We start from the raw sequence: 115343 nt of genomic DNA on the forward strand, positions 1-115343 counted from the left end.
ATAGGATATAAGCCCTTATAATTAATACTGTGGCCGCTCATAGTTGATGTGATCAGTGCAATAGGTGAGTATTGATGAAGATAACTAAAAAAGATCATCGCTATTTTAATACCAGTGATGAAGTTCGATTGCATTATATTGATAAAGGTACTGGTCAAGTTTTGCTGATTGTGCCTGGTTTTGCTCAAAGTGTTGAGCAGTACGAGAAGCAAATTTTGGGGTTATGTGATCGTTATCGTATTTTGGCCATTGATATGAGAGGTCATGGTTGTTCTGAGAAAGTCGGTTATGGTTACAAAGTGGCGAGATTTAGCAAAGATCTGCATGAGTTTATCACTTTTCTTAATTTAGAGAGTATTATTTTATTAGGACATTCTATTGGTACGGCTGTTATTTGGACGTATCTTGAACTTTTTGGTTTTAATCAGGTTGCGAAGTTGATTTGTATGAGCCATCCAGCTGTGATGGTATCAAACCCACTTTGGACAAGTGTTGAAGTTGAACATTATGGACCTTTAGTTTCTTCCGCTTCATTGTTGGATATTGTCAATAGTTTTACTCATGGTAAAGGGGATGAATATAGTCATATTATGCTAAATCGTATGCTATCAGATAATATTCCGGCATTAGATAAACAATGGTTATTAAACTCCAGTTTAAAACTACCCAGAGCTCAAGCGGCAGCGTTGATGTATAATTGCTTTCATATGGATTGGCGAGATTTATTGCCAAGAATAACGGTTCCAACCTTAGTGATTGTAGGTAGAGCAGGATTGGTTTCTGCGTCTTCTCAGATTTGGTTGCACAAACAAATTCCACATTCAAAAATGGTCATATTTGAAGAAAATGAAGGTGGGAAGCATTTTATGTTTTATGAAAACTCAGATAAATTTAATCAGGTGGTGGATGAATTTATACAACTGAATGAATAGGTCTACAGGGTTAAGATTGATATGCTGGGACAGTACTTCACGTGAGTACGGTAAAACTTTACCTTTGTTGTTTTAATGTTTCTTTAACGCGTTGGATTATTCAGCAAACCGTTACATTGTTATGTGTAACAGTTTAGAAGTGCTATCTTGTTGGTGATTATCTGCGATCTGTCTTCGTTTTCTGCACAAAAATTAGGTAGTATTCATTAAATTAATACTGGCATGAACTCGTCTTCATTGTCAGTTTGTCGGTGTCGCTTTTTATCAAGCTGTGTACAAATGGATGGAGTAATCAATGAAGCGTATATTAGTATTGTTTGGATCGGGTTGTATTGGGGCATTGCTTGCGAGTTTAATATTTTGGTTATTGGCTTATTTGGGGTTAGGCCATTATATTAAACTTCCTTATTTTCCGGTATTAAGTTCTGGATGGCTTTACCCGAAGATATTATGGGGGGGAGTATATGCCTTATTATTACTCATACCTGTATTAGAGTCCAAATTATGGTTAAAAGCAGTATTACTCAGTATTATTGTGACATTAGTGCATTTATTTATCCCATTGCCTTTTAGTGTCTATAAAGGTGCTGCGGGCCTTAATATTGGCTTATATGCTTTTCTTTTTGCTCTATTATTCAATTTTTTATGGATGAGTATCACCGCACTAACAGCCAAGTTTGCAAAATAGCTTGCTTAGTGAATAAATCTGTATCTTTATTATGTATTGATGCTTTTGTCATAGAGATGACTTTGTACTTTCAAATTTTATGAACGTCAATTTTAAATAGTACTGATCGTTGAGAACATTCATTGTGAGCTTAATGAGTATATTTACTTTGCGGTTAAGTATGAGCATGTTGTCGATGTGGAGAGGTTTATGATTACAAAAGAGCATAATGAATTTACAACAAGTGATGGAGTGAAGCTTCACTTTCTTGTTAAAGGTAAAGGCCAGCCTATTGTGATTATCCCTGGTTGGTCTCAAACGGCTGAGCAATATAGAGGTCAACTAGAAGGCTTATGTGAAAAATATCAAGTGTTTGTTATCGATATGCGCGGGCATGGTCAATCTGAGAAAGTAAATTTCGGTTATCGAATTGCACGTTTCAGTAAAGATTTACATGAGTTTTTAATCACTCGGTCGCTAAAGAATGTGATCTTAATCGGGCATTCCATAGGAGCCTGCGTGAGTTGGTCTTATTGGGATCTTTTTGGTAAGGAGTACCTGGCAAAAATGATCTTTGTGGACCAACCTGTGATGATGGTTGCTAATCCTGGATGGTCCAGCAGTGAAATTGAAAACTTTGGAGCATTGGCTACAGCGAGCTCTGCAATGGATATTGTTGATAGTGTTCAAACTGGAAAGGAAAACTTCAAATTGGTGACGCTGAACAGAATGCTCTCTGAGAATGTATCCCCTGCGGATAAGCAATCATTATTGCATTCGAGTTATTTACTTCCTTCAGAGCAATCTGCGCGATTACTGTATAGCTTTTTTTTTCAAGATTGGCGGGATGTGATCCCGCGCATAGACTTGCCTTGTCTTATTATATGTGGGCGAGCCAGTACAACGTCAATTTCTTCACAGCAGTGGCTTCATCAACAGATTAAAGGATCTCAATTGATTATTTTTGAAGAAGATGAAGGAGGAAAGCATTTCATGTTCTATGAAAACCCAATAAAATTCAATCATATTGTCGATACTTTCATACAAGGTGTTTAATGTTTTTGTGCTTGTAAAATCACAAATTTGCCATTGGATGCTATGGTTGTGCAATTTTTAAAAATACGTTTTAATTTTACATGATAAGCTAAGTGTCGATTACCGACGACATGTAATATTCCGCCTTTCGCTAATCGCCCTCTGGCTTCTATGAACATTTGCCAAGCAATATGATCGGTTATCGCTTCTCCTTGATGAAAAGGAGGGTTACAGAGGATAAGGTCAGCCACTATCTCATTGGGTAATTCATTTAAACAATCACTCCAATAAAAATGACCTTGCTCAGCAGGAAAATCGTTTGCTTGCCAGTTTTGTTTCGCTGATGCCACAGCCATATTAGAATCATCAATAAAATATAGGTTTGCGTTTGGGAGCAATTGTGCGGCTCGAAGTCCCAAAACGCCATTACCGCAGCCTAAATCGACAATATGCTTGAAATGGCCTTCAGGCATATTTTCAAGCATGAATCTTGCACCTATATCGAGTTTATTCGCTGCAAATACGTTACTTAAATTATGTAAGGTCAACTGATACTCTGGTACCTTCCAAGTCTTCTGTGCTTTATAAGAACGGACTTTCCCGTCACTGATACAAGTGATGATGCGGGTTTTTTTGTAAGCTAAGCTGGCACTGGCCGGACCAAGATTGTCCTCGATTATTCTCAATAACGCAGCATTAATACTTTTAGCTTTGGCGGCTATCAATATGGGAATATTTGCAGGTAATACATGAGAGAGTCTTTGTAGTTGTTCGGTAAAATAGTGTAGGTTTTTGGGTAATTTGATGAAAATGGCATCAAGGTTATTGGGAAGCAATGTATGACTGGTCACCCACTGAATATGATCGGCAGATAATTGATTGTTTTGTAGGTTGGATTGGATACCTTGTACACTGGTTTTAGCATCCGACTTTATCCAAATAGATAATGAGTGTGCCAATTGAGCGGCATGTGCACTCAAGCTACAGGTTAATCCGCCGAAGTTATCATTGATAATGGCGACATTTTTAAAAGCGGTTAATTTGTATGGAGAAGTGATGCTGCTGACATCATTTTCAATTAAGGATAATATTAAGTGTTCGTCCGCCGTGTCCCAAGCTTGTAAGTGAGTGTTAGCTTGGCGAGGAAAGCGATAGAGATCAAGGTTAAGATCCGCAACTGAAAATTGTGTGGCCATAGAATAAAATAATACTTGAGAAAGAAGGCTGCCGATTATCGCAGATTTATGTCTTCAGGTATACGATGGGAATAGGGCGGGAAACAAGGTGAAACAAGTGAGTCTATTCGGTGAAGTACAAGGTGATGAGTCAGCGCTGAATACCGTCGATTCTAATAAAATAGGTGATTTGCGGCCTCCCATTACTTTGGTCAAAAATTACCTTAATGTTGAGCAAATAGAAGCATTAATTGATGAAGCACAATATTACCCTTTTGAAAAGCCCATTATAACTGTGTATGGCAAGCAACATCCTATTCCTAGGCAGCAGGTGTGGTTTGCTGATCAAGGTTGCGATTATCGATTTTCATCTCTTTATATTAAGGCTCAGCCTTGGCCGAAATATGCCGTCAAATTAAAAAATAAGTTGCAACGAGATTTTCATTTTCACAGTAATGGCGTGTTAGTTAATCGGTACGCCAATGGAAATGATTCTATGGGCTGGCACAGTGATGATGAGCCTGAAATATTGAAAGGTAGCGATATTGCTTCTATCAGTATTGGAGCGAGTAGAGATTTCATACTTCGGCATAAAATAAGCCAGCGACAGCATCAATTCGTCTTGAGCAGCGGCGACTTATTCATTATGCATTGGCCAATGCAAGCGGATTGGGAACATGCTTTACCGAAAAGAAGGCGAGTGATAGATCTTAGGCTTAACTTTACTTTTCGTTGTCTGAGGCCTTATTTTCATTGTTAGTATCAGAATCCCTCAATGGTGTCGAAAGCGGTTTGATTTTTGAAGACGTTGTCAGTACTCTGCTGTTTAATTTTCAATGATATTAGCATTAAGTAAGGAGATCTCATGTCATTAGAGCAAGAGATTATTGATAAATTGACCCAAGTATTAAACCCTACTCATTTACAAGTCATTAATGAGAGCCATAATCATAACGTACCTGTTAATTCTGAGACACATTTTAAGGTGATTATTACTAGCGATAGTTTTGAAGGTAAGCGGTTACTTTCAAGGCATAGGTTGGTCAATGAGGCTTTAAGCGAGGCTTTTAACAAAGGTTTGCACGCTTTATCCATTCATACTTTTAGCACCAATGAATGGAATGATGAAATGCAAGTACCAAACTCCCCTGATTGTAAAGGGTGAGGCTTATTCGCTTTTTACTTAAATGGGTTATTCATTATTGCAATGCTGAGGGGTATTATTCGTTAGGCAGGGTTTCCCCAAAGGGAAATATTGTGTTGAAACTGAGTCATCAATGAGGAGAGGAAGATGCCGTTACTTGATAGCGCGAAAGTTGATCAAACGCGAATGAACGTACCCGCAGTGAGAAAAGCCAAGTCGATGGCAACCCCTAAAGGGGACACCATTTGTGTCTTTGATTTGCGTTTTTGCATTCCTAATATAGAACGTCTAAATGAAGAGGGAATGCATACAGTAGAGCATTTGTTTGAAGGCTTCATGCATTCTCATCTTGATACGAACACCGTGAGTGTGATCAATGTATCCCCAATGGGGAGTCGTACCGGTTTTTATATGAGTGTTATCGGTATTCCTTCTGAGTTTGATGTGGCTGATGCTTGGTTAGCTTCTATGGAGGGAGTTTTAAATATCAATGCCTTATCAGATGTTCCTGAGTTAAACCAGTATCAATGCGGTGCACAAGATATGCACTCTCTCGATGAAGCAAAACACATTGCAAGAAACATTATTGCTGCTGGTATTAATGTGGATCATAACCATGAGTTGTGTCTAAGCGAAGAGCAATTAAAAGATCTCTAGCGAAGAGGCATCATTCTTGGTTACTTAAAAGAAAAGCTGACTCACGTTATTTTTTATGCGGGTGACTTTATGGCGAACGGTATGGACGGGCACATTTTCGACAGGACATAAGGTGCTAAAAGCGTCAATGAGATTGTTAAAGCAAGAGAGTGATGAAATAAAGTTAATGTTCATCTTTGTTTTTTTTTTGTTCGATCTTACTGTTGGTATGAAAATGCTCGCATGCAGTAATGTGATGAGGAAACGTTTAATTTTGCGTTTTGAGTTGACTTATTTGAAGATAATAAAAGACAAATAACGACTAAAGTCGCTCGAAGACAAGTGCTTGCGGGCCCTTGCTAGATTGAGCTTAGCAATTTGACCATGTTTACTGTTTGACTTTTAATTTCCTATTACCTTTTTTTCATCTATATTTTTCATGGCGATACTGTCCCATATAGGGTAAAATGCGCGCGACCAGCGTGATAGCGATCGCATATCAGTGATAAACCTGCGCTAGCTCAACATAACAAATATTTTTAATCTTGTGTGTTTAGCAGGAACGCGGCGCATTGTCTTTCCTTCAAAACGTAGTGCTTGTGGATATGATTACAATTAAAAATGGCTTGAACCTACCCTTAGCTGGTGGGCCTGAGCAAGTTGTCCATAATGGCCCAGCCATTAGACATGTAGCTACATTAGGTGAAGAGTATATTGGCTTACGTCCAACGATGAAAATCAAAGTGGGCGATAAAGTGGAAAAGGGTCAGGTTATTTTTGAAGACAAAAAAAACCCTGGCGTTAAGTATACAGCTTCAGCTAGTGGAACAATTTCAGAAATTAACCGGGGTGCACAACGTGTGTTGCAGTCTGTCGTTATCGATGTACAAGGTGACGAAAGTGTTGCTTTTGCAAAATATGACGCAGCGACATTAGCGACACTTTCCACGGAGCAAGTTCGTGAGAATCTGATTGAATCAGGTTTGTGGACTGCTTTACGTACCCGTCCTTTTAGCCGTGTACCAGCTGTCGATGCTGAAACCGTCGGCATTTTCGTCACCGCAATAGACACCCAGCCTCATGCAGCGGATCCAGCTGTTGTGATCAAAGAGCATAAACAAGATTTTGTTAATGGATTGACTTTACTGTCAACATTGACTTTAGGTCAAGTTTATCTTTGTAAAGCGCCCGGAGCAGATATTCCCGCGGCTAACGCACAGGTTGAAGAGTTTGCAGGCAAACACCCCGCAGGCTTGGTCGGTACACATATGCACTTTGTGTTGCCAGCATCAGCTAAACGCTCGCTTTGGCACATTAATTATCAAGATGTGATTGCCATTGGGCAGCTATTTACGACGGGTGAGCTTAATACTCAACGTGTTGTGTCGGTAGCCGGTCCTAAAGCGAAAAAGCCGAGATTGGTTCGCACTCAAGTGGGCGCATCCACGGCTGAATTAGTGAAAGGTGAACTTGAAAGTGGTGATGTACGTGTAGTTTCAGGCTCTGTACTCAATGGTCGTGATGCTAAAGGGCCTCATGCTTATTTAGGTCGCTATCATCATCAAGTGAGCTTACTTGAAGAAGGCACAAAGCAAGAGTTTATTGGTTGGGCAATGCCTGGCGCTGATAAGTTTTCAATAACACGTGCGTTTTTAGGCCATTTATCACCTTCTCGTCTATTCAAGATGACCACCAGCACAGGCGGTTCAGATAGGGCTATGGTACCTATTGGAAATTACGAACGTGTGATGCCGTTAGATATTCTTCCTACACTATTATTGCGTGATTTAGTGTCAGGTGATTTTGATGGTGCGGCAAATTTAGGTGCGCTTGAATTAGATGAAGAAGATTTGGCATTGTGTACTTTCGTCTGTCCTGGTAAGTACGACTATGCATCGTATCTGCGTGACTGTTTAGATACGATTGTGAGGGAAGGCTAATGGGTTTAAAGCAGTTTTTCGACCGTATTGAACCGCATTTTGAAAAAGGCGGTAAATACGAGAAGTTTTATGCGCTTTTTGAAGCGGTATATACCGGTTTTTATACGCCGGGTCATGTGAACAAGGGTCGTACCCATGTTCGTGATAATCTTGATCTAAAACGTATGATGATTACTGTGTGGGCTTGTGCCTTCCCTGCGATGTTTGTGGGTATGTACAACGTTGGTCTGCAAGCACAAGATGCATTAGCGGCAGGTTTTGCTTCGCCAGATACTTGGCAAGTGAGTTTGTTTAGCTTGTTTGGCGCACAATTGGGAACCGACTCAGGTGTCGCGACCTTACTCTGGTATGGTGCCTGTTTCTTCTTGCCGATATACGCAGTGACTTTCATTGTGGGTGGTATCTGGGAAGTCTTATTTGCTGCCGTGCGTGGTCATGAAGTCAACGAAGGCTTCTTCGTTACCTCCATTTTATTTGCATTGACGTTACCGGCAACCATTCCATTATGGATGGTCGCATTGGGTATCACCTTTGGTGTGGTTGTTGCTAAAGAAATCTTTGGTGGCACAGGGCGTAACTTCCTTAACCCTGCGTTAGCAGGTCGTGCTTTCTTATTCTTTGCTTATCCATTGAATATGTCAGGCGATACGTCTTGGGTTGTTGCCGATGGTTTCTCGGGTGCAACGGCGTTAAGTCAAGCTGCACAAGGCACACTTGATTATAGCTTTAACCAGAATTGGTGGGATGCTTTCTTAGGCTTCATTCCTGGTTCTGTTGGTGAAGTGTCGACGTTAGCCATTTTATTAGGTGGTTTAGTGATCATTTACACTCGCATTGCGTCTTGGCGTATTGTGGGTGGTGTCATGGCGGGTATGATCGGTGTGTCATTGTTACTGAATATGATCGGCAGTGATACGAACCCGATGTTTGCTATGCCTTGGTATTGGCATTTAGTACTCGGCGGTTTTGCCTTTGGTATGATGTTCATGGCAACGGATCCGGTTTCGGCCTCTTTCACGAATAAAGGGAAATGGGCTTACGGTATTTTGATTGGTGGTATGGCCGTATTTATTCGTGTCCTTAACCCAGCGTTCCCTGAAGGTATGATGTTAGCGATTTTGTTTGCAAACTTATTTGCACCGCTATTCGACCATTTTGTGGTTCAAGCAAACATCAAGCGGAGGATTGCTCGTGGCTAGTAATAAAGATTCATTCGGCAGAACCCTATTTATTGTTGTGGGTTTATGTTTTGTTTGCTCCATTTTTGTGTCTGCAGCGGCGGTTTTACTAAGACCGACTCAAGAGCAAAATAAATTACTGGATAAGCAAAAGTACATTCTCGAAGCGGCTGGTTTGATTGATACTAGCAATGGGAGTGTTGACAAAGACACTGTTTTAGCGACTTATAATAAGTATGTTGAAGCGAAAGTGGTTGATTTAGCGACAGGTGACTTTGTACAAGGTATTGATGCGAATACTTTCGATACTAAGTCTGAAGCGCGTAATCCTAAAACATCATTTGTGCCTAAACATGATATCGCTTCAGTCAAGCGTGTCGCGAAAGATCAGGTAGTGTACTTAGTCCATAATGATGCAGGTGAACTTCAAACGGTTATTTTACCTATTCAAGGTTATGGCCTTTGGTCCACCATGTACGCATTTTTAGCGGTATCACCTGACTTAAACACGGTTCAAAGTCTGATTTATTATGACTTTACGGGCTCTGGTGAAACACCAGGTTTGGGTGGTGAAGTTCAAAATCCAAAGTGGATTGCGAAGTGGAAAGGCAAGAAATTGTTTGATGATAAAGGTAACCTCGCTATTCAGGTCACCAAAAATCCTGCAATTGCTTCTTCACAATATGGTGTTGATGCCTTATCTGGTGCAACACTAACCAGTAATGGTGTACAGCATTCATTGTCTTTCTGGTTAGGTAACGAAGGTTTTGCTCGTTTTATTGAAAAGGCGCGCAATGGAGGGCTTAGCTAATGGCTAACGCTAAAGAACTTAAACAGGTTCTGACTGGACCTATCATTAGCAATAACCCTATTGCATTGCAGATCCTTGGGGTATGTAGTGCACTTGCTGTGACCAGTAAGATGGAAACGGCTTTGGTGATGAGTATTGCTTTAACGGCCGTGACGGCGTTTTCTAACTTGTTCATTTCAATGATCCGTAACCACATTCCAAGCAGTGTGCGTATTATTGTTCAAATGACGATTATTGCCTCATTGGTGATCGTGGTTGACCAAGTATTGCAAGCGTACGCTTATGATGTGGCAAAACAATTATCTGTCTTTGTCGGCTTAATTATTACTAACTGTATTGTGATGGGGCGCGCAGAAGCCTACGCAATGAAGACACCGCCAATGATGAGTTTTATGGACGGTATCGGTAATGGTTTAGGCTATGGCGCAATTTTAATGTCAGTCGGTTTTATTCGTGAATTATTTGGTAATGGTTCACTGTTTGGCATTGAAATTTTGAAGAAAGTCTCTGAAGGTGGATGGTATCAGCCAAATGGCTTATTGCTATTACCGCCAAGTGCATTCTTCTTGATTGGTGCGTTGATCTGGATCATTCGTACCATTAAGCCTGAACAAGTCGAAGCGAAAGGATAAAGGCGATGGAACATTATATTAGTTTATTAATTCGCTCTGTTTTTATCGAAAACATGGCACTGTCTTTCTTCTTGGGGATGTGTACTTTCTTAGCGGTTTCAAAGAAAGTGACGACTGCGATGGGATTGGGTGTGGCGGTTATCGTGGTATTAGCGATTTCTGTGCCTGTTAACCAAATCATCTATCAAGGGATCCTCGCCCCAGGTGCATTGGCTTGGGCTGGCGCACCAACGGCAGATCTGAGTTTTCTAAAGTTTATTACCTTCATTGGGGTCATTGCAGCTTTAGTCCAAATTCTTGAAATGACGTTAGATAGGTACTTTCCACCACTTTATAATGCGCTCGGTATTTTCCTACCTTTGATCACGGTAAACTGTGCGATTTTCGGTGCGGTTTCGTTCATGGTTGAACGTGATTATACCTTAACTGAAAGTGTTGTATTTGGTGTAGGTTCGGGTATCGGTTGGGCATTAGCGATTGTTTTGCTAGCGGGTATTCGTGAGAAGCTGAAATATGCTGACGTGCCGGGTGGGCTTCGTGGCTTAGGGATAACCTTTGTGACAGCAGGTCTTATGGCGTTAGGTTTCATGTCGTTTTCAGGTGTGTCTCTGTAAAGAGACGTATTAACGGCTTCTTTTTAGAACCTTTAAGGATAAGTTAATGGATATGCTTAAATCTACTCCACTTGAGGTTTACTTAGGTGTGGGTATGTTTACCGCTATTGTACTGGTATTGGTATTAGTGATTTTGTTCGCTAAATCAAAATTAGTGCCAAGCGGTGATATAACGATTAGCATCAACGATGATGCTGATAAAGCGATTAAAACTGGTGCGGGTAGCAAGTTATTAGGTGCATTAGCCGATAACGGTATCTTCGTATCGAGTGCGTGTGGTGGTGGTGGCTCATGTGGTCAATGCCGCGTTGTCGTCAAATCTGGCGGTGGGGACATCTTACCGACTGAGCTTGATCACATCACTAAAGGCGAGGCCCGTGGTGGCTGTCGTCTATCGTGTCAGGTAAATGTAAAAGCTGACATGGAAATTGAGCTTGAAGAAGAGATCTTTGGTATTAAAAAGTGGGAGTGTGAAGTTATCTCCAATGATAACAAAGCCACTTTTATTAAAGAGTTAAAGCTTGGGATCCCTGATGGCGAGTCGGTGCCTTTCCGTGCCGGCGGTTATATTCAAATTGAAGCGCCTGCGCATCATGTGAAATATGCCGATTTTGATGTACCAGCTGAATACCGTGGTGACTGGGAACATTTTGGTTTCTTCAAGTTAGAATCAAAAGTCGATGATGAAACCATTCGTGCGTACTCCATGGCGAACTATCCTGAAGAGGAAGGGATCATCATGCTGAACGTACGTATTGCGACGCCGCCGCCACGTAATTTGACCTTGCCTTGTGGTAAAATGTCATCGTACATTTGGAGCCTAAAAGCGGGCGATAAAGTGACGATTTCAGGTCCATTTGGTGAGTTCTTTGCTAAAGAGACTGATGCTGAAATGGTGTTTGTCGGTGGTGGTGCAGGTATGGCGCCAATGCGCTCGCACATTTTCGATCAGCTTAAGCGTCTTAACAGCAAGCGTAAGATCAGCTTCTGGTATGGTGCGCGCTCTAGCCGTGAAATGTTTTATGTTGAAGATTTTGATGGCTTGGCAGCAACCAATGAAAACTTCCAATGGCATGTGGCACTTTCCGATCCTCAACCAGAGGATAACTGGGATGGTTATACTGGTTTCATTCATAATGTGCTTTATGAGAACTATTTGAGAGATCATGACGCGCCTGAAGATTGTGAGTTCTACATGTGTGGTCCTCCAATGATGAATGCGGCTGTGATTGGTATGCTAAAAGACCTTGGAGTAGAAGATGAAAATATTCTACTGGATGATTTTGGTGGTTAATTGTCATTCTTGATGTAAAAACTGCAGAGCTAAGGCTCTGCAGTTTTGTTTTAACGATAGGTAAAATGTGTTTAAACGAGTTAGAAATATCGTTTTTAAGTCATTTAAATATATGTATTAACGTTGTGGGTAGGGTTTTAGGTTATGAAAATGAAAGTATTCACAAATTGGTTTGTTCTGGTCGGTTTCGCTTTTTTGATCTCAGCTTGCAGTCAGTCGAATAAGGTGATTGCATTATCGGGCAATACTATGGGAACCACTTACCATATAAAAATCATGCCGGGTAAGAAAACCATCGATGCGAAGGTGCTACAGGTTCGCATCGATAAGGCCTTAGAAGAAGTGAACGATCAAATGTCGACTTATCGACCTGATTCTGAATTGTCTCGCTTTAATCAAATGAGCAGTCATGACACAATTAATGTATCACCCGATACGGTTAAAGTGATTAATGAAGCGATTAAGCTTTATAAGATCACTGATGGTGCCTTAGATATTACACTGGGACCCTTAGTGAATTTATGGGGGTTTGGTCCTGATAAACGTCCGATAACAGAGCCGACTCAAGCAGAAATTGATAAACAAAAAGCAAGAACGGGGATCCAATATATACAGGTTGATGGTACACGCTTAGGTAAGACTCATGACGACTTATATGTTGATTTGTCATCAATCGCTAAAGGTTTTGGCGTGGATAAAGTCGCGGCATTGTTAGATGAATATCAACCTCAAGGTTATTTAGTTGAAGTGGGGGGCGAAATTCGCCTCAAAGGCACAAAAGGAGATCATCAAGCTTGGCGTATTGCGGTAGAGCAACCTTCAGAAGAGGGAGTGGCTGTACAGCAGGTTATTAGTCCTGGGAATATGTCGATGGCCACATCAGGTGATTATCGTAATTATTATGAAGAGGACGGCCAACAGTTTTCACATCTGATCGATCCTAGAACCGGATACCCGATTAAGCATCGATTAGCCTCTGTGACCGTGCTCAATAAAGATTGCATGGTCGCAGATGGTTACGCGACAGCCATGATGGTATTGGGAACGCAAGCGTCACTAGCACTTGCTAAACGTGAAAATCTTGCGATAATGTTGATAGAGAAGAGAGATGATGGCTTTAAGGTGTTTTACAGTGACGCCTTTAAACCTTTTGTTTCGAAGTAGTCGAGGTTATGTATGAGCAGTTTTATTGCCGCTTTTGTCGTGTTGTTAGCTTTTTTCTTTTTAATGTCAATAGGCTACCTGTTAAAGCAAAAAGCCGTTGCGGGTAGCTGTGGAGGACTGGGAAGTTTAGGCATTGATAAAGCCTGTGATTGTGACGATCCTTGTGATACCCGTAAAGCGAAAATGGAAGGTGAAGCTTCCCGTAAAGAGAAGTTAACTAAAAATCGTATTATTTAATTGTGATGCGAATAAACTAATACGTTAAGGCTACTGCAAAAGGTAGTCTTTTTTATATTTTTTTATTACACCTTCTTTTATTAATAGTGCTATTTCATATTAACTTCTTAATAAAAAACATCGATTTCATGCATTCATCTTGTTTAATTTTAAGCAAGTCTTTGGTTTTTCAATTGTTGCTAATTGATATTTCAGTTAGGAATCATAGTCTAAATGAGAATGATTAATATTTGATAACATGTTGAAATTATTAATTAATTTGATTTAATTTTTAATTGTTCTATTATTTTGATATTGATCACTTTATTTATTATCATTTTTTTTATCTACATTTTGTAGTCATTAATCGATCAATTAAGGGAGCTAATTATGAAAGGTCAAGCGAATGTGCTGGCTCAGTTAAATAAAATTTTGACCTGTGAGTTGACGGCAATAAATCAATATTTTTTGCATGCCCGTATGTTTAAAAACTGGGGACTTAATGAGTTAGACGACAAGGAATATAAAAAATCGATTCAAGATATGAAGCATGCCGATAAGCTCATTGAGCGAATATTGTTCCTCGAAGGCCTACCTAACTTACAGCAATTGGATAAATTGCGTATCGGTGAGCATGCGCAGGAGATGATTGAATGTGACAAAATAATGCTGGAGGCACAGTTGGTCACTTTACGACAAGCTATTGAAGTTTGTGAAAATATGCAGGATTACGTTTCAAGAGATTTATTTGAAGACTTATTAGAGGATGAAGAAGAGCACCTTGATTGGATAGAGGCGCAACAAGACTTGATTGCGATGACAGGTGTTAAGAATTATCTGCAATCTAAAATGGATTAAATGCGGAGAAAGTGATTATGAAAGGTAATAGTGAAATTATTGACATGCTAAATAGTTTGCTTGCGGGTGAACTGTCGGCAATGGATCAATATTTTGTGCACGGGCTTATGTATGAAGACTGGGGGCTAAATCAATTACATGAGCAAATTTCTCATGAATCTGAGGATGAGAGAGGACATGCTCGGCAGTTAATACAACGTATTTTATTTCTTGAAGGGACGCCTAATGTTATTAAGCGAGAAGCGTTAACGATAGGCAAAGATCCGAAAGAAATGCTGGAGAATGATTTGCAATATGAATACATGATAGCGGGTCATTTACGTCAAGCGATCAAATTGTGTGAAGAAAAACAAGATTTCCAGACTCGTGAAATTTTGGAGGTATTATTGGAAGATACCGAGGCTGATCATATGTATTGGCTTGAAAAGCAATTAGGATTAATTGAAAAAGTAGGCTTAGACAATTACTTACAGTCAAAAATGTGATAAATAAGACCAAAGATAAACGTGTTTTTTTGTCGCTGTGTGCGTAATATTAGGCCTTACAAATGACTTTTTTGTGATAATTGTAAGTTTAATGTTAATTTTGGCTTGAGTTTTTTTGCCAAATAAGGTTATCTATAGTCAAGCATACAAGCTAAAGTAGTTTTGATTAACTCCTGTATTGTGAGATATGATCTGATGAGTATTAGCTTTTTCTGGACTATATTAACAAGTTTACATGGTTTTTCTATGTGGATTTTTTGATGTTGATATACTTTTAATCCATTCTTAAATAAAAGAATTGATTGCTGTGTGGACACATTTAAAAATCTAGATTAAAGAGGTCATAATGAGTCATATAGAAGAGTTATCACAGAGTAATGGCGAACTGAGAAATGCGGTGTGTTTATTGTTATTACGCATTGGTACACTTGAAGAAGCGCTCAACCAAAAGCCTGCTTCAACATCCACCACTGCAGCGATATTATCTGATGATGAAATGGCAATGTTGAATCAGTTATTCTAAATGGCTTGACTGACGACTTTAGTTCACCGCTCTGCATGCCAAGTTGTTTTTAGGTTGATTAAAATAAATGAAATTAATCCGATTGAGCATATATAATATGCGGGTGCCATTAGGTAGTCTTGATTAATGAGAAAGGCTGCCAGAATAGGGGCACTGCCTCCTACAATAGCCACCGAAAGACTGTAGATAAAGCTGGTGCCTGTGCAGCGAATATGCAGCGGTAGTATGTCAAACATATATTTAAAAATGCTTGCAGAAATTCCTGAATTCGCGATGACATAGAGGCTTAATCCTATTATGATTATTGCATCACTGCCAACACTTGCCCCCCAAAAAAGTATCAATGCCATAATACAAATGCTTGGGATCATGGTTTTCATCATGATTTCTAAACCAATACGCTCGGCAATCATTGCCATTATAGGGATAAAAAGCGTTACGCCTGCTTGTGTCAGCATCATGTATAAGCTTGCTTCACTCATTGTATAGCCTAATCGAGTGACCATATAACTCATGAAATACACATTGCAAGTATAAATATAAAGACACATAAAAGCAGCGATGACGGCGATTTTCAATAGCCCTAATTTATGTTTTGTTAGCTGCTGATACAACGAGGGGGAATTTTTTTGAGATCTTGCAAGCGTAAATAGAGGAGATTCAGATAATGCGCTCCGAAAGTACATGATCAGTAAAGAAAATATTCCCGCTATGACAAAGGCAAAACGCCAAGCATTCTGATATTCTATTTGGCTAAGAATATAAGCAATGAGCCCACCTGTAAACATTCCAGCTGACGCTGCGCAGCCCACCCAACTGCCTGCTAATATTTTCTTTGTTCTTGCATGTTCTATTAAATAAATGGACGCATTATTAAATTCCCCAGCCACAGCAATACTTTGTATAAAGCGGCATATGAGTAATAAAATAGGGGCAATAATACCTATGTGTTCATAGCTAGGAATGAGCCCAATACTCGTTGTGGCAAAAGCAATGAGAAATGCACTAATGATGAGTGGCGGACGTCGTCCTCTTTTATCCGCATAGTAGCCAAAGAGTAACCCACCCAACGGGCGGCCTATGTAAGAAATGGCAAAAATACCATAAGTGAATAATAACGCATTATCGCCTAAAGCCTGTGGGAAAAAATAGTGGCTAATAACAGTGCCAAGATAGAGATAAAGTGCGTATTCCACCCATTCGACGTACACTATGCTTGTTGTTAAAAAGGTTTGCTTGAGGGAGCTGGGTTCTGGTCGTTGAGTCGACAATATCATGGGTAAGTATTGAATTGAGTGTGAGACGTCTAGTGTGAATGACTTACCAATAGATGAAAAGGCTCATGCCAATTTTTTATCCCTAAATGATAGGGAGTCGGTTAGAAATTGGTTAAAGTGATCATTAAATATTGATGGAAGAGAGTTTAGTTTTAGTAATAAAACGTGACTATTGAATTGCTATCAATAGTCACGTTAAGAGTAAGAGAATTATTTTATATTAATAATATTAATTCCCCCAACTAGCTACTGAAGATCCTTGCATAATGCTTACTGTATTATTATTACCATAACTGCTCACGTTGGCTGTATTACTGGCATTATACTGATCAATTGTAATTATATTGCCATTGCCACTGGCCACCGCAGTAGCATGATTATAATTACCGCTTTGTGAGATCCCTATAGCATTTTCCATTCCTGATTCGATACCTGCAGTCGCATGATTGTATTCGCCGATTTGAACTAAATCGATATCAGATCCTGATGCTGAGGCAAGTGTATAAGCATAAGCCGTATTACCATTACCGTTACCTTGTAAAATAAAGGTATCGTTATCGACGCCGTTATCCTGAACGGAGGCATAGTTATCTGCGTCTGTTTGCTCTATTTGTACGACTGAATATTTTCCTGTCTGAGTCGTGTAAGCTTGGTTAGCTAAACCATCTTGTGAAATGGACATGCGATTATCATGACCAGATTGCGCGACCACAACTTCACCCATAGTGCCTAGTTGATTAATCGTGGTGTGATGCATGTAACCATCTTGTACGATATGTGCAGATTGCGTATCTCCATTTTGAGTAACTTGGGTATGGTTATTATGTCCTTCCATTTGAGCGACAGAGGCCTTATGCTCATTACCAGTTTGATTAATATCGATATAACTTTGAACGTTATTTTGATCAGTATATGCGATATTGTTAATACCTGATTGAGTCAATTTTAGTGTATTTAAATCACCCTCTTGATTCGCAATATTAGTATTATTTCCTTGGCTTTCGTTATCGCCGCCATTTTGGTTGACTGTAACCGTATTGCTTGAGCCCCAACTGCTAATTGCGGAATTATTTGAAAAATCCTCTTGAGTCACATTAATGGTATTTGTGTTACCCAAAGCGACGGCAGTCGCAGTATTGCCATTACCTGTTTGAGTCAGCGCTATAACATTGCTATTGCCGGTTTCAACACCCGCGGTAGCTGCATTATCAATACCGTTTTGGGTGAGGGTTATTTGGGTATTATCAGCAGTGTTATCGGTGTAACCATAAGCATGGTTACTGTCCAATGTTTGAGTAATATTTAAAGTATTATCTCCACCATTATCAACGACAAATGCTGAGTTATCATTTCCTTGCTGCGTTATTGATGCGCTGCCATACTTACTTGTTTGTACTCCTGAAGCACGGTTGATGGCGCCATTTTGTGTGACGACTAGGTCGTGACTTTTCCCTGTTTGAATTAAATCAGCAGCGTTATCGCTACCTGATTGATTAACAGTAGCACTCATCGATTGTTCTGAAGTACTGTAACCATTTTGCTGTATATAAGCCGATTGATTTACACCGGTTTGAGTAACATCAATATGGGTTTTAATCGCATTAACAGTATTCCCTCCCTGATCAATGAAGGTTTTGTGACTGGTACCCGTTTGCTTAATAGTAGTAGCGACTCTATCGCTTGACTGACTAACAAAGGCTCGGTTTAGTCCACCTAGCTGAGTAATGTCCAGTTCATTGCTATTACCGACTTGATCTGCCACACTGTTGTTGCCGACTAGGCTTTCACCGTTAGAATCGGATTGGTTGATATTCATGCTATTGAGTGAGCCTAAGCTGCTGACTTCAGCATTATTACCATGACTGTTCTGAGTCACTTTTATATCATTACTACTGCCAGAAGTCACTGCAGTGGCATTGTTACCATTCGCAGCTTGAATGAACTCAATCACATTGTTCACACTGTTATTAAAACCTTCAACGCCTGCCGTTGCAGTATTATGATCACCTGTTTGAGTTAGCGTTAATGTGTTCTGTTCAGCCCCCTCATAGGTATAGCCATAAGCTTGGTTACTATTACCTGTTTGAAAGATTTTCACAGCATTGTCATAACCATAAGTTGACGTGTCAGCTCGGTTAAGATCGCCAATTTGAGTCATCAATGCATCGTTACTATCGCCTCCTTGTATACCATAACTTCGGTTATTCATTCCATTTTGAGACGTACGTAATGTTCCGTTTGTTCCTGATTGTTGCAGCACAATTTCATTGAGAGCACCTGATTGATTAGTGACATCCGCAGTATTATTATCGCCCGATACATCTTGAACGATATAGGCGGTTTGGTTTAATCCATGTTGATGAATTTCAGCATAGCTTTTATCACTATTAACACTATTTTGTTCTATAGCGGCAGTATTTTGCCCGTCGGTTTGAGTGGTTGTAGCGTTATTACCATTGCCAGCTTGTAACACATACACTGTTTGTTGATCACCTTCTTGATAAGTATTTGTGTCGTTCTCATCACCTGTTTGGGTGTTGAAGCCAGTATTGTTACTACCACTTTGTACCATATTACTGAAGTTACTGTATCCTGATTGTAGAATTTCAGCATAATTCAGCGCACCGGATTGAACGACAAAAGCGTCACTGTTCATGCCTGCTTGGGTAATGTAACCTTGCTGATTATTATCAGATTGCACTAATGTTGCCTTAGAGTTACTTGCGTTATCATGCTGATAAATAACCCCTGTATTATCATCACCAAAAGCGAAGATAGCAGCATCGGCATTTTTCACATCGCTTTGGCTAATGGTACTGACTTGACCAAAACCGAGTTGTTCAATAATGGCAAATGAATCACTGCTTTCAGTCTGGATGGACTTAGCATTGTTGTCATTACCAAACTGAAATAGATCGGCTAAGTTAGTCTCACTGTTTACACCTTGATTAATGACCAGTGCGTTATCATTACCATCTTGAACACCTAATGCCCGATTGGTATGACTAGTGTCAACTTCATTAGTGGGAGTAGGGTCAACAATATTGACTGGCATTTTACTTGGAATCGCAATAGGGGCTAAATCAGGAGTGACGGCCTCATCAGCGGTGAGGGTCAATTCGGGTGCAGTAAAGCTGCGCTCGGGCATTGCATCAGCTACTCTCGCCGTTAACGCCATTTCAGGTGCACTAAAGGTGGAAGTAGGCATGGTGGGCATGGCTCTAGGTTGAAGGCGTGTAGGGCTTCTATCCAATTCACCTTCAACTCTATTCATGGCAGTCAGTCTCGCTGCTTCGATGATCTCGAGTCTAGCAGCTGCTACGACAGCGGCTTCTGCTTCAGCGAGACCAGCAAGTCTTTCAGCTTCTAATCTTTCGGCTTCTTCAGCAGCGAGTCTTTCGTCTTCAAGTCTTTGTTCTTCAGCGAGTCTCTCGGTTTCAAGTCTTTGTTCTTCAGCGAGTCTCTCGGTTTCAAGTCTTTGTTCTTCAGCAAGTCTCTCCTCTTCAAGTCTTTGTTCTTCAGCGAGTCTTTCGTCTTCTAGCCTTTGTTCTTCAGCAAGTCTCTCCTCTTCAAGTCTTTGTTCTTCAGCAAGTCTTTCCTCTTCAAGTCTTTGTTCTTCAGCAAGTCTCTCCTCTTCAAGTCTTTGTTCTTCAGCGAGTCTTTCCTCTTCTAGCCTTTGTTCTTCAGCGAGTCTATCCTCTTCTTCTTCAGCGAGTCTTTCGTCTTCTAGCCTTTGTTCTTCAGCGAGTCTTTCGTCTTCAAGTCTTTGTTCTTCAGCAAGTCTTTCGTCTTCGAGTCTTTGTTCTTCAGCGAGTCTATCGGTTTCCTCTTGCGCAGCTTCCTCGGCGGCTAACCTATCGACTTCCTCTTGCGCGGCCTGGGCCGCAGCGAAGGAAGTAAACGCTTGTCCATCGGCATTTGTAACAAGTGTGGTGGTCGTGATTCCACTTCGATCAAAGGTTTCAGTGGTTGTGGTAAAACCACCGAGTTCGTTTACCGTTTGTATGGTTGTGATAAAAACGCCATCTTCTCCAACAGTATGTGTCGTTGTCGATACTAAATTATTGTTTGAATCAAAATTTTCAGTGATGGTTGTGGGAGTAGCGCTGGAATCATAAACCGTAGTTGATGAGGAAATAACTCCAGTATATGGATCTCTGTAATAACTTGTTTGATGTTCGTCAGATGGTCGACCAAATTGGTCATATCCACCATAAGCAGTAGAAGCATAACCTAAACCTCCGTAGCTCGCATAGCCTAAGCTACCATGGGCAGCATATGCTGAACCATCGTATCCCCCTAGTTCGGAAACTGAGCCAGTATAAGGGTCGTATGTTTCATCTGGAAATCTTGGATCAGTTGGATACTCCGGATATGTAGGTCTTTCTGGATCAGTCGGCTCCCAAGGTGTGGGCCCACCTGGGTTAGTTACCACTGGTGGGTTAGTTGGTTCCCATGGAACGGGTTCATATGTTTCATATACAGGTGCGGGGGCTGGCTCATAGAATGTTGGATCATATGTTTCATAGGCAACCGCAACCGCTTGTGAGGTCGTGCTTGGAGCCGACAGGCTTTCATAAGGATCGGCGGCAAGCGCCGTGTAGTGGTAGAGTGAGGCGCTGATGACAAGCGCAATAGGTAATTTTTTCATGTCTCTTTCCTTTGTGGTTCAGTCTCATTGCGATGAAGCTGAGGTCAGTAAATCAACAGGGAGCGTGTGCCCCAAATGCTGAATTCTATGTTTTAGTCCATTAAGGTGTTAAAGAAACACAATTAAATTTAATATCATGATAATAAACAACTTTTCTTTCAGTGTATAGACGTCTATTGGTCTATTTTTTGTTGGTTTTTGTATCAATAAGATTATGTTAATACCCTAGTCATTACCTCAGTCATAGGTATTAAATGCACCTTATACGAATGACTATATTCGGCTAATAGACTAATTCTTTTTTCTATTAATCTATCGAACATTAAGTGCGAAGTTAAATTCTATTATTTGTATTTAAAGCTATTATTTTCTATTTTTAATTATTCATTTCGATTTAAATTGGCTATCGAATAAAGCTATCTTTAATACTGTTTTTATATACAGTATAGTAGGGGGGGATCTGATTTTAAGTGGAAAGGGTATTGAGAAAAATTATTCATATTGATATGGACTGTTACTTTGCGGCTGTCGAAATGCGAGATTTTCCTGAATTGAGAGGAAAACCCATTGCAGTGGGAGGCCGCAGCGATCGACGTGGAGTGATCAGTACCTGCAATTATGAAGCCCGTGAATATGGCGTTCGCTCTGCAATGGCATCAGCTTATGCTCTGAGGTTGTGTCCAAATCTCATTTTGGTACCAGGTAGAATGGCGGTGTATAAAAGTGTATCGCAACAGATCCAGCAAATTTTCAAGCGATATACGGAGTTAATTGAGCCCTTATCGTTAGATGAAGCCTATTTAGATGTGACAGATAGCCAATATTGCCAGGGCTCAGCCACACTCATTGCGAAAGCGATTAGGGCTGATATTTTTGCTGAAACAGGATTAACCGCTTCAGCAGGCATTGCGCCAGTGAAATTTTTAGCCAAAATTGCCTCAGATTTAAATAAACCTAATGGACAATATGTTATTTTACCTAAAATGGTCCCCGAATTTGTGAAGTCTCTCCCCCTTAAAAAAATCCCAGGTGTGGGAAAAGTGACAGCTCAAAAGTTAACCGACCTTGGGTTACATACGTGTGGGGATGTGCAAAGTTTCTCTGCATCAATGCTGATTGCTAAATTTGGTAAGTTTGGGGCATTACTCATTGAGCGCTCTCAAGGTATCGACTCTAGAAGCATTTCACCTCATCGAATACGGAAATCAGTGGGCGTTGAAACCACACTGGCAAAGGATATTTTTACGTTTGAGCAATGTCAATCTGTGATGGAAACATTGATCCCTGAACTCATTAAAAGAGTTAAGCGAAGTGCGAATAATAGACAGATCCATAAGCAAGTGGTGAAGTTGAAATTCAATGATTTTAAACAGACAACGGTTGAGCATCGTAGCGATGAAATATCATTGAATTTATTTTATACACTTTTAGAACAAGCGTTAATGCGACGTCATGAGCGGGGGATCCGTTTAGTGGGGATTTCGGTGGGTTTAAGCTCTGATGAGAAAAAACTAGATACAGGCACAAAAGATAAAATGGACCAGTTAGACTTAGATCTTTAATGGACTTTAGATGAAATTGCTATTGATGCGTGAAAGGTAAGCCAAAGTAATAAAAATGATTACTTTGGCTTATTTTTAGAGAAAACTACCCAGCTTTAACAGGAACACGCTCTAAAATGGCCAATAACAATGTCCAGTATTGACCCACAGTCGTAATGTTCACTTTTTCATCGGGACTATGAGGATAGCGAATTGTCGGGCCAATGGAGACCATATCCATATCGGGGTAAGGTTTTTTAAATAAACCGCACTCAAGGCCTGCATGGATCACCATAATGGTCGGTTCTTTATGATAAATATCTTCATAAATTTCTCGCACACTGGCCATCACTGGTGAGCTATTATCGGGTTTCCAACCGGGATAAGCGCCACTAAATTCGACGTGAGCCCCCGCTAATTGACCCAAGGCATTGAGCATACCTTCGACATTATCTCGGCCTGAGTCGATTAAAGAGCGAATTAAACATAACAAGGTGACATTGTCTTTATGAGTATGAATAACACCGAGATTAAGGGAGGTCTCCGTCACGCCTTCAATTTCATCACTCATCCGCATGACACCGTTAGGGCAAGCATGAATAAGGTTAATGAGCCCTGTTTGGCTTGCTTCTGCCATTACTGAAGTGGGCGTTACAATTTCTGTTAAGATGAGCTCAACCTCAGGTTCAATGATAGCTAACTCTTGGCGTAATACATTTTGAAAATGAGTGACCTCACTTTGTAATTGAGATAACTGAGTCGGCAAAATGGTGAATTCAATTTCAGCTTCACGAGGGATCGCATTACGCAATGAACCGCCTTCAAATTTAGCCAACTGTATCGATAGCGCTTGTGCATTGTCAAATAGGAAGCGAGCTAATAGTTTGTTGGCGTTACCACGCCCGAGGTGAATATTAACGCCAGAATGTCCGCCTTTTAGTCCTGTTAAGCTTAAGCGAAAACCTTGAGCTTGCTCATTGGGCGCTTGCCATTGCATAGGTAAGCTAAGCTCACCATCGACGCCACCTGCGCAGCCCATGTAAATCTCGCCTTCTTGCTCTGAGTCAGTATTAATGAGAATGTCAGCCTTCAACATGCCGGCTTCTAAACCAAATGCACCTGTCATTCCCGCTTCTTCATCAATAGTCAGCAAGACTTCTAAAGGGCCGTGAACAATATCATCACTGCCGAGCACTGCTAAGGCCGATGACATGCCAATACCATTATCAGCCCCTAAGGTTGTGCCTCTTGCTTTTACCCAGTCGCCATCGATATAAGCGTCAATGGGATCTTTTTCAAAGTCATGTTCTTTATCAGCATTTTTTTGTGGCACCATGTCTAAATGGGCCTGCAGCACAACTGTTTTTCTATTTTCCATGCCGCTAGTGGCAGGTTTACGAATAATCAGGTTACCGACATTATCTTCAATAATCGCTAATTTTTTGTCTTTTGCCCAAGCTTGAATATGTTGGCTAAGGGCTTGTTCATGTTTAGAAGGATGTGGAATAGCACAAATTTGTTCGAACCACTGCCATAATACTGGCGGCTGTAATTGACTTAAAGAAGACACAAAACACTCCTAATTGATGTGGGAACAGATGGATTTTATCAATGAAGCAGCTACGAGTCAGTGCTAGAAAGGTGATTTCTTTTCACTGTGATTGGTTTTTCTTTTCTCGGTAAACTGAGCATGTGAAAATGAATGCATCTGTTTATGATTATATGTTTTAAAGATGTAATAAAAACGTTGCGCTATTCTAGCATAACCATACTGTAAAGCAGTATAAAATCGTGCTTGCATTGCTATTGAAAAAGCTATTTATGGGAGAATATATGAAATCAGTTAACTTTGTGGATGTTAAAGACGAAAACGCCATATTTGATGGTCAGGGCTGGGATGCACTCATTGTGGTGACGCATTCACTCAAAGATATTGCGTTTGATGAAGTGCGATTATTTGCCGAGCATGCCGCTTGTGTTGATCAAAGGGTGGGACAAGCGACGAGCTTATTATTAGCCCCTGGGTTAGCAGGCGGGAAACTGATTATTGCGCCTGTGCTTTCATGCGAAGATGAGTATCAAGATGTTCGCATTTACAGTGAGGCGGCTAAAGCGGGTATAAACATGGCAAGCGCATCGGGTTCAAAGCGGCCATTACTCATGGTGGTGGACTCAAGTGATGCACGTTTCTCGTTTGCCAAAAATGTCTCTTCTTTAGCGTGTGCACAGGCACTCTGGCAGCCGTTGGAAAAAAGAGAAGCAGAAACGGGCAGTGTGTCGATACATGAAATAGGCTTGTTTACGCTAAATGATCTAGGGCACAAACTCAGTGCCATCGAAGCGGGTAAGCATCTGGCGCGTGATTTATGTGGTACAGAGCCTGAGAGAATGTCGGCGATTCATTTTAGCGAGTATTGTCAATTGGCATTTGAGGGCTCAGAGATTGATATTGAGGTTATTGATAATATTGATCTGTTAACACAAGATTATCCCTTATTAAGTGGCGTTGCGCGAGCGTCTATTGCAGTGCCACGGCATCACCCTCGCGTTGTTAAATTAGCCTATTGTGGCGATGGAGAAATTACTCGTACTTTCTTTTTTGCAGGAAAAGGGGTGATTTACGATACGGGAGGTGCAGATATTAAGGTTGCTGGTGGCATGGCAGGCATGAGCAGAGACAAAGGTGGCGCTGCGGCAGTGGCAGGCTTAATGAAGACATTATCTTTGCTAAAACCTAAAGGAATACGTGTCGTCGCGCAATTAGGATTAGTGCGAAATAGTATTGGTAGCGATGCCTTTGTGACCGATGAAATAATTACCAGCCATGCCAATTGTCGAGTCCGCATTGGCAATACCGATGCAGAAGGGCGCTTAGTGTTGGCGGATCTGCTATCGCATTTACGCACTGAAGCGCAGTGCGCTGTAGCACCGGAGCTTTATTCTGTTGCGACATTAACGGGGCATGTGGTGCGATGTTATGGTGGTTATACCGCGATAGTGGAAAACAGTGTCGCTAAAAAAGAAGGTATTGGCAAAGAACTTCAAAAACATGCACAGCAGTGGGCTGAGCCAATAGAGTGCTCATCATTACGTCGAGAAGATTTTCAAAAAATTGTCGATCCTTCAGGGGCTGCACAGGTGTTGTCATCAAATAATGGACCGTCAGCCATTACAGCCAGAGGCCACCAATATCCTGCGGCGTTTTTATTGAAGGCGTCAGGGTTATTTGAGCATGGATTAAACAGTGAGATACCTTTGCCATTCTCACATATCGATATAGCAGGGAGTGCTGTTGAAGGTCATCCTCATTATGGCAGTCCAACAGCTTGTCCTGTGGCCAGTTTGGTTAATTATATTGTGGAAAGTTAACTGTTAGGTTTTCTAAGAATGACATGCCTCTTGTTGTTTTTTTACAGTAAGGGGCATTTTTTTGATTAAAAAAGCCGTTACTGTGGGGATGATTTTTAAATTTGTTCGTTAAAAAGGCTAATGAGTGATCCGTGAGACAATCAATGTAATTAATAAGATGTTGTTTTATATCTATAAATACCAATATCTGTTTTTTTATTACCAAAAGAGACGCAAAAAAGAGTTTTTACAAAAAATACTTGTAATAAAATTACAGTTAATCTATAATTCTTTCCATCGGTTAGCCACTCGCTAGTCGTTACAGTCTATCCAGGAAGGATAATTCTCCATGGAATCGAGCGACAGGTTGACTCTACACTTAATGACCGGCTTTAAGTAGTCTGTTTAACTAAGCATTGCTAGAGTAATTTTATTACAACTTTGTTAGGAGTACGAAAATGGCTTATTCACAAATGAACACAGTTTATTGGCAAAATATTTGGTTTGACGCAAATGTTTTGCGAGGCGGAATTTACGCCATGTCATTTAAAGGTTAACCCTCTTTAAATGTGATTTTTGTTTTATCCATCAACCTTAAAGCACCTATTTGGTGTCGCTAGACTCAAGTGTTATGCTCATATTTTTGGCCTAACATAGATTAACGCCTTTTTGCGGTAACCTGATTTCCTTTTGGATGACTTGAATATGTCTGACCTGCTCATTGAGCAGGTTTTTTTTTGGATTTTTTTAAGTAAGTAAAAAAAGCCTGTTGGTTAATTCAGAAATGCTTGTCAGCTGCTTCTTGTCTACAATAATACTGAATACCAGAACACTTTGCCGATGAGCTGAATTAAGCTGGCTTGCTGCTTGTCATAATGTTCATCTGGGTACTCATCACTGTTATAGCTGCGAAGGCGGATCCCGCCACCGGGAAGTTGATAAACTAATTTAACCCGCAGCATACCATCATGATTAATGGCATACATTTTCCCATCAATGATTTCTTTTTTTGCGGTGTCGATACCCACTGTTGAACCTGTCGGTAAAACGGGCTCCATACTGCTACCGTTCACTTTGACGCAAGCGGCATGCTCTGCTTCGACACCTTGTCGTCTTAATGTGGATTTGGCAAAACGCAGTTTAGGGCCATGATTTTCGCTTATTGCAATTGCGCCATCACCGGCGGCAAGTTCGACTTCTGTAAAGAAAGGCACTTCTAATTCATCCTTGCTTAAAATAGTGTCATTACCCCAAGGCTCAATGGATCCTACCCATTCAGCATCAGTACTTGTGTCTTTATTGGCTTTATCCCCATACATCAACCAGTCAGGTGAGCAGTTCAGGGCTTTCGCTAACGCCATGATCTTAGAGGTCGATGTTGTCTTACCCGACACTAATTTGTGCACCATGACTTGAGAGATATTTGCTCTATCGGCCAATTCTTTTTGAGTGAGGCCAACCGCTTTAAGCCTGTCTTTAATGTTGTTTGCAAGTATGTTCATTTGCTCATTATATTACCATAGTTATAAAATTCAACTAACTTTGGTTATTGCTTTTTGTTAACTATGGTTATATCATGGTTATATTCAAGTTAACTCAGTGCTGATATTCCTGCTAAGGATAACCATCAGGAATGTCATTTTGTGTGTAAAGTACAATAACACTCAATAATGAGGCTTGATAAAAATCATGTTATCCATATGGATACAAATGGAGAGTGTAATAGGACATTCGTGGAGGTAGGTGATGTCTGATGGTGCAGATGATGCTCAGATATTAGTCGAGTGGCGAATAAAATCGAGTTTGTCAAAATTAACCAAAGTGATAGAGTGTGGAACAGGGCATTGTTATTTTTGTTTAGAAACTATCGATGTCCCACAACGATTTTGTGATAGTGATTGCCGTGATGATTATGAACGTTTGCGTAAGCTTGAATGGTTAAAATGGGGAAGTCGGCCTTGGGGGATTGATGCTATTAACCTTGAAATTATTGATTATACCAATAAAAGATAGCGAGAATAGGGTCTTAACTTGCCATTAGTATTTTATTATAAGAAGACAGGGAAAAAACATGGAGCGACAAATCATGAAAGCACGCGGGTTTGAGATTTTGAAAACGGGTAGAAGGTTAAGAGGCTTAACCCAGATTGAAGTCGCTGAAACCTATGGTATCAATTCAAAAACCTATCAAAGGTGGGAGCGGGGATCAACCGCAGTCTCTTATGATGATCTAACGGCAATCTGTGAATTAGTATTCAAGATCCCAGTAACAGACGTTAAGAAAGCCGTGAGTTATACCCAATAAAATAACTTTAGTTAATTTTAGGCAGTTGAATCGCTAAGTGGTTAATCATTAAGAGTAACAAAAATAAAGACATGGTTAACAATGAAATGTAACCGAATAAAAGATTTAAAAAAGGGATGAAAATCAATGGCAATAAATAGCATGATGGAAACGACTGACGTCCTTGCAACAATGAGCATGAAAACACTGCGTCATGAATTGTCGATATGGGGTCGTTACTGGAGAGCGCAAGAGTATGGACGAGGATTTGCTCGAAGAAGTGCTTGCGACAGGTTAGGGGAAACCCATTCGGGATCGAATGTCCATGAGATGGCGACGCCAAAACATATTGCAATTTATGATGGGTTAATTGATGCTTTGAGTCTTGAATGCCGCAGGGCATTGAGAGCACAATACATATGTAAGAAAGATTGGGCATTGTTGGGCTTTGAGTCGAAAAAATCTCATGTTTATTGGTTAAGAAGAGCCGAAGGAGCCTTGCTTGATTAAGCTCTTTCTTTTTTCATTGGCGTTATTATTCGTCATAAATTCTTATCTCCTTTTTAAGTGACATAATAAAAAATAAAAAACAAATAATAAAAAAAATAACTTAACCCATAATTGAATAGAGCTACTTCTATATTGATGAGAAGTGGCTTTTTTATTAAGTGAACTTTATTAATTGGGTTTTATTAAGTACCCTCTATTAAGTGAAGGTAGCACTTATTATATAAATTTAGGGTTTTTAATAAAAAGGACACTTTTGGGGCTACTCTTAAAAGTAAAAAAGCCTATAATGTGTCTATACTGGAGCAACCTTTAAATATCAATATTTAAAAACAGAGAGTAAATGTAAAGAGCAAATACAAAGAGCAAATATAAAGGTTTAAATCTAGCTTTTTAATTCTAAAGGTGATTTCCCAAGTCATTCTAAAGTGAGAATCTTTAGAAGTGAATGCTATAGATAAGAGTGTTATATCGGCCTCTCTGCCATTGTTTATGAGTATATTGTTAGTTTTTGTTTTGCATGGGTAAAACAGGACACTTTTGGGGCTACTCTTAAAAGTAAAAAAGCCTATAATGTATCTATACTGGCGATATTGATGATTACGAATTTAAGTTGTTTTTGATTTTGTTGTTTTTAATTTTACTACTATCTACTGTCATATATTGTTTTTTATAACATTAAACTGAATGAATTTATCTTTCAGAATAAGTTTGTTGAATTGTTCTGTTTATTTAATGCATCTATTTAATACATCGGTTTAACTCATATTATTTATTATGCCTATTTAATACATCTGTTCAACTCATTTATTTAATTTACCCCAATGATTATATAAGGAGGCGATATGGCTATTTCTCAACGATTAATGGCCTTAGGGCTCACCAGTGCCGTTGCTTTATCTGGCGGCATGTTAGTGGCCGAAAATGAAGGGCTGGTGTTAGGGACTTACCTCGATCCCATTGGTATAGTGACAAGTTGCTATGGTCATACTCATAAAGCGCTCAAATTAGGCCAAGACTTTACTGAAGCTCAATGCTTAGAACAATTAGCGGTAGATTTGAGTCATTATAATGCGCGTTTGCTGGCGTTATCGCCACCGCTTTCTCAAGGAGAGCATATGGCTTATTTAAGCTTTATTTACAATGTGGGAATAGGCGCATTTACGCGTTCAACATTACGTAAAAAATTGCAAAATGACGATCGCATTGGTGCTTGTAAAGAGCTTAAGCGTTGGGTTTATGCAGCGGGTAAAAAATTGGCAGGATTAGTGCGTCGCAGGCAATCAGAATTTGTTTTTTGTACAAGGAATTTAGCTTATGTTCGCCCTATTTAGTCAAAATAGTTTAGCTATATTATCGCTGATGCTAGTTGGCGTGCTTAGCTACGCTACAGTTTTACAACTGCGCTTTGATGCGGCGAAAGCACAGATTGAAGCCATGACATTTCAAGAGTCTATGTTGCAAACAGACTTAGAGACGCTAAGAGGGGTGATCCGCACGCAAACTGAACAGCAACGGCAAATGGTGAATGAATTTAATTTACTGGCTGAATTGAATAAAGCCAATGCGCAAGCGAAAAAAGCATTATCAAGTGAGCTTAATCAGCAGATGCAGTTACTGGATCATTTAATGGAGGCTGAAAATGAACAGGTCAATGTATGGGCAACTGAGCCTATTCCTGTGGATGTTAGCCGGGTGCTCGAGTACGCCAGTGATTGTGCGAACACTGCCTTACAGCCAAATGCTGTATGTCTTGCCGCCCAAGAATATGATAGTCAGGTGTCAGATCCCGCGATTTTTAAATAATCAGGCGTTAAGTCAGCACTCGCTGTCTAAAGCAGTCGCGATAGAGGGAGGTATTGAACAGACTGCTTCAGTTAATATTTGGCCTATTTCGTCTACAGAGCAATCGATTACAGATCCATCGATTATAGAAAAGCCTATTATAGAGCCATTTACTACTGAAGAATCGATTACACAACATATCATTAAAAAACATGCCATCAACAGGCAAACCAATGCCGATTTAATTCAATATACCATAACACTCATTGCCAGTTTAACTCGCTGCAATGCCGATTGGCAGCGACTCGATAGCTGGTATTTGATGAAAAAAGTGGAACAAGAAAAAAGAAAGGAGTGAGGAGGTGTGAGATGAGTAGCTTAGAGGAAACGGGTATTCAAAGAATGCTCAGTCATGCCTCCTATAGCGCTTCGGTGACAACAGCAGCAGGAAGTGCATTAACGGTCAATGATTGGGCATTATTATTGGGCATTATTCTGGCAGCATCAACCTTTACAACCAATTGGGTCTATCGAGCTCGGCAGAATAAGCGCGACAATGAAAAGCATGAATTGGAAAAGCAATGGTTGACGTTACGTCTTCAAAAATGTTTACAAGATGATGGCGAGAATGAGTGATTTTAATGCCAAAAATTGCAACAGAGGATCAAAGCAGCAATGCCAAAAGCAGGGGGCGACATGGGGCAGAACACATTATCGGTGAGTAAACCGAGTGAATTTTATCAAGCCATTAAACAAGCGTTGCAGGCACTTGTGCTGAATTGGAAAGCACAAGGCATGGTGGAAGAGGTGATTGTGCAAAGCTATCAAGGCGCTGAGCGGCAAGCACAAATATACAGCGCGTTGAGCTTAGCGGCTATCTTTATCGAATTTGAATGGCAAGTCGAACAAACATCAAGTGGCCAAGGTTTATATGGTCATGGTTATCATATCAAGTTGCATTGCGCTGTGCCGCAAACGGTTGCTGATAATATCACTCCCAGCACAGAAGCGGCGCTGATGGGCATTGATTTATTAGCAGCATTAACCCGCTTTGTTGATGAAAATACCTGGGGCATTAATCCACGACAAATCGATAAGCCTGAATACCTTAATACCAGTAGTTGTGATTTTCATTCCATTAGTCAGGCGCTGGCTAACAACGAGCCCGTTGATCCTGAAGTATTTGATACAAGCGCTCATCAAGACAGTGCTCATCAAGACAGTGCAGTGAGGGTGTTGAGTTGGCGGCAAACCTTATATTTAGGCGAGCAAACGCAAAGTGAGGAAGAAACGCGAGCTGGAATGCGTGTTGCGGCAAATCCGGTCAATATAGATGTCACCGATGAATATCGCACCATTTTAGTGACGCCAGAGCGAGTAATGCCAAGAGAGTAACCTCAGAGAGTCACCTCAGAGAGTAACCTCAGAGAGTCACCTCTAATTTGTCACTCACTATCTTAATACCTTTAATCGCTTTTTTAATTCATCGCTAATTAATCATAAGGAATTTTATGCGTGACGCTATCGAATCGTTAGTGCGGGAGCAGCTGCGCCCCTATTTAGCGCAATTATCCCAGCTCAGCAGTGAAACAGAAGAAGTCAGGCGGCATATGCAATCCATGATCCGCTTAGGGAGAGTCTGTGCAATTAATAACAATAATCAAATGATTAAAGTGGAACATGGCGCGCTAACAACGCCTTTTATTAAATGGTTTGCTCATGCAGCAGGCAAGGTGAGCCATTATCGCTGCCCAAGTATTGGCGAGCAGGTTCTGCTACTCAATTTTGGCGCGGGTTATTCGGCAAAACAATACATTGCTCTTGTGGGCATGGCATCAACGGACTTTCCGCTGGCGGGGAATAGTCAGATGCAAGTGATCACTCACTTTGGTGATAAGTGCAGCCAAATATGGGACATGGATAAGGGGACACTCATTCTTAAGGCGACAGAGAAAATCACCCTAGAAAGTAAAATGGTTTTAGCCTCACAGGATCTCCAAGTGGAAAGCAATATCAAAGCAGGCGCTGATATTACCGATAAGAAGCAGAGTATGGCGGAAGATCGAAAGATTTATAATAGCCATACTCACCCGTATAAAGATGATGGTGTTGATACGACAACGGCCGCAACAAAAGCATCTCAATAACGAACAAGGAGCGTTTTATGATAGGCATAGACAGAGCCACTGGGAAACGGCTCGATGGCTTTGAGCAATTTGTTAGTCGCGTCACCCAAGTCATGACCACACCGCTAACGGGGCGGGCTAAACGAGCGGGTTTTGGTAGCCGAATACGTGAGTTACTGGGCGCGAATATGTCACCCAGCACCCTAGTCAGAGTTCAATCCTTTGCCATTGAGGCATTTTACAATAGCGACAATGGTTTGAGTGATTTCATTCCCAGTCGTTGTGTCGCTAAACGGCGAAACGATGGCTTAGATCTTTATTTCGAAGGTCAATGGCAAGGTCGCCATGTTAATTTTGAGGTACCGGTAAATGTTTCCACATCAAAATCCCTTACCTAAACCTGAGTTACTGACAACGCCAGGTTTTGAAGACTTATTTGCGCAAATTAAACAGGATGTGCTCGCGCATATTCGCGCAACATCACCTCAAGATGAGGCGGCGGTGACACAAACCTTAGACAATGAGGCGGAAATCCTCACTAAGTTCACTCAAGCCTTTACTATTGTGCTGCAAAATCATACACGGCAAATTAATCAACAGGCGCTGCAAATGTTTGGCATGTATGCCACTGAGGATGACGCCGTCGATGTCATAGCCAGCCAACTGGGGGTGAAACGGCTAGTGCTCGATATAGGGGATGCCAGCGGTGAAAATCCGCTAATGGAATCCAATGAGTCCTTACTGAATCGTTATTATTTGGCGGCTTATGCCTTAGCGAGTACGGGCACGCGAGCGGGATACCGTTTTCATGCCATGACGTTAGGGGCGCGGCCTAATATCGATATTTCCAGTCCGGCGCAAGATCATGTGCGGGTGGATTATCGATTCGATGCCCCCGCGCTTGCAGGGGTGACCAAAGATGCTCAAGCCAGGCAGGTCAGTCCAGGGGTGGTGGACTGCTATATTCTCACTCATCTTGAGCAAGGCATACCCAGCGATGCGCTAATTGCCATGACGCAAGCCTATTTAGAAAGTGATGATATTGCCCAAGAAACCGATTTAATCACAGTGAAAGCCCCCAGCATTAAACCTTGGCAATGTGAACTGGATGTGTATATTCACTCAGGACCCGATGCGGATGTCATTAAATTGGCTGCCGAAAAAGCCTTGCAGGATTATGGTAAACGACAACATCAATTGGGCGCCAATATTGAGCCTTCGATGCTTTACAAGGAAGTGCTTGCGGCAACGGGCGCTTATCGCGCCGACATTATTACGCCTACTGAACCACTTCGCTGCAGCTTTAGTGAAGCGGCTTATTTAACGGCAGTGAAGATCAAGGTTATTGCTGAAAGCGGCGAAGATTGAATCGCTGACAGCGGGGAAGATTGAATCGCTGAAAGCGGAGAAGATTGAATAGCTGAAAGCGGAGAAGATTGAATCCCTGACAGTGGGCAAGACTAGCCCAATGAACAGGCGCTATGAACAGGAACAGGCCCTATGAACACAAAAGGGAGAAAAAATGTGGATAATGAAAGGGTGGATGATGACGCAGTAACCGCGCTTCCCCAAGGATTACAAGCACACAGCGTTTTGCCCGATAACCGCAGTGCTTTAGAACGTGGCTTAGAACTGGCGCTGGCTCAACAACTTTATGGGATTAAGCATCCTTTCCCTGATTTACTCAATGCCCATAACACGTCGGCAGCGTATTTGCCGTATTTGGCCGCCGAACGGCAATTAACGGTATGGGATGAGCAGGATGAGTTAGAGGTAAAGCAAAATTTGGTCTCTCAAGCCTGGGAGGTGAAGCGATTAGGGGGGACACGAGGTGGGCTTAAAAAAGCACTGGCCTCGCTGGATTTTGACAGTGAGATCACCCCTTGGTATCGATTACAAGAGCAGAATGCCCAGCCCTACTTTTTAGACATTGTCGCGTGGGAAAAAGGCAATAAGGCATTGGATGTGTCTAAATTGCATAAGTTGCAACGCTATATTCAAGACAATAAATCTGAGAGAGACGAGATCAGTTTGTCTTTGATGTTTGGCGTTGAGACACAGTTAGGGCTTACTGGCGCTGCGGCGCCTGTGACGAATGTGGTAGAAACGGAGTCAGCCGCCACTATTTGGCCCATGCCTGATGTGACTGCGCCATTGGCCATAGGTGGCGGTATGCCGCCCCCCGTTAATATGACGTATGTCAATGCTCAGGCCATGACATAAAACATGTCTAAAAAGTGATGAATGAGTGCGAATGCATCGGACTTATCAACGGATTATTTCTTACAAATGATTGTATGAGGAAGAAGGTGACACAATGAGTGAGCAATTAAACTTGGTGATCACTCGCCAAGGCTTAGAAGAGTGCATTAATGCCAAAGCCCAAGGTGTACAACTTAATTTAAAATGGGTCTCTGCAGGGGATAGAGCTTATACCCCGAGTCGTGAGCGCACTGCCCTTGAAAATGAGCTGCAGCGGGTTGAGTTTGGCGAATATAAAAATATTGGCGGCAATCAATTACAGGCCGTGGCGAAATTCAGTGGCGAGCAAGAGTACCCGGTTCGAGAACTGGGTTTTTGGCTTGACTCTGGCACTTTGCTTGGGGTCATTTCAGCGCCAAATACGACATTGAACTATAAAGCCAAGAATGGCCATTGCATTCAGCCTATTACGCTGGATTTAAGTGCGCTGCCAACAGACAGTGTGACTGTTGTGGTTGGCACAGAAAACCTCAATATTTTGGTGGATACCGAGTTTACTAAAATGGCCACCGCCCAAGTGGATACCATGCACCGACAAATTCTCCAAGAATTTCGACTGCTAGAGCTAGAGAAGAGTTGAGCTAGAAAACTGCCAGAGCCTGTGGAGAGCCAGAGCCTGTGAAGAGTTAGAGCTAGAGAACTGCCAGAGCTTGTGAAGAGCCAGAGCCTGATAGAAAGCCAGAGCTTGTGAAGAGTCAGAACTTGGAAGAGCCAGAACTAGTGAAGCGCTAAAAAAATCGTATGAGTCGAGTGAACTGAATAAGCTAAAGAATAGAAGGAGCTTTCATGAGTACAGAGCAAACAGCCGATTTAATCGAGTCGGTCACCGAATTGACGGCCACAGTGGCCAATAAAATGGGTGTTATTGATAATCGCATGACACAAGCGGAAGAGACATTTGATGAGTGGCGAAGTCAACGGGATTTACATGGTGATGAAGCTGAACATGGCACCGTCAGAATGGGTATTTTGCAGGGTTTTGCTGATCGGACTATGGATTCGCCTTATGGGACAGGTGCATTTTCAGGTGTGCCAGATTTAGGTACGTTAGGTAATGTTTATCTACATTTTAAAACACCTTTAAATATTAATACTCATGCGGAAATGTTTTGGTTCAATATTAAAGGTTATAGTTACGGTTCTGCTTCCGTTATCGATGAGACTATTGTGGGTTATTGTTATAAAGTCCAAAACAAACTTATTAATCAGTCTAATTTTGGTAATTTAAGTCCAGCTAGTTATGCTGATGTGAATGGTAATGTGGTCTTAAGAATATTATTGCCATCAGTATATTACACAACTTGTCGAGTCGATACTATGCGTGTGGGGAATGGTCGTTTATTTAAAACTGGTGACCTAGAAGCTAAATTTAGCTTATTAGAAGAGATTGTTTTTGATTAATAAGAGGTGAATATGGAATTAAATATAGATGAGTTAAGTATCTTGGCTTGGGCATCAATAAGAACTCGACGTGATCAATTAATTATAGCGACAGACTTTACCCAATTATCAGATAATCCATTAGGAAATGATAAAAAGTTGGCGTTTGCTGAATACCGTCAAGCACTAAGAGATATTCCTCAAAATAACAGCTCACCCGATAGTGTTGTTTGGCCAATAAAACCAGACGTTGAATAGTTTCAATAAAAGGATGCGTAATGAGCACAACAGAAACTGCTGATTTAATTGAGTCGGTGAATGAACTAACCGATACTGTTATTGGAAAAATTGAAGATATTAATGAGAGAGTGGATACTGCAGAGCAGAGATTCAATAGCTGGAAGGCCGAAACATCTTTTGTTCAAGAGTATTATGTTCATTATGCAGAAATGTCTACTGATGAAGAACGTGATACTGGAAACTATAGTTTGATTAAATTGTATACAATAAAAGATGCTTATGCAGCGATTAACCCTTGGATACATTTAGGCTGGACTGGTGGTAATCAGGTTGGATCTGGCCATTTTTGTTCATTAGCACAATCACATGCTTATTACACAGGGCAACAAGCTATGTTTTCTCGTAGAGGAAATGGTGAACTTCGATTCTTTATTGATCGAACTGAGCAAAATAATGCTCCTGTCTATATTGCATTAAAAAATCAAAGCTTTAATAATGCTTCTTTAAGATTAAGTGTTGCATCTTATTTGACTTTGGATGTTGAAGCTCAAGGAGCAATTAACTTAGATAGTTGGTTATTTGATAATCCAAATGTTGCTGAAATTGATTTAATTGATGTAACAACTCAGCCAGCCGTATAATAAGTAAAACAAGAGGTAATCAATTATGACCTTTAAAAAAGAATTTTATAAAGGTGTAGAATATCACTTCCCAACAACATTTGAAGATGCTGAGACATATTTAGCATCAATTCAGGCATCGACAATCAGTGATAGTGTGATTAACTCCATGCAATGGGATGCTATTAGGTTAAAGCGTGATAGTCTTATTACTGCAACAGATTGGACTCAAACATTAGATTGCCAGCTATCTGATGAAAAAAAATCAGAGTTTATTAATTATCGGCAGACTTTACGCAATATTCCTCAATTTTTTGATGAGCCTGCAGCTGTAGTTTGGCCTGAAGAGCCCAAAATCATGGTGAGAACCAAGTGATAACATCTTATTGAAATTACTATTTAAACTTACATATTATATTCATAAGTCAAGCTTTAGTGTGCTAATAAAATAAGCAGAAAGAAAAAATATGTAATACATATTGAATCAACATGAACTTGTTTATCTCAAGTTAATAGGGGGGGGATGCTGTGAGTAATACATTTAATTTTATTTAATCATTGAAAAGATAGAGGTGTTATGAATAAAGAATATCTTAAATATAAAGTTATAGCCCCATTCTCTTGTCCAAATACTCATATTTGGCATGGCGTGGGTGTTAAGTTATCAATGTTAGGTTGTGAAGCAACCTTATTACTCTTGTCGAATAAAATAGAAAAGATCAGTGAATAAGTTATTTTAATGATTTATTTTAAAAACTCATTTTGTTTTAAAAGATTATTTTATTTTGAAAAGAACTATGACGCTAGTTAATTAATTTTTTGCAATAGTTTTAACGTATTTCAATTGCTCATTGATTGAAATGAGTACTTATTTTATGACGTGCTTTTGCTTTACCTATATAAAAGAAAGTCTAAAAGGAAAGTCTAAAAGGAAAGTCTAAAAGAAAGCCTAAAAGAAAATATAAACGAAAAAGGAACCAATATGCCAAAGATTGCAGCGTTTGCACATAACGGGATCAGTATCGAACGTCAACCGACGCCGCCACCAATGGGGCCATTGGGAGGGATTATTTTGGGCTTAGTGGGTACGGCGCCGAATGCCGATGTGTCACTGGCTAAAAATACGCCTGTGCGCATTGCGAATATGAGTGATGCGGCCAAATTAGATACCACGGGCGAAGAAAAAGGCACCCTATGGCGCACTTGCTATGAGCTATTGCGCTTAGTCTCAGTACCGATTTATGCCGTCATTGTCGAAGAAGGTGACGATGTGGCGGCGACCACGGCCAATGTGGTGGGTAAAATTGATGCCAATACTGGGCAACGTTTAGGGATTGAAGCCTTAGCCGATTGTATGGAGACCCCCACGCATATTGCCGCACCGGGTTTTAGCAGCAAAGCGGCGGCGGATGCACTCGCAGCCATGGGTAAACGTCTGTTTGCAATTGCCGTGGGTGACGGCCCCAATACCAATGACATGGGTGCGGTGGATTTTTCACTGAGCTTAGGCGGTGAAGGCACAGGTTATGACGGCTTCTATTTGGTAGACCCTCAAGTAGCAGTATACAGCCAAGCGGCTAAGGGCAATGTGTATTTTTCGGCGGCAGCCGCGGCGCTGTCTTGCTTTGCGCGCGTTAGCGCGTGGGAAAGTCCCGCCAAAGGGGGGATGGGCGCCCTTATTCAGGGGACCGCTCGCAGCATTGATTACAATATCATGGATAAATCCACCAATGGTGGCTTGCTTAATAGCCATGGCGTGTCTTATTTTGCGCGCACCTCCATGGGCGGATTTTCATTAATCGGTAATCGCTGCGTCACAGGGCGCTTTGTGTCTCAAGTGGGGCTGGAATATGCCATTATTCGAAAGCTGGCGCAAACGGCGCAAGCTGCCATGGGCCGTAATCTAAGTAAGAGTTTGATGGATCAAGAAATTGCCAAGCTTAATTACTGGCTGCAATCCCTACAAGCGGATGAAACCATTATGGGCGCCGAAGTCTACTTGCATCCAACACTGAATAACGTTGAAAACTACACTAACGGTGAGTGGCATATTGCCATTAAATACTATGGTTTTGCACCCAATGAGCACATGGTCTATCACATGATTGAAGATACCGGCATTGTCGAGTCTTTTATCGAGCAAGTGCTGTAACAAGGAACATTATCGCCTCACGTTAGCTTTAGCTTTAATTTTAATTTGAGCTTTAATGCTTACTCTCATTTTACTTTATTTTATTTCATGCCCTCCTTAAATGGCACTCATGCTTCCTATTAACCGCTTTATATTGGTTAAGATAGCGGTTAAAGGGCTTGGGTGATTGTGTGCGTGATATTATTTTTATAAGGAATACTTTATATGGCAGGACAACGTTCACGTATTACTCGCAGTGCATTGGTTCATGGTCAACCGCTAATGAAAGAGCTGGATGAATTCACACCACCGGAAATCAAAAAGACCATGCAAGAAACCCGTGGAGGCTCCTTCATTCCGGGTGAGATCATGGTGGGACTGGAGAAAATGTCTTCTAAGCTTAAAATTAAAGGTGCGCCGCAAGCGCTATTGGCGGCGTTTGGTTTAGGTGAAGGGGAAGTGTGTCAAATTGATGTGAAAGAGTCACATCAAGATGAAGACGGCAATAAATTTGCCGTAGCCTATAGCCTGACTGGCGAAATTATCACAGTGACAGAATCGGCCAGCAAAATGGGCGAGCTGCCAGATCAGGAGTTGGAAATGTCGGTGAGCGCCTATAAAAAAGTCGAGAGCGGTAAAACCATTTATGAGATTAATCGCAACGCGCAAATTTTGAATTTGGGCAATGGCGACTTGATGGTGGAGCATAGACGCAACATTGGTATGAGCTAGCTATGAATTAGCTATGAGTTAGGCGTGAGTTAAATTCATTGCTTAACGCACTAAAGCGTTTTGTAAAAAACCTGTTTGTAATGAAAAAAGCTTAATAAACAAAGCCTAAATAACAAAGAATAGTAAACAACAGCCGCTCATCGATACTCGATTAGCGGCTTTTTATCACCTATTAGCAGGCTGAGTAGACTCATGATAGCTGAATAGGCTCAACAAAAAAGAGAACAATAAAAATGATGAATGAAGATGAGCATGAATATGGACAAAATGCGAGTGCAACACAAGTGCCGACATTTGAACATTCTCCGCATACTTTATATTGGCCAATAGAGGATGATAAAGGCCAATCACTTGAACAGATCCAGATCAAGACGATCACGATGGCCACTCATCGTAAGCTGACTCAGCAATATAAAGGTAAAGACTTACCCTTGTTACATGCTTGTATGAGTGCCAGTACCGGGCTAACCAATACTGAATTAGAACGCCTAGTGACGCCCGATTATAATAGCCTGCAGACATCGGTATTGGCATTGATGCAAAAAACGGCGTCGAGCCTTGTGGTTGAATTGCAAAGTGAAGGCAATGAGATTGACGCGGCTGAGCCTAAAAAGAGTGAGTTTGACGTTAATCAACCTCAGCTATTAGTCGCTATTCAAGGCGATGATGGCGAGCTAAAGCAAACCTATAGATTAAGGCCACCCACGGTTCGCACGACGATATTAATGGAAACCCACAAGGATGAATGGGATCGCACCTTGTTTATTAGCGCCAGTTGTACCGGACTCAGCCGTGAAGAATTGGGGCGCTTAAGCCTACCTGACTGGAATCAATTACAGGAGTGCCTTATCGATTTTTTGCAACAACCGGCGGACTTCTTTCGCCGCGAGACGTTGAAGTACTAACCGACATTATTCCACTGGCCTACCATGTGAGTCCTGACGATGTGCTCAATTGGCGTAATGATGAAGCCTTGCGCCGCTATCACTTGGCTGCATCCAAGCTGGGAATGAAGGGATCGCAGTAAAGGGAACAAATAGAGATAAAGATATAAAGGTAAAGATAGGACAGGCATAACTTTTATCAAGACAGATAATAGAGGCTCAAGCAATTCATCTATCTGTATATAAAAAGCTTGTTATACCAAATGTGATGTGGAGAACGCTGAGCAATAAAAAGGAGGCAGTATGGCGGCAGGAACACAGGTAATGCCAAGACTGGCTACAGTATCGGTGGCATCAAATATGTCATTATTGAATAGCAATGTAACCGGGCTAACGAGCCATGTTAGTAGCATTAATTTAGCGTTCGTAAACCTTATTCAGGGCATTAATCAGTCGGCTGGTGCACTGGAAACTAGCAGCCAATCTCTAAAAGAGAAAATGACTACGGCTGTTGATTCCGGTGTCAGCCGATTAACTCAAGGAATGGCGACTGCTGGTGTGTCAGCAGGCAAAGCCGCGATGAACTTTGAGTCTAGCTTTGTCAAATTAGAGAAAAAATTCAAATTAAGTGGTCAAGCTGCTGAGGATTATCAGAATCAACTGATGAATGCAGGGGCTAAAATAGGAATTGATGCCAGTACGTTTGTGAAAACCGTATCGTCAGCCACGCAAACCGGGGACACTAAAGAGCAAGCATTAGCCACAGCAAAAACGGCGACGAGTGCCAGTAAAGCTTGGGAGGATTCCCTTGATAATACCTTGGCTCAGTTAAATGGCTGGCGAAATGCATTAGGTTTGAGTCAAGAAGAAGCATTGAAATTGGCTGATGTCACCACTGCATTGGATACAAAAACAGGGGTAAGTGCTAAAGATATTGCCGCTGTGACATCCTCCCAAGGGCGAGGCGCGATTGATGCGGGACTTGGGGCTGAGGCGATCAGTGCACTAGCAGCCAGTTTATTGGGGAGTGGTTCAACGACGAACGAGGCTGGGGCAGCGTTAAATGTTATTGCAGGAGGATTAAATAAATTAGCATTAGGGGCCGATACAAGTACTTATACCGCACTAGGACTTGATCAAGGAAAAGTCGAAAAGGCCATGCAGGCAGGGGGGAAGGATTCTCAAGCTGTATTAGTTCAAGTATTGAATAAGCTCAAAGGGCTATCGACAGAAGAGCAAGCTAAGGTTAAGAAGGACTTATTTGGTGATAAAAGTGGCGTTGCCATTAATCAACTTTTGGCTAAATCGACAGATGAAAAAGTAGGGCTAAGTAATAGCTTAGCGGTTGCTTCTGATGATAAACAAACAAGGGGGAGTTTGGCCAAACAACAAGGCCCTGCGACACGAGCAGAACTTATGGCTAAGTTAAATGCCAGTTTTTCAGCCCTGACTATCACCATTGGTGACAAGTTATTACCCATTATTGATGCGGTTATTCCTCCTCTTACACAAGCTGTGACATCGATTACTGAGTTTGTACAATCCAATGGGGGCTTAATCCTTGGTATTATCGGGGTCACAACAGCGGTAGCAACCGGTTTTTTAGCTTTTAAAAAAATAAAATCGGTATTGGGGATATTTAAATCAGGCTCAATGGCAGACTCTTTGGGAATGGGAGGGGGCGCTTGTTGCTGCGCCTCGGCGGGAAGTGTTTCTACTGGGTCGCTTGAACAATTGAGTGGTAGTGAGCGAAACAGAGAAAGTGGGCAATCAAATAGCAGTGATGCTCGAAACAGAGAAAATAGATCCTCTAACAGGGGTCGTCGACGCAGAAGTGTTGTTGCTCGAATACGGAGTGCACCTCGCTCTGCTGGAAGAGGCTTGAGTAAGTTATTAAGACTTGGCGGCAGTTTGGGAAAAGGTACGTTAACTACTGGTCGTAATATGGCGAGCAGTGGCTTGAGTCTTGGAAAAGGACTGGCAACGAGAAGTCAGGGTGCAGCAAAGGGCCTATTTTCATCTGGGGCAAAATTGTTTAAAGGCGCGACTGGTGTAGCGTCTCGAGTGGGGGGGAATACAGCTTTGCTCGGTGCGGCCGGAGGAGTTCTGGCAACTAAAGCATTAGGTAAAGTCTTTAAACCATTATCAGCCTTGATGTCAGCTGGTGATGTGATCAGTGGAGTGAAAGAAAAAGACAGTAAAAAAGCAGGTAAGGCCTTGGGTGATATATCCGGTGGCTTGGCGGGAGCCGCCATGGGAGCCGCACTGGGTACTGCAATTTTTCCTGGTGTTGGCACCTTAATTGGCGGGGCGATTGGTGGTTTAGCAGGAAGTGAGCTTGGTGCCACCGTGGGTGAATATGTGGGGGGCTGGTTTAGTGACGATAAAACCGAGCAAGCGGCGCCGAATGCGGTAGCGGAACCAACCCAAGCGATGATTAATCAAGCTAATCGAGGTCAAGCTGGGAAGCAAATGTTGGATACTAAACAAGCCATCAACTTTGCCCCTGTGATTAATATGACTCCTTCGGGGGATCCCAGTTATGACACCAAAGTCAGCCAAGATATTCTGGCAAAAATTAAAGCGGAATTAACGCCATTACTGGTAGGCAATATGGATGTGGCCACACAAAGTGATGCACGTTTACTGGACAGTTATGGCGTGTAATGGCTCAAGTTAATAGGCTTAAGGCAATAGGATTAAGTGAATAACAGTGGAAATCACAGCCGTAATCACAATCAGATTTATGTAAATGAGTCAAGGCCCAACAAGATGATAAAGTCAGCCATGTGAGCTGGCTTTTTTATTTATTAAATAGAATGGGCATTAGGGAAGAGTCAATATGGATGAAAAGCAAAGTGGCATGATGGCCTTAGGTGGTTTTATTTTCTCCTTAAATGAAAATACACCCTACGAGAGCCTGCAGCGGAGCAGTGATGGCGGCTGGGTAAATGTGGCGCGCTACGGCCAGAAGCCCACAAGCCAAAACACCGGACAAAAATTAGAAACCATGACCTTATCGGGGACGTGGTTCAAAGGTGAGGGCATGGGAAACATGGATAAGTTAAGGGCCTTGCAAGCGACACGCACACCGTTAGTACTGAACAATGGTTACGGTGAATCTATGGGTCGCTGGGTGATTAAGTCACTGCAAGAAAAGCAAGAGCGGATCATCATGGATGGGACGGCGTTTGTGGTGGGCTTTACGGTAAACCTTGAAGAGTTTATTGGTTAAGTCACTTATCTGGAAAGAGGACGAGGAGGCGTTATGGTGTTACCGAATATCAATAATGAGTTGAAAACCATTATCAGTGCTGATGGTGATTTACCTTCGCTTATTTTATGGCAACAATTACAGCGGGATGATGATGAAGCGGAAGCGGCATTACATCAGCTCAATCCCCACTTGGCGGCTTTGGGGCCGGTTCTGCCAAGAGGTATAGCGATAAAGTTACCGCAATTGGTAGAAAAAACACCGAGCAAGATCCTGAATATTTGGGATTAGTTGAATATTCGGGATTAGTTGAATATTTGGGATAAATATTTGAGATAACTATTGGGATCAATTGATACAGGGGTTGTTAGGATTGGGTTGATAGGACTGGGCTTATAGGATTGAGTTCTGATTAAGGAGAGTGATGATGTCAACAAGGGTGAATATGACAGTACCACAAGTGAGGGTGTCAGGGCCGGGGGCTGAGGTGATTAATCAAAGGCTATTGTCTTGGGAGCGCATTGATGCGGCGGGCATGCATAGTTGGGATCAATAGTTGAGATCAATTGAGATAGCGTTTGATATGACTGGGCTTATAGGATTGAGTTTAGACTGAGGAGTGATGATGTCAACAAGGGTGAATATGACTGTGCCACAGGTGAGGGTGTCAGGGCCGGGTTCAGAGATGATTAATCAAAGGCTATTGTCTTGGGAGCGCATTGATGCGGCGGGCATGCATAGTTCGGATCAATAGTTGGGATCAATTGATACAGGGGTTGTTCGGATTGGGTTGATATGACTGGGCTTATAGGATTGGTTTTAGACTGAGGAGTGATGATGTCAACAACGGTGAATATGACAGTACCACAGGTGAGGGTGTCAGGGCCGGGGGCTGAGGTGATAAATCAAAGGCTATTGTCTTGGGAGCGCATTGATGCGGCGGGGATGGAGTCCGATCAATTAAGTTTAACCTTGGATATTACGGGGCAAACAGGCCTGCCCAAAGAGGGCGCGCGATTAACTTGGTTTGAAGGTTATCAAAACAGCTTGAAGCAAAAAGGTCAGTTTATCATTACTCGTATTACGCCGCGTTTATTTCCGCCAACCATGACGATAGTGGCGACGGCTGCGCCTTTTCAGATTGACGATAATACGGGGCTAAAGCAACGCCGTAGCCGTTCATTTGAGGACATGAGTTTGGCGGATATTTTTAATATGTTGATCCATTTCCATGGCTTTACAGCCAAAGTGGCACCAGAATTTGACAATATCCAGATAGCCCATGTGGATCAAGTGAATGAAACAGACCTAGGCTTTTTAAGTCGTTTGGCAAAAGAATATGACGGCGTGGCAAAACCCGTTGATGAATGCTATGTATTGGCTAAAGCGGGGCAAGTGAATACCGTGACGGGAAAAACCATTGCCCCAGTGGTGCTTTCTGTGCCGAGTCACAATAATCCCTCCATGGCAGGACAGTTTATTAATTGTCAGCTCGATAAGCCCAGTCGCGGCAAGGTGACGGGCGTAAAAGCAATGTGGACTGAGGAGGAAAGTGGCCTTGAGCATGAGGTGAGTACAGGTATTGCGCCCTTTAAAGCCTTACCACAGAATTACCTTAGCCATGAAACGGCCATGCAAGCATGCCAAGATCACTTAAAAAAAGTGCAAAGAGAAGGCATGAGTGTGCAAGTCAGCTTGCCGGGATCGCCTTATTTAGTGGCAGAAGGTTTATTGGATCTGGATGAGAGTTTTCCTCCTGAAATGGCGGGGACTTGGTCTATTGATAAAGTCACCGCCAAAGGTGATAGCAGTGGAGGTTATCGCTGCGCGCTTGTGGCGACGTTACCTTCTTAGCGATGTCATTACCTGTCTAGTAGCGACATTATTTGCTTACTTAATGATGTCATTACTCGTTTAGCAGCGGCATTACTGCTTATGATGTTATGAGCCACAGCCAATTACTGGTATGCTACTCCACATTTTCAAAAAGTTGATCATTTCGTTGGGTATGAAAGGTGTGATGGCTATGAAGGATGCGATCGATATGAAAGGTGTGATCGATGAATAAGCAGGCTTATTTGAATGCAATGGGGATAACGCGCTGGGCGGTTCGTCGGCCTAAACTGCCTGTTTTTACTGTTTTAATCGATGATGATAATGCCATTGACAAAATCAGTGAGCATCCTATTTTCCTTTCGGTACTAGAATTTATTGGCCACAGGGTGGATGCTTGTGAGTTTAAGGCCACAGAAGAGAAAGAAGACAAGATTATTTGGGATCTTCGCCGTCCAAAACCTGAGCATGCGCTGCTAAGACGTGTGAATAGAAAATCAGCGAATAAGCAAGATCATCTTGTTTCTAAGCCCCTTGGAGAACTGGAACACAGTGTGGAGGATAAAAAAGCCTTATGGCAGCAGATTTCAGCCCTTTACTCTGAGCAAGTGTTGCAGTTTGGCGAGCAGATGGTGCTAGAAGGAGATAGTGAAGCTGCTAATATCACAGGCCATATCTCAGGCCATATCTCAGACCATATTTCAGGTCTTCCTCATGATGACAAATAAGCGTATAAGCATTGATGCGTTGGCGGTCAATGATGCCGCTGAAATGGCCACTATTGCTCAATTAGCCCATTCTCATCCCATGAGTGAGCAAACAATAAAGAGCTGCTTTGGGCATTTGTATTGTGTCTCGGGCATATATTGTGGTGGAGTCTTAGCAGGTTTTGCCATAGTGCATCAAATTTTTGAAGAAGCAAGCTTGATGGATATTTGCATTGCACCTCATTACCAAGGCAAAGGGCTTGGCAAGGCGTTATTAGTGCATGTCATTGAGAATATTAAACACCAGCATGCACAAGTATTACGATTAGAAGTCAGGGCCTCATCAAAAGGGGCGCAGCAGTTATACTCCAATTGTGGTTTTAAGCAAACTGGAATACGTACAGGTTATTATAAAACAGCGATGCTTGAGCATAACGGCCAGCAGATAAGCGGTGTGGAAGATGCCGTATTGATGCAGCTCGATATTAATTAAATGATTGTTTGTTAAAAAGCCCCCTGATTTCAATTTGAAATCAGGGGGCTTTTTTTGTGCTCACAGCCAAGTGACTTGAAGATACATGCAATCAATGAAATAAAGCTAACGCTACTTCACTTCTTTCCCTTGGGCTTGAAGATCCGCATGATAGCTTGAGCGAACTAGCGGGCCACAGGCAGCGTGAGTAAAACCAATGTTTTCAGCCAATTCTTTTAAGGCTTCAAATTCTGCTGGTGGCACGTAACGCTCAACGGGTAAATGGAACTTAGAGGGCTGTAAGTATTGCCCTAAGGTAAGCATTTCCACATCATGAGCACGTAAGTCATGCAGCACATCAGCAATTTCTTCATTGGTTTCGCCTAGCCCCATCATTAAGCCCGATTTTGTTGGCACATTAGGATGACGGGCCTTAAACTTTTTCAGTAAATCTAACGACCATTGATAGTTTGCCCCAGGACGTGCTTTACGGTAATGGGTCGGCGCGGTTTCAAGGTTGTGATTAAACACATCAGGCGGCTCAGTGGCTAAAATATCTAACGCCGCATCGATTCGGCCACGGAAATCAGGCACTAAGATTTCGATTTTTATTGCAGGGTTAAGCAGGCGAATTTCACGAATACAATCGGCAAAATGCTGCGCACCACCATCACGAAGATCGTCACGATCCACAGAGGTGATCACCACATATTTAAGCTTCATGTCTTTGATGGTTTTCGCTAATTTTTTAGGCTCTTCAGCATCAGGTTTAAGGGGTCTACCATGGGCCACATCACAAAAAGGGCATCGACGGGTGCAAATGGCGCCTAAGATCATGAAGGTTGCCGTACCATGATTAAAGCACTCAGCCAGATTGGGGCAAGAGGCCTCTTCACAAACAGAATGTAAGCCATTTTCTCGTAATGCTTGTTTAATTTCTGTAATGCGTTGATTGGATGCGGGCAACTTAACTTTTAGCCAACTGGGCTTGCGCAGCATAGTTTCACGCTCTGATGGAACCACTTTGATTGGGATCCGCGATACCTTATCGGCATCTCTCAGCTTTACGCCGGGTTGTAATCTTTCAGGCCTATTCATAATGACTCTGTTAATCCTTGGTGATGAACGAGTTGCTGATAGCCAAGCTGTTGGCTAAGCGTATTGAGCAATTGGTTGCCAGCCTCGATGACAGTTTGAGGGCCGCCAAGAGGCTTACATTGGATCATTTCCATTCCTGCATACCCACAAGGGTTAATGCGCTGAAAAGGCGACATATCCATATCGACATTGAGTGCCAGTCCATGAAAAGAACAGCCTTTACGGATCCTGAGCCCCAATGAAGCAATTTTACGCTCATCGACATAAACACCGGGGGCATCGGCTTTGGCATAAGCGTTCACTTGGTATTGTGCAAGCATATCAACAATGCTTTGCTCAATTTTAGTGACTAATTCCCTTACACCCATTTTCAATCTTTTGATATCAAGTAAGGGATATATCACAAGCTGACCGGGTCCATGATATGTGACTTGGCCACCTCTATCGACTTTGATCACGGGAATATCACCCGGATTAAGGATATGTTCGCTCTTACCTGCTTGTCCTTGGGTAAATACCGACGGATGTTCGACTATCCAAAGTTCATCAGGACTCGATGCATCACGATTATCAGTATAATCTTGCATGGCGTGCCATACGCTTTGGTAGTCTTGTTGGCCTAAATGCCTGATCTGCAAAACCGCTTCTTGCAAGGGCAGCCTCTCTACTCAAAAGATCCATTATACAATAAGTGTTAACTTAATCACACTTATCCTGTTTTTGTACTAAGACGCTGTTAAAGGACGCGCTTAACGCCCTCAATAGCTGCTAATTCAGTATAGAGGGTTTCAACATGATCTTTGCTGGTGACTAAGACTCTAATTGTGACAGAGTGATAAGTGCCTTTGCTTGATGCTTTTGTGGTGGGGCTATAATCCCCTGGCGCATGTTGCTGCACAACGGCCACGACTCTATCGGCTAAGGTGTCACAGGCATCGCCAACGACTTTAAAAGGAAAAGAGTTAGGAAATTCCATCAACTCATCAAATTTAGTCTCTAACATGTGTTATCTCTTACTGAATACGAATACGGCTTATATGGTGACGATTATACCGAATAGCAAGCCTTATTGGTATGCGATCTTTTAACGGCAACGTATGCTCAAGTTTGTTGAAAGGAAACGGGAGGGGTTAAGGTATAGAAAAAGCGACGACTAGGTCGCTTTTTCTCTGTATAAGATGGTTTAATTTAGCTAAACCATGAGCTGAATTTTTGTTGGAAATAATCCATCAATCGGCTGAACCAGCTGCCTTCATTCACTTCTTGAAGCGTCACTAGGGGAAATTGTGCAATGTCTTTGCCGTTGAGTTGGAAATAAACATTGCCGACAACTTCACCTTTAGCGATAGGTGCTGTCAGGGGTTTAGTGAGTTCAAAGTTGGCTTTTAAGTTTTTTGCTTGGCCGCGATTAATGGTGATGGGCGTATCGGTATTAAAGCCTAAATCGACGCTGCTACGATCGCCATACCAGATTTTTTGAGTTACGAAACTTTCGCCTGCTTTATAAGGCGTGACGGTTTCAAAGAAGCGGAAACCGTAGTTGAGTAACTTTTTACTTTCAGCTTTACGCGCCGCTTCACTTTTAGTGCCCATGACCACTGAAATCAGGCGCATGCCATCTTTTGTCGCTGACGTGACTAAGTTATAACCCGCACCTGAAGTGTGGCCAGTTTTAATCCCGTCAACATTGAGGCTCTTATCCCACAATAATCCATTGCGGTTATATTGCTTAATGCCATTATAAGTAAATGACTTCTCTTTATAGATTTTGTATTCATTGGGTACATCACGAATGAGGGCGGCGCCTAACAGGGCCATATCATAAGCGGTACTTTTATGACCGTCTGCATCCAGACCGTGAGCATTTTCAAAGTGACTGTCTTTCATGCCAATTTGTTTAGCCCAAGAGTTCATCAAATCGACAAAAGCGCCTTGTGTTCCTGCAATATGTTCAGCCATGGCGACACAGGCGTCATTACCAGATTGTATAATAATACCTTTATTGAGCTGTTCAACGGTCACTTTTTTGCCGACTTCAATAAACATTTTTGAAGAGTCAGGGAAGTTTTTTGACCATGCATTTTTACTGATGGTGACTTCATCTGTTGGGCTAATATTACCGGCTTTAATTTCTTGACCAATGACATAACTGGTCATCATTTTCGTTAAGCTGGCAGGGTTAAGGCTTTCATATGCATTTTCTTCTGCAATGATCTGCCCAGTATTGTAATCCATTAATACAAACGCTTTAGCGGCGACTTTAGGTGCATCAGGGATCACCATTGGCGCGGCAAAGGCTTGAGTAAAAGAAAAAGAGGTGACAAGTAGCACTGCTTTGAGCGAATTATTTAAAAATTTCATAGTAACAAGGCGCGTCTTATTTGTTTACGTGAGAAGAAAACCATTTTTCAGAGTATACCATTTACTGGACAGAGGAATAGAAAGAAGGTTCATTAAAGTTACTTTATTCGATGACGAGGTAACTGTTAGGGTAACCGTCATTTTTTAGTTTATCAGCGAGTTGAGTCGCCAGTTGTTGCTGCCCAATAGGCCCGAGTTGAAGGCGGTAGAGGTTATCAACAGTTTGTAGTCGTGATTTTAATTGGTACTGAGTTGTGAGTTTCTTTGCTAGTTGATTAATTTTTGTCTTGTCAGCGGAAGCAAATACTTGAATATAATGTTGCTTATTTGAGCTTGGATCAGTGATAGCAAGCAAAGCCGGATCGGGAATATAGATGACTTCAATATTCACTTTTGCCGTGCCTGTTTTGAGCATATCCAACTTGTATGCGGCTGCGTAGGATAAGTCAATCAACCTATTTTGGTGAAAAGGCCCCCTGTCATTGACTCGAACAACAACGGTTTTGCCGTTACTGGTATTAGTGACTTTTACAAAGCTAGGTAAAGGTAGAGTTTTATGAGCTGCAGACATGCTATACATATCATAAACCTCTCCATTGGAGGTGAGGTGGCCATGAAACTTAAGACCATACCAAGACGCGATGCCTGTGGCTTTGTACCCTTTACCAGAATCTAATACGCGATAGGATTTACCCATGACTGTGTATTTTTTACGGTTACCCCCTCGGCTGTAAGGCTCATATTGCGGGGTGGCATCTTTAACTTGACTGACATCGGGGGCGGATGTTGGGGCTTTGTCTTTTTCCATCGCATAGCGGCCCGCATTGGGGTTATCGGTATTGGGTTTATTGCTTGAGCAGCTAGCGATAAAGAATAAAACAGCAAGACTGCAAATAAGGGTGATGTTTTTTATCATTGATTTTATTTTACAGATCAGGCTTGGAATAATATGCAGCATAAGGGCTAGGGAGTATTAGCGCTAGTGCTAATTTCAATTTATATGTTAATTTTAGTATCATTTTAACGCAATAATTAACTTGAGTCAGCTAGCAGTCAGCAAGTCGTTTTCTCTGGTGTCTTTACGCAGGAGTCTATGCTTGGCGTATTTCTGTACTGATAGAGCATGATTGGTGACTCGTTTGATGACTAGTTTTTGAGGATGTTTATGTTTGGAGTGACCGATCTCGGCCTATTTATTATCTCAGGTTTGCTATTAAATCTGATCCCCGGACCCGATTCCTTGTATGTGGTTAGTCACAGTGCGGGACGCGGTTTTCGAGCCGGCTCCATGGCGGCATTAGGCATTGGTGCGGGGACGTTTGTTCATATTTTGGCTGCCGCATTTGGATTATCAGCCATTTTTGCGACTTCAGCTGTGGCCTTTACCATAGTAAAAGTTATTGGTTGCTTATATCTAGTGTATATGGGGATCAGTATGTTACTGGCGAAAAAAAACAATAACCTCAGTAAGCATCAAGTCAATGTTGTCACCGTTACTTCATTCAAGCGTATTTTTTATAATGGTTTTTTAACGAATAGTTTAAATCCTAAAGTGGCGTTATTTTTTCTTGCGTTTGTGCCTCAGTTTATTGCCGTTGATTCACCGAATAAAGCCATTTCATTTATTGTCTTAGGGTTGATTTTTAATTTTAATGGTATGTTATGGTGCCATGTTTTAGCATGGTCTTCTTCAACGGCGATTAAAAAGATCAAACATAATGAACGTATTGCTCATTACTTGACAAAATTCACGGGAAGCTTATTTCTTTATTTTGGTTTTAAATTAGCATTTAGCAAGCAAAATTAGTATTAAGTTTAAGCCTACTTGATATAGGTAAGTAGGCTTAAAGTGATCAGGCGTTAGGTTTTATTGAAGAGCGATGAGCTGTTGATGGGCTGCCTTTAACTCCTGACTAAATTGATACACAGCCATGGCATATAAAGGGCTGCGATTATAACGGGTGATCACATAAAAATTATTATAGCCTAGCCAATACTCATTACTGTCTGCTTTATTTAGTTCAATAAGGAGTGCGGGACGATTGAGCGCTTCCTTGGCGGTATCAGTAGGATCGTCAACATAAGCCATAAAATCAGAAACGTGGTATTTGGGCTTTTTACCTGCCCAAACATCGAGATCCTTAGGCTTGTTCTGAACTTGCGCTAAAGGAATGGCAACAGGTGCGCCTGGTTGCCAGCCATGCTGATGAAAGTAATTGGCGACACTGCCAATGGCATCGACAGGGCTATTAAGTAAATCTCTACGGCCATCTTGATCAAAATCCACTGCATAATGGCGATAGCTTGAAGGAATGAATTGTCCATAACCCATGGCGCCTGCATAAGAGCCTTTCAGGTGGGTGATATCTAATTGCTCTTCTTGGGTTAATGCTTGTAAATTGGCAAATTCAGAGCGGAAAAAATCGGCGCGAGGGGGGTAATAAAACCCTAAGGTGTAGAGTGCATCGATGACGGGGTAATTGCCCATGACTTTACCATAGTAGGTTTCAATGCCTATGATAGCGACGATAATTTCAGGTTCGACTTGGTATTGCTTGGCGGCTTTTTCTATGGTGTCTTGATATTGCCTCCAAAACTGAATACCAGCATCCAATCGTTTTTGAGTGAGAAAAATAGGATAATATTGATCCCAAGGTTTCGCTTCCCAAGGTCGAGTCATCGCGTCAATGACCGCTTGATTATAATGTCCTTGCTTTAGGAAAGCCTCAATGTCGGTTTTATCATAGCCTGCGGCTAATTGCGTGTTGATAAAGTCTTGTTTGTATCGTGCCGTTTGTGTTTCTGATGCAATCTTAGTTGAGGAGCAAGCCATTAAGGCAAAAGAAGTAGCGGCTAAGAGAGAGAGCTTAGCCAACGAGCGAGAGAAAAAAGTCATAAATCCTTGTCCTATCTATCGATGAAACGTCTATGGGTATGTATGCTCATGAGAATGCCAAATCCCGTCATTAATGTCAGCATTGAAGTGCCACCATAGCTGATTAAAGGCAGTGGAACACCTACCACGGGTAATAGACCTGAGACCATGCCTATGTTGACAAAAATATAGACGAAGAAAGTCAGGGTAATACTGCCAGCTAATAGCCGTGAAAAGCTGGTTTGCGCTTGAGAGGCAATCATTAACCCTCGACCAATCACATAAAGGTATAATATCAGCAAGATAAGACTGCCAATCAAGCCAAATTCTTCACCGATCACGGCAAAAATGAAATCGGTATGACGCTCGGGTAAAAACTCCAGCTGGGATTGTGTTCCTTGTAGCCAACCTTTTCCCCAGAGTCCACCAGAGCCGATGGCAATTTTAGACTGAATAATATGATAACCTGCCCCAAGTGGATCTTGTTCTGGATTAAACAATGTCAATACTCGAGTGCGTTGGTAATCGTGCATTAAAAAGTACCAAAGGATTGGCAACATGGCTAATATGCCGATGACGACGCCAATGACAATGCTCCAGCTCATACCGGATAAAAATAGCACAAAAATTCCCGATGCAGCAACGAGAATGGAGGTGCCTAAATCGGGCTGTTTTGCAATCAATAAAGTGGGGACCAATAATAAAATCGCTGCACCCGCGAGGTAGCGTTTTTTAGGAGGTAAAGGAAATTTACTGATATACCAGGCCATAGTGATAGGAAACACTAGCTTGATAAGCTCAGAGGGCTGAAACTTCATAAAGCCTAAGTTTAACCAACGTTGTGCACCTTTATTGATCTCACCAAAAAAGTGTACGCCCAAGAGTAAAATAATCCCTGTAATGTAAATAGGAAAAGCCCAGCGTCTTAATACTTCTGGGTTGATCTGTGCCATGCCAAACATGATGATTAAAGAGAGTACCATGCGGACTAATTGACGATCGAGCAGTGCCATATCCTCGCCACCGGCAGAATAAATAACAATTAAGCCATAGGCCATTAGGCTGAGCAGTCCTAATAATAAAGGAAGGTCAATATGTAATCGTTGCCAAATATTCGGCTTATGGTTATGTGTACTCATTTCACCGTTTTTCCATTGTCTCTTAACATATATTCATCGAGCATAGCACGAGCGACGGGCCCAGCATTTTTTGATCCCCAGCCGACATTTTCCAGTACGACAGCGAGAACAATTTTCGGGTTTTCATAGGGAGCGTAAGCAATGACTAATGCATTATCACGTAAGTGTTCATCGACGGTTTTTGCGTTATATCGCGTATCTTCAGCAACACTAAACACCTGAGCAGTACCGGTTTTCATTGCGGCTGTATAAGTTGCACCTTTAAAGTGTTTATGTGCGGCTTCACGCATGGCCTCAGACACAATATTCCAGTTATTCGGGTTTGTTAACACGATTGGGGCCAATTCATTATCAGGGTTTTCGTTAGTGCTATTCTTGTTGACGGATTTCAGAAAATGCGGAATAAAACGCTTTCCTCGATTTGCTAAAATAGTGGCTGCATTGGCAATTTGCAGCGGTGTTGCTGTCCAATAACCTTGTCCTATTCCCACTGAAATGGTGTCACCAATATACCAAGGCTGATTATAACGAGCGCGTTTCCAACCTTTAGAAGGAAGAATACCTGGGGATTCCTCAGTAATGTCAATACCTGTATTTTCGCCAAAACCAAAAGGCGCCATAAATTTTGCTATGCTATCAACGCCACTTTTGTAAGCCAAGGTGTAGAAATAAGTATCGCAAGATTCGACAATGGCACTGTGGACATCGACCCAGCCATGTCCCCAGCGCTTCCAATCTCGGTACTTTCTTTCAACCCCCGGAATTTGCCAATACCCGGGATCCCATACACGGGTTTGAGGGGTGATGGTTTTATGTTCGAGCCCCATTAATGCCAGAAAGGGTTTAACGGTTGAGGCGGGGGCGTATTGACCTTGTGTCGCACGATTAATTAATGGGCGAGATTTAGAATTAAGCAATTTATTGTAAGCTTTAGAACTGATCCCATGAACAAACTGATTGGGATCGTAGCTAGGATTTGAGACCATTGCCAAAATACCACCATCACGGGGATCGATAGCGACAACGGCTCCCCGCTTGCCTTTTAATAACTCTCTGGCTTTTTGCTGTAATTGTAAATCGAGTGTCAGATAGATATCTTTTCCAGGTTCTGGTGCTTCTGACTTGAGTACACGAATAGTCCGGCCTCGGTTATTCACTTCTTCTTCTAAATGACCTGGTTCTCCATGTAATGTACTCTCGTAATAACGTTCAATGCCCTGTTTGCCAATGTCGTTAGTTGCGGCGTATTGTTTCCACTCATTTTCTCGTTCTAGTTTGGCTTGATCTCGTTGATTAATTCGGCCGACATAGCCTAATGCATGAGTCAATAGACTGGAATAGGGATAATAGCGCTTGAGTCCTGCTTCAACGGATACACCGGGAAAGCGATATTGATTAACACTGAATTGCGCCACTTCGTCTTCTGTTAGACGGTTTTTTATGGTTAAAGGTTTAAATCGGCGATGCCCTTTGAGAGAGGAGAGTACATCGTCAATTTGATCTTCACTTAAGGGAACAAATTTTTTAAGACGATCGAGCATTGCTGGAATATCTTTTACCTTTTCGGGTAGCATTTCTAGTGAATAGAAAGGTTGGTTTTCGGCGAGTAAAATCCCATGTCTGTCGTAAATTAATCCCCTATTTGGTGCGATGGGGACAACTCGAATACGATTATCATTGGAACGAGTAGTATAGTCTTGAAAAGAAAGAATTTGTAGATGGTATAGATTGCCTAATAATACGCCCAACAATGAAACGACACAGATAAAAGTAAAAATGGCGCGACGTTTAAACAGTGATGCCTCAGCAGCATGGTCATTCATTGTTACTCGTTTATTGGGTGCCACAGATCCAGTCTCCTTAACCTTTAAATTGTTAGGCACGTGCATTGAATCAATATCAATGTAGTGATTTGCTGCCTACTCTCTATGATACGGATGGTTGTTATTGATACTCCAAGCACGATATAAACTTTCAGCAACAATGACTCGCACTAAAGGGTGAGGTAGTGTCAGTGCTGATAAACACCAGCTTTCTTTGGCTGCTTGTTTACAGGCTGGTGATAATCCTTCTGGCCCACCAATAAGTAAACTGACATCTCGTCCATCGAGTTGCCATTTATTGAGTTGATTTGCCAGTGCTGGCGTCGTTAAATTTTTACCCGGCAAGTCAAGACTCACAATATGATTGCTTTTGGGGATTTGTGCGAGCATTAACTCGCCTTCTTTATTTAAAATGCGCGTAATGTCGGCATTTTTACCCCGTTTACCGGCAGGAATTTCAATAAGATCAAGCGCCATATCTCTAGGAAAACGGCGCTGATACTCTTGAAAACCTTGTTCGACCCAATTTGGCATACGAGTGCCAACGGCGACTAACTGTATTTTCATTATTCTGGTTTTTCTGACCAAAGTTTTTCAAGTTGATAAAAATCACGGGTTTGTTGTTGCATAACATGCAAAATAACATCCCCTAAATCCACTAATACCCATTCACTGGTATCTCGACCTTCAACGCCTTGGATATGGATTTTGGCGCGTTTTGACTCAACCACTAGATTTTCAGCAATAGAGCGGACATGTGTTTTCGAGTTACCAGAACAGATCACCATGTAGTCGGCAATATTAGATTGCTCTGAAACGTCGAGTATGACGATGTCTTTTGCTTTTAAATCTTCGATTTTATCGATTACAAATTGCTTTAATAGGGCGCTTTCCACGCTGAGTTACCTTTTAGTCTTAAAAATAGCGCAGCAGTATAGCAGGTTTAAAGGCTGACAAGTAAGTGACTCTTTAGTTATCGCTAAATTTTAATGTTATTTGGCTAAAGAGTATGAGCCATCAGTCGATTTATTCGAATTCTTTTTTACGCCATTTTGTTTTCTGAATGCTAGGTGAATGGATCTTAATTATTCTATTAGGGTTGAAAAGTATACACTTAATGAGATGGGTTCTATTTGTATTTAACTTTTTTTGTTGCTTTATAGTTTTGTTTTGGTGTTGTTTTTGTTTTTATTTTGGATGTTTTTATTTTGAATTTGGTTGTTTTAAACCCAATTGTTGTTGGTGTTTTTTTTTTGTGGTAAATACACTCCTTTTTTATTATATCTTTGAAATGTAGATTAGGTATTGGATTCACTGAGCCACTTCATTATTAACCGCTTTAAATAGGTGGCATGAGTATTGTTGGCTTAAAGAAATGATGCTGACAATTGAGCACGGTTGTGATGGATTTTTACTCATAAATTGAAGTGCGTGATTGAAGTCTCAGTAATAATAGATAAATGTGAGATAGATATTTTGGATTACAGATACGCGATAACGAAAACTTTATATCAAATATTAAAGCGTTAAGTTAGTTTCGTATACGGTAGCCAATTTTAAATGGGATAGTGACTTTGCAAAAAAATCAATTAAGTTTGGCAGATACTTTAGGCTTAGGTTTTATGACCTTTGCATTCTTTTTGGGCGCAGGAAACTTGATTTTTCCGCCTCTTGCAGGCTTCTTAGCCGGGGAGAATATGACATTTGCCATGTTTGGCTTTTTGTCTACCGCCGTCGGTTTGCCTCTATTGGCATTAATTGCTGTGGCAAAAGCAAATGGTAAAATAATGGCGTTGTTACCCGCTGGTATAGCGACATTATTTGCGGTAACAATTTTTATTATTATTGGCCCAGCCTTTGCCGCGCCAAGAACGGGATTAGTTGCATTTGAAGTGGGTTTTAAACCTTTTTTGACGGATACGAGTGCCACCGTTCAATTGGCAGATCTCACTTTTAATCTTGTACAACTCTATTATACTTTTACCTTTTTTGCGATTGCGATGTTTTTTGCTCTTTTTCCAGGAAAGTTGTTGGATAATGTTGGGAAAGTATTAACCCCTGTTTTATTATCATTACTGATTGGGTTAGCTATTTCTGTCATTGTATTACCAGGAGCAGATGTGCAAGCGGCCTCAGGGGATTATGTGTTTCATCCGCTCACCACGGGTATTTTAGAAGGTTATAATACGATGGATGCATTAGCATCACTGATTTTTGGTATTCTAATCATTGATATTCTTCGTAAAAAAGGCATTAATTGTCCACAGGCGCAAACTCAATATTTAGTCAGAGCGGCGATTATTGCGGCCATTGGGCTGGCTTTTGTTTATATTTCACTTTTTTATCTCGGCGCCACCGCTGGCGATCTAGCTGTCAACGCCACTAATGGTGGGCAAATTTTAACGAACTATGTGGTTAGAGAATTTGGTTCCGTGGGTCTAGTGTTACTGTCTGGTGTGGTGACGTTAGCGTGCCTGACAACGGCTGTCGGCTTACTGAGTGCTTGCTCAGAGTTTTTTAATGAAACCTTTCCTGTTATTTCATATCGTGCTTTTGTGATAATGCTTAGCTTGATTTGTGCTTTGGTAGCAAATGTGGGCTTATCTCAATTGATCAGCATTAGTGTGCCAGTATTAATGATGATTTATCCGGTTGCGATTGCTTTAGTGCTAGTGACTTTTTTGACATCTCGACTCTCACGTCCAGTATTCTCTCATCGATTAGTACTCAGCGTTGCTTTATTCTTTGGCATTATTGATGCGTTAAAAGAAGCGGGGATCAATGTCAGTGCTTTTGATTTTATGCCATTACAGCATCAAGGTATGGCTTGGTTATTACCTACACTAGGCACTATTTTTGTGTGCCTATTTATCAAAGCTGATAAAGATAAGCTTGAAGGTATAGCTGAAAATTTAAGCTAAATAAGTGTCTTTTTATTCGAATAATTAAAGCCCTAATGATTTAGGGCTTTTTTATCGATAGAGATTTATTTCCTATACTCCTTTAAACCACTAAAGAGCGATTGCTGCTACAGTGTTTATAGGGTTTTTCAATTATCATGAGTCATAGGTGAGCACTAATAAATTAAACCGCAAAGATACGCTAGCTCTTGGGTTGATGACTTTTGCCTTTTTTCTTGGTGCTGGCAATTTGATATTCCCACCTTTTATTGGCTTTTGGGCTGGAAAAAACATGATGTTAGCTATGTTTGGTTTTTTGCTGACAGGTGTGGGACTGCCCTTATTGGCATTAATGGCTGTGGCTAAATCCAATGGACAAGTCTTTGCTTTGTTACCAAAAAGTGTAGCAACATTTTTATCTTTTTTGATTTTTATTATTATAGGTCCTGCATTTGCTGTCCCTCGTACGGCATTAGTTGCCTATGATATTGGCTTTTTACCTTTCCTTGGAGAACATTTACCTCAATTGAATGTTTGGGGACTAAATATAAACTTCGCTCAATGTTTATATACCTTGGTTTTTTTTATCTTGGTATTATTTTTTGCATTATCACCGGGTAAGTTAATCGATACTGTGGGAAAAACTCTTACGCCGATAATGATTATTCTGCTGCTTTGTTTAGCTATTGCTGTGATGGTATTGCCCAGTATTCCTCTACAGAATGCCCAAGGTGATTATCAATCCAATCCTTTCATCAGTGGAGTTTTGCAAGGTTATAATACCATGGACGCGTTAGGGGCATTAGTATTTGGTATTTTATTGATTGATGTGTTGCATCAGAAAGGCATAAATAAAAAAGGGATGCAAAAGCGTTATTTAGTTCGTGGGGCTTTGATTGCGGCAATGGGGCTGGCTTTTGTTTACCTTGGACTGTTTTATTTAGGGGCGACGTCTACTGATTTAGGCTATATTCCCAATGATGGAGGGCAAGTATTAACGAGTTATGTGACTCAGCATTTTCATTATTGGGGATTAATATTACTGTCAATGGTTGTTAGTTTAGCTTGTCTTACTACTGCTGTTGGCGTGCTTGGTGCCTGCGCTGAGTTTTTTAATGAACAACTACCAATGCTTTCATATACGAGTTATCTGATTCTTTTTTCCATTGTTTGTATTATTGTGACCAATGTCGGCTTACCGGAGTTAATTATGATGAGTGAGCCGATTTTACGTGTTATTTACCCTGTTGCTATTGCTCTTATCGTATCCATTTTTTTAACGTCCCGTTTTTCACGACCGACTTTTTCACATTGTTTGATTGTAGGAGTGACCTTTATTTTTAGTTGTGTCGATGGTTTAGCAAACATTGGCGTGACTTTTCACTTTTTATCTTTTATGCCACTTCAAGCGCAAGCATTGACGTGGTTACTACCTACTGCACTGACGATAGCGTTATGTTTGTTATTGAGAAAATCGACATAAATGAGCCTCTTGGGCTTGTCTTTTCGGTTATCTTGTAGGTAAGATCACCTTTAATTGAATGAGTCAACATTGAGCATATTATGAAAATCGCTATGATTGCAGCGATGGCGAAAAACAGAGTGATAGGGAAAGATAATCAAATGCCGTGGCATTTGCCTGAAGATCTTCGTCATTTCAAAGCCATGACAATAAATAAACCTATCGTGATGGGGAGAAAAACATTTGAGTCTATAGGCCGCCCTTTACCAGGTAGGCAAAATATTGTGATCACGAGACAAGCAGATTTTTCAGCAGCTGGGATCACTGTTGTCGATTCCATTGAGGCCGCTATCCGCTCAGTAAAAGAGTGCGATGAATTGGTGATTATTGGTGGTGGGCAATTATACACGGCGATGTTACCAAAAGCTGATTGTTTGTATCTAACAGAAATTAATCTTGAAGTTGAAGGTGATACCTTTTTTCCTTATTGGAATGATGGTTCTTGGACAGAAGTGAGTCGAGTTAATGAAAAAAATAGTCATGGATTAGAATATTCCTTTATCAATATGGTTAAAAAATGTTAAATTGTATCAGTTTAACATTGTATTCAAAGGATTAGTCAGTACGACTTTCGTGCTTTCTTTGGGTTAATAAAAATAAGATAAGGGAGTGCCCGATGCGTTTGTTACCTACCGCTATGGCTTCGTTGATTGTAGTGTCTTCATTTTCCGCCCCAGTTCAAGCCGATCCACAACAATTGGCTGCCAATATTTGTCACTATGTAAAGAGTGATGATAAAAATCGTTTACGGAAGAAGTTAAAAGAAAACCGCTTAAAGTTACGAAATATTTATTCTGGTATTTCATGTGATGGAAAAAGTTTGTTGCGAACGGCTTTGGATGCTAAAGCTGATAAAATCGGTACCTTTGTCGCTAAACGCTTGTCAGTGAAAGAGTTGAAATCTGTTGAAGCAGATGGTCAAACCATCATTGATTGGGCGAAAGCAAAAGGTTATACATCGAGTAATATCACTTCTGCCATTGAGGCTAGAATAGCGGGTAGTTAACCGGAGTAACATAAAAATACCGAATTGAGGTTCGGTATTTTTATGTTCAGTGGTGATGTTATATTTTAAATTCTTTCACAGAGGCTTGTAATTCTTCCGCAAGCTGAGCAACTTGATGGCTTGATTGGGCCGTTTGATCCGCACCTGTTGCAGTTTCTTCTGATATAGATGCTATATGTTCTAATTTTTCAGATACTTGTTGGCTAACGATGTGTTGCTCTTCTGCTGCTTGAGTGATATGAGTCCCTGAATCATGTGCTTTATGGACAGCATGGCTAATACTTTCTAATGCATTATTGGCTTGCTCTGTCTTATCAACGCATGAGTTGGCTTGCTCTTTACCCAGCTCCATTACTGATACAGCGTGTTCTGCGCCTTGTTGAAGCACTTCGATCATTTGCTGTATTTCTTGTGTGGAATCTTGTGTGCGAGAGGCGAGACTTCTTACTTCATCGGCGACAACAGCAAATCCTCTTCCTTGTTCTCCTGCTCGTGCAGCTTCAATGGCAGCATTCAATGCTAATAAATTTGTTTGATCGGCAATGCCACGGATCACATCTAAAATTGATCCAATAGACGCACTATCAGCATGTAATTGATTGATAACTTTACCCGCTTTTGAAACCTCATCAGCAAGAGCTAAAATGGTTTGTTTATTCTCATCGGCGATGAGCCTCATATGTTGACTTTCATCATCGGCGGCCTTTATTTCGGTTAGAGCGGCATTGGCACTTAACGTGACTTGCTGTGCGCTGGAATGTAATTGAGTTGTGGCAGCTGCAACTTGGTCGACTTGATTTTTTTGTTCTTGGATCCCAACTGTTGTTTGCGCTGTGATAGCGGAGGTTTCCTCTGCCGCAGCTGCAAGTTGATCTGAGCGATGTAAAATGCCTTCTATTAATTGGCGAAGGCTGTCGATTAAGCGATTACAATTTCTTGATAGTTTAGCGAATTCATCGTGGCCTTCTTCATTGAGTTTATGAGTTAAATCGCCTGAAGCGAGAATATTAAAAGCTTGATTAACATTATTCAGTGAGCGCTTTAATGGCCAAATGACAGCAATGCTGACAATGATGGACACTATGATGGCTATGATCCCTAAAATAAGGGTATTGACACTGGCTGAGTGAATATTGTCAATGGCTGTAAGGCTGACTTTTTGAGACATAGACTCAATCGCATAAGTCAATTTTTTCATTGACTCATCTGTATTACTCAATTCTAGCTCTATCTGAGAAAATAAGTTATTAGCTGACTGCTGACTTTCAAGGACTTGGCTTTTGAGCATTAAAATAGAATTGTTACCTTCTATGAGGGCAAATAATACTATGGCTTCATCATTTATTTTGCGGATGACATCGGTATCAATGATGTGTCCCCATGTTTCCGATAAGTAATTTAGTTTATTCTTTGTGTCACTCACGATAAAGGTGAGTTCTTTTTGAATGGTATCAAATTTAGCTTGATCTTTAACTTGTAGTAAGTCATAGCTGGTACTGACAATACCGCTGAATCCAGTATCGATGCTGCTGGCTATCGAAGCAATTTGTTGCTCTTGTGGATCGTCACTGATCTCAAAATCGATTAAATCGAGTAAATAGGAGGCAGTATCGTCTGCTGTATTTTCAATGGTATCCATTTTTTCCAAAAGGCGTTCTTTCGTTAGCAGTGTGGCTTTATGAGTGGTCAGTAGGCGTCGACTATTTTCATTGAATGCTTGATAATTTTTGTTCAAGTCGGCCAAAATATTATCAAAGCGAGTGTCATTTTTGACTTGAGCTGCTAATGCTTTTAATTCTCGAGTAAATTGTTGGTAATATTGTTCAGATTGAGCAGAAAAAGCATTGATTTTATTGGAATCTTGACTATAAAAAGCAGTGATGTTTTGTTTTTCTTGAAGAAAAAGCGAACTGGATAAAGTGTGGCTTGATTTTAAAGCAGGAATGCTGACATTTTGTAGCACACTGGTACTGGTTTTTAGCTTATTATTGGTGAGTAAAGCGGCAGCACCTAATATAATCAATAATAAAGTGACGACACTAAACCCTCCTATTACACGTGTAGCGACATTCATTTTCATAGAGGACTCCATCGGTATGTTTACTCGTGTAAAATCACGTGAATATATAAGCATATCGGCAGTAAAGTGAATGAGTTTAGTCATTTTTTTGCTTTTTTTAACTTTAATTTAACCTTAATAAGTAAAGGCTAAATAAAGTGTATTGATAGTTCATTATTTGAGTCGGTTGAGGTGTGATTTTTCAGAGGGATCGTGCTTGCAAACAGACTTACCATTGATAGCTAAATTATGGAGTGAAATAAATGATATGAGGTTATAAGACAGTAAAACAAAGGGGGTTAAACATATATGAATGAGGTTACGCAATAAACCCACCTTTTCTTTTTCAAGATGAAAGAAATGGATAAAAAGGCTATCAATACAAAAGACCCACACAATAAAAATCCATGGGATCAGGCCCAAAACATACCAAATTTCAGGATTATTTGTATGCTGATAATGATGCCAAATCGGGATGGCGATTAATGTCGCAAAAAAAATAATGCTTTGAAAGATACCGTAGAGTAAAGTCATTGTGAGCGTTAAGCGACTTGTTATCATTAGTCCCATGTTGAAGGCTTTAGTGCAAATGTAATGAAATACTTCAAATGCGCCAATGCTCCACCTTTTTGTCTGTCGGTGCCACTCACTTAATTCTTCCTGCCAATTATCACCTGAAGTCGGGCCGCAAATAACAGGTAAATAAACAGGGCGCAACCGAACTTTACCTTTGCGAGTATTCATCGTGGAGACAAAATAGTGCATATCTTCCATTTGATAATTGGGATCAAAAAAGTCATTGTCTATGCATAATGTTAACGACGACGAATAAACGCTCATTGAATGGACTTGGAAAGGTATATTGAAACCTATCATCCAAATTGTTCTAAAAAGTGCGGTTATTCTTGTAAAAAAAGGTGCTTGATTGAGATTCCAGTTATAGAATAATGCGGCTTGCCATATGGCGTTCTCTCCAATGGTCTCTGGGATTGATTCATAGTCATGGGCGATATACTCTAAATATCGACGATGTAGAAGTGTATCTGAGTCCATAACGGTTAAAAGAATATGATTGAGATTGAAATCATGGGGAAGCTTGTGGATCATGGCTAAAACTTGTTTTACCGCAAAACGTTCATTACTGCACTTTCCTGGTATTTCATTTTCAATATCACTTGGATGGACCGTGATGTTAAATAAATAGAATCGCGTTTCATACTTACCCTTTAAAGTGTGTTTCGAGGCATTGAGATTGGGGCTTTTAGCTTCAAAACTGATGTTCAGAATAATGTTGTGTTGAGCATTAATTGTTTGTTTGAGTATGGATTCGATAGACTGTTGGATAACTTCAATGGGTTCTTCAAAGCAGGGAATTATAATTAGGTGTTTTGTCGCTGCTTTGTTCGGTACAGTGATTACCTTTTTATTTTCGATGAGCATTCGGCTAAAAAAATATCCACTTAATACTATCATTAGTAGCATTAAACTGGCTTGTAACCCCCAGATCATTATTGAAAAGTGGTAGCCTTTTTCTGGATTAACTTGCCAAAGGTGCCCAGCAAGAAATAAGATCCCCCAAAGTGTAGGCAATAATAATAAGTACCAACGAAATATTTGTCGATTTTTCATGTAATTTAGCATCTTGGTTGATTCACTTATCAAAGGCTTATGTTGAGTTAATCTTAAGCTGTATCAAGTATAGAAGTTATTGAGTATTTTTTAGTTTTATTGGCAAATGGCTTGACGTAGAATGACTATGCTTTCAACAATTCGTCTAGCCTAAATCACTTTTCATTCCAGTTGAGTATGTCATTTTATATTGATTTAGCTATATGTGTAGAGGGCTTATTTTATTAATGAATTCACTTGGCTTGTGCATTATTTCAAGGTTTGTTATTAAGCTAAATAATTTTTAAAATGTTCCAATATTGTTTTAAATGTTTACTAAATGTTTTTACATGGTGTTTTTTGATTGTTTATGTAAGTTTAATGTCCTGTTTTAACATTTTTAACACAAGTTGATTTTTATATAACCATCTGAAATGTTAGATATTAATTAAAAAAGACTTAACCTTATTGCAATGTGAATGGATACTCGATAGTTTATAGCCGTTATATTATTAAGAGATCCTATTTAATAGGTTAAGCGGAGCTAATTACTGACCATGTATTACCAAAATGATGATGTTCGTATTAATAAGATTAAAGAGCTGTTGCCCCCCATTGCTATTTTAGAACGATTTCCGGCGACACAGAACGCATCTGCTACAGTATTTAATGCTCGAGAAAATATTCATAATCTATTAGCAAAAAAAGATGATCGTTTGCTTGTGGTTATCGGACCTTGCTCGATTCATGATACTGAAGCCGCAATGGAATATGGTCAACGTTTGGTTAAACTGCGTGAAAAATATAAAGATCAACTCGAAATTGTTATGCGGGTTTATTTTGAAAAACCAAGAACCACAGTTGGGTGGAAAGGTTTGATTAATGATCCCTATATGGATAATAGTTTTAAGATTAACGACGGGCTACGTACTGCTCGTAAGTTACTCTTAGATTTGAATAACATGGGGATGCCTACAGCGGGTGAGTTTCTTGATATGATCACGCCACAGTATGTTGCAGATTTAATGTGCTGGGGAGCTATTGGAGCCCGTACGACTGAATCTCAAGTTCATCGGGAACTGGCTTCAGGATTATCTAGCCCTGTTGGGTTTAAGAATGGCACAGATGGTACAATAAAAGTGGCGATTGATGCTATTGGTGCAGCCAGTGCGGCACATCATTTTTTATCTGTTACTAAGTTTGGGCATTCAGCGATTGTGGAAACCAAGGGGAATCCAGATTGCCATATTATTCTACGGGGTGGAAAAGAGCCCAATTATAGTGCTGAACATGTTGCGCGGATCAGTGAACAGTTGAGTAAAGTCGGTCTAGCTCAAAATATTATGATTGACTTTAGTCATGCCAATAGTAGTAAACAGTTTCAGCGTCAAATGTTGGTAGCTGATAATGTTGCTTCACAAATATCTCAAGGTGAACAAGCGATTTTTGGTGTCATGGTAGAAAGTCATCTTGTTGAAGGACGTCAAGATCACGTGTCAGGTCAATCACTTTGTTATGGTCAAAGCATTACGGATGCTTGCATTGGTTGGGATGATACAGAAGTATTATTAAAAACACTTAATGACAGTATCTTGGAACGTAGAGGGTAAAGTCAGAGGATTATGGAGGTTATTTTTATACCTCCATATAAGGGTTTATTTTTAATTTTATAATCGAATGTTCTTAGGCTCGTTGGCTCAGTAAATAGTCATTGGCTTTTGCTAAGCTTCCAAAGGATGCGATTAAGTTATTTTGACCTTTTTCTTGGATTTCAGGGTTACCCGATTGGGTCATCATCCATATCCAAGTTTGGATGAGTGGTAATGGTGGGTATTGTATATTTGATGAATCCAACATTGTTGCCCCTTGCTTGAATCTGAGTGAGAATACTTTTTTGCTAACTCAATAATATGAATGTTCGATATTTTTGAGGTTTAAAGCTACAGTTTACAACCTTTACAAAGGTTAACAATATTCGACTTAATGTTAAATCTTTTTTTACATATATGGCTAACCTTTTTTAGGTAATTTTTATTGTTTTTATATTGAAACAATTTTATTGAAAGATATTGAACATAATGATGCACAAATATTGTTGGGAAAGAGATTATAAAACAATAAGCTTAGTTTGTTTGTTTTATGCGTTTTTTTCGGTGAATTGGAAGTGTTTTAGAGTAAATATGCGAATTTTTTAACTAAAAAATCAAAAAAAAGAGTGCATATTGTGTGAATATGAATTAATTTAGATATGGTTTTATTAAAAATTGTGCTATTTGGGCGGTGGTTATGAAAAATATTCCTTTACAAGTCAACATTGAAGGTCAGGGCACCAAAGTTAATACTGATTGGTTAGCGATAATGGCGACACTTAAGAAAAGAGGTTTATCTCAGTTAGAGCTTGAATCTGTCTATTGTGAAGTCAATGCGGGAATGCTTGTGACAACGCGTGGGCTGACGCTAGCGAGATGGGTACCTTCAGAGTCATTAAACGGCATTATTAAAGAAGGAAGCTTACCTTCACAAGAAAGTCCTAATTTAGTTACAGCTTGACGGGTGTGATTGATGACGTAACTAGGCTCAATATAAATTAATGGTAGATATCACTGGGTTATTTAATATAGATTAACTATAAGCGACACCTAAAGCATCCAGAGGAGATAATACTAATGAAGAATATTCCCCTACGCGTTAATATTGAAGGTCAAACGAGCAAAGTAAACACTGATTGGTTAGCAATAATGGCGACGTTAAAAAAGCGTGGTTTAGAACAAGATGAGCTTGCTAGTGTTTATTTTGATTTAAATGCTGGAATGAGAGTAACAACCCGTGGATTAAGTCTTGCAAAGATCACTGTGACTCAGAATTTGGAAGGAATAATTAAAGATTCTGCGGTGTTAAAGACTGATTTTACTTCTGTTGTCAGTGATTAGGTTATTTTCCCTAATTTCCAGTAATTGCAGAGTAAATTAGCTTGTGAAGAAGGGAGGGCTTGTGTCAAGGTTACGATTCTTCCCTCTTTGTAACATATTTTTTCTCCTTCAATGATGAACATATGGTTGCAACTCCTGCAACTAAAATATATAGCCTGTTTTTTTTGCCTTAAATCCTTCATGCTGTAGCTCTTCTATCGAACGATACAATCATTTATAGCGCTATTTAAGCATTTTTCATACACAATATAAAGCTTTCTTTATGTGGTTCCATTCACTGCTTTTTTTGTATTCATTGAAGTTATATACTGTAACGGACTTTGTGTGTAGTGATTTTGTTTTTTGTGAGTGTTTAAATGGCGGGAACATGAGTCTTGCTTGCTTGTTGGTGTGTTTACATTTACTCCCAAGACTATGTTAACGTTTGTGTTGGTTATTCTTGTTTTTTCATCTTATGAGGTGATTATGTGGACTACAGGTCAAGTTGTCGAGCGCATTGATTGGAATGATAAGTTGTTTACATTAAAAATAAAATCAACGCTTTCTCCTTTTATTGCTGGTCAGTTTATCAAATTAAGCCAATTGATTGATGGCAGGCGGGTTGCTAGGGCGTATTCGTTAGTTAATAGTCCTGACTCTCAGTATCTTGAGGTTTTAGCGATTGCTGTGGATGGAGGCCAATTATCACCTCGTTTGCATTTGTTAGAGGCTGGGGATGAAATTGAGGTGACAACGACGGCTGCAGGTTTTATGACATTAGATGAGTTGCCAAAGGAAGAACAAACGCAATCTGATCTATGGTTTCTAGCGACAGGTACTGCCGTTGGGCCTTTCATTTCAATTATGGATACACAAGAGCCTTGGCAACGTTTTAAAAAAGTGATTTTGGTTTACGGTGTTAGAGAGAAGCAAGATCTAGCTTATTTTGAAAAACTACAAGGTTTAGTATCAACTTATTCAGATCAGTTTAGGTTAATTTTGTCAGTGACAAGAGAAGATGTCTCAGGGGCATTATCGGAACGCATTCCCGATGCGTTAGAGAGTGGTAATCTAGAAAAAATGGCGGGAACAATACTGAGCCCAGAACATTCTCAGGTTATGCTGTGTGGAAATCCTGGAATGATTTCAGAGTCTGTTGAGGTATTGAAAGCGAAAGGCTTGACGAAAAATTTACGTCGTGTGCCGGGTCAGATCACGATGGAAAAATATTGGTGATCATTTGTTGTTATTTTATTTGGTTACTTGAGTTTGATTATCTTATTCAATAACGAACTTACGGATCAGTTGGAACAAAAATTTAGTTATAAAGGTGATGAGAGATGGAGAGTCAGGCAATGCCTCGCGAGCAGTTAGGAATTTGTGCCGAAGGCAATTTACACAGTATTTATTTAATGCTCAATGCAAATGAAAATGTTGAGTCTCAGCTGCGTCCCTGTGTTGCTAATGTTGCTCAATATTTATATGAGTTAGCAGATAAATATGTTGATAGTGCCTTTAGTGGCTTTATTGCCATCGGTGCTAATTATTGGGAAAATCTGTATGGCGATCTTCGTCCAGAACAGTTAAAGCCTTTTCCTGCAATACACGAAGGTAATAGAGAAGCACCTGCTTTGGAATATGATTTATTTGTGCATATTCGCAGTGATAGATTCGATATTTTACATTTAGTTGCCAATGAAGTGGACCAGATGTTTGATGGGTTAGCTGAACTTGTTGAAGAAGAAAGGGGGTTTCGTTTTATGGACAGCCGAGATTTGACCGGTTTTGTCGATGGAACTGAAAACCCTAATGGTAGGAAGCGACAAGAGGTGGCTTTAGTCGGTGAGAGGGAGCCAAATTTTTGTGGTGGAAGTTATGTGCACGTACAAAAATTTGTGCATAATTTAAGTAAGTGGAACCGACTTCCTCAGAAAAAGCAAGAAGATATTATCGGCAGAACGAAACTGGATAATATTGAATATGCTACAGAAGATAAGCCGCTATTTAGTCACATCAAGCGGGTTAGCCTAAAAGATGAACAAGGTCAGTCACGGGAAATTTTACGACAAAGTATGCCTTTTGGCTCAGTGAAAGAGCAAGGTTTGATGTTTATTTCACTGTGCGAAAATGCGATTAACTTCGAAAAAATGCTGGAAAGTATGATGTTAGGTGATAAAGAAGGTAATCATGATCATTTGATGCACTTTACCCAAGCCATCACAGGCTCATCTTTTTTCGCCCCATCATTAGATTTTATGTTGGCACAAAATTAAGTCAGAGTGACCATTGAATGTAGAGGGCTAAAATGATGTTCAAGCATTATTTTCGCCCCCTGTTATTTTAATCGTTAATCATTATAATTAAATAATGATTTAACTGTTTGCAGTGTATCTTCAATATGTTGGATATTTGAAGGAGTGATAAAAATGGTATCATCACCTGCTATTGTGCCTAAAATGCCTTCAGGTTTACCGATAGAATCTAATAAACGGGCAATCAATTGCGCTGCCCCTGGACTGGTTCTTACCACTATCATGGCTTGATTATGATCGACGTCCAGTACTAAGTTTTTTAATGGGCTAGTGGCGGTGGGCACACCTAATTCCGCAGGCAGACAATAAACCATTTGTTGTTTGGCATTGCGCGTTCTCACTGCACCAAATTTGCTCAGCATGCGTGAGACTTTGGATTGGTTGATATTACTGAAGCCCTCGGCTTGCAATGCATTCACTATTTCACTCTGTGAGCCAAAACGCTCTTCTTTTAAAATGGCTTTAAAAGTTTTAACAAGTTCATCCTGATTTCTAATTACTTGCATCATATTATTATTCTTTATTCAAAAATACACTTTATTCTGAGTATTACTGCACCATTTGTCAACAATTATTCGGTTTTTGTGAATAATAATGCATTTCAGCAGAGTGTAGATAAATGAAAGTGAGGGGGGGGGGGGGAGGGATAGCAAATAAGGCTTTTTATGTTTTTTTAGTGATTTATTTTTGTTTTTTCATTGTAACTCAATTGTTTTATTTTGGTAACCCTTATTTTAAATAAACATAACGCTAGAATAATTGAACTTTTGCCGTTAATCCAGTAGGGTGACGGCATTAAAATTGTTCTTGTTTACACACTATCAGAGAATTAATGGAGAAAACTATGAAAGTTGCCGTTCTTGGTGCCGCAGGTGGTATTGGTCAAGCATTAGCTTTACTGCTGAAGACACAATTACCAGCAGGGTCTGCATTATCGCTGTATGACATCGCCCCCGTAACGCCAGGTGTTGCCGTTGACTTGAGTCATATCCCAACAGATGTTGATGTGAAAGGTTTTGCTGGAGAAGATCCTTCTGCAGCCTTGATTGATGCAGATGTTGTGCTTATTTCTGCAGGCGTTGCTCGCAAACCGGGTATGGATCGTTCAGACTTGTTCAATATCAATGCGGGAATTGTAAAAAATCTTGTTCAAAAATGTGCAGATAACTGTCCTAAGGCGTTAATTGGTATTATCACCAATCCGGTTAATACCACAGTTGCCATTGCGGCTGAAGTATTAAAAAAGGCGGGTGTGTATGATAAGAGTCGCTTATTTGGCGTCACAACATTAGATGTGATCCGCTCTGAGACCTTTATTGCAGAAGCGAAAGGTTTAAATGTCGATGATGTGAATGTGAATGTCATTGGCGGACATAGCGGTGTGACCATCTTACCTTTGCTTTCACAAGTCGAAGGGGTGAGCTTTACAGATGAAGAAGTGGCAGCACTGACTACGCGTATTCAAAATGCAGGTACAGAAGTTGTTGAAGCTAAAGCGGGTGGCGGAAGTGCGACTCTATCTATGGGTCAAGCAGCATGTCGTTTTGGTCTATCGTTAGTGCGCGGTTTGCAAGGTGAGCCGAATGTTGTTGAATGTGCTTATGTTGATGGTGGCAGTGAGCATGCATCGTTTTTTGCTCAACCTATCTTGCTTGGTAAGCAAGGGGTAGAGAAAGTATTAGCTTATGGTGACGTCAGTGCTTTTGAAGCGAATGCTCGCGATAGTATGCTGGATACCTTAAAAGGTGATATCGAATTGGGTATTGATTTTGTAAAATAAGTGTCCAATTGAGTATCACGGGTATAAATATAAAAATGGCGCTTTATAGCGCCATTTTTATATTCGTAATGCGTTAAACGTTAACAAGTTAACTGAGTTAATATTTACGGACGACAGCTATTTGAGCTAATGAAATCAGTGCCTTTTTGTAATCTGAATCTGGAATACCCGTTAAAGCCTGAATAGCTTTCTCAGATTCTTCTTGTGCTCTTTTTTCTGTATATTCTAATGCTCCACAGCGAGTTAGTGCCGCTAAAATAGTATCGATATGCTCGGTACCATCTCCTTTTTCAATGGCTTCTTTGATTAAGGCGACTTCATGCTCGCTGCCATGTGTAATGGCATAAATTAAAGGCAATGTCGGCTTTCCTTCTGCAAGATCATCACCAATATTTTTACCTAATTCTTCAGGATCCGCTGTGTAATCGAGCAAATCATCTGTGAGTTGAAAAGCGGTTCCTAAGTACTTGCCATATTCAGCAAGGGCCGTTTGTGAAGCGTCAGAGCTTGCTGCAATAACACCAGCCAGCTGAGTTGCGGCTTCAAATAACTTTGCAGTTTTACAGTAAATGACCCGCATATAATCCGCTTCACTGGTATTGGGATCATTGCAATTCATTAATTGCAATACTTCGCCTTCAGCTAAAATATTGGTTGTGTCTGCAAGGATTTCGAGTACTTTTAAGCTTTTCAATTCAGTCATCATTTGAAATGAACGGGTATAAAGAAAATCGCCGACAAGCACACTCGCGCTATTGCCAAATAAAGCGTTGGCGGTTTCTCGTCCGCGTCTTAGCAATGATTCATCTACAACGTCATCATGCAGTAAAGAAGCGGTATGAATGAATTCTATAATGGCGGCAAGCTTCAAGTGATCCTCACCTTGGTACCCCATTGCGCGAGACGCAAGGATAGAAAGCAGTGGGCGCATACGCTTTCCACCACCATTAATAATATAGACACCTAGTTGATTAATGAGGGCTACATCAGATTTTAACTGTTTGTAAATTAATTGGTTAACATCTTGCATGTCATTATCAGCAAGATGTCGAATGGCGTTTAAATCCATAAATAGACTCTGGTTCGATTGGCTGCAATAATATGGAAGCAACGCAATGCTAGATTCAAATAAAATAGGATAATGGGATTCTACCTAAATTTAACGTACAAGACAGCATGAGAATGAGAAAGAATACCGAATAATGCTCTTTTTTTATTCTTTAGGAATTAAGACTTGTCAGTTAAGCCTTCTTAGCGTAAACTCCGCGACCATTGTCATTAAAGCTTTTGTGGCACCCCGATCTCAACATTATTGAGCGGCGTGCTAGAAATTTTGGAGTAAAATAGCTATGTACGCTGTTTTTCAAAGTGGTGGTAAGCAGCATCGTGTTGCTGAAGGCCATACAGTTCGTCTAGAAAAATTAGAAGTTGCTACTGGTGAAACTATCGAATTCGATCAAGTTCTTTTGGTTGCTGATGGTGAAACAGTACACGTAGGTGCACCTTTAGTTGAAGGTGGTAAGGTTGTTGCTGAAGTTGTTAGCCACGGCCGTGATGAGAAAGTAACAATCGTTAAGTTCCGTCGTCGTAAGCACCACGATAAAAAAATGGGCCATCGTCAATGGTTCACCGAAGTTAAAATTACAGCTATCAACGCTTAATTAGGAGTCTAACTCATGGCACATAAAAAAGCTGGCGGTTCTACTCGTAACGGCCGCGATTCAGAAAGTAAACGTCTTGGTGTAAAGCGTTTTGGCGGTGAATCCGTTCTTGCTGGTAACATCATTGTTCGTCAACGTGGTACTAAGTTCCATGCTGGTGTTAATGTTGGTATCGGTCGTGACCACACTTTATTTGCTTTAACAGATGGTAAAGTGAAATTTGAAGTTAAAGGTCCTAAGAACCGCAAGTTCATTAGCATCGAAGGTTAATTTGTAGCGTTAAGCGCAAATGACTGAAAGAGCCCCGCCATTGGTGGGGCTTTTGTTTTTGTATAGCAATAAAACTGTTATTTGGTCACAGAGTGAGTAACGAAGTATAATGTTTATATTCTGTTGTGCCAGGAGTGGATATGAAGTTTGTCGATGAAGCCGTGATCCGAGTCGAAGCAGGCGACGGTGGTAGTGGTTGTGTGAGTTTTAGGCGCGAAAAATATGTGCCTGATGGTGGGCCTGATGGTGGAGATGGCGGTGATGGTGGTAGTGTTTACCTTCAGGCGGATGAAAACTTAAACACCCTCATAGATTATCGTTTTGAACGTTTTCACCGTGCAGAGCGTGGTAAAAATGGGCGAGGTCGTGATTGTACAGGTCATGGCGGCAGTGATCTTATATTAAAAGTCCCTGTTGGAACCCGAGCTATCGATGAAGAAACGGAAGAGTCCTTAGGTGATTTGACTCAGCATAATCAAAAAATGCTGGTGGCAAAAGGTGGCTTCCATGGCTTAGGCAATACCCGTTTCAAAAGCAGTACTAATCGTGCGCCTAGACAAAAAACCTTAGGAACGCCAGGTGAAGTGCGCAGTTTACGATTAGAACTGATGTTATTGGCTGATGTTGGATTGTTAGGCATGCCTAATGCGGGCAAGTCGACCTTCATCCGTTCGGTTTCTAAAGCGAAGCCTAAAGTGGCTGATTATCCGTTTACGACATTAGTGCCTAATTTAGGTGTAGTTAATCCACGGCATGGGCAAAGCTTTGTTATTGCTGATATTCCAGGTCTTATTGAAGGCGCTGCTGAAGGTGCTGGATTAGGGATTCGCTTTTTGAAGCATTTAGAGCGCTGCCGAGTATTGTTGCATATTCTTGATGTTGAACCCATTGATGGAAGCTGCCCAGTTGAGTCCGCACGGGCGATTGTCAAAGAACTTGAGAAGCACTCGCCAAAACTTGCAAGCAAGCCGCGTTGGTTGGTGATTAATAAAGCCGATTTAATGCTGGAAGAGGAATTGCAAGAGCGTATTGATCACATTGTTTCTGAACTCGAATGGAAAGGTGAAGTGTTTACCATTTCAGCCTATAACCGTGAAGGAACAGAAGCGCTAAGCCTTAAGCTTGTTGATTTCATTGATGCGCTACCACCTGAAGAAGAGGTGGATGTTGAAGCGGAAGTTGAATTTAAGTGGGATAATTATCATCAAGACAGTCAAGATGCTGAGAATGCGGATTTCGATGATCTCGATGATGATGACTTTGACGATGATGACTATGATGTTGAAGTGATTTATCAGCGATGATGTAATCTTTTAAGCTTAATCACTTCTATCAACAACAAAAACCACTGATCCTTTCAGTGGTTTTTGTTTTATAAGGGTAAATAGCGCAAGAATGGTCAAGAAGTGAAATAGGAAGCGTTTTATGATGTCTTTAAGCGGTCAATAATGAGATGGAATAAATGGATAATCAACAACGGATCAACACAGTGATTGAGTATATTGATCAGCATTTTGATCAAGATATGTCTATTGAAGTATTAAGTCAGCGAGTGCATCTGTCTCAATACCATTTTCATCGTTTGTTTACCGCGATTAATGGCTTACCTTTACATCAATATGTTCGCTGGTTGAAATTAAAAAGGGCGGCGAATCAATTATTGTTCAGTCGAGATAAGTCTATTTTAGACATTGCATTGTGTGCGGGTTTTGAGTCCCATGAAGCCTTTTCTAGAGCCTTTAAAGCTGTGTGTGGTCAAACACCAAGCCAATTTAGAAAAGCGTCAAAATGGCTGTTGTGGGACTGTATGCCGTATGCGATAACGGTTAAGGATAATATGATGATAGAACCAACTATATGCTTTTTTGAGGGCGCTCGTTTGGCCGTGGTTAAACATAGAGGCTGCCCCAGTGCTTTTCCGCAATCAATTGAAAAGTTAGTGAGCTGGGCAAAGCGTAATCAATTAGGTCAGCCTAAGGCGGGTGAGGTGTTTACAATTGCCTATGACGATCCAAAAACCACAAACAGTGAGGCTTTTCGCTGTGATATTGGAAGAGTGATTCAGAATGACAAGGGACTTAGTGCTGATCACGAGGTGACGGAATGTGTTCTACCGAGTGGGCGAGTGGCCATTGCGAAACATTTTGGCTCCCATGATACGATTGAGCAAACAGTATATGCTATGTATCAGCATTGGCTGCCCTCAACAAAGGAAGAGTTAGCCGATCACCCTTGTGTTTTTTGTTACCAAAATTATGTGACTGACGTGCCTGAATCAGCTTTGGAAACGGATATTTATTTCTTTTTGAAAGGGTGATCTTGCTTCCTTGTTAAGCCGCTATTGATTGCCAAAGTATTTCGAAACTGGACTGTCTATAATTGATATCTTGCCATTTTTCAGGATTATCTAAAAAGTAACGAGTGCTGGCTAAATATTGCCCGTGACAACTTTCTTGCATGAGTGTTAACGGATGTTTAGCCAGCAGTTTTGCTTCTTGTCCTTTTCGAATTAAATCGCCAATAAGCTGTAACGTGCTGTTCATTGCATGCTGTTTAATCTCCATTGGGATCACAGCAGATAAAGAATATTGCTGAAAGAAGGCTTGTTTAAGCGGGTTGTCTATTGCCCATTGAATACTGGTGTACCACAGATGCTTGGCATCTTGTTTTAAATCATCTGAATTTTGCTGATTATTGAATATGCTCTTGGCAAAATCTTGTTTTATCGATAGAAACAATTGATTCATTAATTCATCTTTTGACTGGAAGTGATGAAAAAGTGTGCCCGTTGCGACTCCAGCCTGTTTAGCTATTTGTGCTGTGGATGTGCCATAAAAGCCCTGCTTTACAAACAAGACAAGGGCGGTATCCAGTATGGATTGTTTTTTCGTTGCTTTGGGCATAAGTTTGGACATATGAATGGCTAACGTAAAAATATTTTGAGTATGAGAGCGCCTATTTTACCACCATAAGGTGGATGGACGAATTTTCCAGTGTTTAATTTACCGCGACTAAGAACAGTCCTAGCATGGCTGAAAGTAAGAAACCCTTCTTTGCCATGATAATGCCCCATGCCTGAAGGACCTATTCCTCCAAAAGGGGCATCATCAGCGGCGACATGAAAGACGGTTTCATTAATACAAACACCGCCAGAGTGAGTTTGTGTTAATACTTCTTGTTGGGTGGTCTTTTTTAAGCTCATTAAATATAAAGCTAAAGGGCGAGGACGGTCATTAACGTATTCAATGGCCTCATTAAGGCTTTCATAAGGCATAATGGGCAGTAAAGGGCCAAAAATTTCGTCTTGACTAATGTCCATCTCATTGGAGACTCGAGTGATGAGTTGTGTTGGCATTTTTCGAGTATCAGTATCAATCTCTTCGTCATTAGCACTCTCAATATGGGCCCCTTTTGCTTGAGCATCGGTCAGTAATGATTGAAGTCGTTCAAACTGGCGAGTATTCACGATACTGGTATAATCTTTGTTATGTTTAACCTCACCATACATTTGTTTAAATTGCTGCTTATAGGCATCAATGAAGGCTTGTTGCTTATGTTTGGGTACCAATATGTAGTCAGGAGCGACACAAATTTGACCCGCATTAAGACACTTTCCATATATGAGTCGCTCAACAGCCATGTCTATTGGCATATCTTCAGCAATGATGACAGGAGATTTTCCTCCAAGTTCTAAGGTGACTGGAGTGAGGTTTTTGGCCGCTGAGGCCATGACTTTTTGCCCGACAGTGGTTGAACCTGTGTAGAGTAAATGATCAAAAGGTAAGGTTGAAAATGCAGCCGCGGTATCCGCTTCTCCCTGCACGCAAGCTACATGTTGACTGTCAAATACACTGCTTAATACTTTTGTTAGTTGTTCATTTGTTGCTGGGGTAAATTCAGACAATTTAATCATGGCGCGATTGCCTGCTGCAATCGCTGTGATCAATGGACCAATAGAGAGCATCACTGGAAAATTCCAAGGGGAAATAATCCCGATGACTCCCAGTGGTTGATAATGGACGTGAAGCTTAGCTGGCATGAATAACAATCCTGAGTGACGACGGTTCGGTTTCATCCACTTTTTAAGGTTTTTGATGGTGTAGTTGATATTATTAATGCAAGGCAGGATGTCTGCTATCAAACTATCATCGAGTGAGCGATGACCAAAATCAGCGCATAAAGCATCTTGTAAGGCTGTTTTATTATCAAGTAATGCCGCTTTAAGTTTTTTGAGTTGAGCTATTCGTACGGCTAATGATGGCATTGGGCTTTCATTGAAATCACGGCGTTGAGTATCTAATATTTGTTTAAGTGTCACTGCTTTTTCATTGATCACCATATTCATTATCATTCCCTTTTAAATTTGTATGTCGCACACATTGGTATTGTTAAATTGTATATTTCAAACAGCTGACTGATTAGTCAGTTTATATTATGGCAGTTTATTTTTTTTATCTATCCTTTCTTAAACGTGTCTTACTTATTGTTGGAAGCTCTGTGCTTAAAAAGAGAGCTTAGATCACTAGGGAGCACTCCTGCCGTTGCGATGATTAAAATACGTTTAACTTAACGTAATTTAACCACTAAAGATCAACTGATCCGAATGTAAATTTGAAATTTGAATGTTAATTAGGGGGTGAATTAATCATACTTTATGGCTAATATCAAAGATGTGGTAAGCAAATATTAAGTGTTTTTGGGAACCGGATAGGAGAAAAAATAATGCGTACTCGTCAAGTACTATGCCCAACAGATTTTTCGAAAACAGCAGAAAATGCATTAGAATATGCGATAGAACTGGCTAATCTATATCAGGTGGATATTCGTTTGTTGCATGTAATGAGTAGCCCATATGGTAAACATAATTATGGCATTATTGTCGAGACTCCTGAAGAGTTAGAGCATCATTTAGAAGCTTATTCGCTAGAAAAAATGCAAGCTTTGTTAGCTAATATAGAAAATAAGCTCGAAGCAGGATTGTCGGTTAAAACCGTTATTAGAAGCGGTGGAACAGCGCCACAAATACTAGAAGAAGCGGCGGAGCATGATGTAGGAATGATTGTTCTTGCTAGTCACCATGGAGCAAGCACTTTGCATTTTTTACATGCAAATTTGGCTGAAGAATTAGTGCACAAAGCGAAATGTCCTGTTCTGGTGGTAAAGGATGCGACGATGGAATAATGGTTGATCCATTCATACACTGACAGGAGATGAAGGTGCCAGTGAATGAATAAAAAGGGTAATGGCTTTTTGTTTAAGATAAAAAATAGGTGTAGATTAAAAAACCGATCCAACTTAATCCTAATAATAGCCAAGGTAAATACACAAACGGTTTATTAGACGTTGGCTGAATATCATTGGGTGTTTTGTTTATTTCGGTTTTTTTTAAAGATTGTTTACGCTGTTTATCCCGATCGCGTGCTTTGGTTTTTTGCTGTTTTTTATACTCACTGATCCCCTTTTCAATGCCCTGGGCAATCAATTTAGTCTGCTCTTTTGTTTGTCCTGGTTTTTGAGTAGCTTTGGCCATTTTGAGAGCTTGGTTTTTTGTTTCATTCGATACAGAAGATGTCATATAGAGTCGTTTGTCATTTTTATGATAAGGCTGGGTTGTATTTAAAATACAGCAATCAGACCTCCTTGAACAAGTCATAGATGCATTTAGAGTTATTCAGTGAGTGAATACTCAAGGTTTATTAAATGACATGGAAGGCTGTCATCTATGACGAGATGATCAATCAATACTTGCTAAGCTAACGACCTGAGTGACAGTATGTTGAGTTTACCCTGAATAACCCAATGTTTAATCTTTTACGATTTCAATAGGGCCATGATCATCACAGTGGCCATTATGAACATGGTGTAACCTGCCATTGACTAAATAGTCAATATGGTCGCCATGGGGAATGGCTTCATGGCCACAATTGGGGCCATGGACATGGTTACCACAGTCGTGTGTTGGAATACATTGATCTGGATTCGCTTTGGTGACTTCAATGATATGATCATGGTAATGATCTTCATGGGGTTGATGTAACTGTCCACCGTGAACATAACAAATGTGATCTTCGTGGCGAATAGCGGTATGACCGCAATGTGGGCCATGAATATGATCTGGATGGGTGTGACTGTTTGAGCAAGACATAAGACGTTCTCCCTTTATTGGTACGAATAAAGTGTAGGCTAGCTTTTTATAAATTACCGCCGGAATAGACTTAAGCATGCTGAAAAAGAACCTGAGTGATGAAAGTAATCGCAGGCAGAATAATCCCCATTTTTTATTTTAGGTAATATTAACAAAGGGAAGGTTAATAGTGAGTGAATATTCTAAACATTTACTTGCAACATTAATGGTGAATGAATGGGAGGAATGCATTATATTTTGCAGCTTAAATTACGCTATGGATCTTAATTGGATAAAAATAGCAATTTTAATTAACCGTTGCTTTATACTTTATTTTCTCGATATTAAGTTCTGTTGATTGGAGAAATGACAGTATAAAATACCTATTGGAATATTTATGTTTAAATTGTCATTGTTACCATATTCATGGAAGCTGAAAAGTCGCCAAAGTGAGAAAGTTAATTTTAAAAAATACCTAAGTTTGCTGCTGATCCTTATTACTATGATCTCATTTGGTAGTTTGGCACAGACTTGGAGTCAAGTCATTGAAGGGACTTACGGCGGTAAACTCTTAAAAACTAGCCAAGGAGATATGTTAATCACCGGAGAGGCGCGTTTTCCTATTATGTCTGATATGACAATAAGTGAGACTGCACATCCTGTTTATGACTTTGTTTATCATCTCACCCCTACACCTGACATACTTTGGGCTAAATCTTTCAGTGAAAAAAATGATGAACTGGGAGGTATGGTTTCAGGTCAGGTTATTATTGAGAAGAAGAATGGTGAATATGCCTTGCTGGTGGAAGGGCACCATGTGAATGAGCAGCATATGGCCTTTTTTAGCCATTCAGGGGAGCTTCTTTCTTGGCATGCTTTTGCAGCCGATGAACAATTGCGCCATGCCATTGGGACACATGATGGAGGAATATTGGTTGTTGGAGCGACTCAAGCAGGGCAAGGTCTAGTGATTAAAATGAACCATAAAGGTAAAGTAAAGTGGCAGCATGTAATGGATCAGGATGTCACTGTTTTTCATCATGTAGTGGAATTAGCGAGTGGTGATTTTATTCTTGCTGGGCAAAGCGTATTAGAGACTGGTGAAAATACGGCTTCCATTGTTAAGATAAGTGGCAAGAATGAGAAAAACCGAGAAATTTGGGCTGAACATCTATTAGAGAAAGAGTTGGATGACGCTAGAGTGACTGGACTTGCGTTAACTCAAGATGAAGATGTCATTATTTCAGGCCAAATAGGACAAAATAGTAAAAGTTGGATCGCGAACTTTAGTATCGATGAAACTGAAATGCATCAAAACTTCATCTGGTCTCAAGATGAGGAGCAAAATGTTGTTAGTCAAATTAATGATGTGATTGTGACATCTCTAGGTAATATTGTTGCGGTCGGAAAAAGCGATAAGCGTCATATGGCAGGAGTGACTGATTATTGGGTATTAGGGCTGTCTTTAAAGGGAAATCAAAACTGGGCGCATTATTATGGAGGCTTAGGTAATGATGAGGCTTTTTCAGTCATTGAAATGAATAACGATCAACTTGTTATTTCGGGCTATTCATCTGGGTTTGATATAACTGGAACTTGGGTTTTATCTTTAAATGCGCAGGGGGAAATCGACAATTTTACGCCTTCGGTATTACAATATTAATCTGAAAAACGATTGAGTTTCGGTATTGAACATGCTCAGGAGCGCGTTATTTTCCTGAGCATGTTTAATTGCTTCATCTGAGTGAGCGACGCAACACTTTACCTACACTTGATTTAGGTAATACATCAATAAACTCAAATAAAGTTGGGAGTTTATATTGAGAGAGGTTATCTGCACAGTGTTGTTTTAAGCTGACTAAAGTTTCGGGAGTAGGATTGACCGAAGAAGATAAAGTGATAAAAGCTTTGATTTTTTCACCTGAGCGTTCATCATCAACTCCAATCACCGCTGATTCCAAAACAGCGTCATGAAGGGATAAAACATTTTCAATTTCATTGGGGTAGACGTTAAAGCCTGAAACGATGATTACATCTTTTTTTCTATCGACAATTTGAAAAAAGTCATCATCAAGGGCAATGGCAATATCACCGGTTTTGAAGAAACCATTTTGTGTCATGACCCAATTGGTTTCATTTTCTTGTTGCCAATAACCAAGCATAACTTGTGGGCCTGAAACAGCCAATTCACCTGCTTGGCCATGACTTACTTTCTGTTCATCGTCATCTAAAAGAAGGATTTGAGTATTTAACAGAGGCTGGCCTATGGTGCCTATTTTTTCATATCCAGGTGTATTTAATGATATGACGGGTGATGTTTCAGAGAGTCCATAACCTTCACAAATTTGGCAACCAGTGGTTTGATACCAAAGTTTGGCCGCAAATTCAGTGAGAGCCGTTCCTCCTGAAATCGTGAGTTTGAGTTTGCTAAAGTCCAAGGTTTTAAAATCTTCTTGTTGACAAAGTCCCACAAACAAAGTGTTTAGACCTGCAAAACCGGTAAATGGAAATTGTGAGAGTGTTTGTATGAAGTTTGGAAGATCTTTGGGGTTTGGGATGAGGACAGTACAAGCGCCTTTTTCAAAGTAAAGGATGAGATTTACCATAAACGCATAAATATGATAAATAGGCAGTGGAGCAATAAAAATCTCTTCGCCTTCATTTATCCGTGAAGCGAGCCTGTCGTAAACTTGTACTGAATTGGCAATCAAGTTTCCGTGACTTAACATCGCTCCTTTAGACACGCCTGTTGTGCCTCCTGTATATTGTAAAAGCGCTAATTGCTTGAGCGAGCCGCATACTGGCTGTAATAAATGTTTTTTCCCGACCTTAAGCGCATCCATAAAATGAAAATGATTAAAATCACATTGGGGCTGAGCTTGAGGTGCGATGAGATCCAATGGATGGGTGGTGATCACCGCATCAATTGACGTATGATGAAGAATATAATCGAGCTTATCGATATTATCTGAGAGGGTTACTAGAAGCTTGGCTCCTGAATCATTGAATTGGTGTAACATTTCTCTTTGAGTGTAAAGAGGGTTGGTATTCACTAAGACTAAACCAGCGCGAATAGCACCATAGGCAGCGATAACAAATTGAGTAATATTAGGTAGTTGAATGGCTATACGATCGCCTATGTTAAGCTCTGTATATTGTTGTAAATAGGCGGCAAACTGACGTGAATATTGTTCAATATCATTAAAACTGACATCGAGACCTAAACAAGAAAATGCCGTTTTATCACCGAAACGAGAGCAGCTTTCTTCAATTAAATGAATCAATGAAGAATACGAAGCAGCTTGAATTAGGGGGGAAGCGTTAAGCGTTGGCATTTCATTTTTCCCTATTATTTCTACATAGTATTAACATTTAGGTTAAAGTTAAAATAGTCATTAAGTCAATGATAAATTGAGTATTGATACTAAATTAAAGGGGGAGGAGGTGATTGAAATGAGTTCTGCCGATGAGGAAAGCGTGAGATACAATCAGTTTTATGTGAATACGCAGATTAAAGCCAAGTTAACCTGCGTATTGATTAGATTATAATGGGCTAAAAAAATTGGATGATTGAGAAACCCAATTATTCTTGCTGCCTACATCATCCATTTCTCTAATGGTAAAATTAATGGGGCTGCGACTCGCATTTAATCTATCTTGCTTGGCAAGTACAGTAATGGGGTAGTCCAGCTGCTCTCCAGGAAGAATGATAACTTTTGTATTACCCACTAATTGATAGATATGTTCATTATCAATGAATATTTGATATTGGCGGCGTTCTTGCGTTTTATTTCTGATTTTGAGTGTATAACTATTCTCAATTTGGCTGTCTAAGGTTTCACGATACAGGTTTTGTCTATCACGGATCACATTTAATTGGATATTATCTCGGTTGGCTATGTCTAAGCCAATAACAGTGAACATGATTAAACTGGCAATACCATAACCAATAAATTTTAATGAAGTAAAAATAGGTTTAGGGGTGTTTTTTAGGCTATTTTCGCTAATGTAACTAATTAAATTAGGGGCGTAACCAAATTTTTCCATGGTTTGATTACATGCATCAACACATGCGCCGCAATTAATACATTCATATTGGAGCCCATTTCTAATATCGATACCGGTTGGACATACATCCACACATAAATGGCAGTCCACACAGTCGCCTAAATCTGTCACTTGTTTGCGTTTTCTTGGGCCACGAGATTCACCTCTAGTGGCATCGTAAGTCACTGTTTTTGTATTGGCATCAAACATAACAGATTGAAAACGTGAGTATGGGCAGCAATGTAGACACATTTGCTCTCTCATCCAACCAGCATTGAGATAGGTGCAAAGTGCAAAAAACCATACCCAAGTGGTGACCCAAAAACTGCCAGTGAAGGTCAATATTTCAGGATAAAGGGTACGTGCTGGAATAAAGTAAGCGATGAAACTGCAGCCTGTGAGTAAGGCAATAATGCCCCACAAAAGATGCTTTCCAACACGTTTATACACTTTTTTCAAAGACCAAGGGGCTCTATCTAATGTTATTCTTTGATTGCGACTACCTTCCAAACGGGTTTCAACCCAAACAAACATAAATGTCCAAGCGGTTTGTGGGCAAAGAAAGCCACACCAAACTCTGCCCCAAAATACGGTGGCAAAAAATAATAAGAAAGCAGCAGCAATAAAAATCCAAGCTAAAATAGTGAAATCTTGAGGCCATAATGTAGTGCCAAAAAAAATAAATTGTTGCTCACTAATGTTAAATAAAATAGCTTGTCTTCCTTGATAGGAGACAAAGGGAGTGAGCAAAAATAGTAATACTAAGAGACTATTCATCCCCGTTCTAATTCGCTGAAAATAGCCTTTTTGTTCACGTATTTGAATTTTGTTTGATGGCGTCGATACTTGTTTAATGGGGATGCGCTCTCCCATAATGGGATGAGTGCTGATGGTATTATTATTTGGCATGTTACTTCTCTTTGGCATTGCACATTCTTTTTTACAAGTTACAAGCAAGCATTAGGCCAAACTAACTATTTTTATAAGTTATTGTTATAAAAGATTAAATGTTATTTTAGTTGTGTGTTGTGGCACGACATATCACCATTTTGTGATATATCGTGCTATTGTGGATTAATACTGCGTGTGATCACATAAATGCAATGAGAGCGAGATCACAAAAGGTTAATTTGGTCTGCTTATTCCCAATTTTTTCATGCGAGAGCGGAGCGTGCTAGGGGCAAGATCCAGTAATTGAGCCGCACCTGCGGGACCCGAGATCCGCCAATTGACTTGTTGTAACACTTGGATAAGGTATTGTTTCTCCATTTGTGCAAAGGTCAGCAGTTTAGTGTGTAATGTATTGTGACTGTGATTATTGGTGATGGGGGCAATCTGTAATACATCACCTTGAGATAAAATAATTTCTCTTTCGAGTACATTTTGTAGTTCTCGTACATTACCTGGCCAGCGATGAGACATGAGTTGTTGTAGTCCTTTTTGACTCACACCTATGATTTTCTTGCCTAACTTTCTATTTAAATCATGGATCAAATGATTAACGAGCTCTGGAATATCGTCTAACCGATCCCTTAATGGTGGGACTAGAATAGGAAAAACATTGAGCCTGTAGTAAAGATCCATTCTAAACAAGCCTTGTTGTACTCTTTTAAGCAAGTCATGATGACTGGCGGTAATAAGGCGAATATCGACCTGGATTGTTTCACTGCTACCCACTCGTTCAAATTCTTGTTCCTGTATGACTCGTAATAGTTTAGATTGCGCTTCGAGGGAAAGTTCGGCCACTTCATCGAGAAAAAGTGTGCCGTGATTGGCAAGTTCAAAGCGACCTTTTCTGCGGTTAGTGGCGCCTGTAAACGCCCCTTTTTCATGACCAAATAGCTCACTTTCCAGTAAAGTCGCTGAAAATGCGGCGCAATTAACGCTGATGAGTGGTTTATCTGCTCTATGACTAAGCTGGTGGAGGTTGCGAGCGACTAACTCTTTGCCTGTTCCATTTTCACCACTGATCAGCACAGTGCTATCGGTATTGGCAACCAATGCAACTTGCTGTATTAATTCTTGTATTTTCTCACTATGTCCGGAAATGCCGACATCGCCAGTTTTGTTGGCTAACTCGAGTTGTAAGTATTGATTTTCAGATGACAGTTTTTCAGAGAGGGCTTGAACTTGTTTTAATGCTTGTCTTAAAGACTGCTCTGTTTGTTTTTGCATGCTAATATCACGAAATATCGCGACAACACCAATCAGTTGATTGTCTTTATAAACGGGGGTTGAATTATACAGTACCGGAAAACACGTGCCATCTTTACGCCAAAAGACTTCGTGACTGATTTCTCTTTGCATGCCATCTTGTAATGTATTGTAAATTGGACATTCTTCTTGGGGGTAATGACGTCCATCACTGTGACTGTGATGATGGCAATCATGGATGTTTTTTCCTAGTAGTTCTTCGGCTTTCCAACCTGTCATCTTTTCTGCTGCAGGATTGATAAAGACAGCATCTCCATTAAGATCAAAGCCATAGATCCCTTCACTAACCGCATTTAAGATCAACTGATTTTCAGGCAAAAATTCAGTATCTGCAACATTTTTTAAAGTGGAAGAAGCCATAAAGTCTACTCTTTATATCGGTGTGACTCTAGATTATAACGCTAATTTTCAAAAACACGAAATATCGTGGATTTAGCTTTGCCTTTAACATTGTTTGCTAATGTGAATGGTTTATCTTAAATACCGTTACTTTCGGAGTATTTAGGCATCTCTTGTGCATTGTTATTATTTTTTGTTAGATTAATGTTTCGCTTATGTGCTTGCTGTTGAGTGTTTTTTTACATTCTTGGCTCATTTGGGTTCAGTTCACTGCTGGTTTCACTTCGGTGCTTCAGCAGGATCATAACAATAAAAAATGAGAATTTGATGAAATGCATATAATGAATAAGTTTAAGCAAAATACTCTCAGTATCGCCATATCAATTGCCGTTTCAGGTAGTTTAGTGAGTCACAATGTTGTCGCAGAAGATGTGCCTGTTCCCGTCGATGAAAAAGTGGAACGCATTGCGGTGGTGGGATCAAGAGCTGCACCACGATCTATTGCGGACTCTCCAGTACCTATTGATATTATTGGTAGCGATGAAATTAATCGCTCTGCCAGTACAGACATGTTAGAAATCTTAAAAGGCTCTGTGCCTTCGTTGAATGTGCACGCCAACCCCATCAGTGATACCGCAAGTTTAGTTCGCCCAGCAAATTTAAGGGGATTGTCTGCGGACAGTACGCTTATTTTAGTCAATGGTAAGCGCAGACATCGATCATCAGTGATCACTTTTCAAGGCGGAGGAATTAATGATGGTGCTCACGGCCCCGATATTTCTGTTTTTCCCAGTATTGCGCTTAAGCAGGTAGAAGTACTGCGTGATGGCGCAGCGGCACAATATGGCTCTGATGCGATTGCTGGGGTGATTAACTTCGTGTTAAGGGATGACGCAGAAGGGGGCTCATTAGAGGCTAAAGTGGGAGAATATTATGAAGGGGATGGTACAACGGCTCAGATCCTCGGTAATATTGGGATGCCCTTAACTCAAGATGGGTTTGTCAATTTAAGTTTTTCTTATAAAGATATTGATCCCACTAGTCGAAGTGTCCAAAGGCCAGATGCAGCAGCGTTTGCTAGAGCGGGAGTAGAAGTAGACGACCCAGCTCAAGTATGGGGTTCACCTGAGATCAGTGATGATATCAGTATTTTTGCTAATTTAGGATTAGATTTAGATGCATTTTCACAGGCTTATTTATTTGGTAATTACTCTCAACGCGACGTGAAAGGCGGGTTTTATTATCGTAACCCTAATACACGAGGGGGCGTGTATTCTAACGATGATGGTGCAACCTTATTGGTGGGGGATTTAACGCCAGGTGATGTTGGACAAGTGAATGAAGGGTTAGCAGAGGGTGATGGTATAGGTTGTCCAAGTATTGCAATAACGTCGAACAATATTGCTACTCAGCAAAATTATATTGACGGCGTGGCCAGCGATCCTAATTGTTTCGCCTATACTGAAATGCTGCCGGGTGGCTTTACGCCTAATTTTGGGGGCCATATTGAAGACACGTCTATTGTTGCGGGCACACGAGGAGAGTTTCAAATTCCTTGGATGCAAGGTATAGATTATGACTTTAGTGGTAGTTATGGCAGTAATGAGTCTCGTTATGAGATCTATAATACGGTCAATGCGTCGTTAGGCCCAGATACACCAAGAGATTTCAGCCCTGGAAAATACATTCAATCTGAGTGGAATTTTAATGCCGACTTGGTGAAATATATCGATTTTGGCATGGCGGATGATTTCAATTTTGCCTTTGGTGCAGAATGGCATGATGAAACCTTTGAAATACTCGCAGGTGATGTGGCGTCCTATGAAGCTGGGCCATTAAGTACTCAAGGTTTTAGTGTGGGTTCCAATGGTTTTCCCGGATTTACGCCAGCACAAGCAGGAGAATACACGCGCACAAATTACGCGGGTTATATTGACGTGGGAATGCCCTTTACCGATAACTGGCTGTTAGAAGCGGCGGTGCGCTTCGAGGATTATGACACATTTGGCTCGACGACCAATTATAAGGTGGCGACTAATGTGCATGTGACCGATGATGTTGCACTGCGTGCATCTTATAACACAGGCTTTAGAGCGCCGACTGTGGGGCAGGCCAATGTCAGTACTGTGCAAACCAGTTTTGAGTCGGGAGTATTAGTTGATTCGGCGTTATTACCGCCCACAAATCCCATTGCATTACAGTTGGGCAGTGAAGAATTAAGCCCTGAAAAATCGAGCAGTTATACCTTAGGAGTGGTGTACACCTTAGGGGAAGTTTATATGACGCTAGATTATTATAATATTAGAGTGGATGATAGGATTAGTCAGTCAGCGAAAATTGATTTAACGGATGCGGATAAAGCGGTACTGATTGCCGATGGTGTACCGAATGTTGCAGGCCTGTCTCAGGTTAGTTATTTTACTAATGACTTTGATACTACCACCCAAGGTGTGGATTTTGTGGCTAACTACAGTACTGATCTGCTTTTGGGAGATGCCAGTTTTGCTTTAGTGTATAACTGGAATGAAACGACGGTGGATAGTTATACTGATGTCACGGGAGACTTTAAGGTTTCACGACTTGAAAATGATTTGCCCAATCATAGAGCAACCTTCACTTGGAGCCAAGCTTGGGAATACATAGGCTTATTTACGCGAGTGAATTACTATGGTGAATATCAAGGTGTGCATGTTGATTATGATGCTACGGCAAAAACCGCATCGGATTCAGTTACTGTGGATATGGAGTTGAGTTATTACATTAATGAGGCCTTCACTGTGGCTGTGGGTGCCCAAAATATTTTCGATAAAAAGGCTGAGTTGATTGATTATGATGGGGCCTCTAATGCGTGGGGTGGTGTGTACTATGAAACCTCGCCTTATGGCTTTAATGGTGGTTACTATTACTTGAAGGGTATTTACCGTTTCTAGTTTCTAGGGAAATGCTAGGTGATATTAAACATTGCTAATGAGGGTTTTAATGGCGGTTATTATTACTTGAAGGGTATGTATCGTTTCTAGAAATGTTAGGTGACATTTTAATAATGAAAGCCTTGTTTTTGAACAAGGCTTTTTTATTATCATATGCAGTGAGTTTTATTGTATTGGTTAGCGTTAAGCCTTAATGCTAAAATCCCTCCTCTTTGTTGACTTTGATACTGGACTTTATTGCGTATCAATACTCTCTGTTTGAAAATAGGATAATAAAAAATATGACATTAGCATCCTGGCTCAGTTTATTGGCCATCAGTTTTTTAGGCGCCATGTCGCCAGGGCCGAGTTTAGCCATGGTGGTTCGCCATACGCTTGGCGGCGGGCGGGCTAAAGGCATTATTTGTGCTTGGGCCCATTCTATCGGTATCGGTATTTATGCCTTATTAACCTTATTGGGGTTAGCGGCTTTATTAAAACATGCGCCCTTAGTGTTTAATGGTATTGCGTTGATAGGTGGGCTTTATCTCGCTTGGATAGGCATACAAGCATTACGCTCTAAAGGGGGAATGGCCGATAAACTCGCGGCAGGTGAAAATACATCGGCTCTTGTTGCTGCAAGAGACGGTATTGCGATTTCCTTGTTTAATCCTAAAATTATTTTATTTTTTGTGGCACTGTTCAGTCAATTTGTAATGGGAGCCAGTACTGGTACGGGGCAGTCCTTAATCGTATTAACCCCAATGATTGTGGATGGGCTCTGGTATACGTTTATTGCGTTAGTTCTTTCTCATGGGGCCATTTTACCTAAGTTAAGAGCGAAAGCGGGATTGATTGATAAAATCTCTGGTGTGGTATTGATTTTATTAGCGATCCGAGTTTGGCTTACCCTTTAATTTTTTGTTGAGCACCATAGAATGACCATGAAGCATACCCATTGGCTGAGTTTTTTAGCCGAGCAAGAAACACAAGCTTATTACCAATCAATCACTGATTTTGTGACCAAAGAGCGCGCAGCGGGAAAGGCGATTTACCCACCGCAAAGTGAGGTGCTCAATGCATTGACATTGACGCCATTAAACGAAGTGAAGGTGGTTTTATTGGGCCAAGATCCTTATCATGGACCCAATCAAGCACACGGTTTGTGTTTTTCCGTGAAAGATGGCATTAAAGTGCCACCTTCTTTGGTGAACATTTATAAGGAACTCGCCACCGATCTTGATGGGTTTACTATTCCTCAGCATGGTTGTTTGACACCTTGGGCTAAGCAGGGCGTACTCATGCTCAATACTGTGCTTACCGTGGAGCAAGGCAAAGCTCATTCACATGCGAAAGTGGGGTGGGAAACCTTTACCGACAATATATTGAGGGTACTCAATGAGCAAACCAGACCGATTATTTTTGTATTATGGGGTGGGCATGCCATAAAAAAAGGTAAGCTTATCAATGCTAAGCAGCATATAATCTTATCCGGTCCACATCCTTCCCCTTTATCGGCTTATCGAGGCTTTTTTGGTTGTCGTCATTTTTCAGATATTAATCGCCGTTTGATAGAAGGTGGCCAAACGGCGATTGATTGGCAAATCTAGGTTGGGCTAAGCCACATTTTCAATGATCATGGCAATGCCTTGGCCGACGCCAATACACATAGTGCATAAAGCATATCGTTGCTGATTGCGTATGAGCTGATGCATCGCCGACATCACAATGCGAGTGCCACTCATGCCCAAAGGGTGGCCCAGTGCAATCGCGCCGCCTTGAGGATTAATGCGCGGATCATCCACATTTAATCCCATCTCATTAATGCAGGCTAAGGCTTGGGCGGCAAAGGCTTCATTAAGCTCTATGATATCCATGTCATTCAAGGTTAACCCAAGACGAGAGAGTAATTTTTGACTGGCAGGAACGGGGCCAATGCCCATTAAACTGGGTGTGACACCCACAACTGACATGCCCAGTATTTTGGCTTTTGGCGTGAGGTTTTGAGCACAAAGTGCATTTTCTGAAGCCAAAATCATGGCCGCAGCGCCATCGTTAATGCCTGATGCATTGGCGGCAGTAATACTTCCCTGCGGGTGAACTATGGGAGAGAGTTTGGCCATTTTTTCAAGGCTGGTTAAGCGTAAATGTTCATCGGTATCATAGAGTATCGAATCGCCTTTTTTGGGTTGCAATCTAATGGGTATGATTTCTTCAGTAAAATAGCCCATTTCTTGTGCGCTGGCCGCTTTTAATTGGCTGGCAAAGGCAAAGTGGTCTTGCTGTTCTCGGCTAATATGATATTTTTCGGCAAGATTTTCTGCCGTTTGGGCCATGCTTTGTGTACCAAAACGTGAATCGAATGCCGGATTAATAAATCGCCAGCCCATGGTGGTATCAAAAATGGTTTGATGGCGTTCAAAAGACATATTGGCTTTTGCCATGACATAAGGGGCGCGGGTCATATGCTCAACCCCTCCTGCGATGATGAGCTCGCCCTCATTCGCTTTAATGGCTTGCATACCATAGCCTATGGCATTGAGCCCCGAGCCACATAATCGATTGAGTGTGACTGCAGAAAGGGTTTCTGGAAAATCAGCGAGCAGTGATGCCATGCGGGCAATATTACGGTTATCTTCACCTGCTTGGTTTGCGCAGCCCAATATAATATCGTCCACTTGATTGAGATCCAGTGATGAGTATCTTTCTTTAAGCGCTTTGAGGGGAATGGCCGCTAAATCATCGGCACGAATTGTTGCCAGTGAACCTGCGTAACGGGCGATAGGGGTTCGAATCGCATCACAAATATACACATCCTTGAGCATGTTAGGTCCTTATTAATGAGTTAGTTCTGGGTATTGGTGTTGGATCAAGGCTAAACCTGACGTGATAGTCTCGACTAAATAGCGGATGTCTTTTTCGGTCATGGGGGTTGATAACATGGCCGTGCAGGTGTTGATCATCATAATGCCATTATCAAAGAGGTAACGGAGTAAGGATTTCGTGGCCTGATTTTGTATCGCATTATTGTAAGTTTGACGGTAGTCGGTAGGCGCTTGCGCTTTTAAATGCAGCCTGAGCATAGAGCCTGCCCCCGTTACACAGGCTTTTATGCCTAAATTCTCTATCTCATGGTTGAGCAGCTCTCGTGCTAAACGTCCCAATTGATTGAGCCTATCGACAGCAAGCTTATCAAATAATTTCATCGCGGTGAGCCCTGCCACCATAGTGACGGGATTGGCTGAAAACGTACCTGAATGAGGCAATATAATAGGAGATTGGTTAGGGTTAAGTACTTGCATGATGTCTTTCCGTCCGGCAAAAGCTCCCACAGGAAATCCGCCACCGATCATTTTACCAATGGCGGTTAAATCCGGTTTAATCTGATAGTCGGCTTGAGCACCGGAAAGACTGGTACGAAAAGTAATGACTTCATCAAACAGTAATAAGGTTTGATTGTCGCGGCTCCATTGGTATAAGGCGTGAATAAAGTCAGGGGAGGCGGGCGTTAAGCCTACTCGATGTGAAATAGGATCGATCAAAATGCCTGCAAGTTTTGTTTTATGCTGCGCTAAAATGCTTAATGCCTTATCAATATCATTATAAGGAATGACAATGACATCATCTAATGCGCTTTGTGGTGTCCCTCGTCCTACCGCAACACTATTGGGTTGCTGCGCATTTCCCCAAGTTGCTGGTGAGGCTGTTTGGCTGACTTCAGCATAATCATAATTACCATGATAGGCACCTTCGACTTTGGCAATTTTATTCTTTTGCGTAAAGGCTCGGGCGGTTTTAATCATTGCCATGACGGCTTCCGTCCCTGAATTAACAAAGCGAATTTGCTCAAAGCTTGGGACTCGATTGCACAGTAATTCGGCAAATTCAATTTCTAATTCTGTGGCCAAGGTGAAAGCTGTGCCTTTTTGGACTTGCTTGATGATGGCTTGAGTAACATTAGGCTCTGCATGACCATGAATGAGTGAGGCCATATTATTAGCAAAATCAATGCGTTTTATGCCATTAATGTCGGTGAGGTAACAGCCCTCCCCATGACTGACATAGGTGGGATGAGGCAAATTAAAAATCGTATTTCGACTCACGCCACCGGGAAGGACGTTTTGGGCTCGTTTGAACAATTGTGCGCTTTGATCAATAGAAGACATAATGAAACTCTTTAAACAATAGAGGCAAAGGAGGTCAATGATTGAGAAATAGTCCGTTTGATATGCTTATCCCGTTGGTCAATAAGTCTTGCATCTGTGCGCGCCACAACATAAGCAAAGGTCACATTCGGTGCCAGCTCAATCAGTTCAAATCCTTTGTCAGTGATATCGATAACACAAAGATTAGTATAAATGCGATCAACCACTTGCTGACCCGTTAATGGATAAAGACATTTTTTGAGTAGTTTGGCTTCCTCGTTCTTTGTAGTGTGCTGAGTCATCACAAAAATGGTTTTCACGCCAGCAACGAGATCCATTGCGCCTCCAACGGCGGGAATAGCCCCTTTCTCACCAGTAGACCAATTGGCAAGATCACCTTTTTCAGAGACTTGCATTGCGCCTAATACACATACATCAATGTGCTGACCACGGATCATGGCAAAGCTATCGGCATGGTGGAAATAGGCGGCACCTTTAAGGGCCGTGACAGGTTTTTTACCCGCATTGATTAAATCAAGGCAAATGTCATCATCATTTGGCGTGGGACCCATGCCAAGTAATCCATTTTCGGTATGGTAGATAAATTCCCGTCCTTCAGGCACAAAACGGGCGACGTTTTCAGGCAAACCTATGCCTAAATTCACATAAGCGCCATTGGGAATGTCTTGGGCGACTCGCTGGGCCATTTGCTCTCTTGTCCAGCCGACAATATTGGTTTTTTTGTACACGGCTGATGGGTTATCTTGTGTTTTACAGATTGATTTATCGATTGATTTATTGGTGGTTTTCATGGATAAACATGTCCTTGAGCGACAAGTAATGATTCTTGCTGAGGTTGAGATACAGTGGTGATGTGATTAACAAAAATGCCCGGTGTGATCACAGATTCAGGATCCATTTCACCTGCTTCAACGCAGTGTTGAGTTTGCACTAGCGTGGTTTTGGCTGCCATAGCCATGATGGGAGCGAAATTACGTGCGGTTTTATGGTAGGTGAGGTTACCGTAACGATCAGCGCAACGGGCTTTAATCAGTGCGAAATCGGCTGTGAGTCCTCGCTCCATCACAGTGTCTGTGTTTTCAAAGCGTCGAATCTCTTTACCCTCGCTCAGTGGTGTGCCGACGGATGTGGCTGTATAAAAAGCGGGGATCCCTGCGCCACCTGCGCGAATGCGTTCGGCAAGCGTGCCTTGTGGGACTAATTCAAGTTCAATTTTGTTGGCGCGATACAGTTCAGGAAAAACGGTTGAATTGGCCGTTCGAGGAAAAGAGCAAATCATTTTACGAACTTGTCCATTGGCAATGAGTGCGGCTAAACCAACTTGACCACTACCGGTATTATTATTGATCACGGTAAGTTCTTTTGCGCCATGATCGATCAGCGCGTGAATGAGTTCAATGGGGCTTCCAGCCTCACCAAAACCGCTGATCATGATGCTTGCACCATCAAAAATGGGATTGATCATGTCAGTGATAGAGTGGGAAAATTTATTTATCATGAGTGTTCCTTTAATGATGTGAGAAAAGAATGAGCAGATTGCTCATTGGTTTTTATTCAGTCTTTTTGCGTAACAAGGAGACGATTAGTGGCTTAATCTTGCCTGCAAGGCCTCAGCTAATTGCGTCTCGATTTGTGTTAATTCTTTTTCAAAGAAGTACTCATCGGTGTCAAAGGGGAGTAAACAGTCGATTTTGTTTTCGACTTCATTGTATTTAGCGTGAAATACGCGATCCATCCATTTCATGTTGCGTGCTTCAGTAAATTGCAGTGCAAAACACTTTTCACCATTGATGATAGAGGTGCCCAAGATCGCCAGTTTTCCAGCTGAAATTGTCATTGAAATATGTCGAGACGGGCGGTTGATTGACGCTAAAGAACGGTAGATGGTGTTAAAGATCTGCTCGATTTTAGCCAGAGGAGCGGTATAGTAATGATGTTCACCTGTGGGGCGGGCGCAATACATGGAATGAAAGCCAATGCTCATAATGCCTAAAATTTCAGCCAGATGGATCCAGTTTTTAGCGGACTTATTCACATCGACTTCGCCTGTTTCGTCTGTAAACAAGCTGATGTGATGCATGATGGGGCTCTGTGAGCGAATATTTACCCCATGGTTTTGCAAGCGTCGAATCGCGGCGATAGTGCTAGGGTTTAAGAGTTCTCTTGGGGTTGAAAAGTGTGCCATCCAAGCGAGTTGAATCCCATTATCTCTTAGCATATCAAAGACTTTTAACATTTCATCATATTTATCACTTAAGATCATTTCAGGCTGAAAGGTCAGTGAACGTGTGGCTAAGCGCACATTTTTGACATGTAACAAACTGGGATCTTGAATTAAAGGCATGACATATTGCTTTAATCGACTGGCAGGCATGTAGCCACCATCACCACCCGTTATCAATAAATCTGTAATTTCAGTATGTTGACGAACATAGTCATGAATTTGCTGAATATCTTTTTGGATGAACATGTCTTCATCGCCTCGTACTTGTGCATGACGAAAACAATAAGTACAAAAAGAAAAGCAGTTCTGGGTGGTTTTATCAAAAATTAACTGACACTGAGGGTATTTGTGCTGGGAGCCATCAAGAAACTCAATTTCACCGGATGCATTTTCAAACCAAGGTTTATTCAGTTGTTGATTACCATCGTGAGGATTGGTTCTTTCCATATACTCAATGGCAATTTGGGTGCGTGCTTTCGCACTGGTTTCACTGACATAACGTTCTGTCGCTTGCGGTTCAATCATGCCGGGCTGAGCAAAGACAAGTTGAAAAACGGAATCTTGCTGATAGTTGTCCCAATTAATGCTGTTTAACGAATGGCGAGTGGCTAAAAAGCGGTAGACTTCGACGAAAAACTCTCGCTCTGCAATATGACCTATTTCGATGCCATTTTTAGCTAAAATTGCGCAGACTTCGCGAAAACCAGATAGCCCTGTGTAGTGATCTTTGCCATGAAAGAGAAAGGGTTTATTTTCTAAAAAGCCAGAATGTTGCGGATAAGAGGCGTGTAATCGACTCAGCAAGCCTATGGGTAACAAGTTCTCTTGCTGGATAATCTGTCTCGTTATTTGGCTGTATTCATAACGTTGCATACTGTGTTCGAGATTATCTGTCGATACGACTAAATGAGGCGCTTGTGTGTGCTTTTCTTCAATGATTTTAATCTCTAGATTGGCAGAGGCTGTGGATGAAGTCATTATCTTTCCGTGCATTAATGGATGGATAAAAAACCTTATATAAAGTATGGTTTATTGAATAATATTATTTTTTGATGTCTCTTATAGCTCCCTCCTATAGCTGTTTATTATTGCTCAAGGATTAAGACGCGCAGGATCTGTTGACTCATTATTATCTTGTTTGTATGTTGAGAGAGATGAAATAAGGAAGTGGTTTAGAATGATGGAGTTACGTTCATTAAAGTATTTTCAAGCGGTTTATGATCAGGGCAGTATTAGCGCCGCGGCAAAAATTTGTTTTGTTTCTCAACCTTCTATTACCGCTGCTATTCAGCAGTTGGAGTCATTATTATCTGTCACCCTTTTTATTCGCCATGCTCGAGGCGTACTCCCGACGGCTGCAGCAGATAAGCTCTATCCGTTAGCAAAAGATATCGCTGATAACACCCATTCTATTTATCATCTTTTTTCTGATAGCCCTCAGCCAGTGAGTTTGCGTTTAGGGATAATGCGCTCACTTGGGGCGAAACGAATGAGTTTTTTTATTAAGCAGATCTCAGAAAAAATTGATAATCTAGAGCTGACGTTGGTTGATCCTGAGGAACCCTGTGATATTCGTGTTGTATTAGCTCATACAGTCACCAGTCAAGAGAGCTTTATTCCTGTTTGGCAAGATGATTACCAATTAGCGGTACCGATAAATTGGCCACAGGCGAGGCAAAAAGAGGTCAACCTCTCTCAATTGGATGCGATGCCTTTTATCCATCGAATGCCCTGTGATGCGCTCAATAAGCTTAAAGCTGAGATGATCAATCATGGGGTGCATTTTCAGCATAGAGCGAATATACGCACCATTGAATATGCTTGGCAATTGGTGAGTACGGGCATTGGCGCTGCGTTATTACCTAATTGGCAAGAGATAAAAGAAACCGAAGGTATTCAATTACTCCCTATAGAAGGGTTGAACTTAGTGAAACATATTGGTTTGGCTTATAAAACGAATAAAGCTAATACGCCGCTCATTTCGGCTGTAAAAGAGGTCTGTAAAGAACGCGTTTTGTTAGTCAAAAGCCAGATTTTAATCAATCCTTAAAACCTCCTTAAAGCCAGATTTTAATCAATCATTAAAACCTCATTAAAGCTGCCGTTAAGTAGCGTCGCTTCTTATTTAACTCAAACAATCAGACTTTACCATTTGACCTTAGTGGTAATTTCTATACAATGCTCGCCCTTGTTTGTTAACCGACTGATTATAAATGTATAAATAATCATCCTCTTTCTATTTCATCGGTCAATTTGGCGGGTGTTGTTTTTTGTAGAACCTAGGCCTTAGGCCCTTAGGGTCACAATTTTAAAATCGTGTTAGGGACGAAAGTATGAATATTAAAAAATGGATAGCGTCTTTTTCTATCCGCAGAGGGTTAGTCGGGCTTACCAGCATTGCGTTATTAACATCCATTATCTTTGCGACTTTTTCTTCTAATTATGTCTTTCGTTCCATTGTTGAAAATAGAGCAAAAAGCGAAGAATTGCCGAATCGATTAGAGAAAATCAAAAATAAGATTTCAAGTGAATTACAGATCCCTATCTCATTGTCAAAAGGGATTGCCCAAAATCAGTTTTTAATTGATTGGGCATTAAAAGGAGAGCAAGAAAGTGAAATAGCGCCTGTTCTAGCCTACTTGTCGCGCCTTAAAAATGAAAACGATGCCAGTACCGTTTACTGGATTTCTGTTAAAGAAAATAAGTATTATAAAGATACGGGATTTTCTGAAACCTTGCTTGAAAGTCACGCAGGACACCAATGGTTTTTTGAACGTTTAAAAAAACCTGATTTGGTTTCACTGGATTTAGATATCGATATGGTGTCAAAGCGCATGACGGCGTTTGTGAATGTTTTGGTGCGTGAAAAAGGTAAAGTTATTGCCATTGCAGGGATGGGATATGAGCTAGGGCATATTATTGATATTGTGACTCGCAATCACATAGGTCAGTCGGGTTTTGTGTTTACCACGAATGAGAGTGGACTCATTACCGTTCACCCTCAGCTTGATAGAGTAGATCGTGATTCAGTGAGTATGCTTGAAGGCTATCAAAGCATTGCGCGCACATTACAGCAAGAAAATACCGATGTCGTTGTGGAAGAAACCACTAAAAATGGGCAAACTTACTATTTAGCGAGTGTGTCTATTCCTGAGTTAAGTTGGCAATTATTCGCTGAATTACCCGTGAATGAGTTGATGACTGAGTTGGACAAAATTACCACCTATAGCATGATGATTAATCTTCTTATTGGCGGTATTTTTGTGTTAATTATGCTTTGGGTGACTTATTTTTTAACCCGTCCCATTAATGATGTGGCATTAGCATTAAGCAATATGGCTGATAACGGAGGGGATTTAACGCAGCGTTTAGATGACAGTCGCAATGATGAATTAGGCTTGCTTGCTAAAGGTTTTAATGCATTTGTTGATAAATTGCATAATGATATTAAACGGATCGATAAAGATCAAAAAACCTTAGCTAACGTCATTGTGGATCTCTCTGTTGCATCGGAAGAGACAATCAAGACTACCCAAGATCAAAGAGTTAATTCCGAGCAGGTGGCCACAGCGATTAATGAAATGGGGGCCACAGTGCATGAGATTTCTCGTTTGGCGATGACTACATCTCAAAAAACTGAAGCGACGAAAGAAGATACACAAGCGTCAAATGAAGTGGTAAAAGATGCCAGTAGTGTGATTAATGAGTTAGCCTCAGAAATTCAGTTAACTGAGTCTAAAATTACCGAGTTGGCAAAACATGCCGAATCAATCAGTACTGTGATTGATGTGATCAGCGGTATTTCAGACCAAACTAATTTACTGGCGCTCAATGCCGCTATTGAAGCGGCAAGAGCCGGAGAGCAAGGTCGAGGCTTTGCTGTTGTTGCCGATGAAGTCAGGCAGCTTGCTCAGCAAACCCAAGCTTCAACTGAGGAAATTCGTAAAGTCATTGGACAATTTCAAGAAGGCACGCAAGAAGCCGTTGATGCCATGAGCGTGGGGATCCTATCGAGCAGGCAGGGCGTTGATAAGTCAACAGAGGCCAGTGAATCGTTGCAAAAAGTGACCGAAGTTATTCAACAAATTGCTGATATGAATTGTCAGGTTGCCACGGCCACAGAAGAGCAAAGTACCGTTGTTAATTCACTCAATGAAAATGTGATCACCATTGCCGATTTGTCATCCCATATTCATACCTTAGCGGATAAAAACGATCGTGGTATTCAACAATTAGCGCACTTATCAGAAGAGCTATCAGTGCTCGTGAGTCAATTTAAAATTTAAGCTTTGATGACGTTGACAAGGTGTGAAAAAGTGATATTTTCAATGCACTGTTTTATGCCTTTTCGGAGCGGGAGTATGAGTCCATCCTGTCCATTAGATGAGTTCTGGTATCAGTCACATGCTGAGCGAATAGTATCAAGTTTTAAGCGATTAACAGGCAATGATTTATTACCAATAAAAGCGTTTTCACAGCCATTGATAGAGGCTTTAGATCAAGTGCCTTTTGCGATTTTATCTCATGGTGTTGAGTCTGATCCTATTTTTAATTTTGGCAATCAGTTTGCACTGCGTTTGTTTGAGTGTGAATGGCGCGACTTTATTCAAATGCCCTCACGATATTCCGCCGAAACACCCTCTCAAGAGGAGAGGGCTGGATTACTTGAACAAGTCACTCGTAAAGGTTTTATTGATCAATATCGAGGCGTTCGAATTTCTGCAACAGGAAAACGTTTCATGATCAATAATGCTATCGTTTGGAATATTGTCGATGAACAAGGCTGTTATCACGGTCAAGCAGCCATGTTCAAAGATTACACGCGGCTTTAATTCTGCTTGAGTGAGTCGATTGATGACTAAAAAGTTTGAATGTCATCGCTTTCAAAAATAACGACTCCAGAATGTTCCTGTATAGAGGTGAGGTAAAGGGCTTTTGCCACTTGCCTTGTACTGATAGCGCGATATTTTTTTAACTTTCCTTGCAGTAATGGGGACAGTAAAGTGAGTAGTAAAAATCCTACATATTCTCCTAGTCGAAATTGTGCACGCTTTGTGCGAAGTAATGAGGGTCTAAAAATACGAATAGCGGGAATATGATACTGTTGGACTTGTTGCTCGACCTCTCCTTTTGTTTGAGTGTAATAATTTGAAGAGCGGGCATTCGCGCCTATTGCACTAATAAGAGACAATCCCTTGGCAGATGATAGCTCTGCAAATCGAGCCACGGATAAGACATACTCTTTATCGATACGCTTAAATGCTTCAACGGAACCAGCTTGTTTAAGTGTGCTACCTAAGCAGCAAAAAACCTGTCCATGCATCAATTCAGGATGGGTGTTAATGAACACTTGTGGATCCCATTCATCGTAATTAATGGAGTGAACGATGAGTTTGGGATGTGAAAATCCTAAGGGACGCCTAACCAAACAATGCACTTGGTCATATTCCATCGCTTTTAATAATAATGCTAATAGCTCTGTTCCGATGGCGCCAGTTGAGCCAGCAATGATTGCTGTTTTCATTTAATGTAAAGCCATTCTAGTTGATACTTATGACGATACTATCATTTAATGACAGCTATTTTAGTTGATACTTATTACCATACTATCATTTAATAACAGCTATTTTAGTCGATACTTATTACGAAACTATCATTTAATGACAGTCATTCTAGTCGATACTTATTACGATACTATCATTTAGCAACAGCTATTTTAGTCGATACTTATTACGAAACTATCATTTAATGACAGTCATTCTAGTCGGCAATTATTACCATACTATCATTTAATGACAGTTATTTTAGTCGATACTTATTACGAAACTATCATTTAATGAAAGTTATATTAGTCGGCAATTATTACCATACTATCATTTATGGTACTAAGGAAGAGCCTGATATACGACGCATTTTTTGTTTTCCTGTGGCGATGTTTACCATTTTTATAAACCGACGCCAAACATTTTCCTGCACATAAGGGATATGGTATTTTTCACAAGTATCTTTGATTTTTGGCTGAATAAACTTGTATTGACGCATGGGTAAACTGGGAAATAAATGATGTTCTATCTGATAATTTAAATACATATGGAGGAAATCGACTCTTTCACTACCATTGGGGTAATTGGTTGAGCCTAATATTTGCCTGAGATAATATTCAGCATTACGGTGTGTCTTTTGATTTATATCATCAAAACGATACAGATCAGCTCCGGAATGATTAGGGACAATAACAATAAACATTTGTATATTATGTATAAACTCAGCCAGTATTCGAGCGTAAAAAACATTGATACCCATACCTGGACTAAGCCATTCGCACAATAATGGCAGTGTAATAAAATGAAAGCCGATATAAGGAAGAAACAGCTTAAGCCACATATGACGGGGTGTTTTTTGGCGAATATCGAGAAAATTGTTAAGGTTAACCTCCTGATACCCGCTACAATGACTTAGCGTTTGAGGGCTGTAATAAGTAAATTTCCAGCTCATGGCTGCAAGGAGAAGAATAAACCATTTTATCAGAATGGGTTGCTGCATATTAGCAAGCCAGTTTAAATTATTTTCAACCAGATCGGGATCTTTATTTTCACCCGTAAAAGTATGATGAAGGTAATTGTGTTCATAATTCCAAGCGTCTGCTTGGATCCAGTCAAACCAGTCTAAATAGCGGCGAAAGCCTTGTGCGTAGTAAGAAGAGTGATAGCGTTTAGGGATATTTTTGATTTGGTTATAACCGCCATGGCCAATATGATGCATCAGTAGCCATTTGACCAATAAATGCTGGGATAGAAAAACGCCACCAACGAACCATAAGTCAAAAAAACACAACAATAACCCAGCCCAAAAAAAGACAGTCCCTAATGCTTCGATATATCGCATGTGGCGGTAATCTTTTCGGCTCACGGAAGCTTGTGCTGACATACCTATTTTTTTTATTTCTTTGACAAACTCATCAAGATTCTCCATTCCGTTTCCTTGAAATTGTTGATGTTGAGCTAAATAGGAAAAGCGTAATGCATTGAGCTTAGCTGAATGTGTATTATTTGCTTGGTGTTAGGTCGATTTGTGTATGGTTATGCCTAACCGCTTTGCGAGTCGAACGAGATTGGCTCTATCTGTCTCAAGCGCTCTTGCGCTTGCTGCCCAATTAAATTGGTATTTTTCTAGGGTTTGCTTAATGAGTTGGGCTTGAAAGGTTTGGGTTGCAGATTTTAAAGATGGATTATGTAATGGCTGTGTAGGAAGGGGAAGTTGTGAATATTCAGCTGGAGCCGATGTAGAAAGAGGCGTTTGTTTGGCAAGGGGAATATCACAATATTCGGGTAAAATATGAATAATATTTTCATGCCATTGCGCTTGTTTTGCTTTTAAAGCGGCTCGGCTTATCACATGTTCAAGTTCTCTTACATTTCCCGGCCAACGATAACTTGACAATATAGTGAGGGCCTGTGATGTTAAGATCAGTTGATTAATCCCAAGTTTACGTGCTGTATTTTCAACAAAATAACCTGCTAGTAAATGGACGTCATTGCCTCGTTCTCTCAATGGCGGCACCTCAATCGGATAAACACTCAACCTATGATAGAGATCGGCACGAAAGCGCCCAGCTTTGACTTCACTTTTTAAATCGCGGTTGGTGGCGGCAATGACCCGCACATCAACAGTTTTCGTTTTGTCTTCTCCCACGGCTTGTATTTCGCCACTTTGTAAAGCGCGTAGTAATTTGCTTTGTAAGTGCAGCGGTAATTCACCAATTTCATCAAGAAATAGTGTGCCGCCATCGGCCAGTTGAAATTTGCCTTCACGATTTTTTTCTGCGCCAGTAAATGCACCTTTACAGTGGCCAAAAAATTCACTTTCAGCGAGGTTTTCAGGTAATGAAGCACAGTTAAGCTGGATCATGGGCTTATGGTGCCTGTGTGAATCTTGATGAATATTGCCAGCAACCAGTTCTTTCCCCACCCCAGTTTCACCTAAGATCAATACATTGTAATCAGAGGTAGCAACGAGCTTTACATCATTTTTAAGGGCTTGTATGCATGGACTCAGGCCGATGATCTCACCACCACTACGCATAATCGCGGCTTGGCTCAATTCTTGAACAAGCGCATTAGAGTGCTTAGCTGAATCTTCGAGTTGTTCTAACCGTATCGCCGTTTTCATGGTGGCTGCGCTAATTTTAGTGATGATTTCAAGTACATTTGGATCAATTTCATCAAAGTGATTAGGCGTTAAACTATCTAAAGTGACGATACCGAGCAGCTGTTCATCTTGGTATAGCGGTAATCCCATACAAGCATGAATGGGAATATTGCCTGTTTGGGTCTCCAACAGTCCATCATAAGGATCCGGCAACTCACAGTCTTGACTAAAGGTGGTGGGCTTTTTTGACTGGCTAATAATGTGCAGGCGAGGATGCGCATGAATGTCGAAGCGTCGACCTAACGTATCGATTGATAGCCCCTCAATGGCCAACGGCTTTAGGGTGGCATTTTGATGCTGTATTTGGTGTTGTAATAGTGCGATGGCATCACATTTTATGGTTTTTCGAATGGTTGATAGTAACCGAGTAAATCTATCTTGATTGGTCACACTATTGGCAAGATCCAGTGCTAGGGCCAATATGGCTGAAATATCACTTTGCTTCATGTCTTTTTGACTCGATATGTGGTTTTTGACTTGTTTTATTGTGTGTCAAAATGACTCGATTTTCAATTTTTTCGAATAATTTTTTATTAACATATTATTTAATAAGTACTTTTTTATTTTGGCATATTACCTGCAAATTGCATGTTATGGATAATCTGCATGAAAAAGATGACAAGGTTTTCTTTATGTCATTGGAGTCGTTTTAATTGCCCTAGGCAATGAGGTAGTAAATGATGAGACCAATCAATTTAACAGAGCCAACTCCTGTAAGCAAAAAGGGGTATGATTTATTTGGCGCCCCAATTTGGATGCTCGCTTTTAGACCGCTTTTTTTGGGCGGAAGTTTAGTTGCCTTGCTGGGAATAAGTTATTGGAGCTTACTCCTTTCTGGTCATGTGACTTGGTCTTTAAGCATTCCAGCAAATGCGTGGCATGCTCATGAAATGATGTATGGTTTTGCAGCAGCAGTGGCCATGGGTTTTTTGTTAACGGCGGCACAAACTTGGACGGGAGTGCCAAGCGTTTCAGGAAAATCTCTGATGCTGCTAAGTTTTTTTTGGCTTTTAGCGCGTATCATGTTTTTTGTGAAAATGCCCAATAATAGTCTAATGGGTCACAATACCAATCTATTGCTAGTGGTTTTATTTCAAGGCATGTGGTGGCTCGGTGGTGTTTTCGCATTAAGCAGAATGTTGATCAAGGCTCGAAATAAACAAAATTATCCCTTTATTGGGATCCTCACAACGCTTTTTATTTTTAATATGTTATTTCTTTTTCTAGTGCTTAATCAGCAAAGTGTTTTAGCGCTTAAGCTGTGTGATGCCAGCGTCTTTATTTTCACTTTATTAATGGGCATTGTAGCTGGCCGTGTGATCCCTTTCTTTACCGCTAGAGGTTTATTATTACCTGAGCAAGTAAAATGTCCGAGACTCGATCGCTGTATTTGGATCTTGACGCTTTGGGTATTTATCAGTGTTATTGGAGACAGTCTTTTTTCAATTGATACTGCTCCTGGTATCAGTATTGCTGTGCTTTCTGTTTGTCATTTGTTGCGAAGTGTTTTTTGGTGGCGTAAAGAAATCATTAAAGTGCCTTTATTGTGGTCATTACAATTATCTTATTTCATGTTAGGTATTGGGCTTGCATTCATTGCATTGAGTTTTATCAATTCCCATATTCATTATAAAGATGTACTCCACTTGGTCACCATTGGCTCAATTGGAATGATGATCCTTTCAATGATGTCCAGAGTGTCTCTTGGGCATACTGGGCGAGCGTTAAATCCACCTTATTTCATGAATGTTGCCTTTCTTTGTCTATTTCTTGCGGCAATCACAAGAAGCTTACTGCCTTCATTGATAGGTGCACAAAATGCTTGGCTATCAAGCGGTGCATTATGGAGTGTAGGTTTCTTCCTCTTTTTGTTCCACTATTTCCCTATTCTTATCAAGAAGCGTGTTGATGGGCATATAGGGTAATTCACTTATTCACCTGTTAGGTGAGTAAAATTAATCTTTATTTACTGATATTTGGAAAAAATATGTTGTCTGAAAATACGATTAAAATAGTTAAGAGTACCATTCCCTTATTAGTGAGTGCTGGAACGGGGGTGACGGAACACTTTTATAATAGGATGTTTACCCATAACCCAGAGCTTAAACACATTTTTAATATGAGCAATCAAGCTACAGGCAAGCAACCTTTTGCTTTATTCAATGCATTAGCTGCTTATGCTCAACATATTGATAATCTAGAGGTGTTAACATCGGCCTTAAACAGGATCAATCATAAACATGCCAGTTTAAATATTTTGCCTGAGCATTATCCCATTGTTGGTCATCATCTTATCGAAACCTTAAGAGAATTAGTTCCGGATGCTTTTACCGCAGAAGTCGAAGAAGCTTGGACTCAGGCATATCAATTACTAGCTGACATTTGCATTACACAAGAACAAGGACTTTATCGGAGTAATGCTGAAAAAGCGGGAGGTTGGACAGGTGAGAGACGTTTTGTTATTGCAGAGAAAAATCAAGAGTCTGAGTTGGTAACGAGTTTTACATTAACCCCTATAGATGGCGGGGTCGTAGCCGAGCACCTTCCTGGGCAATATTTAGGCATTAAAGTAAAGCCAGAAGGCCTCGATTACACTGAAATACGCCAATATTCTATTTCGGATAAAGCGACGGCGAGTCAGTACCGGATCAGTGTAAAAAAAGAAGCGGGATCGCCAATGGGCCTAGTGTCTAATTACTTACATCGCTTATCTGAGGGAGATGAAGTTGAGGTATATCCGCCTGCAGGAGACTTTTACCTACAGTTGACCAATAAGCCTGTGGTGTTAATCAGCGCGGGTGTTGGTTTAACGCCTATGATGTCTATGCTAGAAACATTAGTGCAGGGGCAATTAAATCATTCTGTTCACTATCTTCATGCTTGTGAAAATAAAAAGCAGCATTCTTTTTTTGAGAGAGTCGCAGAACTGTGTGAGCAGCATGAGGCGTTGAGTGCGCATACTTGGTATAATGAGGAGTCAGAGGCTTCATTGATTAATCACGCTCATGATAATAATCAAATTAGAGAATCTAGTGGCTTAATGGCACTCACACGCATTCAAGGTGAGATACCAATAAAAGAAGGGGATTTTTATTTATGTGGCCCCAATGGTTTTATGAGTTTTATCAAACAGCAGTTAATATTATTAGGTGTTGAACCTGCACAAATTCATTATGAAGTATTTGGCCCCCATACAGACTTGTAACCTTTCAGAGTAGTAAAAAGCCCGCAACTGCGGGCTTTTTACTACTCTTCTATTTCTCAACTAGACTAATCTTATATTACCCATTTAGTTAAAGTATATTTACCTATGTGGATTAATGAAGATGTTTTACAAGGGGAGGCTGTGATACTCGAGCCTTTAACCCTGGAAGATACAGATGCGTATATTAAGGTTTCTGAGGATGGAGACGTATGGAAACTATGGTATACCACGGTCCCTAAACCCTAAGAAATAGAAGATTACGTCAAAAAAGCGATGAGTAATAAGCACAAAGGAGAGTTGGCCAATGTTGTTCGATCTAAATTAAATCTTAATTTATTGATGTTAATGATATATTTGATGATTGTAATTCGATGACTGTGGAGTTAAGAGCGCATTATTTTAACCAAGCCTCTCGACAAGCCATTGAACGTCTAGGGGCTAAGCAAGGTGGGGTGTTACGGAGTCATTGCATTATGCCCGATGGTTTTTTACGCGATACTGCAGTGTATTCGATTATTGCGAGTGAGTGGCCTGCTGTTAAATGTCATTTAAAAAATAAAATGCATTTACCATATCCTTCACGCCCTTAAAGTGATTAGGGGATTGCAACTTTTAATATTGAATAGTGAAATTTATCATGGACATAATTGACATTGTATTACAAGCACTATTAACTTGGGTGTGGGATTATGTCCTTATATACATGTTGTTATTTGTCGGGTTATATTTTAGTTTCAAAATAAAATTCTCTCAATTTACTCACTTCAAACATATGTTCTCTTTGTTAACTGAACATACGGGAACAAGAAAGCAAAGCAAAACGCGTATTTCATCTTTTGGGGCTTTTGCCGTCACGTCAGCTTCAAGAGTGGGGGCTGGAAATATTGCGGGTGTGGGTGTGGCGATTTATCTTGGTGGACCTGGGGCTATTTTTTGGATGTGGGTTATTGCATTGATTGGCACAGCTTCGTGCTTAATTGAAAATACCCTTGCTCAAGCTTATAAAAATAATACACCGGAAGGGAGTTTTAGAGGAGGGCCGGCTTTTTATATTGCTCAAGGATTAAAATCAAAAACATGGGCATTGATTTTTTCGGCATTAATGATTATTTCTTATGGTTTGGTATTTAATTCGGTACAGGCTAATACGATTGCTCATGTGATGACGTCTTCTTTTTCGATTTCAAATTTTAATGTTGCTATTGATTTGGTTATTTTTACCGTGCTAATTATCTTTGGAGGATTAAAAAGAGTGATCCGAGTCTCTGAAATACTCTTTCCTGTTATGGCGGTTTTATACCTACTAACCGCTTCAATTATTATCGTGATGAACTTTACGCAGATTATTCCTGTTTTTCAATTAATCCTGAGTGAAGCGTTAGGTTTTAAAGAGGCGACAACTGGCGCTTTCGGCTTTATGGTAATGCAAGGCATTAAACGGGGACTCTTTTCTAATGAAGCGGGAATGGGCTCAACACCCAATGCGGGGGCCGCGGCTTATGTATCTCATCCCGTAAAGCAAGGTTATATTCAATCATTGGGGGTGTTAGTTGACACTTTGCTTATTTCAAGTGCAACGGCTTTTATTATTCTATTGCCGCAAATGAATATGCTTCAACTTGGTATTACTGGGGTTGAGTTAGTACATCGCTCTATGACGATGAGTTTTGGAGAATTCGGAGGGTATAGTTTAGCGATATTAGTGATTATTTTTTCTTATAGCTCTATTTTAGGTAATTATTTTTATGGTGAAATGAACATTAAATATATAACCGATGCGAAATGGGTGTTAAATGCTTTTCGAGTTGCTGCAGTGTTGATGTTATTCTATGGTGCGATGACGGCAATTCGTTTTGTTTGGGATATGGCAGATCTTTTCATGGGATTATTAGCCATTGTGAATATTACAGCGATTTTTTTATTGAGAAAAGTTGCGCTTGCATTAGTTCAAGATTATATGAAACAGCTCGCTAAAGGGAAAGATCCAATATTTCATCGAGATAGCATTTCTCAATTAGAACAAGTCGAGTGTTGGGGAGATGATGAGTATCGTGTCTTTCAGCAAGATGCAAAATATCGAAAGACACAGCACTCAGAAAAATGACACGATAGAGAGTCGATTAATTTTCCCTGATAGTTTTAACATTGTTAGTGGTTTGTTATACCGTGGATTTTGTTTTTGGGCGCAGCCAGTTTCTAATGGGATCGATTAGCCAATATTTATTCATAATAAGTAATGCTTGTACGGGAAGGTAATGGCGTTTCGCATAAAAAATACAAGCGTAGTCTGCATTTTTTATGGGACCTTCATACAATTTATTCGGAAAGATGATAGATTGTAGTTTCGCGACTTTTGGGTGTTTCGCACCGCTCACAATATAACGTTTTTTACTTTTTTTCATATCCCAGAGTGAGTAGAGAAAAATCATTCCTCGATAAAATTGATTGACTTCATCTTTGACCCATAAGCCACCAGTTTCAATGACATCATCACCATGAGAGACAAAATGAGGTTGATTCTTTGTTTTAGGAACGTCTTCAAAATAGCGAATAGGATGATGAGTATTGAGGGTATAACCCGCTATCATATCACCTTGTTTATTTTTGAAGGCTCTGACGGTAGAAATACGTTTAAAGTGTTCAACTGAGGTATGATTACCTGATGCATCGGCATAATGTCGAGCATAAGTTTCAAACTCTTTATCTTGAGAAATGAGGTTAGTTGTTAACATGGTAAATCACCTACATAGGATTGTGTTTGATAGCGACCGGGATTGATAATATTTTGTGGATCGAGTGCTTGCTTTAAATGTGACTTGAGCGCTAGTGCATCGTCATTGAGTTCTTCTGATAATTGAAAAGGCATTTCATCGATGGCGCGTCGATAACAGGGCCAATTGTTTGCTTTAAAACATTGACGGAGTTTATTGACACATTTTTTGGCTCTGCGCTGCTCTTCAATATTATCCACATCGTAATAAAGGCTAATAATGGCTTGGCACATGTGAGCGGTAACACACGTCAGTGTCACTCCAAATTCAAAGCCAAACTCTTGAAATAGCTGCTTACTTTGTTGCATACAAGAGTTAATTTCTTGACTCAACATAGGCAGTGCGGGTGCGACCCAATAAAAGCCGCACTGGCTATCAATAGGATCTTTCTCTTCATTGAAAGCTTGTGTTTGATTACGCCAGTAACAGCCTTTTAGTGCCATGGGGTCGGGGTGACCTTCAAACATCATCATGGCTTTAGTAAATTGATTGATTTGCTCTTGTATATGACTTAAGCGTGATGAATATTTTAGAATAGGTGTGAAATAGTGAAGGGTCTTGTTGAGTCTTTTAAGTTGACTTAACGCAATGATTTTTACATCTGCAATGGCATTTAATGCTTGTTTAATTCTTTTCGCCTTAGCTTTAGCGACGTCTGGTGAACCCGAAACAATAAAAGCTGCTGTCCATGGCATGATACGGTGTTGTTTTTCAAGTGTGTTGATATCTTGATCAAGCGGCCCTGTCATTGGATCCCATCGGGTAAAATCAAATTGACTCACCATAGATAACATACGGAAATTATTACCGATGTGCGGTAGAGTATCCAAGGTGTTTTCAGCTTTAAGTTGACGCATGACATCGATATAAGCGCCAATATTCGATACTTTTTTGAGCCTGACTAAACAACGAAGACTTTGTTTTTGTCTTTGAGACAATTCAAAACGAATTTTGGTGACAATACCCAGGTTATTCTGAGTAAATATCTCCGTTAAACCTGCACTATGGCCTGTACGACCAAGATACCGTGTCGTTGTATCTAATGATTTCTTCTCTCCATTTGCTTGAATATACTCCGTTATTGTAAAATGTCGGCTGCGATATCCTTGTGAGCCGTGGCCAAATCCTCTTTCGAGTACATTACCCATGATGCTGGTGGCAGGACCTGCACCAGTACAATCAAGCATCCAAGGAGTGTTTGCTAAAAACTGAGCGAGTTGCCCCTGTGTGACACCGGGCGCGATTTCGACGACCCCTAACTCAGCATCATAGTGGAAAATGTCATTCATCTGGCTTAAATCAATGATAAGGTTATTTTCCCTAACAGGTGTTGAGCGACCATATCCCCAGTTTTTTCCAGTACTTATCACATAAAGTGCTTGATTTTGTTGGTGACACTTTTTAACAATATGGGTTAATTCATTGACTGTTTTTGGTTGATAAGCACCCGTTATATGTCGTTGATGATCCACTAACCCGCTATTGAGATACTGTTTACCGTCATTTTTGATTATTTCTATTTCAGTGGGATTGAGTTGTTCAAGAGACATACTTCTGTCCTGACTTATTTTTTGAGCAATTTTATCCTGTTTTGAAAGTATCAAATAGCGATTTATGTTAATTTTTTGTGATCTTGATCTTATTTGTAGCAATTAATAAACAAATGTATCCAAAGAGGTAAGAGAAATGATGTGTTATTTTTAGGGGGGGATAATGCACTATTGAGTTAAATTTCCCCCGCATTTTAAGGTGTCTATTAAATAATAATGGGATTGGTGTGTGAGCCGACTGTCATTATACTGGGATTATAATGCCAAATGTCATTAATGGTTTGGCGAGTAAGACACTGCTCAGGTAAGCCGGTTTGAACAATTTCCCCTTGCTTCATGATAAGGAGCTCATCAGTATAGCGAGAGGCCAAGTTGAGATCGTGCAATACAGTGATCACAGTGTATAGCCTGTGTTTAGCGAGGGATTGAACTAAGCCTAATACGTTATGTTGTTGTGCCAGATCCAGTGCAGAAGTGGGCTCGTCCAATAATAACAGGGGCGTTTTTTGAGCTTGGCTTAATTGAGTGAGTACTCTTGCAAGATGGACTCGCTGTTTTTCTCCACCAGAGAGACTGGGGTAAGGCCTATTTTTTAAATGGGAAATGGCCAGTTTTTCCAATAAATTATCCATGATAATCTGGCCTTGTTGGCGGCTAATGCTGAGTGGATAAAGCCCCATTGCAATCACATCCGAAACCGTAAAAGGAAAGCTTAAGCTAGACTCTTGAGGAAGGACGCCTAATAACGTGGCCAGTTCCTGTTTCGGCCATTGATTCAATTGTTGATGATGGAATTGAATTTTTCCTTCACTTATCACAAGATCCTGACTGATGGTCTTCAATAAGCTCGATTTTCCAGCGCCATTGGGGCCGATAATGCCGATAACTTTACCTGCTGATGCATTGAAGTTAATGTTATTGAGGACGGTTTTTTGATTAATCTTGAGTGTGAGGTTGCTGATGCTTAACATGATGTAATCACTTCTCGTTTATAGTTTATTTTTTTGCTTAATCAGGAGAACGATAAAGAAAGGGGCGCCGAGTAAAGCCGTAATTAATCCAACCGGAAGCTCTTGAGGGGATAATACATAACGTGCTCCCGTGTCGGCTAACATGAGCATTATGGCACCGAGTAGCGCACTGGAAGGTAATAGTGCTTTATGATCTGGGCCAATGATCATACGAATTAAATGAGGAACAATCAGCCCGATAAACCCAATAATACCCGTCGCAGCAACACTTATTCCAACGCCAAAGGCGCACAATAAAATGATTTTCAATTTAAGCTTATTAATGTTGATACCTAAATGCCTAGCTTCAGACTCTCCCAAGAGTAAGGCATTGAGTGCATTGGACGAGCGATGAAATTGCCAGCTTATTAGCGCTAAAGTGAGAGCGGTTAAAATAACATAGTGCCATTGAGCACCAGCAATGGAGCCCATTTGCCATAAGGTTAAATCTCTAAGCGCCATGTCATCGGCAAAGTAAACCAGTAACCCGATTGCGGCGCCTGTTAATGCGGCAATGGCGACACCTGATAACAATAATAATATCACAGAGGTACCATTATTCGCTTGAGCGAGGCGGTAAACGGTTAATGTGGTGATAAGTCCTGTGATAAAAGCACTGCTAGCAATACCCATTTCACCGCTTGAAGGGAAGAGAATGATGCATAATGCGGCGCCTAATGCAGCGCCCGAAGAGACGCCTATAATGCCAGGATCGGCTAATGGATTACGAAATAATCCCTGCATAACGGCACCACATTGGGCCAAAATGGCACCGACACATAAGGCCAGTAACGTACGTGGTAAGCGCACATTATTAATGATGAGTTGTTCCTGGACACCGAGAGGTTGTAATTGCCATTGGGTTGCCCAGCTGATGATGGCGCTAAAACTGTGTTGCAAACTGATTGGAATAGGGCCTGTCGCAATGGACATTAAACATGATAATAAGAGCAGTCCAAGCAATACAGGGAAAAGATAATGAGATGCTTTCATTCTACGGGCTCTTGGCTATTTTCTGGTAATGCACTTTTTGTCAACGAGATAAATTGCTGACTTAATATTTCTGCCTCATCAATAGCACTTAATCCCAACCCGCCGATCAGTGCTTTAGGCGGGATCACAAAAACGTGTTTATTTTGGTAAGCAGGTAGGCTGGCAAGTAATGGCATGTTGGCTAACAAGGGAAATAAGCTAATATCTTGTTTTTCAGTTGACTCATTACGTGAGGAGATGAGTATGATGTCAGGTTGCATTGATAAAATGCCTTCTTGTGAGACGGTTTTATAACCTGAAAATGTTGCGCTATTTTGGGATCCTGTTAGCTGTATAATAATATCGGCTGCGGTGTCGGCCCCTCCGACTTTTGCGGGTCTTCCTGCTTGTAAGAGCATAAATAAGACTTTGATGGGGTGACTGTCGCTTATTTGGTTGCGGTTTTTAGCTATCTTGTTAAGTTGTGCTGAAAGGTGGTTTTTTAACGTTTCTGCGTTATTGGTTTTAGCCAGCAATGTACTAACAGCATCGATATTATTGAATAATTCATTTTTGTTGGTCGCGCTGGGAAGGCTAATGACTTTGACATCGGCTGAGCGTAATAAAGCCAATGTGTTTGCAGGTCCCATGACATCACTGCCTAATAAAACATTGGGATGAAGAGAGAGCAAACCTTCTGCTGATAGCATGCGATGATATCCGACTTGTTTGATGTGCCTTAAGTTTTTGGGGATCTTGCTACTGGCATCGACAGCGATTAAATTATTCTCTCCTCCTAAGGCGAGAACCAGTTCAGTGATCCCTGCGCCAGCGCTGATAAGCCGAATGTCTTGAGTCGAGGTTGCGGCTTGCTGATTGGGTTCAAGTAATTCGGCTGAATGAGCTTTCACAGTTAAGCTGCTTGTGAGTAACAAAGCAGCACTGAAAGACAGCAGTATTGGAGAAGCTATTTTAGATAAAGT

Annotated in this window: 115 protein-coding genes (1 of these 115 only partly in view); 75 read left to right on the forward strand and 40 right to left on the reverse strand. The window is 40.7% G+C overall.

Annotated features, from left to right (window positions below; translation table 11 throughout):
* The first annotated feature begins 74 nt into the window (after positions 1–74).
* The 3 genes from Q0779_RS05480 (at position 75) to Q0779_RS05490 (ending at position 2655) form a co-directional block, all read left to right on the forward strand.
* Positions 75–932 carry an alpha/beta hydrolase gene (locus Q0779_RS05480; RefSeq protein WP_298770331.1) on the forward strand — a complete coding sequence of 286 codons (858 nt, stop codon included), beginning with the start codon at positions 75–77 and terminating at the stop codon, positions 930–932.
* Between the two features lie 295 nt (positions 933–1227).
* Positions 1228–1620 (forward strand): hypothetical protein, encoded by a 393-nt coding sequence (locus tag Q0779_RS05485; protein ID WP_298770333.1) that lies wholly within the window; start codon positions 1228–1230, stop codon positions 1618–1620.
* 189 nt (positions 1621–1809) lie between these two features.
* Positions 1810–2655, forward strand: coding sequence for an alpha/beta hydrolase (locus Q0779_RS05490; RefSeq protein WP_298770335.1), 846 nt, complete (start codon positions 1810–1812; stop codon positions 2653–2655).
* Here the strand turns inward: Q0779_RS05490 and Q0779_RS05495 are convergent.
* Positions 2652–3830, reverse strand: coding sequence for a methyltransferase (locus Q0779_RS05495; protein ID WP_298770337.1), 1179 nt, complete (start codon positions 3828–3830; stop codon positions 2652–2654). The genes Q0779_RS05490 and Q0779_RS05495 overlap by 4 nt on opposite strands.
* A gap of 136 nt (positions 3831–3966) precedes the next feature.
* On the opposite strand from Q0779_RS05495, the gene Q0779_RS05500 reads away from it, so the two are divergent.
* The 14 genes from Q0779_RS05500 to Q0779_RS05565 all read left to right on the forward strand — a co-directional run bounded on the left by Q0779_RS05500 (position 3967) and on the right by Q0779_RS05565 (position 15304).
* The gene (locus tag Q0779_RS05500) at positions 3967–4569 is read left to right on the forward strand and encodes an alpha-ketoglutarate-dependent dioxygenase AlkB (RefSeq protein WP_298770592.1); all 603 of its coding nucleotides are present in this window, start codon (positions 3967–3969) and stop codon (positions 4567–4569) included.
* Positions 4570–4674: 105 nt separating this feature from the next.
* Positions 4675–4974 (forward strand): BolA family transcriptional regulator, encoded by a 300-nt coding sequence (locus tag Q0779_RS05505; RefSeq protein ID WP_298770339.1) that lies wholly within the window; start codon positions 4675–4677, stop codon positions 4972–4974.
* 126 nt (positions 4975–5100) lie between these two features.
* Positions 5101–5610 carry an S-ribosylhomocysteine lyase gene (gene luxS / locus Q0779_RS05510; protein WP_298770341.1) on the forward strand — a complete coding sequence of 170 codons (510 nt, stop codon included), beginning with the start codon at positions 5101–5103 and terminating at the stop codon, positions 5608–5610.
* A 584-nt stretch (positions 5611–6194) separates the two neighbouring features.
* Positions 6195–7529 (forward strand): Na(+)-translocating NADH-quinone reductase subunit A, encoded by a 1335-nt coding sequence (locus Q0779_RS05515; protein WP_298770343.1) that lies wholly within the window; start codon positions 6195–6197, stop codon positions 7527–7529.
* Positions 7529–8728, forward strand: coding sequence for an NADH:ubiquinone reductase (Na(+)-transporting) subunit B (locus Q0779_RS05520; RefSeq protein ID WP_298770345.1), 1200 nt, complete (start codon positions 7529–7531; stop codon positions 8726–8728). The genes Q0779_RS05515 and Q0779_RS05520 overlap by 1 nt, the downstream gene beginning before the upstream one ends.
* Positions 8721–9518 carry a Na(+)-translocating NADH-quinone reductase subunit C gene (locus Q0779_RS05525; RefSeq protein WP_298770347.1) on the forward strand — a complete coding sequence of 266 codons (798 nt, stop codon included), beginning with the start codon at positions 8721–8723 and terminating at the stop codon, positions 9516–9518. The genes Q0779_RS05520 and Q0779_RS05525 overlap by 8 nt, the downstream gene beginning before the upstream one ends.
* The gene (locus Q0779_RS05530; RefSeq protein WP_298770348.1) at positions 9518–10150 is read left to right on the forward strand and encodes an NADH:ubiquinone reductase (Na(+)-transporting) subunit D; all 633 of its coding nucleotides are present in this window, start codon (positions 9518–9520) and stop codon (positions 10148–10150) included. The genes Q0779_RS05525 and Q0779_RS05530 overlap by 1 nt, the downstream gene beginning before the upstream one ends.
* A gap of 5 nt (positions 10151–10155) precedes the next feature.
* Positions 10156–10764: an NADH:ubiquinone reductase (Na(+)-transporting) subunit E gene (gene nqrE / locus Q0779_RS05535; RefSeq protein ID WP_298770350.1), complete on the forward strand. Its 609-nt coding sequence runs from the start codon at positions 10156–10158 to the stop codon at positions 10762–10764.
* A gap of 46 nt (positions 10765–10810) precedes the next feature.
* On the forward strand, positions 10811–12058 hold the full coding sequence (nqrF, locus tag Q0779_RS05540) for an NADH:ubiquinone reductase (Na(+)-transporting) subunit F (RefSeq protein WP_298770352.1): 1248 nt from the start codon (positions 10811–10813) through the stop codon (positions 12056–12058).
* Positions 12059–12202: 144 nt separating this feature from the next.
* The gene (locus Q0779_RS05545; RefSeq protein WP_298770354.1) at positions 12203–13222 is read left to right on the forward strand and encodes an FAD:protein FMN transferase; all 1020 of its coding nucleotides are present in this window, start codon (positions 12203–12205) and stop codon (positions 13220–13222) included.
* A gap of 12 nt (positions 13223–13234) precedes the next feature.
* Positions 13235–13459 carry a (Na+)-NQR maturation NqrM gene (gene nqrM / locus Q0779_RS05550; RefSeq protein ID WP_298770356.1) on the forward strand — a complete coding sequence of 75 codons (225 nt, stop codon included), beginning with the start codon at positions 13235–13237 and terminating at the stop codon, positions 13457–13459.
* A gap of 369 nt (positions 13460–13828) precedes the next feature.
* The gene (bfr, locus tag Q0779_RS05555) at positions 13829–14296 is read left to right on the forward strand and encodes a bacterioferritin (RefSeq protein WP_298770359.1); all 468 of its coding nucleotides are present in this window, start codon (positions 13829–13831) and stop codon (positions 14294–14296) included.
* A gap of 17 nt (positions 14297–14313) precedes the next feature.
* Entirely contained in the window at positions 14314–14781 is a 468-nt protein-coding gene (gene bfr / locus Q0779_RS05560; RefSeq protein WP_298770361.1) for a bacterioferritin, read from the forward strand.
* Positions 14782–15127: 346 nt separating this feature from the next.
* Complete coding sequence (locus Q0779_RS05565; protein WP_298770363.1) at positions 15128–15304, forward strand: hypothetical protein; 177 nt, start codon at positions 15128–15130, stop codon at positions 15302–15304.
* 23 nt (positions 15305–15327) lie between these two features.
* Here Q0779_RS05565 and Q0779_RS05570 read toward each other — a convergent pair whose 3' ends face one another.
* Positions 15328–16581 (reverse strand): MFS transporter, encoded by a 1254-nt coding sequence (locus Q0779_RS05570; RefSeq protein WP_298770365.1) that lies wholly within the window; start codon positions 16579–16581, stop codon positions 15328–15330.
* A gap of 229 nt (positions 16582–16810) precedes the next feature.
* A complete protein-coding gene (locus Q0779_RS05575) occupies positions 16811–21232 on the reverse strand; it encodes a hypothetical protein (RefSeq protein WP_298770367.1) in 4422 nt (1473 codons plus the stop codon).
* Positions 21233–21714: 482 nt separating this feature from the next.
* Here Q0779_RS05575 and dinB point away from each other — a divergent pair, with 482 nt between their 5' ends.
* Positions 21715–22794 (forward strand): DNA polymerase IV, encoded by a 1080-nt coding sequence (gene dinB, locus Q0779_RS05580; RefSeq protein WP_298770369.1) that lies wholly within the window; start codon positions 21715–21717, stop codon positions 22792–22794.
* Between the two features lie 85 nt (positions 22795–22879).
* Here dinB and Q0779_RS05585 read toward each other — a convergent pair whose 3' ends face one another.
* A complete protein-coding gene (locus tag Q0779_RS05585; RefSeq protein WP_298770371.1) occupies positions 22880–24343 on the reverse strand; it encodes an aminoacyl-histidine dipeptidase in 1464 nt (487 codons plus the stop codon).
* Between the two features lie 263 nt (positions 24344–24606).
* Between Q0779_RS05585 and Q0779_RS05590 the strand changes: the two genes are divergently transcribed.
* A complete protein-coding gene (locus tag Q0779_RS05590) occupies positions 24607–26142 on the forward strand; it encodes a leucyl aminopeptidase family protein (protein ID WP_298770373.1) in 1536 nt (511 codons plus the stop codon).
* Between the two features lie 785 nt (positions 26143–26927).
* On the opposite strand, the gene Q0779_RS05595 is transcribed toward Q0779_RS05590, so the two are convergent.
* Complete coding sequence (locus tag Q0779_RS05595; RefSeq protein ID WP_298770375.1) at positions 26928–27623, reverse strand: helix-turn-helix transcriptional regulator; 696 nt, start codon at positions 27621–27623, stop codon at positions 26928–26930.
* Between the two features lie 244 nt (positions 27624–27867).
* Here Q0779_RS05595 and Q0779_RS05600 point away from each other — a divergent pair, with 244 nt between their 5' ends.
* From Q0779_RS05600 to rimI, 29 genes are all read left to right on the forward strand, one after another.
* Positions 27868–28134: a DUF2116 family Zn-ribbon domain-containing protein gene (locus tag Q0779_RS05600; RefSeq protein WP_298770377.1), complete on the forward strand. Its 267-nt coding sequence runs from the start codon at positions 27868–27870 to the stop codon at positions 28132–28134.
* A gap of 58 nt (positions 28135–28192) precedes the next feature.
* A complete protein-coding gene (locus tag Q0779_RS05605) occupies positions 28193–28426 on the forward strand; it encodes a helix-turn-helix transcriptional regulator (protein WP_298770379.1) in 234 nt (77 codons plus the stop codon).
* 126 nt (positions 28427–28552) lie between these two features.
* Complete coding sequence (locus Q0779_RS05610) at positions 28553–28915, forward strand: hypothetical protein (RefSeq protein WP_298770381.1); 363 nt, start codon at positions 28553–28555, stop codon at positions 28913–28915.
* An 842-nt stretch (positions 28916–29757) separates the two neighbouring features.
* Positions 29758–30246 carry a lysozyme gene (locus Q0779_RS05615; protein ID WP_298770383.1) on the forward strand — a complete coding sequence of 163 codons (489 nt, stop codon included), beginning with the start codon at positions 29758–29760 and terminating at the stop codon, positions 30244–30246.
* Positions 30230–30718, forward strand: coding sequence for a hypothetical protein (locus Q0779_RS05620; RefSeq protein WP_298770385.1), 489 nt, complete (start codon positions 30230–30232; stop codon positions 30716–30718). The genes Q0779_RS05615 and Q0779_RS05620 overlap by 17 nt, the downstream gene beginning before the upstream one ends.
* Complete coding sequence (locus Q0779_RS05625) at positions 30681–31055, forward strand: hypothetical protein (protein WP_298770387.1); 375 nt, start codon at positions 30681–30683, stop codon at positions 31053–31055. The genes Q0779_RS05620 and Q0779_RS05625 overlap by 38 nt, the downstream gene beginning before the upstream one ends.
* Before the next feature lie 11 nt (positions 31056–31066).
* A complete protein-coding gene (locus Q0779_RS05630) occupies positions 31067–31333 on the forward strand; it encodes an HP1 family phage holin (protein ID WP_298770389.1) in 267 nt (88 codons plus the stop codon).
* Positions 31334–31372: 39 nt separating this feature from the next.
* Complete coding sequence (locus tag Q0779_RS05635) at positions 31373–32092, forward strand: hypothetical protein (RefSeq protein WP_298770391.1); 720 nt, start codon at positions 31373–31375, stop codon at positions 32090–32092.
* Positions 32093–32208: 116 nt separating this feature from the next.
* Positions 32209–32844: a phage baseplate assembly protein V gene (locus Q0779_RS05640; RefSeq protein ID WP_298770393.1), complete on the forward strand. Its 636-nt coding sequence runs from the start codon at positions 32209–32211 to the stop codon at positions 32842–32844.
* A 17-nt stretch (positions 32845–32861) separates the two neighbouring features.
* Positions 32862–33221: a phage baseplate protein gene (locus Q0779_RS05645; RefSeq protein WP_298770395.1), complete on the forward strand. Its 360-nt coding sequence runs from the start codon at positions 32862–32864 to the stop codon at positions 33219–33221.
* On the forward strand, positions 33193–34191 hold the full coding sequence (locus tag Q0779_RS05650; RefSeq protein WP_298770397.1) for a baseplate J/gp47 family protein: 999 nt from the start codon (positions 33193–33195) through the stop codon (positions 34189–34191). Before Q0779_RS05645 ends, Q0779_RS05650 begins: the two co-directional genes overlap by 29 nt.
* Before the next feature lie 156 nt (positions 34192–34347).
* Complete coding sequence (locus Q0779_RS05655; RefSeq protein WP_298770399.1) at positions 34348–35046, forward strand: phage tail protein I; 699 nt, start codon at positions 34348–34350, stop codon at positions 35044–35046.
* 94 nt (positions 35047–35140) lie between these two features.
* Positions 35141–35665, forward strand: a complete 525-nt coding sequence (locus tag Q0779_RS05660) for a phage tail protein (RefSeq protein ID WP_298770400.1) — start codon at positions 35141–35143, stop codon at positions 35663–35665.
* A 206-nt stretch (positions 35666–35871) separates the two neighbouring features.
* Complete coding sequence (locus Q0779_RS05665) at positions 35872–36486, forward strand: hypothetical protein (RefSeq protein WP_298770401.1); 615 nt, start codon at positions 35872–35874, stop codon at positions 36484–36486.
* Between the two features lie 12 nt (positions 36487–36498).
* Positions 36499–36723 (forward strand): tail fiber assembly protein, encoded by a 225-nt coding sequence (locus tag Q0779_RS05670; RefSeq protein WP_298770403.1) that lies wholly within the window; start codon positions 36499–36501, stop codon positions 36721–36723.
* A 20-nt stretch (positions 36724–36743) separates the two neighbouring features.
* Positions 36744–37346: a hypothetical protein gene (locus Q0779_RS05675; protein WP_298770404.1), complete on the forward strand. Its 603-nt coding sequence runs from the start codon at positions 36744–36746 to the stop codon at positions 37344–37346.
* Positions 37347–37371: 25 nt separating this feature from the next.
* Positions 37372–37701, forward strand: coding sequence for a tail fiber assembly protein (locus Q0779_RS05680; RefSeq protein WP_298770406.1), 330 nt, complete (start codon positions 37372–37374; stop codon positions 37699–37701).
* 201 nt (positions 37702–37902) lie between these two features.
* Positions 37903–38055, forward strand: coding sequence for a hypothetical protein (locus Q0779_RS05685; RefSeq protein WP_298770407.1), 153 nt, complete (start codon positions 37903–37905; stop codon positions 38053–38055).
* Positions 38056–38307: 252 nt separating this feature from the next.
* The gene (locus Q0779_RS05690; protein WP_298770408.1) at positions 38308–39477 is read left to right on the forward strand and encodes a phage tail protein; all 1170 of its coding nucleotides are present in this window, start codon (positions 38308–38310) and stop codon (positions 39475–39477) included.
* A 204-nt stretch (positions 39478–39681) separates the two neighbouring features.
* The gene (locus Q0779_RS05695) at positions 39682–40188 is read left to right on the forward strand and encodes a phage major tail tube protein (RefSeq protein WP_298770409.1); all 507 of its coding nucleotides are present in this window, start codon (positions 39682–39684) and stop codon (positions 40186–40188) included.
* 233 nt (positions 40189–40421) lie between these two features.
* A complete protein-coding gene (locus Q0779_RS05700) occupies positions 40422–41093 on the forward strand; it encodes a phage tail assembly protein (protein WP_298770410.1) in 672 nt (223 codons plus the stop codon).
* 282 nt (positions 41094–41375) lie between these two features.
* Positions 41376–43739, forward strand: coding sequence for a phage tail tape measure protein (locus Q0779_RS05705; RefSeq protein ID WP_298770411.1), 2364 nt, complete (start codon positions 41376–41378; stop codon positions 43737–43739).
* A gap of 175 nt (positions 43740–43914) precedes the next feature.
* Positions 43915–44307, forward strand: a complete 393-nt coding sequence (locus Q0779_RS05710; protein WP_298770412.1) for a phage tail protein — start codon at positions 43915–43917, stop codon at positions 44305–44307.
* 33 nt (positions 44308–44340) lie between these two features.
* Positions 44341–44577 (forward strand): tail protein X, encoded by a 237-nt coding sequence (locus tag Q0779_RS05715; protein WP_298770413.1) that lies wholly within the window; start codon positions 44341–44343, stop codon positions 44575–44577.
* Positions 44578–44710: 133 nt separating this feature from the next.
* Positions 44711–44842 (forward strand): hypothetical protein, encoded by a 132-nt coding sequence (locus tag Q0779_RS05720; RefSeq protein ID WP_298770414.1) that lies wholly within the window; start codon positions 44711–44713, stop codon positions 44840–44842.
* Positions 44843–44911: 69 nt separating this feature from the next.
* Positions 44912–45040, forward strand: coding sequence for a hypothetical protein (locus Q0779_RS05725; protein ID WP_298770415.1), 129 nt, complete (start codon positions 44912–44914; stop codon positions 45038–45040).
* An 83-nt stretch (positions 45041–45123) separates the two neighbouring features.
* A complete protein-coding gene (locus tag Q0779_RS05730; protein ID WP_298770417.1) occupies positions 45124–46140 on the forward strand; it encodes a contractile injection system protein, VgrG/Pvc8 family in 1017 nt (338 codons plus the stop codon).
* Positions 46141–46346: 206 nt separating this feature from the next.
* Positions 46347–46847, forward strand: a complete 501-nt coding sequence (locus Q0779_RS05735) for a hypothetical protein (RefSeq protein ID WP_298770419.1) — start codon at positions 46347–46349, stop codon at positions 46845–46847.
* A complete protein-coding gene (gene rimI, locus Q0779_RS05740; protein WP_298770421.1) occupies positions 46834–47319 on the forward strand; it encodes a ribosomal protein S18-alanine N-acetyltransferase in 486 nt (161 codons plus the stop codon). The genes Q0779_RS05735 and rimI overlap by 14 nt, the downstream gene beginning before the upstream one ends.
* A gap of 111 nt (positions 47320–47430) precedes the next feature.
* Here the strand turns inward: rimI and lipA are convergent, their stop codons facing one another.
* The 5 genes from lipA to Q0779_RS05765 form a co-directional block, all read right to left on the reverse strand.
* The gene (lipA, locus tag Q0779_RS05745; RefSeq protein WP_298770423.1) at positions 47431–48396 is read right to left on the reverse strand and encodes a lipoyl synthase; all 966 of its coding nucleotides are present in this window, start codon (positions 48394–48396) and stop codon (positions 47431–47433) included.
* Entirely contained in the window at positions 48393–49049 is a 657-nt protein-coding gene (lipB, locus tag Q0779_RS05750; protein ID WP_298770426.1) for a lipoyl(octanoyl) transferase LipB, read from the reverse strand. Before lipB ends, lipA begins: the two co-directional genes overlap by 4 nt.
* An 83-nt stretch (positions 49050–49132) precedes the next feature.
* The gene (ybeD, locus tag Q0779_RS05755; protein WP_298770428.1) at positions 49133–49399 is read right to left on the reverse strand and encodes a DUF493 family protein YbeD; all 267 of its coding nucleotides are present in this window, start codon (positions 49397–49399) and stop codon (positions 49133–49135) included.
* 185 nt (positions 49400–49584) lie between these two features.
* On the reverse strand, positions 49585–50757 hold the full coding sequence (locus Q0779_RS05760; RefSeq protein WP_298770430.1) for a serine hydrolase: 1173 nt from the start codon (positions 50755–50757) through the stop codon (positions 49585–49587).
* 103 nt (positions 50758–50860) lie between these two features.
* Positions 50861–51673, reverse strand: a complete 813-nt coding sequence (locus tag Q0779_RS05765) for a septal ring lytic transglycosylase RlpA family protein (RefSeq protein ID WP_298770432.1) — start codon at positions 51671–51673, stop codon at positions 50861–50863.
* Positions 51674–51922: 249 nt separating this feature from the next.
* Here Q0779_RS05765 and Q0779_RS05770 point away from each other — a divergent pair, with 249 nt between their 5' ends.
* Entirely contained in the window at positions 51923–52564 is a 642-nt protein-coding gene (locus Q0779_RS05770; protein ID WP_298770434.1) for a LysE family translocator, read from the forward strand.
* A gap of 60 nt (positions 52565–52624) precedes the next feature.
* Here Q0779_RS05770 and mltB read toward each other — a convergent pair whose 3' ends face one another.
* The 5 genes from mltB to rsfS form a co-directional block, all read right to left on the reverse strand.
* Complete coding sequence (gene mltB / locus Q0779_RS05775) at positions 52625–53653, reverse strand: lytic murein transglycosylase B (protein ID WP_298770436.1); 1029 nt, start codon at positions 53651–53653, stop codon at positions 52625–52627.
* A gap of 11 nt (positions 53654–53664) precedes the next feature.
* Positions 53665–54771: a rod shape-determining protein RodA gene (gene rodA, locus Q0779_RS05780; protein WP_298770438.1), complete on the reverse strand. Its 1107-nt coding sequence runs from the start codon at positions 54769–54771 to the stop codon at positions 53665–53667.
* On the reverse strand, positions 54768–56618 hold the full coding sequence (gene mrdA, locus Q0779_RS05785; protein WP_298770440.1) for a penicillin-binding protein 2: 1851 nt from the start codon (positions 56616–56618) through the stop codon (positions 54768–54770). The genes rodA and mrdA overlap by 4 nt, the downstream gene beginning before the upstream one ends.
* 72 nt (positions 56619–56690) lie before the next feature.
* Positions 56691–57161, reverse strand: a complete 471-nt coding sequence (gene rlmH / locus Q0779_RS05790; protein WP_298770442.1) for a 23S rRNA (pseudouridine(1915)-N(3))-methyltransferase RlmH — start codon at positions 57159–57161, stop codon at positions 56691–56693.
* The gene (rsfS, locus tag Q0779_RS05795) at positions 57161–57490 is read right to left on the reverse strand and encodes a ribosome silencing factor (RefSeq protein ID WP_298770444.1); all 330 of its coding nucleotides are present in this window, start codon (positions 57488–57490) and stop codon (positions 57161–57163) included. Before rsfS ends, rlmH begins: the two co-directional genes overlap by 1 nt.
* Before the next feature lie 678 nt (positions 57491–58168).
* Between rsfS and brnQ (Q0779_RS05800) the strand changes: the two genes are divergently transcribed.
* The 4 genes from brnQ (Q0779_RS05800) (at position 58169) to Q0779_RS05815 (ending at position 62022) form a co-directional block, all read left to right on the forward strand.
* Positions 58169–59515 (forward strand): branched-chain amino acid transport system II carrier protein, encoded by a 1347-nt coding sequence (gene brnQ, locus Q0779_RS05800; RefSeq protein ID WP_298770446.1) that lies wholly within the window; start codon positions 58169–58171, stop codon positions 59513–59515.
* Between the two features lie 148 nt (positions 59516–59663).
* Positions 59664–60977 (forward strand): branched-chain amino acid transport system II carrier protein, encoded by a 1314-nt coding sequence (brnQ, locus tag Q0779_RS05805; RefSeq protein WP_298770448.1) that lies wholly within the window; start codon positions 59664–59666, stop codon positions 60975–60977.
* 80 nt (positions 60978–61057) lie between these two features.
* Complete coding sequence (gene folA, locus Q0779_RS05810; RefSeq protein ID WP_298770450.1) at positions 61058–61540, forward strand: type 3 dihydrofolate reductase; 483 nt, start codon at positions 61058–61060, stop codon at positions 61538–61540.
* 92 nt (positions 61541–61632) lie between these two features.
* A complete protein-coding gene (locus Q0779_RS05815; RefSeq protein ID WP_298770452.1) occupies positions 61633–62022 on the forward strand; it encodes a DUF3718 domain-containing protein in 390 nt (129 codons plus the stop codon).
* Between the two features lie 58 nt (positions 62023–62080).
* Here the strand turns inward: Q0779_RS05815 and Q0779_RS05820 are convergent, their stop codons facing one another.
* Both Q0779_RS05820 and Q0779_RS05825 read right to left on the reverse strand, forming a co-directional pair.
* The gene (locus Q0779_RS05820) at positions 62081–64102 is read right to left on the reverse strand and encodes a methyl-accepting chemotaxis protein (protein ID WP_298770454.1); all 2022 of its coding nucleotides are present in this window, start codon (positions 64100–64102) and stop codon (positions 62081–62083) included.
* A gap of 153 nt (positions 64103–64255) precedes the next feature.
* Positions 64256–65710, reverse strand: a complete 1455-nt coding sequence (locus tag Q0779_RS05825; RefSeq protein ID WP_298770456.1) for a glycosyltransferase family 2 protein — start codon at positions 65708–65710, stop codon at positions 64256–64258.
* 536 nt (positions 65711–66246) lie between these two features.
* Between Q0779_RS05825 and aroG the strand changes: the two genes are divergently transcribed.
* Positions 66247–67299: a 3-deoxy-7-phosphoheptulonate synthase AroG gene (aroG, locus tag Q0779_RS05830; protein ID WP_298770458.1), complete on the forward strand. Its 1053-nt coding sequence runs from the start codon at positions 66247–66249 to the stop codon at positions 67297–67299.
* Positions 67300–67372: 73 nt separating this feature from the next.
* Here aroG and Q0779_RS05835 read toward each other — a convergent pair whose 3' ends face one another.
* Complete coding sequence (locus tag Q0779_RS05835) at positions 67373–67546, reverse strand: hypothetical protein (protein ID WP_298770460.1); 174 nt, start codon at positions 67544–67546, stop codon at positions 67373–67375.
* A 429-nt stretch (positions 67547–67975) separates the two neighbouring features.
* Between Q0779_RS05835 and Q0779_RS05840 the strand changes: the two genes are divergently transcribed.
* The 4 genes from Q0779_RS05840 (at position 67976) to Q0779_RS05855 (ending at position 70871) form a co-directional block, all read left to right on the forward strand.
* A complete protein-coding gene (locus Q0779_RS05840) occupies positions 67976–68239 on the forward strand; it encodes a hypothetical protein (protein WP_298770462.1) in 264 nt (87 codons plus the stop codon).
* 116 nt (positions 68240–68355) lie between these two features.
* Positions 68356–68619 (forward strand): hypothetical protein, encoded by a 264-nt coding sequence (locus Q0779_RS05845; RefSeq protein WP_298770464.1) that lies wholly within the window; start codon positions 68356–68358, stop codon positions 68617–68619.
* 465 nt (positions 68620–69084) lie between these two features.
* A complete protein-coding gene (locus tag Q0779_RS05850; protein WP_298770466.1) occupies positions 69085–69834 on the forward strand; it encodes a ferredoxin--NADP reductase in 750 nt (249 codons plus the stop codon).
* 104 nt (positions 69835–69938) lie between these two features.
* On the forward strand, positions 69939–70871 hold the full coding sequence (locus Q0779_RS05855; RefSeq protein WP_298770468.1) for a Dyp-type peroxidase: 933 nt from the start codon (positions 69939–69941) through the stop codon (positions 70869–70871).
* Positions 70872–70945: 74 nt separating this feature from the next.
* Here Q0779_RS05855 and argR read toward each other — a convergent pair whose 3' ends face one another.
* Positions 70946–71416: a transcriptional regulator ArgR gene (gene argR, locus Q0779_RS05860; RefSeq protein WP_298770594.1), complete on the reverse strand. Its 471-nt coding sequence runs from the start codon at positions 71414–71416 to the stop codon at positions 70946–70948.
* Between the two features lie 338 nt (positions 71417–71754).
* Between argR and mdh the strand changes: the two genes are divergently transcribed.
* A complete protein-coding gene (gene mdh, locus Q0779_RS05865; RefSeq protein ID WP_298770472.1) occupies positions 71755–72690 on the forward strand; it encodes a malate dehydrogenase in 936 nt (311 codons plus the stop codon).
* Positions 72691–72787: 97 nt separating this feature from the next.
* Here the strand turns inward: mdh and ispB are convergent, their stop codons facing one another.
* Positions 72788–73759 carry an octaprenyl diphosphate synthase gene (gene ispB, locus Q0779_RS05870; RefSeq protein ID WP_298770474.1) on the reverse strand — a complete coding sequence of 324 codons (972 nt, stop codon included), beginning with the start codon at positions 73757–73759 and terminating at the stop codon, positions 72788–72790.
* 280 nt (positions 73760–74039) lie between these two features.
* Between ispB and rplU the strand changes: the two genes are divergently transcribed.
* From rplU to Q0779_RS05890, 4 genes are all read left to right on the forward strand, one after another.
* Entirely contained in the window at positions 74040–74351 is a 312-nt protein-coding gene (gene rplU, locus Q0779_RS05875) for a 50S ribosomal protein L21 (RefSeq protein WP_298770476.1), read from the forward strand.
* A 15-nt stretch (positions 74352–74366) separates the two neighbouring features.
* The gene (gene rpmA, locus Q0779_RS05880; RefSeq protein WP_012141302.1) at positions 74367–74621 is read left to right on the forward strand and encodes a 50S ribosomal protein L27; all 255 of its coding nucleotides are present in this window, start codon (positions 74367–74369) and stop codon (positions 74619–74621) included.
* Between the two features lie 140 nt (positions 74622–74761).
* Positions 74762–75925, forward strand: a complete 1164-nt coding sequence (cgtA, locus tag Q0779_RS05885; protein ID WP_298770489.1) for an Obg family GTPase CgtA — start codon at positions 74762–74764, stop codon at positions 75923–75925.
* A 158-nt stretch (positions 75926–76083) separates the two neighbouring features.
* A complete protein-coding gene (locus tag Q0779_RS05890) occupies positions 76084–76938 on the forward strand; it encodes a GyrI-like domain-containing protein (RefSeq protein WP_298770491.1) in 855 nt (284 codons plus the stop codon).
* A 13-nt stretch (positions 76939–76951) separates the two neighbouring features.
* On the opposite strand, the gene Q0779_RS05895 is transcribed toward Q0779_RS05890, so the two are convergent.
* Positions 76952–77536, reverse strand: a complete 585-nt coding sequence (locus tag Q0779_RS05895) for a TetR/AcrR family transcriptional regulator (protein WP_298770493.1) — start codon at positions 77534–77536, stop codon at positions 76952–76954.
* Between the two features lie 8 nt (positions 77537–77544).
* Positions 77545–78966, reverse strand: a complete 1422-nt coding sequence (locus Q0779_RS05900; RefSeq protein WP_298770495.1) for a coniferyl aldehyde dehydrogenase — start codon at positions 78964–78966, stop codon at positions 77545–77547.
* A gap of 377 nt (positions 78967–79343) precedes the next feature.
* On the opposite strand from Q0779_RS05900, the gene Q0779_RS05905 reads away from it, so the two are divergent.
* Positions 79344–79802 carry a universal stress protein gene (locus Q0779_RS05905; protein ID WP_298770497.1) on the forward strand — a complete coding sequence of 153 codons (459 nt, stop codon included), beginning with the start codon at positions 79344–79346 and terminating at the stop codon, positions 79800–79802.
* A gap of 73 nt (positions 79803–79875) precedes the next feature.
* On the opposite strand, the gene Q0779_RS05910 is transcribed toward Q0779_RS05905, so the two are convergent.
* A complete protein-coding gene (locus tag Q0779_RS05910) occupies positions 79876–80196 on the reverse strand; it encodes a DUF2956 domain-containing protein (RefSeq protein WP_298770499.1) in 321 nt (106 codons plus the stop codon).
* Positions 80197–80424: 228 nt separating this feature from the next.
* Positions 80425–80766 (reverse strand): hypothetical protein, encoded by a 342-nt coding sequence (locus tag Q0779_RS05915; RefSeq protein ID WP_298770501.1) that lies wholly within the window; start codon positions 80764–80766, stop codon positions 80425–80427.
* A gap of 376 nt (positions 80767–81142) precedes the next feature.
* On the opposite strand from Q0779_RS05915, the gene Q0779_RS05920 reads away from it, so the two are divergent.
* Positions 81143–82408, forward strand: a complete 1266-nt coding sequence (locus Q0779_RS05920) for a hypothetical protein (RefSeq protein ID WP_298770503.1) — start codon at positions 81143–81145, stop codon at positions 82406–82408.
* 73 nt (positions 82409–82481) lie between these two features.
* Here Q0779_RS05920 and Q0779_RS05925 read toward each other — a convergent pair whose 3' ends face one another.
* The 3 genes from Q0779_RS05925 to Q0779_RS05935 all read right to left on the reverse strand — a co-directional run bounded on the left by Q0779_RS05925 (position 82482) and on the right by Q0779_RS05935 (position 87366).
* Positions 82482–84080, reverse strand: a complete 1599-nt coding sequence (locus tag Q0779_RS05925; protein WP_298770504.1) for an AMP-binding protein — start codon at positions 84078–84080, stop codon at positions 82482–82484.
* Positions 84081–84288: 208 nt separating this feature from the next.
* A complete protein-coding gene (ccoG, locus tag Q0779_RS05930) occupies positions 84289–85665 on the reverse strand; it encodes a cytochrome c oxidase accessory protein CcoG (RefSeq protein ID WP_298770596.1) in 1377 nt (458 codons plus the stop codon).
* Positions 85666–85917: 252 nt separating this feature from the next.
* Positions 85918–87366 (reverse strand): sigma 54-interacting transcriptional regulator, encoded by a 1449-nt coding sequence (locus Q0779_RS05935; RefSeq protein WP_298770506.1) that lies wholly within the window; start codon positions 87364–87366, stop codon positions 85918–85920.
* A 311-nt stretch (positions 87367–87677) separates the two neighbouring features.
* Here Q0779_RS05935 and Q0779_RS05940 point away from each other — a divergent pair, with 311 nt between their 5' ends.
* From Q0779_RS05940 to ung, 3 genes are all read left to right on the forward strand, one after another.
* Positions 87678–90275 (forward strand): TonB-dependent receptor, encoded by a 2598-nt coding sequence (locus Q0779_RS05940; RefSeq protein WP_298770508.1) that lies wholly within the window; start codon positions 87678–87680, stop codon positions 90273–90275.
* A gap of 281 nt (positions 90276–90556) precedes the next feature.
* The gene (locus Q0779_RS05945) at positions 90557–91171 is read left to right on the forward strand and encodes a LysE family translocator (protein WP_298770510.1); all 615 of its coding nucleotides are present in this window, start codon (positions 90557–90559) and stop codon (positions 91169–91171) included.
* Between the two features lie 21 nt (positions 91172–91192).
* Positions 91193–91864, forward strand: a complete 672-nt coding sequence (gene ung, locus Q0779_RS05950) for a uracil-DNA glycosylase (protein ID WP_298770512.1) — start codon at positions 91193–91195, stop codon at positions 91862–91864.
* A 6-nt stretch (positions 91865–91870) separates the two neighbouring features.
* Here the strand turns inward: ung and pcaF are convergent, their stop codons facing one another.
* The 5 genes from pcaF to Q0779_RS05975 form a co-directional block, all read right to left on the reverse strand.
* Positions 91871–93079, reverse strand: coding sequence for a 3-oxoadipyl-CoA thiolase (pcaF, locus tag Q0779_RS05955; protein WP_298770515.1), 1209 nt, complete (start codon positions 93077–93079; stop codon positions 91871–91873).
* Positions 93080–93091: 12 nt separating this feature from the next.
* On the reverse strand, positions 93092–94420 hold the full coding sequence (locus tag Q0779_RS05960) for an aspartate aminotransferase family protein (RefSeq protein ID WP_298770517.1): 1329 nt from the start codon (positions 94418–94420) through the stop codon (positions 93092–93094).
* A gap of 11 nt (positions 94421–94431) precedes the next feature.
* Positions 94432–95211: a 3-oxoacid CoA-transferase subunit B gene (locus Q0779_RS05965; protein WP_298770519.1), complete on the reverse strand. Its 780-nt coding sequence runs from the start codon at positions 95209–95211 to the stop codon at positions 94432–94434.
* Positions 95208–95918 (reverse strand): 3-oxoacid CoA-transferase subunit A, encoded by a 711-nt coding sequence (locus Q0779_RS05970; RefSeq protein WP_298770521.1) that lies wholly within the window; start codon positions 95916–95918, stop codon positions 95208–95210. The genes Q0779_RS05965 and Q0779_RS05970 overlap by 4 nt, the downstream gene beginning before the upstream one ends.
* Before the next feature lie 84 nt (positions 95919–96002).
* Positions 96003–97622, reverse strand: a complete 1620-nt coding sequence (locus tag Q0779_RS05975; protein WP_298770523.1) for a hypothetical protein — start codon at positions 97620–97622, stop codon at positions 96003–96005.
* 199 nt (positions 97623–97821) lie between these two features.
* Between Q0779_RS05975 and Q0779_RS05980 the strand changes: the two genes are divergently transcribed.
* The 3 genes from Q0779_RS05980 (at position 97822) to Q0779_RS05990 (ending at position 101476) form a co-directional block, all read left to right on the forward strand.
* On the forward strand, positions 97822–98694 hold the full coding sequence (locus tag Q0779_RS05980; protein WP_298770525.1) for a LysR family transcriptional regulator: 873 nt from the start codon (positions 97822–97824) through the stop codon (positions 98692–98694).
* Between the two features lie 283 nt (positions 98695–98977).
* On the forward strand, positions 98978–100930 hold the full coding sequence (locus Q0779_RS05985) for a methyl-accepting chemotaxis protein (RefSeq protein WP_298770527.1): 1953 nt from the start codon (positions 98978–98980) through the stop codon (positions 100928–100930).
* A 75-nt stretch (positions 100931–101005) separates the two neighbouring features.
* Positions 101006–101476, forward strand: a complete 471-nt coding sequence (locus Q0779_RS05990; RefSeq protein WP_298770529.1) for an MEKHLA domain-containing protein — start codon at positions 101006–101008, stop codon at positions 101474–101476.
* Between the two features lie 26 nt (positions 101477–101502).
* Here the strand turns inward: Q0779_RS05990 and Q0779_RS05995 are convergent, their stop codons facing one another.
* The 3 genes from Q0779_RS05995 to norR form a co-directional block, all read right to left on the reverse strand.
* Positions 101503–102168, reverse strand: coding sequence for a short chain dehydrogenase (locus tag Q0779_RS05995; RefSeq protein WP_298770531.1), 666 nt, complete (start codon positions 102166–102168; stop codon positions 101503–101505).
* Positions 102169–102521: 353 nt separating this feature from the next.
* Positions 102522–103616 carry a fatty acid desaturase gene (locus Q0779_RS06000; protein ID WP_298770533.1) on the reverse strand — a complete coding sequence of 365 codons (1095 nt, stop codon included), beginning with the start codon at positions 103614–103616 and terminating at the stop codon, positions 102522–102524.
* An 87-nt stretch (positions 103617–103703) separates the two neighbouring features.
* Positions 103704–105299 carry a nitric oxide reductase transcriptional regulator NorR gene (norR, locus tag Q0779_RS06005; RefSeq protein WP_298770535.1) on the reverse strand — a complete coding sequence of 532 codons (1596 nt, stop codon included), beginning with the start codon at positions 105297–105299 and terminating at the stop codon, positions 103704–103706.
* Positions 105300–105529: 230 nt separating this feature from the next.
* Between norR and Q0779_RS06010 the strand changes: the two genes are divergently transcribed.
* From Q0779_RS06010 to Q0779_RS06025, 4 genes are all read left to right on the forward strand, one after another.
* Positions 105530–106777 (forward strand): NnrS family protein, encoded by a 1248-nt coding sequence (locus Q0779_RS06010; RefSeq protein WP_298770537.1) that lies wholly within the window; start codon positions 105530–105532, stop codon positions 106775–106777.
* A 62-nt stretch (positions 106778–106839) separates the two neighbouring features.
* Positions 106840–108057 (forward strand): NO-inducible flavohemoprotein, encoded by a 1218-nt coding sequence (gene hmpA / locus Q0779_RS06015; RefSeq protein ID WP_298770540.1) that lies wholly within the window; start codon positions 106840–106842, stop codon positions 108055–108057.
* 371 nt (positions 108058–108428) lie between these two features.
* A complete protein-coding gene (locus Q0779_RS06020; RefSeq protein ID WP_298770541.1) occupies positions 108429–108647 on the forward strand; it encodes a GNAT family protein in 219 nt (72 codons plus the stop codon).
* A gap of 47 nt (positions 108648–108694) precedes the next feature.
* Positions 108695–110161 (forward strand): sodium:alanine symporter family protein, encoded by a 1467-nt coding sequence (locus Q0779_RS06025; protein WP_298770543.1) that lies wholly within the window; start codon positions 108695–108697, stop codon positions 110159–110161.
* Between the two features lie 55 nt (positions 110162–110216).
* Here the strand turns inward: Q0779_RS06025 and Q0779_RS06030 are convergent, their stop codons facing one another.
* From Q0779_RS06030 to Q0779_RS06050, 5 genes are all read right to left on the reverse strand, one after another.
* Positions 110217–110789: a hypothetical protein gene (locus Q0779_RS06030; protein WP_298770545.1), complete on the reverse strand. Its 573-nt coding sequence runs from the start codon at positions 110787–110789 to the stop codon at positions 110217–110219.
* Positions 110783–112378 carry an FAD-binding protein gene (locus tag Q0779_RS06035; protein WP_298770547.1) on the reverse strand — a complete coding sequence of 532 codons (1596 nt, stop codon included), beginning with the start codon at positions 112376–112378 and terminating at the stop codon, positions 110783–110785. The genes Q0779_RS06030 and Q0779_RS06035 overlap by 7 nt, the downstream gene beginning before the upstream one ends.
* 206 nt (positions 112379–112584) lie before the next feature.
* Positions 112585–113349 carry a heme ABC transporter ATP-binding protein gene (locus Q0779_RS06040; protein WP_298770549.1) on the reverse strand — a complete coding sequence of 255 codons (765 nt, stop codon included), beginning with the start codon at positions 113347–113349 and terminating at the stop codon, positions 112585–112587.
* A gap of 18 nt (positions 113350–113367) precedes the next feature.
* Positions 113368–114381 (reverse strand): iron ABC transporter permease, encoded by a 1014-nt coding sequence (locus Q0779_RS06045; RefSeq protein WP_298770550.1) that lies wholly within the window; start codon positions 114379–114381, stop codon positions 113368–113370.
* On the reverse strand, positions 114378–115343 hold the 3' portion of the coding sequence (locus Q0779_RS06050; protein WP_298770552.1) for a hemin ABC transporter substrate-binding protein. Its footprint extends 12 nt past the window's final position; the window shows 966 of its 978 coding nt (coding positions 13–978); its start codon lies off the right edge, out of view; its stop codon occupies positions 114378–114380. Before Q0779_RS06050 ends, Q0779_RS06045 begins: the two co-directional genes overlap by 4 nt.

This window comes from uncultured Shewanella sp. (assembly GCF_947491715.1).
Classification (GTDB): Bacteria; Pseudomonadota; Gammaproteobacteria; order Enterobacterales; family Shewanellaceae; genus Shewanella.

Bases quoted from the DNA above. Each gene is read 5' to 3' on its own strand.
- Q0779_RS05480 (WP_298770331.1), top strand. From the start codon at position 75: ATGAAGATAACTAAAAAAGATCATCGCTATTTTAATACCAGTGATGAA.
- Q0779_RS05485 (WP_298770333.1), top strand. From the start codon at position 1,228: ATGAAGCGTATATTAGTATTGTTTGGATCGGGTTGTATTGGGGCATTG.
- Q0779_RS05490 (WP_298770335.1), top strand. From the start codon at position 1,810: ATGATTACAAAAGAGCATAATGAATTTACAACAAGTGATGGAGTGAAG.
- Q0779_RS05495 (WP_298770337.1), bottom strand. From the start codon at position 3,830: ATGGCCACACAATTTTCAGTTGCGGATCTTAACCTTGATCTCTATCGC.
- Q0779_RS05505 (WP_298770339.1), top strand. From the start codon at position 4,675: ATGTCATTAGAGCAAGAGATTATTGATAAATTGACCCAAGTATTAAAC.
- luxS (WP_298770341.1), top strand. From the start codon at position 5,101: ATGCCGTTACTTGATAGCGCGAAAGTTGATCAAACGCGAATGAACGTA.
- Q0779_RS05515 (WP_298770343.1), top strand. From the start codon at position 6,195: ATGATTACAATTAAAAATGGCTTGAACCTACCCTTAGCTGGTGGGCCT.
- Q0779_RS05520 (WP_298770345.1), top strand. From the start codon at position 7,529: ATGGGTTTAAAGCAGTTTTTCGACCGTATTGAACCGCATTTTGAAAAA.
- Q0779_RS05530 (WP_298770348.1), top strand. From the start codon at position 9,518: ATGGCTAACGCTAAAGAACTTAAACAGGTTCTGACTGGACCTATCATT.
- nqrE (WP_298770350.1), top strand. From the start codon at position 10,156: ATGGAACATTATATTAGTTTATTAATTCGCTCTGTTTTTATCGAAAAC.
- nqrF (WP_298770352.1), top strand. From the start codon at position 10,811: ATGGATATGCTTAAATCTACTCCACTTGAGGTTTACTTAGGTGTGGGT.
- Q0779_RS05545 (WP_298770354.1), top strand. From the start codon at position 12,203: ATGAAAATGAAAGTATTCACAAATTGGTTTGTTCTGGTCGGTTTCGCT.
- nqrM (WP_298770356.1), top strand. From the start codon at position 13,235: ATGAGCAGTTTTATTGCCGCTTTTGTCGTGTTGTTAGCTTTTTTCTTT.
- bfr (WP_298770359.1), top strand. From the start codon at position 13,829: ATGAAAGGTCAAGCGAATGTGCTGGCTCAGTTAAATAAAATTTTGACC.
- bfr (WP_298770361.1), top strand. From the start codon at position 14,314: ATGAAAGGTAATAGTGAAATTATTGACATGCTAAATAGTTTGCTTGCG.
- Q0779_RS05565 (WP_298770363.1), top strand. From the start codon at position 15,128: ATGAGTCATATAGAAGAGTTATCACAGAGTAATGGCGAACTGAGAAAT.
- Q0779_RS05570 (WP_298770365.1), bottom strand. From the start codon at position 16,581: ATGATATTGTCGACTCAACGACCAGAACCCAGCTCCCTCAAGCAAACC.
- Q0779_RS05575 (WP_298770367.1), bottom strand. From the start codon at position 21,232: ATGAAAAAATTACCTATTGCGCTTGTCATCAGCGCCTCACTCTACCAC.
- Q0779_RS05590 (WP_298770373.1), top strand. From the start codon at position 24,607: ATGAAATCAGTTAACTTTGTGGATGTTAAAGACGAAAACGCCATATTT.
- Q0779_RS05595 (WP_298770375.1), bottom strand. From the start codon at position 27,623: ATGAACATACTTGCAAACAACATTAAAGACAGGCTTAAAGCGGTTGGC.
- Q0779_RS05600 (WP_298770377.1), top strand. From the start codon at position 27,868: ATGTCTGATGGTGCAGATGATGCTCAGATATTAGTCGAGTGGCGAATA.
- Q0779_RS05605 (WP_298770379.1), top strand. From the start codon at position 28,193: ATGGAGCGACAAATCATGAAAGCACGCGGGTTTGAGATTTTGAAAACG.
- Q0779_RS05610 (WP_298770381.1), top strand. From the start codon at position 28,553: ATGGCAATAAATAGCATGATGGAAACGACTGACGTCCTTGCAACAATG.
- Q0779_RS05615 (WP_298770383.1), top strand. From the start codon at position 29,758: ATGGCTATTTCTCAACGATTAATGGCCTTAGGGCTCACCAGTGCCGTT.
- Q0779_RS05620 (WP_298770385.1), top strand. From the start codon at position 30,230: ATGTTCGCCCTATTTAGTCAAAATAGTTTAGCTATATTATCGCTGATG.
- Q0779_RS05625 (WP_298770387.1), top strand. From the start codon at position 30,681: ATGATAGTCAGGTGTCAGATCCCGCGATTTTTAAATAATCAGGCGTTA.
- Q0779_RS05630 (WP_298770389.1), top strand. From the start codon at position 31,067: ATGAGTAGCTTAGAGGAAACGGGTATTCAAAGAATGCTCAGTCATGCC.
- Q0779_RS05635 (WP_298770391.1), top strand. From the start codon at position 31,373: ATGCCAAAAGCAGGGGGCGACATGGGGCAGAACACATTATCGGTGAGT.
- Q0779_RS05640 (WP_298770393.1), top strand. From the start codon at position 32,209: ATGCGTGACGCTATCGAATCGTTAGTGCGGGAGCAGCTGCGCCCCTAT.
- Q0779_RS05645 (WP_298770395.1), top strand. From the start codon at position 32,862: ATGATAGGCATAGACAGAGCCACTGGGAAACGGCTCGATGGCTTTGAG.
- Q0779_RS05650 (WP_298770397.1), top strand. From the start codon at position 33,193: ATGTTTCCACATCAAAATCCCTTACCTAAACCTGAGTTACTGACAACG.
- Q0779_RS05660 (WP_298770400.1), top strand. From the start codon at position 35,141: ATGAGTGAGCAATTAAACTTGGTGATCACTCGCCAAGGCTTAGAAGAG.
- Q0779_RS05665 (WP_298770401.1), top strand. From the start codon at position 35,872: ATGAGTACAGAGCAAACAGCCGATTTAATCGAGTCGGTCACCGAATTG.
- Q0779_RS05670 (WP_298770403.1), top strand. From the start codon at position 36,499: ATGGAATTAAATATAGATGAGTTAAGTATCTTGGCTTGGGCATCAATA.
- Q0779_RS05675 (WP_298770404.1), top strand. From the start codon at position 36,744: ATGAGCACAACAGAAACTGCTGATTTAATTGAGTCGGTGAATGAACTA.
- Q0779_RS05680 (WP_298770406.1), top strand. From the start codon at position 37,372: ATGACCTTTAAAAAAGAATTTTATAAAGGTGTAGAATATCACTTCCCA.
- Q0779_RS05685 (WP_298770407.1), top strand. From the start codon at position 37,903: ATGAATAAAGAATATCTTAAATATAAAGTTATAGCCCCATTCTCTTGT.
- Q0779_RS05690 (WP_298770408.1), top strand. From the start codon at position 38,308: ATGCCAAAGATTGCAGCGTTTGCACATAACGGGATCAGTATCGAACGT.
- Q0779_RS05695 (WP_298770409.1), top strand. From the start codon at position 39,682: ATGGCAGGACAACGTTCACGTATTACTCGCAGTGCATTGGTTCATGGT.
- Q0779_RS05700 (WP_298770410.1), top strand. From the start codon at position 40,422: ATGATGAATGAAGATGAGCATGAATATGGACAAAATGCGAGTGCAACA.
- Q0779_RS05705 (WP_298770411.1), top strand. From the start codon at position 41,376: ATGGCGGCAGGAACACAGGTAATGCCAAGACTGGCTACAGTATCGGTG.
- Q0779_RS05710 (WP_298770412.1), top strand. From the start codon at position 43,915: ATGGATGAAAAGCAAAGTGGCATGATGGCCTTAGGTGGTTTTATTTTC.
- Q0779_RS05715 (WP_298770413.1), top strand. From the start codon at position 44,341: ATGGTGTTACCGAATATCAATAATGAGTTGAAAACCATTATCAGTGCT.
- Q0779_RS05720 (WP_298770414.1), top strand. From the start codon at position 44,711: ATGATGTCAACAAGGGTGAATATGACAGTACCACAAGTGAGGGTGTCA.
- Q0779_RS05725 (WP_298770415.1), top strand. From the start codon at position 44,912: ATGTCAACAAGGGTGAATATGACTGTGCCACAGGTGAGGGTGTCAGGG.
- Q0779_RS05730 (WP_298770417.1), top strand. From the start codon at position 45,124: ATGTCAACAACGGTGAATATGACAGTACCACAGGTGAGGGTGTCAGGG.
- Q0779_RS05735 (WP_298770419.1), top strand. From the start codon at position 46,347: ATGAATAAGCAGGCTTATTTGAATGCAATGGGGATAACGCGCTGGGCG.
- rimI (WP_298770421.1), top strand. From the start codon at position 46,834: ATGATGACAAATAAGCGTATAAGCATTGATGCGTTGGCGGTCAATGAT.
- lipA (WP_298770423.1), bottom strand. From the start codon at position 48,396: ATGAATAGGCCTGAAAGATTACAACCCGGCGTAAAGCTGAGAGATGCC.
- ybeD (WP_298770428.1), bottom strand. From the start codon at position 49,399: ATGTTAGAGACTAAATTTGATGAGTTGATGGAATTTCCTAACTCTTTT.
- Q0779_RS05760 (WP_298770430.1), bottom strand. From the start codon at position 50,757: ATGAAATTTTTAAATAATTCGCTCAAAGCAGTGCTACTTGTCACCTCT.
- Q0779_RS05765 (WP_298770432.1), bottom strand. From the start codon at position 51,673: ATGATAAAAAACATCACCCTTATTTGCAGTCTTGCTGTTTTATTCTTT.
- Q0779_RS05770 (WP_298770434.1), top strand. From the start codon at position 51,923: ATGTTTGGAGTGACCGATCTCGGCCTATTTATTATCTCAGGTTTGCTA.
- mltB (WP_298770436.1), bottom strand. From the start codon at position 53,653: ATGACTTTTTTCTCTCGCTCGTTGGCTAAGCTCTCTCTCTTAGCCGCT.
- rodA (WP_298770438.1), bottom strand. From the start codon at position 54,771: ATGAGTACACATAACCATAAGCCGAATATTTGGCAACGATTACATATT.
- rlmH (WP_298770442.1), bottom strand. From the start codon at position 57,161: ATGAAAATACAGTTAGTCGCCGTTGGCACTCGTATGCCAAATTGGGTC.
- folA (WP_298770450.1), top strand. From the start codon at position 61,058: ATGAAAATCGCTATGATTGCAGCGATGGCGAAAAACAGAGTGATAGGG.
- Q0779_RS05815 (WP_298770452.1), top strand. From the start codon at position 61,633: ATGCGTTTGTTACCTACCGCTATGGCTTCGTTGATTGTAGTGTCTTCA.
- Q0779_RS05820 (WP_298770454.1), bottom strand. From the start codon at position 64,102: ATGAAAATGAATGTCGCTACACGTGTAATAGGAGGGTTTAGTGTCGTC.
- Q0779_RS05825 (WP_298770456.1), bottom strand. From the start codon at position 65,710: ATGAAAAATCGACAAATATTTCGTTGGTACTTATTATTATTGCCTACA.
- aroG (WP_298770458.1), top strand. From the start codon at position 66,247: ATGTATTACCAAAATGATGATGTTCGTATTAATAAGATTAAAGAGCTG.
- Q0779_RS05835 (WP_298770460.1), bottom strand. From the start codon at position 67,546: ATGTTGGATTCATCAAATATACAATACCCACCATTACCACTCATCCAA.
- Q0779_RS05840 (WP_298770462.1), top strand. From the start codon at position 67,976: ATGAAAAATATTCCTTTACAAGTCAACATTGAAGGTCAGGGCACCAAA.
- Q0779_RS05845 (WP_298770464.1), top strand. From the start codon at position 68,356: ATGAAGAATATTCCCCTACGCGTTAATATTGAAGGTCAAACGAGCAAA.
- Q0779_RS05850 (WP_298770466.1), top strand. From the start codon at position 69,085: ATGTGGACTACAGGTCAAGTTGTCGAGCGCATTGATTGGAATGATAAG.
- Q0779_RS05855 (WP_298770468.1), top strand. From the start codon at position 69,939: ATGGAGAGTCAGGCAATGCCTCGCGAGCAGTTAGGAATTTGTGCCGAA.
- argR (WP_298770594.1), bottom strand. From the start codon at position 71,416: ATGCAAGTAATTAGAAATCAGGATGAACTTGTTAAAACTTTTAAAGCC.
- mdh (WP_298770472.1), top strand. From the start codon at position 71,755: ATGAAAGTTGCCGTTCTTGGTGCCGCAGGTGGTATTGGTCAAGCATTA.
- ispB (WP_298770474.1), bottom strand. From the start codon at position 73,759: ATGGATTTAAACGCCATTCGACATCTTGCTGATAATGACATGCAAGAT.
- rplU (WP_298770476.1), top strand. From the start codon at position 74,040: ATGTACGCTGTTTTTCAAAGTGGTGGTAAGCAGCATCGTGTTGCTGAA.
- rpmA (WP_012141302.1), top strand. From the start codon at position 74,367: ATGGCACATAAAAAAGCTGGCGGTTCTACTCGTAACGGCCGCGATTCA.
- cgtA (WP_298770489.1), top strand. From the start codon at position 74,762: ATGAAGTTTGTCGATGAAGCCGTGATCCGAGTCGAAGCAGGCGACGGT.
- Q0779_RS05890 (WP_298770491.1), top strand. From the start codon at position 76,084: ATGGATAATCAACAACGGATCAACACAGTGATTGAGTATATTGATCAG.
- Q0779_RS05895 (WP_298770493.1), bottom strand. From the start codon at position 77,536: ATGTCCAAACTTATGCCCAAAGCAACGAAAAAACAATCCATACTGGAT.
- Q0779_RS05900 (WP_298770495.1), bottom strand. From the start codon at position 78,966: ATGAATATGGTGATCAATGAAAAAGCAGTGACACTTAAACAAATATTA.
- Q0779_RS05905 (WP_298770497.1), top strand. From the start codon at position 79,344: ATGCGTACTCGTCAAGTACTATGCCCAACAGATTTTTCGAAAACAGCA.
- Q0779_RS05910 (WP_298770499.1), bottom strand. From the start codon at position 80,196: ATGACATCTTCTGTATCGAATGAAACAAAAAACCAAGCTCTCAAAATG.
- Q0779_RS05915 (WP_298770501.1), bottom strand. From the start codon at position 80,766: ATGTCTTGCTCAAACAGTCACACCCATCCAGATCATATTCATGGCCCA.
- Q0779_RS05920 (WP_298770503.1), top strand. From the start codon at position 81,143: ATGTTTAAATTGTCATTGTTACCATATTCATGGAAGCTGAAAAGTCGC.
- Q0779_RS05925 (WP_298770504.1), bottom strand. From the start codon at position 84,080: ATGCCAACGCTTAACGCTTCCCCCCTAATTCAAGCTGCTTCGTATTCT.
- ccoG (WP_298770596.1), bottom strand. From the start codon at position 85,665: ATGGGAGAGCGCATCCCCATTAAACAAGTATCGACGCCATCAAACAAA.
- Q0779_RS05935 (WP_298770506.1), bottom strand. From the start codon at position 87,366: ATGGCTTCTTCCACTTTAAAAAATGTTGCAGATACTGAATTTTTGCCT.
- Q0779_RS05940 (WP_298770508.1), top strand. From the start codon at position 87,678: ATGCATATAATGAATAAGTTTAAGCAAAATACTCTCAGTATCGCCATA.
- Q0779_RS05945 (WP_298770510.1), top strand. From the start codon at position 90,557: ATGACATTAGCATCCTGGCTCAGTTTATTGGCCATCAGTTTTTTAGGC.
- ung (WP_298770512.1), top strand. From the start codon at position 91,193: ATGACCATGAAGCATACCCATTGGCTGAGTTTTTTAGCCGAGCAAGAA.
- pcaF (WP_298770515.1), bottom strand. From the start codon at position 93,079: ATGCTCAAGGATGTGTATATTTGTGATGCGATTCGAACCCCTATCGCC.
- Q0779_RS05960 (WP_298770517.1), bottom strand. From the start codon at position 94,420: ATGTCTTCTATTGATCAAAGCGCACAATTGTTCAAACGAGCCCAAAAC.
- Q0779_RS05965 (WP_298770519.1), bottom strand. From the start codon at position 95,211: ATGAAAACCACCAATAAATCAATCGATAAATCAATCTGTAAAACACAA.
- Q0779_RS05970 (WP_298770521.1), bottom strand. From the start codon at position 95,918: ATGATAAATAAATTTTCCCACTCTATCACTGACATGATCAATCCCATT.
- Q0779_RS05975 (WP_298770523.1), bottom strand. From the start codon at position 97,622: ATGACTTCATCCACAGCCTCTGCCAATCTAGAGATTAAAATCATTGAA.
- Q0779_RS05980 (WP_298770525.1), top strand. From the start codon at position 97,822: ATGATGGAGTTACGTTCATTAAAGTATTTTCAAGCGGTTTATGATCAG.
- Q0779_RS05985 (WP_298770527.1), top strand. From the start codon at position 98,978: ATGAATATTAAAAAATGGATAGCGTCTTTTTCTATCCGCAGAGGGTTA.
- Q0779_RS05990 (WP_298770529.1), top strand. From the start codon at position 101,006: ATGAGTCCATCCTGTCCATTAGATGAGTTCTGGTATCAGTCACATGCT.
- Q0779_RS05995 (WP_298770531.1), bottom strand. From the start codon at position 102,168: ATGAAAACAGCAATCATTGCTGGCTCAACTGGCGCCATCGGAACAGAG.
- Q0779_RS06000 (WP_298770533.1), bottom strand. From the start codon at position 103,616: ATGGAGAATCTTGATGAGTTTGTCAAAGAAATAAAAAAAATAGGTATG.
- norR (WP_298770535.1), bottom strand. From the start codon at position 105,299: ATGAAGCAAAGTGATATTTCAGCCATATTGGCCCTAGCACTGGATCTT.
- Q0779_RS06010 (WP_298770537.1), top strand. From the start codon at position 105,530: ATGATGAGACCAATCAATTTAACAGAGCCAACTCCTGTAAGCAAAAAG.
- hmpA (WP_298770540.1), top strand. From the start codon at position 106,840: ATGTTGTCTGAAAATACGATTAAAATAGTTAAGAGTACCATTCCCTTA.
- Q0779_RS06020 (WP_298770541.1), top strand. From the start codon at position 108,429: ATGACTGTGGAGTTAAGAGCGCATTATTTTAACCAAGCCTCTCGACAA.
- Q0779_RS06025 (WP_298770543.1), top strand. From the start codon at position 108,695: ATGGACATAATTGACATTGTATTACAAGCACTATTAACTTGGGTGTGG.
- Q0779_RS06030 (WP_298770545.1), bottom strand. From the start codon at position 110,789: ATGTTAACAACTAACCTCATTTCTCAAGATAAAGAGTTTGAAACTTAT.
- Q0779_RS06035 (WP_298770547.1), bottom strand. From the start codon at position 112,378: ATGTCTCTTGAACAACTCAATCCCACTGAAATAGAAATAATCAAAAAT.
- Q0779_RS06040 (WP_298770549.1), bottom strand. From the start codon at position 113,349: ATGTTAAGCATCAGCAACCTCACACTCAAGATTAATCAAAAAACCGTC.
- Q0779_RS06045 (WP_298770550.1), bottom strand. From the start codon at position 114,381: ATGAAAGCATCTCATTATCTTTTCCCTGTATTGCTTGGACTGCTCTTA.